Raw genomic sequence first — 115,343 nt, 5'->3', positions numbered from 1 at the left:
AAAACACCGCCTGATATTTTACCCTCTCCGAAATCTGAAATCTCAGCTCCGCATCTGCACCTTTCAGCAGCGCATCCGACTGCCGGTACACGAATAGCGGGAACAGACCGCCCCAGGTGTTTTTGTATTCGCCGGTGGGCATTTCATAGATGAAGCCGTCGATTTTTTGCAAAAAACCTTCCGCGGAAAGGTAGAGCCTGCCCGTTTCGTACTGCAGCCTGGCAGTCCATTTTAGGCCTTTCTCAGTTTTGAGATTTTCATCTCCCAGAAGGTAGAGCGCGCTGCCGTGATCCAGCCCGTTGCTGAAGAGCTCCACCGCCTCCGGCGCACGCCAGGCTTTGCCAATGCTGGTGGCTGCGGAAAAGCCATTGCCAAACAGCCGCTGGATGCCAAGATCGTAGCTGATGCTGCTGTAATCGCGCTGGCCACCGTAGTACTCGCCGTAGCGGTTGTAGCCCGCCGCGCTGAAGTCCTTAAAATCATAGCGGATGCCGCCCGTAGCCACCCAGGAATTTTTTCTGAACTCCTCCGAGAGCCACACGCCGGCATTATTGGAAACAAAATTGGGGAGGATGGAATTCACGCCCGTACCGGGGATGTTGAAGTTTTTCTGGTGAGAATACGCCACCCCCGCCCTGGTTTTAAAATTCTCAAAGAAAACCCTCTCGTAGTCCAGCGTGCCGGAGTGTGTTTCCAGCTCCACATCCAGCACCGGGCGGTCGGCAAGGGGTCCCGTACGCCGGTCGAATTCCTTGCGGTGGTTTTCCTGATAGGCATAATTAAATTCTGTCTTGCCAAAAGGCCGGTCGCTTTGCAGGGAAAATTTTGCAAGATGATGGTTCACTTTCTGGTTGGGCGCCTGGATCTCAAATCCCTGCGGAAACACCACGGGCGGCCTTCCAAGGCGGAGCCGCAGATTCCAGTCATCTGCACTGCCAATCCTTGAACCCATAAAAACGCCGAGGTTTGTGGAGAACTGGCTGTAGAAAACCTCTGCCGTTTCATAAGGCATTTTATAACCCAATGCTCCGGAAAAATTTAGCTCCCTCGCTGCCGTATTATTCACATAATAGTCTGCGGTTTTGTAGTCGCCAAGGCGTTTCCCGCTGCCCTGGACGCGCCAGGCAAATGCGCCCGCGGCACCGTGCAGCATCAGGTTACCACCAAATCCGGAGTTGTTGGATTGCCCTACCATTCTCGCATTTCCTCCGATTTTCTCGCCAAAAAAAGGCAGGGGGCGGTTCTTCATCACGATTACTCCTCCCAGTGCGTTGGACCCGTATCGCACGGCATCGGAGCCTTTTATTACCTCGATCTGGGAGGCAAGATTCGGGTCTATTTCCGGCGCGTGGTCGCTGCTCCAGAGCTGGCTTTCCAGTTTTATTCCATTGTTGATAATGGCTATGCGCTGGTTGGTAAGTCCCTGAATTACAGGCTTGGAGATATTGGCGCCGCTCTGCAAAATATTCACTCCTGAGAGCTGTTTCAAGACATTGGCGAGGTTCTCTCCGGAAGCATTTTCCAGCTGCCTACCGGAGGTAATTTCTGAATTTTTTGGCTGCCGCAGTATTCTGCTTTTGCGGATTTTTACACTGTCGATCTGCGTAATTTTTGTTTCCTGGGCCTGCAGCCTGCCAAGGCTTAGCACCACGATAGCAACCAATATTTTTCCTTCGATGTTCATTCTCTGAAAATCCTCACAAACTTAGTTTTGGAAGTAATTTAAAAAAAATGGATTGGAGTGAAATGGAGGATTGGCGGTGTGGATAAAGAAAATAATGGCTCGGAAAAAAATGAATAAATGCGGGAGTTTTTCTAAATTTTTATAAATAAAATTTCCTTTTTAAATCTGCATAATTTTTGCTTTCTAAAAATCACTAAATATTAAAACTATGAAAAATCCAATTCTGATTGCAGCGGCTGCGTTGCTTTTGGCATCGTGCGGAACTTCGAAAAATTACCAAATTCTGTCAAAATCTGGAACGCAAACGCAGGGAACGGCGAAATTCACGCAAAGTGGCGAGAAAGTTTCGCTTGCCTTGAATGTGAAAAATCTGACACCGGGAATTCACGCGGTGCACATCCACGAAAAAGGCGACTGCTCTGACCCGAAGGCTGAAAACGCCGACGGACACTGGAACCCAACTTCCGAAAAGCACGGCAAATGGGGACACAGCGAGTTTCACAGCGGCGATATCGGCAACCTGACTGCTGATAACAGCGGCAATGCGAAACTGAATTTTTCAACTGATAAATGGTGCCTGGGATGCAGCGATGAGCAGCGCAACATCATCGGCAAAACGCTGATTATCCACGAAAAAGCGGACGATTTCCACACCCAGCCTACGGGTAATGCCGGCGGAAGAGTGGGCTGCGTGGAAATCAAGTAATTTTCTCTGAATTTAAACCGCATCGATGCTTTCAAATGCGGCTTCGATGTGGTTTATTTCCAAATTTCCGGTTGTGCTCGGCATCACGGTAATGATGTCGAACCTTGCCGTTTCTTCGGCGTCGATGCTTTGCAGAAAGGCATCTGCCGCAGAAATGATGCGTCTCATTTTCCCTTTCGTTACGGCTTCCTGCGGTTCCATCATTGCATTGTTCATCCGCGCTTTCACCTCGGCAAACACGATTTCGCCAGCCTTTTTGCAAACGATGTCGATTTCCGCTTTTTGAAAACGGAAATTCCGCGAAAGAATTTTGTAACCCAGCTTCTGCAGGAAATCGCAGGCCATATCTTCCGCCATTTTACCGAAATCGTTGTGAGAAGCCACGGTTTAAATTGATTAATTAGGGTAATTGAATTCTGCCTTTTTGCCGACTTTCATGCGGATCATTCCTCCGATGATGATTGGGCGATTTTCGAAAATATGGCCGTTCGGAAACTGAAACGCTACGGGAAAATCATACTTTTGCAACCGATGGTGTATAAGCTCGTAAGCCTTCTCATCAAAGCTGCTTTCGTAATTTTCGTTGGATTTTTCATCGCCCATATTAATCATTCCACCGACAATCAAACCGCTAATTTTCCTGAAAACACCAGCCAATTCCAGCGCCATCAGCATTCTGTCCAGCGTATAATACTTCTCACCGATATCTTCCAGAAACAGAATTTTATCCTTGAAATCAAAGCTGTATTTGGTACCTAAAAGCGCATAAACTAGCGCAAGGTTTCCCCCAACTAAAATGCCGTTCGCTTCACCTTTTTTATTGAATGGATGATCATCAACTAAAATTTTAGTTGAACCGCCTTTTAGGATTTTAAAAATTTCTTCATAGCCTTCCTCACAAACGCCGAAACTTGAAGTTTTTAAGGTTTGTCCATTCACTGAAGCAAAACTTTTTTTAAGTAAATAGCTGTGAATCACCGTGTTATCAGAATAGCCGATGTACCATTTCGGATTTTGCTTAAAATTTTTGAGCGAAATTTTTTGCAATAAATGCTGACAACCGTAGCCACCTCTTGTAGCCCAAACGGCCGAAATTTCCTCATCATTTAGCGCCCAATTCAAATCGTGAAGCCGCTCTTTTTCCGTGCCGGAATATGGATAGCCGTTCTCAAATTTTCCCAGTGCAAATTTCCCTAAAACTGGCTCAAAACCTTTGGCCTCAATCATTTCCAAGCCTTTGGCAATCTGCGATTCTTCCACAAATCCAGCGGGCGAAATCACGGCGATTTTTGCACCGTTCTTAATAGGTTTAGGATGTTGTATTTTCATTGATTATCAATCTGTTGCAGCGTTTCATCTTCACCAAGCGGTTCTGTTTCTGTAGTTTCTGCTTCTTGCTTTTTTGGCGAGATTACAGTTTCATTTCCTGCCTTTTTCTTTTTCTTCTTTTTAATTTTTACCGGCGTTTTTTCCGCCTTTTCCAACTGTTTATCAAAAGTGTTAAAGCGTTTATAACTTTGGATGAAAATCGTAAAGCTGAAGAGAATCAAAATCACGCCAACACCTTTCCTGAAGGCGTTTGCAATCTTGTCCGTCAGTTTGTAGTGGAATTGCTTGGCAAGTTTTATTTTCAGAAAATCGATGCTCAGAAAAGTGAGAATCACGATGCTGATGTACAGGAAAAAATTTTCCGGATCAGGATATTGATTGCGCACAGTAATTACGGTGACTAGCCAAAATAAAATTACGCTAATGTTTAACCCATTGAATAAGAAGCCGTTAAGAAAGGTGCGGAAGTAATTTTGCGCGATTAATCTTTCTTCGTTCGGGATGTGCATTTTCACTTTGGTGAGCATCATCACCACGCCGTAAATGAAGACCAGCAGCGCTGTGATACGATAAAAACCGGGATAAGTATCTATAAGGTGTACGATATCCTTGCTGGCGTAATATGCCAGGATGATGCAGACGATATCTGCCGTCACCACGCCAAAATCCAGCGCTAAAGCATGTTTTGGGCCTCTCGTAAAACTCGTTTCGATGAGCAGGAAAAACATTGGCCCGACGAAAATCAGGCTTAGCATAATGCCTAAAACTACCGCAGATAATACTAATCCCTCCACTAATTTTCTTTAAAACTAAATTTTTAGTTTAAGCTAATTTTTTATCAAACTTCAATTCGGAAGTCCAGCTGCTTCGCCACAAGATTAGCCTTCATCACCTTGATTTTCACCTTATCGCCAAGCTGATATTGATTACCTGTTCTTGCACCAATCACCGAATAAGTTTTCGGGTCAAACTGGTAGGAATCGTCCATCAAATCGCGCAATTTAATCAAACCTTCGGCACCGTTTTCAGGAATCTGCACCCAAAAACCGAATTCCGCAACGCCAGAGATCACGCCCTCGAAAACTTCTCCGAGGTGCTTTTCCATAAATTTCACCTGCATAAATTTTATGGAATCACGCTCTGCATCGGCTGCTAGTCTTTCCATTGCAGAGCTGTGTTTCGCTTGATCCTCGATTTCATCGCGGTTTACAGATTTTCCGCCGTCCAGATAATGTTGTAAAAGGCGATGCGCAATGATGTCCGGATAGCGCCTAATCGGCGATGTAAAATGCGTATAAAACTCGAAACCAAGGCCGTAATGCCCGATAGGCTCCGTGCCGTACACTGCTTTGGCCATACTTCGCATCGCCAGCGTTTCTATCATATTTTCCTCGCCTTTTCCCTTCACATCGCGCAAAAGCTTGTTCAGGCTTTCGGTAGTCCGTTTGGAATTTGAAATGTTCATTTTGTAGCCAAAGGTGGACACAAATTCCTGCAATGCCGCCAGCTTTGTAGGGTCCGGATCATCGTGGATGCGGTAGATGAAGGTCTTCTCACTGCGCTGGTTGTTGCTTTTCAGCGAAACGAATTCCGAAACTTTTCGGTTGGCCAGCAGCATAAATTCCTCCACCAGATGATTGGAATCTTTGCTGATTTTGAAATAAACGCCTACAGGCTCGTTGTTTTCGTCCAGATTAAAGCGCACTTCGCTTCGGTCGAAAGTTACCGCGCCGTTTTTAATCCGTTCTTCACGCATAATTTTCGCCAGCCTGTCCATCACCAGAATTTCCTGTGCCAAATCACCCTGCCCGGTTTCAATCCTTGCCTGGGCTTCTTCGTAGGTAAATCTTCTGTCCGAATGCGTAACCGTTTTGCCGAACCACTGCTTCACGACTTTGGCATTATCATCAATTTCAAAAACCGCCGAGAAGGTGTACTTGTCTTCGTTCGGGCGAAGCGAACACACATCGTTGCTAAGGACTTCGGGAAGCATAGGCACCACCCTATCCACCAGATAAACCGAGGTTGCGCGCTTAAAGGCCTCAGCATCCAGCAGCGTTCCAGGCTTTACATAGTGCGATACATCGGCAATATGCACGCCGATTTCCCAGTTGCCATTTTCCAGCTGCCGTATCGAAAGCGCGTCGTCAAAATCCTTGGCATCTTTCGGGTCAATCGTGAAGGTGAGAATTTCGCGCATATCACGGCGTCGCGCAATTTCTTCCGGGCGGATTTCCCTATCAAGCTCGTTGGCCTCGCGCTCTACATCGGCCGGAAATTCATACGGCAGGCCGTATTCAGCCAGTATGGAATGGATTTCCGTTTCGTGCTCACCGGACGAACCAAGCACCTCGATGATTTCGCCTTCCGGATTTTTTTCGCCTCTTTTCCAGGCGGACATTTTCACGACGACTTTCTCGCCATCTTTTGCACCGTTGATTTTATTTTTCGGGATGAAGATATCCGTGTTTATTTGCTTTTTATCGCAAATCACGAAGCCGAAATCTTTATGCTTGATGAACTGAAAAGTGCCCACAAATTCGCTGCGGCTGCGTTCCAGAACTTCCAGCACGGAGCCTTCTATGCGCTTGCCTTTGTAGTGATAGGTCACGATGAGAACGGTATCGCCCTGCAGAGCATCCTTCACATTTTTCGAGTGGATGAAGATGTCGTCCTCCAGGCCATCCACCTTCACATAGGCGTTTCCTGTCTGGTTGAAATCGATGATGCCAGTCAGCGTGCCGTCTATTTTCAGGTTAAGCAGGTACTTCCCTTTTTCGACTTCCTTTATCGTGTCATCGGCTCTTAGCTTGTGCAGTGCCTGTACTACCTGCTCTCTTTGCCGCGGATTTCTGTAATCAATGCCATCGGCAATTTGTTTGTAATTATAAATTTTCGTCGGGTTCTCGTTCATAAAACGGGTAATCAGCCGCCCGATTTCGCGCAGCTTATACTCGTTTTTCTGAGAAATATATCGTGATTTTTTTGGCATCGAAATAATAAACTAAATTTTTAGTTTAAAAACAAATTTTCCTTACGCGTTCGTTATGCCTGCCGCCCTCAAATTCTGTGCTAAGGAATTTTCTCACAATTTCCAGGGCGAATTCTTTTGCTATAAATCTTGCCGGAATTGCCACCATATTACAATCATTGTGCTGGCGCGAAAGTTCGGCAATATCCGGCATCCAGGCCAAGGCACAGCGTATGCCCTGATGCTTATTGGCGCTCAGCTGCACGCCCTGTCCGCTTCCGCAAATCAGGATTCCGAATTCATTTTCGCCGTTTTCTACAGAAGTTGCTGCAGGATGCACGAAATCCGGATAATCCACAGAATCAATACTTTGCGTACCGAAGTCCTGTATTTCAAATTCCGCGGAAAGTTCCTTTTTCAGAAATTCCTTGTATTCAAAGCCTGCGTGGTCGGCTGCTATTGCGATTTTCCTCATTGCGTTCGTTTATGTACAAATTTAAGTTTTTTAGCAATAACCGCAATTGAATATAATTTGTTGATAGTACAGATGATTTGATGTGGAAAACTTTGCGCAAAATTTTCTTGCGCCGTTAACATTTAATTCATATTGGAAACTTTTTCCGGCTCTCAAGGAATTTTTTTGACGGAATTTTTAGCGATGATATTCCAGCAAAATTCACAGCGCTTTCCTTCGCAAAAGGTTTTCCAAAGCTTATTCACAATTGTTGATAAACCAGAAATCCCGCTCATTTTCAATGCGTTGCAATGTGAATAAATCGTGAACGCAATGTAAACCAAATGTTACGAAATTCCCGAAAAAACTTTTCCCAAATTTCACACCGCATTACAACATTTACAATTTCTTTCTTTCTAAAATTTAAAAAAAATTGTTGATTAATATCGCTGTACCTCTGTTGAAATTTTTCGGGCAAAGAATTTTTTTTCAGGCACGGAAAGCGTAAATTTGCTAAAGTCAAATCCGCAAAATTCAATCTTATGAAAACCATCCAAAATTACGATTTCAACGGGAAAAAAGTGCTTGTGCGCGTAGATTTCAATGTGCCGCAAGACGATAATCTGAAGGTGACCGATAATACGAGAATTGTAGCTGCGAAGCCAACTATCGAGAAAATCCTGAACGACGGCGGTTCTGTAATTTTGCTTTCGCATCTTGGCAGGCCAAAGGGCGAAGTTTCCGATAAATTTTCGCTGAAGCACATAGTTTCCGAAATTGAAACCGTGCTTGGAGAACCTGTGAAGTTCTGTGAGGAATCTACCGGTGATGCTGCAGTAAAATGCGCGGAAGAATTGCAGCCGGGCGAAGTGCTTTTGCTTGAAAATCTGCGCTTCCACAATGAAGAAGAAAAAGGCGACAAATCTTTTGCCGAACAGCTTGCGAACTTGGGCGATGCCTATGTGAATGATGCGTTTGGAACGGCTCACAGGGCGCACGCTTCCACAGCCATTATCGCTGAGTTTTTCCCAGAAACTAAATTTTTCGGTGAACTGATGTCCAAAGAACTCCAGGCGATTGATAAAGTGCTGAACAGCGGTGAAAAGCCAGTGACAGCCATTATCGGTGGCTCTAAGGTTTCGTCAAAAATTACCATTATTGAGAATATTTTGCCAGCAGTTGACAACCTGATTATTGGAGGCGGTATGGCGTTCACCTTCATCAAGGCAAAGGGGGGACATATCGGAAATTCTTTGGTGGAGGAAGATAAAATGCAGTTGGCGCTTGAAATTTTGGAAAAGGCAAAAGCTCAAAATGTGGAGGTTCATTTGCCGGTGGACAGTGTGATTGCTGATGATTTCAACAATGATGCTAAAACTGATGAGGTGGACATTTACGAAATTCCGGAAGGCTGGATGGGCTTGGATGTTGGCCCGAAAACCCGTGAACTTTTCCACGATGTGATTTTGAAATCTAAGACTATTTTGTGGAACGGACCGGTTGGCGTTTTTGAAATGGAGAATTTTTCTGCAGGAACTAAATCTTTAGGTGATGCGATTGCAGAGGCTACCAAACTTGGCGCGTTCTCGCTTGTTGGCGGTGGAGATAGCGTGGCTTTCGTGAAGCAGAATAAATACGAGGACAAGGTTTCCTATGTTTCTACGGGTGGTGGCGCGATGCTTGAAAGTTTGGAAGGTGTGGAATTGCCAGGCATCAAAGCGATCAACGGTTGATATTTATTTATATAAATATTTATAAAATTATTCCGCTATTTCTTGTAGCGGAATTTTTTTGCTCGAAAATTGGCTTTCAGAAACAGGCTAAAAATCGGATAACTAATTTTTTTCGATAAAGTATATCAGACTTGAAAATTCGCCGGATTTTACCGCCTTAAAATTCGAAATTGCACCCATCGTCATCCCAAACAGGGGAAAAAATGGATTTTTCCGATATTTTTCACTCAGTATCGAAACATAGAATGCATCAAAATGCAATGGTTTCACTTTTGTGATTTTTAAATTTTTCCGCGAAAGAATATTCTGCATCCCTTCCTGCGAAAAATGGAAAAGGTGCCGTGGAACATCGTAGGCCGCCCAGTATTTTCCGTAGAATTTAGCATCGTAAGATTTGTAATTCGGAAGCGCGATAATCAGTTGGCCAGAATCCTTCAGCTTGCTCTTAAAAATCTCAAGCATTTTTCCCGGATTTTCTAGATGCTCAAATACATGCCAAAGCGTAATGGCATCCAGACTAAAATTTTCCAGTGCTTGAATATCAGAGATAAATTGCGCAGATTTGGCTTTTTGTTTTGCAATTTCCCGAGCTTTTTCATTTGGTTCGAAGCCAATCATTTGAAAATCATCCTTGCAAAATTCCAAAAAATCACCGGCACCACAACCATAATCCAAAACTTTAGCATTTTGGAAAAGCATCGCTGCTAAAAGATTTCGTTTATAATTCAGATTAATTTTCTGAAAGTATTTATAAATTTTTTCCTTGAAGCTTTTGCTGTCCTGGTTGTGCGAAATGTAATTTTTGCTGTCGTAATATTTTCCCAAATCTTTAGGCTCAGGCAGTGTCTTTAGTACGCCCGGAATCTGAGTTTCTGTAATTTCAAATTCTTCCTGAGTCAGAAAATAGTCTTTCAGTTGTAAATGTTTCACGTGAAACTATTTATTAAGGTAGATGAGCAAAACATTAATATCAGCCGGCGAAATACCGCTAATTCTCGATGCCTGAGCAATGCTCGCAGGTTTAATTGCAGAAAATTTCTGCTTCGCTTCGGAAGATAATGAGGTAATTTGTGAAAAATCAAATTCCGCAGGAATTTTGATGTTTTCCAGTCGTTTCAGTTTATCCACATTTTCCCGCTCTTTATCAATGTAGCCTTTGTACTTAATGTTTATTTCTGCCTGTTGCTGCGCTTCTGCATCGTAATTTTCCAGTTCATTTCCAATTTCGGAAATCTCTGAAAGCTTCTGTAAATCGATGTTTGGTCGAGTTAAAAATTGTGAAGCTTTGTAAGCCTGATCCACCGGATTACTCTCATTAGCTTCCAAAATCGGATTGATAACATTCGGTTTCAGCGACAAATCCCGCAGGAAATTTTCCAGTTTCTGGCTGTTTTCCAGCTTCTCTTCTACCCTTCTCATCCTTTCTTCGCTCGCCAAACCAAGCCTATAAGATTTTCCCGTCAAACGAATATCCGCATTATCCTGCCGTAAAAGCAGGCGATATTCCGCGCGCGAAGTGAACATACGATAAGGCTCTTCTGTACCTTTCGTAATAAGATCGTCGATGAGTACGCCAATGTAGGCTTCATCCCTACTCAGCACAAATTCTTCCTTTCCGTGAATTTTGTTGTGAGCATTAATTCCGGCCATCAACCCTTGCCCCGCAGCTTCTTCATATCCCGTTGTTCCGTTGATTTGGCCTGCAAAATACAGGTTTTCTACAAGCTTGGTTTCCAGGGTATGTTTTAACTGTGTTGGCGGGAAATAGTCGTACTCAATTGCATAGCCAGGACGGAAAATCTTCACATTTTCAAATCCGGGAATTTGGCGCATTGCTTTTGCCTGAATCTCTTCCGGCAATGATGAATTAAAGCCGTTCACATAAATTTCCACGGTTTTCCAGCCTTCAGGTTCCACAAAAAGCTGGTGACGGTTTCTATCCGAAAATCTGTTAATTTTATCTTCAATCGAAGGGCAATATCTTGGCCCAGTGCTTTGGATGGTACCGTTAAACATCGGGCTTCTTTCAAAACCTTCACGAAGAATATCGTGCACGGTTTCATTGGTGTAAGTGATGTAGCAACTTCTTTGCTCCTTCAATTTTGGCGTATCTAAATAACTGAACTTCAATGGATTATCATCGCCTATCTGCTCATCCATTTTAGAATAATCTAGGCTTCTGCCGTCAACTCTTGGTGGCGTACCGGTTTTCATTCGTCCAGCGTCAAAGCCTAAATCTGTAAGTTGTTCGGTCAATCCATAGGCCTTTGGCTCGCCCATTCTTCCGCCGCCAAATTGCTTCTCACCGATATGAATTAAGCCGTTCAAGAAAGTACCATTCGTAAGAATTACCGACTTTCCATAAATCTTGACGCCCATTGAAGTTTCCACACCAGCTACCCTATTTCCTACCAAAATCAGTCTCTTCACCATATCTTGGAAGAAATCCAGATTTGGTGTTTGTTCTAATGCTAAGCGCCATTCTTCGGCAAAAAGCATTCGGTCGTTCTGTGTTCTGGGCGACCACATTGCCGGTCCTTTGGAAAGGTTCAGCATCTTGAATTGTATCGCCGATTTGTCGGCAATAATACCACTGTAACCGCCCAATGCATCGATTTCCCGTACAATCTGCCCTTTTGCGATACCACCCATAGCAGGATTGCAGGACATTTGCCCGATGGTTTGCATATTCATCGTCACCAAAATCGTTCTGGAACCAAGGTTGGCAGCGGCGGCAGCAGCTTCACAGCCAGCGTGACCTGCCCCAACTACGATGACATCATATTTTTCTGAAATAACACTCATAAAATAAAAAATGTTTCACGTGAAACATTTAAAAATCCAATTGAGATAAGTAAAAATCTTCTTTCTGCCGCATTAAAATTTGCTCGTCGTCAGATTTGTCTTTGTATCCACACAAATGTAGGATGCCGTGAGCCAATACCCGATGAAATTCTTTTTCATAATCTGCGTTTTGCTGTGCGGCGTTATCCTCAATGCGCTGCAAAGATACGAAAATGTCGCCCGATATAATTTTTCCACGAACATAATCGAAAGTAATTATATCTGTGTAGTAATCGTGCTTGAGAAAATCCTGATTCACCTTCAGTAAATATTCATCATCGCAAAATATGTAGGAAATTTCGCCAGGCTTCCTCCCTTCTTCGATGATAATCGATTCCAGCCAGCTTTTAATACCTTTAGCCAGCTTGAACTCTGGTATTTCTTCAAAGTGAAAAGTAATCATAATTTAAAACCAATGACCCATTATTACACTGAATACGCCATTATATCCACTGTTCAGCGGCTGAGAAAAATCCACCCTAATCTGCCCGAACGGCGACCGGTAACCTCCGGAAATGCCAACGGAGTGATGAGATATCCGCAACACTTTTTTCATATCGCTGCCGGCAAATAAATTGGCGAGGGAGTAATGACCTGTAGCAAAGAAATTTCGTGCAAATTCTACCTGAAGACTGTTTTTAAATGAAAACAAATTATCAGTAGCAAGATCGCCAAAGCGGTATCCTGTAAAGGAGGTGAAAGTACCCAAAGGCTGCCCGATGACCGCCCCCGGCCGGAAGAGGTAAAAATGCGGTGCCTCTTTGCCGAGTGAAATGCCCGCAAAAGTATCAAGTGAATAGGTAAAAACTCTGGAAAGCGGGAAAAAAGCTCTAAGATCCAGGGTAGTCTGCAGAACCTCGTCCGACGAGTTAGAAAATATATCCAGATAGCGTGCGCCGGCATCCAAATAGAGACCCCGGGTGGGGAAATCTTTCTGATCGCGCGTATCACTTTTGATAAAAAAGTAAGGATTAAAGTAATTGTGGGACTTGTTGCCCTGCCATCCTGGTGCGGAATTTATTTCATAATAATCGTGGCTTAGGCCGCCGCCGATCGCATACCGGTCCAAGAATGTTGATTGCAGAAAGGCATTATTCCGTACCCAGCCCCACTTTTCCTTGATGTCGTTCTGCGAGTTTTTCAACTGAAGTTTAAAGCCTGTGGAGCTTACACCAAAGCCCGGAAAATAGCCATTGTCAATAAAATAATTGAAGTAATATCTAGGCTGATCCCCAATGATGAAGTCTGCGGAAAGAATAGCATTGCGGAAAAGTACACGCTTGCCCGTGGCATTGATAAGCAGACCGGTTTTAAAAACATCGTCATAATGCAGGCCGAATTTCAGGAACAGCCTCGTGTCATCCTCCTGAAGCTCCAGGTGCAGCGTACTTTCAGAACCTCTTTTTTCAAGGTCATAATTGATGAATTCATAATTGCCTGTGGTGTAAAGCTTATCAATTTTCTCGTTAATCTGTGGATAAGAAAGCTGCTCTGGGAGTTTAAGATTCATCTTCCCAAGCACATAATTTCTGCCGAAAATATTATTGCCCTCCATTACCACATCCTGTATCGGGTACCGCGCGTCCCTATCCGGGACTATAATCTTGTTGAGATTATTTCCTCGTTTCGGGAGCTTGTCGAGAATTTCGGCATATTTCAGCCCTTCCCTGTATCCTTGGGTCAGTAGTAATTCTTTTTCTCCGAAATCGGCAGAGGTCTTGTTCTTTAAATCGGGTTTTATGTTGATGTCGGTAAAGCCATACTGCCGCTGCGTTTCCCTCTGTATCTGGAAATCTATGACCTGGTTCAATATGTCTACCACAGAATTGAGCTCCTCCCGGGTTGACAGTTCTTGGCTAAGATCAACGCCAATTACGATATCCATGCCCTTCTTTTTAAGATGTTCCGAAGGATAATTCACAGTGATTGCACCATCGATATAAATGCTGTCGCCAATTTTCACCGGATCCATAAGTGAGGGAAATGCGGAGCTCGCAAGGATGGCAGAAGGCAGATCCCCGCTTTCGAAGACCCGCATTTTACCGGTTTCTGCATTCGTGGCTACACACAGGAACGGTATGGGCAATTGGGAAAAATCCTCCGTTTCTGATACATGATGAAGAAGCTCCCGAAGTTTATTACCCATTTTCTGCCCTTTGGCTACAGCTTTTGGTACGGCGTTAAATTTACCGTTTTTATAAGGCACCGTCAGCAGATATTTGTCATTTCCTTTGTTATAAAAGGTGTTTTTGCCCCACTCCTTTTCATTAAGGATGAGGTCAAAAAAATCCGTATCCCGCACCACTTTCTCAATTTCCTTGGCGCTGTAGCCACTTGCGTACAGCCCACCCACAATCGAGCCCATACTCGTGCCGGAGATATAATCCACCTTCACGCCCAGGGAGTCCATTACCTTCAGCACGCCTACATGCGCGAATCCTTTGGCGCCGCCGCCTGCCAGAGAGAGACCGATCTTAGCGTCTGGCGGTATACTGAGCGGTTCCTTCACCTGAGAAAAAAATCCGGAGGAGACGAAAGCAAAAAAAATAAACAGAAATTTTTTCATTTTAATCTTTGATGTAAATGCGTTTTACTCTTGAAGAAATGGATGTTAAAACTTCGTAAGGTATTGTATCACAATAATTTGCAAAGTCTTGGAGCGACGGCTCATTGTGAAAGATGATGACCTCATCACCCTCCCCCGCGGCAGCATCGCCGAGGTCTATCATCAGCATATCCATACACACGGAACCTACGATGGGGCAAAGTTTGCCACCTACGGATACACTGCCTTTACCCCCGCTCAGCGAGCGGCGAATTCCATCTGCGTAGCCCACTGGGATAGTGGCGATTCTCGTTTCTTTCGCAGCGGAGTATCTTCTGCCGTACCCTACGGTTTCGCCGGGTTTTAGCACCGATATCTGAGAGATTACTGTCTTGAACGCCGCTACCGGCTGCAGCTCATTCTGGAGCAGTCTGTTGGCAGAAATTCCATACATACCAATTCCAAGCCTTGCCATATCATACTGATATTCAGGGAATAAGCTAATTCCGGCGCTGTTGCAGATGTGGCGCATAGGCCTGTAGCCTAATTCCTCGCTTAGCTTTGCGGACATCCGTTCGAAATTTTTTGCCTGAAAGTGGACGAAACCACTTTCCTCGGGCATATCCGCGGTAGCAAAGTGGCTGAAAATACTTTTCACCACCACATTTTTAGTCTTTAGCAGCGCTGCGAGCTCCATAAGTTCCTTTTCCTCAAAGCCAAGGCGGTTCATCCCTGTTTCTAGCTTGATGTGTACCGGGAATGCCTCCTGAATCCCTTTTTCCGCCAAAGCCTTCGAAAAAAGCTCCAGCACGCGAAAGCTGTAGATCTCTGGCTCCAGCCCAAAATCAATTACAGTACCATAACTGTGCTGTTCGGGATTCATTACCATAATGGGTACCGTAATGCCTTTTTTCCGCAGTTCCGCGCCCTCGTCTGCGAACGCAACACCCAGATAATCAATATGATGATGCTGAAGAAATTCCGAAATTTCGAAACTACCTACTCCGTAGGCATTGGCTTTTACCATTGCCATTAGCCTGGTTTCCTGGCGCAGGAAGTCACGGTGGCGGTTGATATTGTGCAGCAGGGAATTAAGGTTTATTTCCAAAACTGTATCGTGCTTCTGCAGCTGGAGGAATTTTGAAATATCTTCCATCCGGAATTTCCTTGCGCCTTTAACAAGGATCAGTGAGTGGGAAATGAGCGTAAGGATTCCGCTTTGCAAAAGAGCTTGTGTGTCTGGGAAAGAATGGCTATCAGCAATGAGGCCGTGCTGGTATTTAGGAAATTCTTCGCCCACTAAAATAATTCTGCTGAAACTTTGAGCGTTGATTAATTTAACGATTTCCGGATAAAATTTTTCCGGAGACTGGACTTCTGCAAAATCGCTGATGATCAAAATTTTGTTTTCATTCTGATACTCCTGAAGTGACTGAAAAGCAACGGATAAAGAGTCCCTATCCAGCGTGTAAGAATCATTAATTATTAGGTTCCTGCGTATTCCTTTCACGCTCTCCATCCGCATTTCTATTGGACGAAGCTGAGAAATTTTTTGAGAAATTTTTTCTGGAGAGAAATTAAAATAATTTAATATTCCTGCGATGATAAGAACATTGCAAAGAAATTGGTCATCCTTGTAACAGATTGGTAATGAGAGTTTAACCTTAAAATTATTAATTACAATACAGATTGTTTCATCTGCGGCTTTTATCGGGTAAATGTCATTCTGGGGTGATAAACCGAAGCTAATAATTTTTTTTCTGCCGAATTTTCCTCGAACTGCTGCAGTGATTCGTGAATCATCTCCATTGTAAAAAATGACTTTTGAATTCTGAAAGAGTTTTATTTTTTCTTCTACATGTTGCTCAAAACTCTGAAAATGAGACGAGTGAGCGAAGCCAACATTCGTAAGCACCCCAATTTCTGGCTGCAGCACTTCTTCCTGCAATTCCATTTCGCCAGGTTGAGAAATCCCAACCTCGAAAATTCCTAGTTGATGTTGGGCATCCGCAAGGAGGATGGATAACGGCAGACCAATTTGAGAATTATAGCTTTTAGGACTTTTCACGGTGCGGAACTCTGGCAGCAGGCATTGGTACAGCCATTCTTTCACGACTGTTTTCCCGTTGCTTCCGGTAATTCCGATCTTCGTCATCCTAGAAAAATTATTCAGATGGGCTATTGCAAGCCGGCGAAGAAACGAAATTGCATCGTTACATTTTATCCATGTAATGTCCTGATTATCAATTTCTAAACTCTCAGAAATAATAACCTTGATACCCTTAGAAACAGCATCGGTGATAAATTTTTCTCCGGAATTCCGAGCCGTCCGTATAGCAATAAAAGCAGTTTTTTCAGAAGAGAAAATGCTTCGGCTGTCAATCGCGATATTTTCTATGACTAGTTCCGCATCCCCGGCAAACTGCGAATTGGTCAGCTCAGCGAGTTCTCTTACGCTGTACTTCATCCCCTTTTAGTTTTTACTTCCTTTACAAAAATTTTCCGGCTCACGGCTTCATATTTTTCGGTTTCCCCCAGCTCCACCAGTTGGTTGCCACCGCTGACTCTCATCGAGTAATTTGCCAAATTTCCTGTCCGCCTGCAAATCGCGTGAACCTTCGTCACATATTCTGCCGTTGCCATCAGGTAAGGCATCGGGCCGAAAGGGCGGCCTAAAAAATCCATATCCAAACCTGCAATTACCACGCGTATTCCGCTGTCTGCCAATGTGTTAGCTATTTCCACAATGCTCTCGTCGAAGAACTGCGCTTCATCAATTCCTACTACTTCACAATCGCTCGCCAAAAGCAAAATTTCGTTCGGCGAATGCACCGCCGTGGAACGGATTTTCGTCTGGTTGTGTGAAACCACATTGCTTTCATCATACCGGGAATCGATGCTCGGCTTGAAGATTTCCACGCATTGTCCCGCCATTTCGGCGCGCCGCAACCTGCGTATCAGCTCCTCGGTTTTTCCCGAAAACATTGAGCCGCAAATGACTTCCATCCAGCCGCTCTGCTTGCTGTGGTTTATTGTATTTTCTAAAAACATTTGCTATTTTAGCCGTAAAATAATCTCCAAAATTACGGAAATTTAAAAACCTCCTTGCCCGATGAAGACAGCCCTCGAAGAATCTGCCGAATTTATTTTCAACGAATGTCAAATACGGCTTAAACAATTGTCAGAACTCAATTCTCCGCAAGATTTAGTGGAAAAAATAAATGAGCTGAAGGAGCTGCCAAAGCTTGCAGAAACGCTTAGGATTCTCCTAAGTTTTGGAGATTTACCAATGGAAGATACGCCTATGTATCCCATTGAAAACCAATTATTAAACTCAAAAAAAATCGCTGAGAAGGAAGATATCAATATTGAAGGATTACAGGAAGATGTCGGATCTTTCACGAATGCAGAAATCTCAGAAAACCCAGTAGAAAAGGATGATATTTCTGAAGTTTCAGAGATAATTTTTTTAGAAACTGTTCGCGAGCCCGTGTCTCAGGATGAGCCTGAAATTTCCTCGGAAGATTCATTGTTTAGCGCTGAAGCTTTTTCTACGGAAGAGGAAGATACAGAAAAATTTTTGGAAAATTATTGGAAAAAGTACAGCACAGCGGAGCCTGCAAGGGAAATGAGTGCGGAGGAAGAAGCAAAAAAATTGTCCGATCTTCAGCAGGAAGAAATGCTCATTGAAGCTACAATTGATGAGAATCTATACGAAAAAAATGTTAGGATCCGTGAGGAGGAAATTTTGCAGGAAGAAAAGTTTCTTTCAGAGAATGCAAAGCAGGAAATTCCAGAACCCCCTGTTCAGCAAACAAGCAGCAAAATTAAGCTCGCCAATATCAAGGCTTTCAGCAAAAATCAACCTTCACTTTTTGATGAGCACACAGAGGATAATTTTTTGAGCTTAACTTCTGAAAATCAAACTCATACAAAAACTAAACCTGACTTCAAATTAGATTTGAACGACCGCATTGCCTTCACTAAAAATTTGTTTAATAATAGCCAAACCGATCTGAACGATACCATTAAAACGCTCAATTCTTTCGAGACTTTGGAAGAGGCGCAGGAATATTTGAGCGAAGTTTATTACGACCGAAATTGGAAGAAAGTTGATGAGTATGCACAGCGGCTTTGGTCTTTGGTGGAGAACAAATTCCTGTAGTTTTGTCAGGCACGCTCTACTTCGTTCCTACGCCCATTGGAAATTTGGAAGATATGACTTTCAGGGCGGTAAGTGTCTTGAAATCAGTGGATTATGTCCTTTGTGAAGATACGAGAACTTCTGGAATTTTGCTGAAGCATTTCGAAATTTCGCGCCCGCTGAAAGCCTATCATATGCACAATGAGCATCAGGCTACGGAAAAGGTGATTCAGGATTTGAAGCTTGGGCAGAACATCGCCATCATCACCGATGCAGGAACGCCTGGAATTTCCGATCCCGGTTATCTTCTCGCAAAAGCGGTGGCAGATGAAGGGCTGGAGATGATTTGCTTACCCGGTGCTACGGCATTCGTTCCTGCACTCGTAGTTTCCGGTTTGCCGAATAATGAATTCCTTTTCGCTGGATTTTTACCCCAGAAGAAAGGCCGGCAAACTAAGCTGAAACAATTGGCAGAAGAGAAAAAAACCGTGGTGCTTTATGAAAGTCCACACAAGATAAACTCAACTTTGCAGCAGATAAAAGTTTTTTTCGGCGAAGAAACAAAAGTAAGTCTTAGCCGAGAAATTTCGAAGAAGTTTGAAGAAACTAAAAGAGGGACAATCAATGAGTTAATTGAGTTTGCTGAAAGTAAAAATTTAAAGGGTGAGATTGTTCTCGTGATTAATAATTCGATATAAAAAATTTTGTAAATGGGATTACTTGAAGGAAAAGTAGCGATTGTAACCGGTGGAACTCGTGGAATTGGAAAAGGCATCGTGGAAGTCTTCGTGAAGCAGGGCGCAAAAGTAGCCTTCACTTACGCAGGCTCGGTGGAAAAGGCCAACGAAATTTCAGCGCAGTTTGGCGACAGCGTGAAGGCATACCAATCGGATGCTTCCGATTTTGAAGCAGCGCAAAAGCTTGTGGATGAGGTACTTACAGATTTCGGTTCGGTAGATGTACTGATTAACAACGCTGGAATTACCAAAGACAATCTGCTGCTAAGGATGTCCAAAGAAGATTGGGATGCGGTGCTCCGCGTAAACCTCGATTCCGTGTTCAATCTCACTAAAGCCGTTACCAAGCCGATGATGAAAGCCAAGGCAGGCTCTATCATTAATATGACTTCGGTGGTTGGTGTGAGGGGCAATGCTGGCCAGGCGAATTATGCCGCTTCCAAGGCCGGTGTCATTGGTTTTACAAAATCCGTTGCGCTGGAGTTGGGTTCCAGAAACATCCGCTGTAACGCGATTGCGCCAGGCTTCATTGAAACGGAAATGACGGCAGCGCTCGATGAGAAAGCCGTGCAAACTTGGCGGGATGGCATCCCACTAAAACGCGGCGGCCTGCCGGAAGATGTGGCTAATGCCTGCGTTTTCCTTGCCAGCGATTTGTCGGCGTATGTTACAGGCCAGGTGCTGAATGTGGACGGCGGGATGCTGACTTAAATCAAAATTCCAAAGTCTGGCGCAGAGTGCCGATATGTTCGTAAGCCGTAAGGTCGAACTTCACCGGAACAATTGAGATGTAGCCTTCGGAAAGCGCGTTCTCATCGGCATCGGCACTCTCATCCATATTGTTAAAATACCCGGTAAGCCAGTAGTATTTCTTGCCGTGCGGGTTCACGCGCTCGTCAAAATTCTCTTCCCATTTTGCATCGGCCTGCTTGCAGACTTTCACGCCTTTTATCTCATTTTCAGGAAGTTTCGGAATGTTCACATTCAGCACAACGCCCTTTGGCAAAGGGTTTTCCAGAACGCGGCGCACAATGCTTTGGATGAATTTTTTAGCCTGAAGAAAATCGGCATCCCAGGAAAAATCCAGCAGAGAGAAACCGATGGCCTGAAGCCCTTCCACACCAGCTTCTACAGCGGCACTCATCGTGCCGGAATAGATGACATTGATGGAGGAATTTGCACCGTGGTTGATGCCGGAAACCACAAGGTCCGGGCGGCGCGGCAAAATTTTATCCAGCGCAAATTTTACGCAGTCCACCGGTGTTCCGCCGAGGGAAAAATCACGCTGCGGACCTTCCAGGCTGATTTCCTCGAACATCAGGGTAGAATTGATGGTGATGGCGTGGCCTTTTCCGCTTTGCGGGGAATTGGGCGCCACCACGATTACATCGCCTATCTCGTTCATAAATTCGGTGAGGTGCCTTACACCTGGTGCCGTAATTCCGTCGTCATTCGTCACTAAAATCAGCGGTTTCTCTGTCATTTTTTCATTTTCCGCAAATTTAAGTAAATTTAAAGCCAAAATCAGGAAATAGGTCTTAAATTTGGTGGCTTAAAATTCGCGCCAGCAAAGCGCTTTTGCCTTTTATGAAAAATATATTTAAACAACTGAAACTGAACACCTTACTGCTGTTCATCCCGCTTACGACGCTGATGTTCTGCTTTAATGCGCCGAAGGATGATAATGAGAAAATGTCCACCATTATGGTGAGTGTGAAGAACACACTCTCCTATCTCCATTACAGCCCGAAGCCCATTAATGATGCCTACTCTGCGGATGTTTACAAGAAATATTTTGAGTATATCGACCCTTCGAAGCGCTACTTTCTGCAGTCGGATATGAATGAATTTGCAAAGCACGAAACAAAGCTTGATGATTATCTGAAAACAGGCGACCTTACCTTTTTCAACCTGACCCACGACAGGCTAATGAAGCGGATTGACGATGCTGAGGCGATCACGAAGGACATATTCAGCAAGCCGATTGATTTCGATGAAGATGAAAGCCTTGTGCTGGAACCAAAGGTAAAGACCGCGCCGAGAGACCAGAAGGAAATGTATGCCGAGTGGCGTAAATTCATCAAATACAATATCTTACAGGAAATAGAAACTCTGAAATCCCGCGAAGAATCTCAGCAGAAAAAGAAGGATTCCTTCCAGAGGAACAAACTGCCGGATACTGTAAATGTGAAAATCCTGACGCCGGAGGAAAAAATGACGAAGGCAACTTCCGAAGTGAAAGACCTGCTTGGCAATTCCTTTAAGAGGATAAAAAAAGTAAAAAAAATGGACTGGTTTTCCAGGTATATGAACTCCTACACGCTGGTTTTCGATCCACACACCAACTATTTTTCGCCAAGGGACAGGGAAGATTTCGATACGCAGTTTGTCGGGAAAATCATCGGAATCGGGGCGCTCATCAAGGAAAGCAAGGGCTACCTGGAGCTTGGCGAGCTTACCGTAGGTGCGCCGGCGTGGAAATCTAAACAGCTTTCGGAGGGGGATAAAATTTTAAAAATAAAATCCAAACCAAAAGAGCAGGCAGTGAATGCCATAGGAATGCTGAGCGAGGACGCTGTCCGCCTGATCCGCGGTGCCAAAGGAACGCCGGTAACGCTAACGGTACAGAAAAAAGACGGTACCGTGCAGGAGGTGACGATGATCCGCGAGGAAGTTTCCATAGAGGATACATTTGCACGAAGCATTATGATCACTGCCAAAGACGGAAAAAAATACGGCTTCATTTATTTACCTAGCTTTAATGCGGACTTCAATGATCCGAAGGGCAGAAACGCCAGTGATGATGTAAAGGCAGAACTCCTAAAGCTGAAGGCGGGAGGAGCGCAGGGCATCATCCTCGACCTTAGAAACAACGGCGGTGGCTCGCTCACGGAAGTTGGCGATATTATGGGCCTGTTTATGAACGAAGGGCCGTATGTGCAGGTAAAGGATGGCAACGGTAAGATTCAGACCCTCCGAAACAAGACTAACAGCCCAATATGGACGGGGCCGCTGCTCATTATGCAGAACGAATTTTCCGCCTCGGCATCGGAAATTCTTGCCGGCGAAATGCAGGATTATGGCCGTGCACTGGTGCTTGGCTCGCCGCAAAGTTTCGGGAAAGGTACGGTGCAAACCTTCGTGGATTTGAACCGTTTTCTAGATACCTCCGATGATTTCGGCTCGCTGAAAATGACGATTCAGAAATTTTACAGGGTAACGGGAGAATCCACGCAGAGAAAGGGCATCGAGGCTGATATCAAAATGAAAGACCTTTTCAGCCACGCAGAAGTGGGCGAGCGCTATGTGGATTTCGCATTGGCGTGGGATAAAATCCCGGCGGTAAAGTTTCAGCCAGTGGACAGAGTAAACCCGAAAGAATTGGCGGTACGCAGCGCGGCGAGGCTTGAGGAAAACCCTCAGTACAATCTTTTAATACAGTCTGTAGAGTGGAAAGAATTACTGGATAAAGAGGAACGCATCACCGTAAACCGGGCAAAATTTGATGAGCTGATGAAGCAACGCAAGGAACAGATTAAAAAGTTTGAATCGCTGCAAAAATTCAACAACGGCCTGCAGTTTACCTTAACAAAGGAGGAAATAGTTCGCGAGACCAAGGATGATATTTATAAGAAAAAAACCGAAAACTGGATTAAGAATCTTCGCAGGGACATTTATCTGCAGGAAGCGGTAAATGTGCTTTCGGATATGAAATAAAACTTTCACCGTTAATTTTTTAACAATTAAAATGACAGCATTAATCACCGGTGCAACTTCTGGCATAGGAAAGGCCACGGCAAGAATTTTCGCAGAGCAGGGCAAGAAACTCATCCTTTGCGGAAGAAGAGAAGCTTTGCTGAAAAGTTTGGCGGACGAGCTTTCCCAGAAAACCGAAGTGCACACCCTGGTTTTCGATGTGCGGAAATTCGAGGAGGTAGAAAAGGCGATAAATTCCATCCCGGAAGAGTTTTCCACCATAAATATTCTGGTGAACAGCGCCGGAAATGCGCACGGCCTGGATTTGCTGGAGGACGCTTCCATAGAAGATTTGGACGCGATGATTGACGGCAATGTGCAGGGGCTGCTGTATGTTTCCAAGTTGATAATTCCACGGCTGAAGGAGCAAAAAAGTGGCCATATTGTGAACATCAGCTCCATCGCTGCGCTCAGAACTTACCGAAACGGCATTGCGTACAGCGCTTCCAAAAGGGCGGTGGACGGTATTTCTGAAGGGATGAGGGCGGAGCTTACCGAGTTTGGAATCAAGGTGACGAACATTCGTCCTGGTGCGGTGGCTACGGAGTTTTCGGAGGTGCGTTTCAAGGGCGATAAAGCGCGTGCTGCCGCCGTTTACGAAGGCTACGAAGCCTTGCTGGCGGAAGATATTGCCGATGTGATTTCGTACTGCGTGAATCTTCCGAACCGCGTTTCCATTTCGGATTTAACGATTTACCCGAAAACCCAGCTGGAAGCGCAAACGATTTACAAAACGCTTTAGGTTTGAAAATTCTGCACCTGGAAACTTCGTCGAGAAACTGTTCCGTAGCCGTTTCGGAAGGAAGGGAATTGCTGTGCCTTTGCGAAGAAATTTCGGATGGGTACAAGCAGTCCGAAAAGCTGCATCGCTTTGTGGAATGGGCTTTGGAGGGTGCGGAAATTTCTCTACAGGATTTGGATGCCGTGGCATTGAGCCAAGGTCCCGGTTCATACACGGGCTTGAGGATTGGCGCTGCTTCGGCGAAAGGTTTTTGCTTTGCTTTGGAAATCCCGATGATTGCCGTGGATACGATGCTTACAATGGTGCAAGCTTTTGAAAATCAGGGATTTGATTACATTGTTCCGCTGATTGATGCCAGAAGGATGGAGGTTTACACGGCAATTTACGACGGGAGAACCGGCGCGGAAATTCAGGGTGCCACCAACCTTATTTTGGATGAAAATTCTTTTGCCGAACTAGAAAACCGAGAAATTCTTTTCGTAGGTGACGGTGCAAAAAAGGCGTCAGAAGTTTTAAAAGTGAAGGCGGAATTCAAGCCGGAAGTTTTTCCTTCTGCTGAATTTATGGTAAGAGCTGCCGCCGGAAAATTTGAAAAGAAGGACTTTGTGGATGTCGCTTACTTTGAGCCGTTTTACCTGAAAGAATTTCAGGGCGTGAAGAAGGCAGAAAAGTAATGCATTGTAAAGGTCAATCACCTTTGCAACTATTTGATTTACAATACTTAAACTAAAAATGAAATTCCAACTGAAATCTGATTTTAACCCGACAGGTGATCAGCCGAATGCCATCCAGAAACTTTCGGAAGGTATAGAAGTGGGAGAGAAGTACCAAACTTTGCTCGGCGTTACAGGTTCCGGAAAAACCTTTACCATAGCCAATGTGGTGAACAATGTGCAGCGGCCTACTTTGGTGCTGGCGCACAACAAAACCTTGGCGGCGCAGCTTTTTATGGAGTTCAAGGAGTTTTTCCCGCAAAACGCGGTGGAATACTTCGTGTCCTACTACGATTATTATCAGCCGGAAGCCTACATCGCTTCATCGGGAACTTACATCGAGAAAGATTTGAGCATCAATGAAGAAGTGGAAAAACTGCGGCTTTCCGCCACGGCAAGCCTGCTTTCCGGGAGAAGGGATGTGCTCATCGTGGCGTCGGTTTCCTGCATCTACGGTATCGGCAATCCCACGGAATTCCACAAGTCGCTGATTTCCATAAAGGCAGGCGAAAAAGTAACGAGAACGGCGCTGCTGCACGCCCTGGTGAATGCGCTTTATTCCCGCTCAATCAACGAGTTTCAGCGCGGAACTTTCCGCGTGAAAGGCGATGTGGTGGATGTTTTCCCGGCTTATGCGGATAATGCCATCTGTGTTCAGTTTTTCGGTGATGAGATTGAGAAGATCCAAACTTTCGACCCGATTTCTGGAAATGTGGAATCGGATTTTGAGCAAATTCAAATTTACCCTGCCAACCTTTTCGTGACGACAAAGGAAACGCAGCAAACGGCAATCCGCGAAATACAGGACGATTTGGTAAAGCAGGTAGATTTCTTCACCGAAGTGGAAAAACCGCTGGAAGCCAAGCGGCTACAGGAAAGAACCGAGCTGGATCTGGAAATGATGAAGGAGCTGGGCTACTGCAGCGGCATCGAAAATTACTCAAGATATTTCGACAGAAGGTTGCCAGGAACACGGCCGTTCTGCCTATTGGATTATTTCCCCAAGGATTATCTGATGGTCATCGATGAAAGCCATGTTACAATTCCACAAGTTCACGCAATGTACGGTGGCGACAGAAGCCGGAAGGAAGCCCTGGTGGAATACGGTTTCCGCTTGCCTGCAGCTTTGGACAATAGGCCCCTGAAATTCGAGGAATTTGAAGGGATGCAGAATCAGGTCATCTATGTTTCGGCAACGCCCGCTGATTATGAGCTGGAAAAAACCGGCGGCATTTTCGTGGAGCAAATCATCCGTCCAACTGGCCTCTTGGACCCGGAAATTGAAATCCGCCCGACGATTAATCAGATTGATGATCTGATGGAGGAAATCCAGAAGCGCGCAGAAATTGACGAGAGAGTTCTGGTAACCACTTTAACCAAAAAAATGGCGGAAGAGCTTACCAAGTATTTCACGAAATTTGGCATACGCTGCCGCTACATCCATTCCGATGTGGAAACGCTGGAACGCATACAGATTATGCAGGATTTGCGCACGGGGCTCTTCGATGTATTAATCGGCGTGAATCTTTTGCGCGAAGGCCTGGATTTGCCGGAAGTTTCGCTGGTTGCCATTCTGGATGCCGATAAGGAAGGGATGCTGCGCTCAAGACGCTCGATGATTCAAACGGTAGGCCGTGCGGCAAGGAACATCAATGGAAAGGCGATAATGTATGCTGATAGCATCACGGGCAGTATGCAGCGCACGATAGAAGAAACGGACTACCGCCGCAGAAAGCAGCAGGAATATAACGAGGCGCACGGCATAGTGCCAAAGCAGGTGAACAAGAAAATTTCCGAGGCGCTGGTTGGCAGGGCGAAAGATTTCCCTGATGAAAAGTACACCCAAAAGGAAATCCTGAAAAGCGTGGCGGAAGACCGCGCGAACTACAACGCGGAAGATTTAGAGCAGCTGATTGCCAAGAAGCAGAAGGAAATGGAGGCCGCCGCGAAGAATCTGGACTTCATCAAGGCTGCGAAAATCCGCGATGAAATCAAAGCGCTGAAGGAAGGGATTTCTGCTTAGATTTTCAACAAAAAACCTCGGGAAATTTTTCCTGAGGTTTGTTTTTTAAAGCATTAAATCAATCTTTTTCTCAATGGGTTGCTCGCCAAGGTGCAAGTCTGGAGGGGTATCTTCGTCGGAAAATTCATTGGCATAAACCTGGATGAGGAGGAGCGTCATAGATACGAGAATAGGGCCAAAGATCAGGCCGATAAACCCGAAGAGATTTACCCCCATAATGATACCAAAAACCGTATTCAGCGGGTGGATGTCCTCAAGTTTTTTCAAAACGGTAAATCTCAGTACATTGTCGGTAGTCCCCACCACAATCAGGCAGTACAGCGTAAGCCCGATGGCGTTGCCCGTATCACCTATTGCAAACATGTAGAGCACTACGGGTACCCAGACAATCATCGTCCCCACCACCGGCAGCACCGATGCTATCGCCGTAAGCACGAAGAGCAGCGCAGCACTTGGCGCCCCGAAAATGAGGTAACCAATCAACGCGAACAGGCCCTGGCCTATGGCAGTCACCGGCAGCCCTACGGCGTTCGCCATTACCAGCTTGCGGAATTTTTCCCCAATCATATTTACATTCGTTCTCTTCAGGGGAAGCAGCTGGGCAGCCGCTTGTTCAAATTTCCGTGGATTGGCAAGCATAAAATACAGAATGAAGAACATGGAAAGCACCACAGTAAGCGTATTCACAGTTTCGTTCACCAGGGAAGTCCCAATTCTGCTGATGGAGCCCTGCAGCTTGTCCATATTTCCTTTGCTCAGGAGGTCAATATTCGTTTTCTCATAAACATACTCCTGAGACTTCAGGATGTACTCATTAATCTGGCTCATATACTGCTGAGAGCTGCCGATTTTCTGTACCAACAAGTCACCTATAAAATACATCGGGATGATGATCACCACCAGGCATAGAAGGATTATTACACTAGTAGCGAGCGCGGGCTTCCATTTTTTCTTTTCCTGCAGATAGAAATTCAGATCGCGCGTCACCACATACAGCGTAATGGCGCCCAGCAGAGACGGGATGAAGAGTAGCAGATTTTTTACGATGAGGTACAGCAGCCATACAATCACCCCGATGAGGAGGATTTGCTTTACCTTTACATTGCTGATTTGTTGAGGGTTGTAGGACATTTCAGATAATTAAAAAAATTAAATATTTCCATAGATTGGCCTTGGCCTGCCCACGAAGGCGCAGTATGCGGAGTACATAGCCACGAAAATGAAGGGATAAGTAAGAATAATACCGACGAAGCACAGCAACAAGCCTGCTAAGCTGATGAGAGCGCTGAGGATAAAAATGCCGAGGAATGCGCCGTAGTTCTCCTTCGCGATATTTACAGATTTTTTTATTGCCTCTATCGCTGTAGCATTTTCAAATAGCACGATCGGGTAGCCGAGCATAAATAAAGGCGCCACGAATAAGCCCGGCAGAAAGCAAAGTGAGAAGGAAAAGGATAAGATTATACCCGAAAGAAGCCCGTAGAGAAGGACCTGACCGAAATTCTGCCTGTAGTAAACAAACAAATCACGGAATTCCGGGCGGTGCCCGTTATGATATTTGCTGGCAATGTATATCACGCCCGCAAGCAGGGGGGAGAGCAAGATACCTATAATCCCGCTGACCACCGACATGGTGCTGTATTGCGAAACAAGCTCGGGATCCAGTCTTGAAAAATCTCCGCCGGACTGCTGCACCTGCCGCATAAACTCCTGAGAATCAAAAGGGAAGAGAGCCCCAAGAAGGGAATTTAGAACAATATAAAGAACGGTGGCCAGCAGGGCATAGGCAAAGATGCCCTTGTAAAGATTAAAAGCGTGGCTGATGACGCCGCTTGTACTGCGCTCCGGGATTTCCTGCGCCGGATTTAAGTTGAAATTTTCCATAAATTTTTATTTAAATACTTGGCTCAAAAGTAGCAATTTCTTCATTTATTCCCGCCTGTAAATTTCAGAAAACATCACCTTGTACATGGCATAAATCACTGCGTTCCAAAACGGCAGGGTAAAAATGGCGCCTGCCACCGAGAATATCCCGGCATATTTTATAATGGCCGCCGCGGCAGTACAGAGGATAATCTCCGCAGGGAAGATGCGCAACGCCCGCCAGGAAAGGCTGATGCTTTCGAAGATTTTTTTGTTCATAAAAAACATCAGCGGCGCACAGAATACGGTGGCTATCACCCAGAAATACGCGAGGAAAACAGTGGAAAACAGCAGGCTGTACACCACCGACCAAAAAAGATAAAACCCGGTGAAGATGAAAAAGTTTGCCCCCTGGTAGCCCGCCAGGATATCTGCTGCAGAAACTTTCTCATTCAAATCCATCTTTCGGAAAATCTTCATCAGCCCCAGATTTAAAGGGTAAAGAAATACGGAGGTTAGCATCAGCAGCCAGGATAGCCGCTGAAAACCCGGCGTGCGGGAGAGCGCCTGAACCGCTTGCGTATAGGCTTCTGAAAATGGTTGTAGCTTGCTGATGCTCAGGAGCTCCTGCCCTATCCCAGTCTTTGCGATGCCGAAAAACACCGCCGTAAGGAATACCGATAAATATATCAGCGAAAAAAGTACCTGATAGCGCAGCGTGCGCCGCCAATAGCCAAAGGCATTCCGGAGGATGTCGGCAGCAGAAGGGCGCTGCGGATTTTGCTTCATTCGAAAAAATTTCCTGCAAAAGTACGCAACGCCCGCTATTTTGCCGAATCACCGTAATTACTCATCCACCCGCACCGGATTTCTCCCGGACAAGTGATCAAAATAATTTCTCAGCACATCAGCATTCCTAGCATTACCGGTAAAGATCTCAAGGATCTTGGGCTCAATCGACGGGCTGAAGAAATTATCCAGAATCCGCTCCAGCGTAAGCTCGTCCTCCGCTTTTGCATATCCGAAACCGAAATGCTTCGCCAGGATTTCGGCGCTTCTTCGGTGTTTCGTGCCAATAAATTCGTCCAGCACATTACCGTTGGCATTCTGCGGCCCCGGGATTATTTTAAAAATATTCCCCTCCTGATTATTCAGGATAATGATCCTCGTAAACGGCGGAATATACTGGTTCCAAAGCCCATTGATGTCGTAAAAAAAAGCAAGATCGCCCGTAACAAGCACGGTGGGTGCCGCGTGCCGGATGGCAAAGCCCATCGCGGTGGAAGTAGAGCCGTCGATACCGCTGGTTCCGCGATTGCAGTAACATTTAAACTTTTGAAAATCAAATAGTTGCGCATACCGTATAGTCGCGCTGTTGCTAAGATGCACGGCGTGGTTTACCGGGATTTTTTCGGAAATAATTTTACAGGCTGTAAAATCTGAAAACGGTGCCCGTAGTGTGAATTCCCGATGCAGCGCATCCTTCCTTTCCCTCAGGCTGTTCCAAAGATTGTAATATGGCCGGGGGTTCAGGGAAATGTTATAGATCAGTTTGCTGAGGAAAATTTCCGGCCGCGCGGAGATTTTTTGAGTTAAATGAAAATAAGTGTCCGGGTGCCAGTGCTCGTCAATATGCCAGTGCGAATGAATATCTGCGGCCCTAAAAAACTGCTTAACTTTTTTTGATACCACATTCTGCCCAATTGTGATGAGCAAATCCGGCGCAAATGTGCGGATATCCTGCTCATCAAAACCAGAAATATAGCGGTCGATATGGTGCAGGAATCTCGGGTCTTTCAGGTTAGAATTTGTTTCGCAAAGTACCACGACAGTGTGATTCTTCACCAGCTGAATGAGCTGATTTTCAAGTTCTTCGCTTTGTTTAACGGTGCCTACAAGTATTAAGATTCTCTTGGCTAAATTCCATTCGGCAACAAGGGTGGAGGGCAGTTCTGTACCGCGTTTCCGAATAGTTTTCTCTACCTGCGGTACCAGGGGGAAATCTTGCACAAGCTCGTATAGCGGCTCCTCCAGCGGTATGTTGATGTGTACGGGGCCCTGCTTCTCGATGCATAGCTCTACCGCTTTTTTAATTGTTTCAAGGTTAAAATCATCCGCATCCGCCCCGCTGTCCTCCATCAGTTCAAAGTCGCCGTAGGAATGCTGACTGAAGAGCTCCTTCTGCCGGATGGTCTGCCCGTCAAATATATCCACATAATCCGTAGGCCTGTCTGCAGTAAGGAGCAGCAGGGGGATATTTGAGTAAAAAGCCTCCGCAACGGCAGGGTAGTAGTTCGCCGCCGCAGAACCGCTGGTGCAAGTAACAGCCACTGGCTTTCCCTCGCTCAATGCCATACCCATCCCCACGAAGGCGGCGCTTCGCTCATCCACGATGCTGTAGCAGTTAAAGTATTGGCTTTCAGCAAGATGTATGGCTATCGGCGCATTACGCGAACCGGGAGAAATCACGATGTTTTGTACGCCGTACTGCTGCAGGACGCTACCGAGGATCTGCACGCTGCGCTTGGAAGAAAACTTTTTCATGCGGCAAATCTACAAAGAAAGGCTCAGAAAAGGCTCAGCTGCTGCACAGTGCTCCCCGTGAAATGTTCCGTAGAAAGAGAAGGCATACTTTTGCCAGAAAAATATTTCCGCCTTGCGAGTTTATAGGTGTTGTGTATCATTTCTGCTATATTTCCTTCACCTTTGTAGCGCTCGAAAAAGCGCTTTTCCCCGAGCTCCCCACCGCGCATGCTGCGGATGAGGTTCAGCACCTTCGCCGCACGGTCCGGGTAATAAGTCTCAAGCCACTGCACGAACACGGGTTCCACAGAGTCATTCAGGCGGATGAGCGCATGGTGTGCACTGAGGGCGCCCAGTTCCGAAACGGTTTTGTATAGGCTAAGCCCCTCCTCAGAGTTCAATCCGGGGATAACGGGTGCCGCCATCACATTTACCGGGATGCCGTTCTGAGAGAGCGTTTCCACCGCCTTCAGCTTGTTGCTTACGGATGAGGTACGCGGTTCCATCACGCGGCGGAGGTCTTCATTCAGCGTCGGGATGCTCATATTTACCGAGACAAGGTTCAGCTCTGAAAGTTTTGTCAGAATGTCTAAATCTCTCAGAATCAATGCGTTTTTTGTGATGAAGGAAACCGGGTGCCGGTAGGCAAGAAATTTTTCCAGAAGCTGGCGCGTAAGCTGCAGCTGCCTTTCTGCAGGCTGGTACGGATCCGTGTTGCCGGAGAGCGTGATGGTTTTTGGCTGATATCCCTTCCTCCGGAAAAACTTTTCAAGGAGCTCCGGTGCGTTTTTCTTCACCATAATATTGCGCTCAAAATCTACCCCCGCGGAGTAACCCCAATACTCGTGCGTGGGGCGCGCAAAGCAATATGCGCAGCCATGCTCGCAACCCTGGTAAGGGTTCAGGGAATATTCCATGGAAATATCCGGGCTCTTCACCTTGTTGACGATGCTTTTGGGAAATACCTCTGTGAATGTAGTTTTCCGGCTATCTACATCACCTTCATCTGGCTCGTGCGTGTACCGCTCAAAGCGATTGGCAACATTCCTTTGCGCGCCCTGGCCTTTTATTTTTGTCTTAATTTCCACAATGCAAACTTAGCAGATTATCTTGTCAAAAAGTTTTTTCTAAGAAAGAAATTTTGAGAGAAAAAATAAAAAAAACCTGCCTTCGCAAGCAGGTCATAATAAAATTTTCTCAAGAAACTACTCCGCCATCTCTGCGACAGCGCTCTCTTTTTCCAGCGCGTCTTTAGCATCATTTAGCTTCAGCACTACGGTTTCGCCCTCTGTAATTTCTTTATTTACAAGCAGTTCCGCCAGGAGATCCTCGATGTATTTCTGTACGGCGCGTTTCAGAGGCCTTGCGCCGAAATCTTTGTCCCAGCCCTTTTCCACGATGAAGTCCTTCGCCTCTTCGGTAAGCTCCACGCGGTAGCCCAGCTTGCTGATTCTGCTGTAGAGCTTCGCAAGCTCGAGGTCGATGATTTTGCGGATATCTTCCTGCTGCAGCGAGTTGAAGATAATGATGTCATCAATCCTGTTCAGGAATTCCGGCGAGAAGGCTTTTTTAAGAGCATTCTCGATGGTCGCTCTCGCTCTGGCGCCGCTCGTGCTGCGCTTCGCCGAAGTACCGAATCCTACGCCGTCGCCGAAGTCTTTTAGGTCGCGGGTTCCGATGTTTGAGGTGAGGATGATGATGGTGTTTCGGAAGTCGATCTTTCTGCCCAGCGAGTCAGTTACGTGTCCCTCGTCCAGAATCTGCAGGAGTATGTTGAAGACATCCGGGTGGGCCTTTTCTATCTCGTCCAGCAGCACTACGGAATAAGGTTTGCGCCGCACAGCCTCCGTTAGCTGGCCGCCCTCCTCGTATCCCACATAGCCCGGAGGCGCGCCCACGAGTCGGGACACGGCGAATTTTTCCATATATTCGCTCATATCGATGCGGATCAGCGCTTCATCAGAGTCAAAAAGCTCGCGCGCCATTACCTTCGCAAGTTCGGTTTTGCCGACGCCTGTGGTACCAAGGAAGATAAAGGTGCCTATCGGGCGGTTCGGGTCTTTCAGGCCGGCGCGGTTTCTCTGGATGGCTTTTACAACTTTTTTTACTGCATCTTCCTGCCCGATGACTTTCCCGTTCAGTTTCTCATCCATCTGGGCGAGTTTCTCGAGTTCGTTTTTGCCTACCTTCGTTACCGGCACGCCACTCATCATAGAAACCACTTCGGCAACATTTTCCTCGTCCACGGTTTCTTTTTTCTCCTTCACATCTTTGTCCCAGTCTTCCTGAGCTACCTGCAGCTCCCTACCCAGGCGCTCTTCTTCATCTTTCAGGCGGCGAGCCTCCAGGTAGTCCTGTGCCTTTACGGCCTTCTGTTTCTGCTCGCGGATGCGCTCGATAAGTTTTTCATTTTCAATGATCTGCTCCGGCACTTTCATGTTTTTGATGTAAACCCTGGAGCCGGCCTCGTCCATAGCGTCGATGGCTTTATCCGGCAGGTAGCGGTCTGTGATGTATCGCGAGGTGAGGTTTACGCAGGCGTTTATCGCCTCATCGGTATATTTTACATTGTGATGATCCTCGTATTTGTCCTTAATCTGATGCAGAATCTGGATGGTTTCCTCTATGGAGGTAGGCTCTACCATCACCTTCTGGAAGCGGCGTTCCAGCGCGCCGTCCTTTTCGATGTACTGGCGGTATTCATCCAGGGTGGTGGCACCGATGCATTGGATCTCCCCTCTTGCCAGGGCAGGTTTAAAAATATTCGATGCGTCCAGCGATCCGGTGGAGCTGCCCGCGCCCACGATGGTGTGCAGCTCATCGATGAAGAGGATTACATCGCGGTTTTTCTCCAGCTCTGTCATTATGGCTTTCATTCTTTCTTCGAACTGCCCGCGGTATTTCGTGCCGGCTACCAGGCTAGCCAGGTCGAGAGTGATAACCCGCTTGTTGTAGAGCACGCGGGACACATTTTTCTGGTGGATCCTCAGGGCAAGCCCTTCCGCTATTGCAGATTTACCCACGCCGGGCTCCCCGATCAGCAGAGGGTTGTTCTTCTTCCGCCGAGAGAGGATCTGCGATACGCGCTCGATTTCTTTATCCCTTCCTATCACAGGGTCCAGCTTGCCTTCCGCCGCCGCCGCAGTCAGGTCTCTGCCGAAATTGTCCAGCGTCGGGGTTTTGGTTTTCCCGGTGGCGAGGTTACCCGCCGGCCTGCGGGATTGCTGGCTGTAGGCAGGTTCGTCATCGTCATCATCCTCATAAACGCTCATCTGCGGAGCCTGCCCGGAATTTTGAATCATAGAACGGTATTCAGTGGTAACTCTTTCGTAATCAATGTCATAAGCTTCCAGTATGTTAGCGGCGGGATCTTCCTGCTTGTAGAGAATGCCCAGCAGAAGGTGCACGGTATTTATCTCCCCAGTTTTATACTGCCGGCTTTCCAGCTCTGCGCGTTTTACAGCCTGGTCCGCCATCCGCGTGAAAGAAATCTGGCTGCTTTCCATAGCGAGCGGGTTGGCGGTAGGCATGCTGATGCTCTCTATCTTCCGCCTTATCATATTGAGGTCTGCGTTAAGGTTTTTAAGAATATCCTTTGCGGAATTTTCTGTTTTTATAATGCCCAGCAGCAGGTGCTCTGTATTGAGGAATTCGCTTTTCAAACGCCGCGCTTCGGTTTTACTCTGTTTGAATACTTTGCTCAAACCGTCTGAAAATTTATTGTTCATATCGAAATAAAATTGAATTTAAAGGTAGGAAAAATTTTTTACCTGAACTCTTTTTGCAAATAACCTACCAGCAGATTTTTCTGCCGAAATGTCATAAAAATATTTATCTTAAAGTCTTAAATTTGTAAAATTCGCTAAAAAGATGGAAATATCATTCGCAGATATCTGCGGCTACCTAGGCTCCGCCCTCGTTGTTGCAAGTTTTATGCTGAAGGATTTGCGGAAAATCAGGATCGTTAACCTTGCAGGCTGCCTTTTTTTCGTAATATATGGCGTGCTCAAGGGAGGGGGAGACGCTGCCGCAATGTATTGGCCCGTCATCATCCCCAATGGATTTCTATGCTTTATCCAGGCTTACCATATTTTTAAGGCTAAATGAGGGTTATCGTAAGCGTTTTCAACAATCTGGTGACCGATCAGCGGGTAGAAAAAGTATGCCGTACACTGCACGAAGCCGGCCACGAAATCATCCTCATCGGGAACGACTGGGCAGGCGCTCCGCCGTTGGAACGGTCTTATAAAATATTGAGAATCAGGATAAAATCTAAAAAATTAAAATTCGCATATGCGGAATTTAACATGAAATTGTTCAGGGAAATAGTAAGGTTTAAAAGTCCGGGCTGTGTACTGCTTGCCAATGACTTGGATACGCTGCCTGCCAATGATTTAGCTTCAAAATTATTTAAAATTCCGCTCGTATTCGACAGCCACGAAATCTTCACAGAGCAGCCCTCGGTTCAGGGTAGGTTTTCTCAAAAGGTCTGGAGGTTTTTAGAAAAAGCCATAGTTCCGGGCTTAAATTATATGATGACGGAGAGCGCCAGCTACGCGGGGTGGTTCCGTGCGAAATACGGGATAAGCCCCGTGGTAGTGAGGAATATTCCAAGAAGAATTCCCGGCCGGATAGATTTTATAGAAAATTCTCCGAAGATCATCATTTGGCAGGGAGCCTTGAACGAGAGCCGCGGCTTGTTTCAGGCTATTTCCGCTATGAAATATTTGGATAACGCCATTCTGAAAATCGCGGGTGTTGGCAACCTAAGGGCTGATTATGAGAAACATACGCGGGCAGAAGGCCTACAGGCAAAGGTGGAGTTTCTTGGCAGGCTTTCTCCAGAGAAGCTGAGGAAATTTACCAAAATTGCCGATGCAGGGCTCGCAGTAGAGGAAAATAACGGATTGAGCTACTATTACTCGCTGCCGAATAAAGTGCCAGATTACATCCAGTCGCTGGTGCCTGCAGTGCTTATCAACTTTCCGGAGATAAAAAAAATTTTCGACCGTTACAAAATAGGGGAGATGATTGACAATCATAATCCAGAAACCATCGCCGCCGCGCTAAAAACAATACTTGAAAACGGCAGAGAGTTTTATGCCGATGCCTTGCGCGAAGCGGCAAGAGAATACTGCTGGGAGATGGAGGAGGAGAAAATTCTGGAGCTTTTCAGGAAAGCCGAAATGCTCAGCAATGCTTAAATTTGCCGGATGAAAACTATTACCGAAAATCAGCAGGAAATCGTGGATGAATTTGCCTTCCTGGGAGATTGGGAGCAGAAATACGAATACATCATAGACCTTGGAAAAGACCTGAAAGGGCTCCCGGAGGAGAAGAAAACCGAAGCCAACCAAATAAAAGGATGCCAAAGCAAGGTATGGCTGGATGCGGATTTCCGCGATGGCAAACTGTTTTTCGATGCAGATTCCGACGGTATTCTGCCAAAAGGAATTATCGCTCTGCTTGTCCGGATTTACTCCGGGCACAGCGCGGAAGAGATACTCAGTTCAGATTTTAAATTCATCGAGGATATCGGGCTGCAGGAATTCCTTTCCCCAAGCCGCGCAAATGGGCTGATGGCAATGACGAAGCAAATAAAATTCTACGCCGTAGCTTATCAGCTGAAGTCTTGAAGAAAGTTCTCGCATACCGGTTTTCTGCCTTCGGAGATGTTGCTATGGCTGCGATAGTCTGCAGGGAATTTCTGCAGCAAAATCCCGATGTGCAGGTGATGATGGTAACCCGGGAGAACTTCAGAGAGCTTTTCCTCGGGATTCCGAATCTTGTTTTTAAAGGTGTAAATCTCGATGATTACCGGGGCTATTTCGGCTTGCGCAGGCTGGCATTGTCTCTGATAAAAGAGTTCCAGCCAGACGGGATCGCCGATCTGCACGATGTCATCCGTACAAAGGTTTTTCGCAGGATTTTTGAATTGCGAGGATATCGGGTCGCCATTATCGACAAGGGAAAAGAGGGAAAAGAAGCGCTCACAGATGTGCAGAATCTGGACAAATTCCAGCTGAAACCTACCGTGGAGCGGTATGCTGATGTATTCCGCGACTTAGGGTTTCCCGTGAAACTTTCCCACGAACTGTGCCCCACCACAGAAGAAAAACAAAACATCGGCTTTGCACCGTTTGCCCAGCACAAGGGCAAAATGCTCTCCCCGGCAAAATCCTTCGAGCTGGCGCGGCTCCTTGCAAAAGAGGAAAAAGTCTATTTCTTCGGAGGCGGCGAATCCGAAATCGAAACACTGCGGCACTGGCAGGCGGCAATCCCCAATACGGAATGTGTGGCGGGCCGCCTCAGCCTCACCGAAGAGCTTCAGCTGATTGCGCGCCTTCGCCTTATGGTCTCTATGGATTCTGCCAATATGCATCTGGCGAGCCTGGTGGGCACGCGCTGCATCTCCGTGTGGGGGGGCACCCACAGATACGCAGGCTTTCTAGGCTACGGACAAAGCGTGGCGGATGTTGCCGAAGTCAAGGATCTAAGCTGCAGGCCCTGCTCGGTTTTTGGCGACAAAGAGTGCTACCGGGGTGATTATGCCTGCCTGGAGGAACTCTCGATTCAGCAGATTTTAGAAAAAATAAAAAGGTGAAACTTTCGGTCTGCATCCCGGTTTTTAATTTTGATGTCCGCAGGCTGGTCTCGGATTTGGCGCAGGAAATTTCCAGGAAAAAAATTGATGCGGAAATCATCCTGATCGATGATGCGTCAGAAGATTATTTTCAGGAAAAAAATTCGGAAATAACCCCGAGAGTAAATAGCTATATTTTTCTGCAAGAAAACATCGGGCGCTCCGCAATCCGCAATATGTTTTTAAGATACGCCTCAGGAGAGTGGCTGCTATTCCTCGACTGTGATGCTGGAATTGTCAGCGAAAATTTTTTAAGCAAATACCTTGAATTCTTTGCTCAAAACCCTGAGGCTACAGCAGTTTATGGCGGATTTTCAGAAGACGGGGCTCAGCGCACCCTGCGAAATTACTATTCAGCAAAAAGAGAAGTGCCGGCTCTTGCCGCTCGCAGGAAACACCCGCATACATCATTGAAGGGCATCAATTTCGCCATCCGCAGAGATGTTTTTGCAAAAATCAATTTCGACGAACGCATCTCCACCTATGGCTACGAGGATTGGATGCTGGGATATTCGCTGGCGAAAAATGAATTTCCCGTGGATCATATTGAAAATCCCGTACTCCATCTCGATAAAACCACAGATGCGGAATTTCTTAAGAAAACAGAATGCTCTATGCGGACACTAGCCAGGCTCCTTAAAGACAAGCAATATGCGGATGCAATCTCCGGTATGAAAATAGCGAAAGCCTATAGGCTCCTTAGCAATCTTCATTTGGCGAAGCATTTCTCCGAGCTTTTCAATGTTTTTGAAAAACCCGTAAAGAGGCTCCTTTTATCAGGAAATTATTTCATCCCTCTGCTGGATTTTTACAAAATATTGCTCCTCTGCAGCCTTATGGAGCAGGATATGGATTAAAAAAACCGCCCTCTTTAGAGCGGTTTTTTCAGTTTCTTAGCAGAACTCTTCGTAGGCAGCCTGCAAGTTCGCCGCGATGGCGCCCGCCGGGTTACCCTCAATGTGGTGGCGCTCCAGCATATGTACCAGCTCGCCATCTTTGAAGAGTGCCACGCACGGAGAACTTGGCGGGAAGGGCGCCAGGTGCTTCCTCGCCTCTGCCACCGCATCAAGATCAAAGCCAGCAAATACAGTGGTAAGGTGAGTTGGTTTCTTGTCCCCGGAAAGGGAATGAACCACCCCCGGTCTTGCAGCTCCAGCCGCGCATCCGCAAACGGAATTTACCATCAGCAGGGTAGTGCCGGGTCTTTTCAGAGCATCGGTTACTTCTTGCGGCGTTGTTAGATCTTCGAAACCGTTATTCGTTAGTTCTGCCTTCATTGGCATTACAAGTTCCTGTGGATACATTTTGATTTAATTTAATTGTTAATGAAAATTATTGAGTACCCTCATACACTCAAATTCTGCGCCGAAATGGCATTAAAGGATTTTCTGCCAATATGGCATCAGTCCACATCCTTATTCAGAAATCTGTTTTCTCGAACCTGAAAACCGCCGCGCTGATCTTCCGCTAGAAAGGTGTTGATCTGCTGCTCTGATGCATTTTCCTGAGAGATGTTGATATTCTTCCTCCGGAATGCCGGCACTGTCTCAAAATCATTATCCGACTCAAAATTCTGGTAGCGGGAGTTGAATTCTTTCAGCTTGTTCCGGCGTTCCGCGGCCTTTGCGCTTACGCTTTTGCTGATGATGGTAAATTGTTCAACTTCCTCCTCATATACTATTGTTTCCGTTTCCTTCTGGGGGAGCTCTTCTTCCGTGTTTTCTATAGGCGCATCCGCTTCTTTAATATTTGCCGCAGGGACAGGCGAGAAAGATTGGCTTCTGTTTTCAATGCCAAATTTGGATGAGCTGCCCAAAGTGTCAGGATCTCCCGAATTGCTTTTCACCTGAATTTTAGGCTCCTCTTCCTTAGGCTCATTTATGAAAAATGAAAAATCGCCGGTATTGCGGCCGCCTTCCGCGGGGTTCTCCCCTTCGAAATCAAAGGTGAAGGATACGGTTTCGTCTTCGTCCCTGTCGGAGGAGAAGATACTTAGCACTTCATCCTCATCAGAGTCATCCTCCAGCCTCAAATTTTCTTTTTCAAAATCCTGAGTGTCCTGCTCGGCGGCAGCCTTATCAATGGCATCCTGCTTTGTAGAGGTAAAAAATGGAGATGCCGGCTGGTCTTCCTCATCATCCAGGAGGAATATTGTATCGCCGGCAGTATCTTCCCCACGCTCTTTTCTTGTTTTGAACGGAGATTCGCGGCGTTCCGGCCTGTCGTGCAGGTTAATGAATTCCTTCTCCACATGCCCGGTATTTTTCTCTTTTGCAAACCCTGTAGCGATTACCAGAACCTTTATCGCCTCGCCGAGGCTCTCGTCTGTGCCCACCCCGAAGATGATGTTCGCCGTATTCCCCGCCTCGCTCTGGATGTAGTCGTTGATGAGCCCGATTTCGTCCATCGTGGCCTCGTGCGCCTCATCGGTGCCGGACTGTATGAGCAGCAGAACATCCTTTGCCCCAGTAATTTTGTTATCATTCAGCAGCGGGGAATCCAAAGCCTTGCGCACCGCCTCTTCCGCGCGTTTCTCCCCGGTAGCGCTGCCTGTGGACATTAGTGCGGTGCCCGAGTTCTGCAGTACGGATTTCGCATCGCGGAAGTCTATGTTGATGGTAAACGGCGCGGTGATTACTTCCGCCATACCCTTCGCCGCATTAGTCAGCACTTCGTCTGCTTTGGAGAAGCCCTGCTTGAAGCCCAGGTTTCCAAACTGCTGGCGGAGTTTGTCATTGTTTATGACGATCAGGGAATCCACATTGTTGCGGAGTTTTTCCAGCCCCGATTCCGCCTGCTCCAGGCGCCTTCTGCCCTCAAAGCTGAACGGCACAGTTACGATCCCCACGGTCAGGATGCCCATTTCCTTGGCGATTTTTGCAATCACAGGAGCCGCTCCGGTGCCTGTGCCGCCGCCCATGCCTGCGGTGATGAAGACCATCTTGGTATTCTGCCCCAGGGCCGCCTTTATATCATCAATACTTTCTATTGCCGCTTTTTCCCCTACTTCCGGGTCTGCGCCAGCGCCCAGGCCTTCGGTAATGCTGATGCCCAGCTGAACTTTATTGGATACCGGATTGTTGTCCAGCGTCTGCGCATCCGTGTTGCAGATGATGAAATCTACCCCGTGGATGCCCTTTTCGTACATATGCATCAGGGCATTGTTACCACCGCCCCCTACGCCGATTACTTTTATGATAGATGAATTCCCTTTTGGTAGGTCAAAGGTAAAACCCTGATTTAGTGTATTTTCCATTCTTTTAAAATTGCTCGCCAAAGGCTTTTATGATTTGGTTTTTATGAGCAAAAATTCTGCTCACAATTTATAAAAATTTTCTGTTTTTTTCCTTAATCTTCCACTTCTTCGAAGAACTTTTTTACCTTTTCCATCAGCTGCTGGCCGAAGGTAGGGCGCTTAGCCTTAGGCTCGGTGGAAAAGTCGTTTGCATCAGTTGTTATTTGCGCGATGTCGGTAGCGGAAGCTATTTCCTTTTCTATTTCTATTCCCTTTCCGGTTTCTTTTGCAGCCGGTTCTGTTTCGGCCTCCTTTTCAGGCTCTGTTTTTTTGTCCCTGATTTTCAGGCTTTCCATTAACAGCCCGATGGAAGTCGCATATTCCGGGCCCTTCAGGTGTTGGTTTTTGTCATTCGCCACATATTCATTGGCAAAGCCGATTCTGCTGTCGAAGCCGGTGGTATAGTTGGCAAGCTGCCGGAGGTGCTTCAGGTTGGAGCCGCCGCCGGCAAGCACGATGCCTGCGATGAGTTTCTTTTTCTGCTCGAAAGCGCCGTACGCCTTTAGTTCGGTATTTACCATTTCCAGGATTTCCTCTACCCTTGCGTTGATGATTTGGGCTAAAGTTTTCAGGGAAATTTCCTTATCCGGTCTGCCGTGCAGGCCTGGAATTGTCACATAGGTGGATTCCTTCTCCATCTCCGGCACTGCGGACCCGAATTTTACTTTTAATTGCTCGGCGTGTTTTTCGATAATGGAGCATCCCTCCTTGATGTCTTCGGTGATGATGCCCCCGCCGTATGGGATTACGCAGGTGTGGCGGATGATGTTGTCCTTGAAGATGGCGATATCCGTGGTGCCGCCGCCTATGTCTACGATGGCCACGCCGGCCTCCTTTTCTTCCTTGGTGAGTACCGCTTCGGAAGAGGCGAGGGGCTCCAGGGTGAGGGACTCCATCTCCAGGCCAGCTTCGCGCACGCAGCGGGCGATGTTGCGGATGCTGCCCATCTGCCCCACCACTACATGGAAGTTTGCCTCCAGCCGCTTCCCGCTCATGCCTATCGGCTCGTGGATTTCGCCGTCGCTGTCCACCTTGTATTCCTGCGGCAGCACATGGATGATTTCCTCGCCAGGCAGCATTACGAGTTTTTTTACCTGGTCTTTGAGGCTTTCGATGTCTTTTTCGGTGATGACTTCCTCCGGGTGTTCTCGCATGATGTAATCCGAGTGCTGGAGTGAGCGGATGTGCTTCCCTGCGATGCCCACCGTAACTTTTTTAATGGGAACTCCGGCGCTTTTCTGCGCCTCATCTACTGCCGTGCGGATGGAGGCGATGGTCTGCGCGATATTGTTCACAATGCCCTTGTGTACCCCGAGGCTTTTGGCTTTGCCTACTCCCATTACCTCGATTTTCCCGTGGTTGTTCCGCCTGCCGACGATGGCTACAATCTTGGTAGTCCCGATGTCCAGCCCTACTGAATATTCCTGGTTTTCCATATATGTTATTTTTTCTTTTCTTTATTTTTTGCTTCGTTTTTCTTTTTCGGCTCAGCCTTTTTTGGCTCCGCTTTTTTTGTTTCTGATTTCTTTGGTTCCGGTTTTTTCTCAGTTTTTTTCTCCGGCGATTTTTTCGCTGCTTCTTTCTTCGGCTCCTCTTTTTTCGGCTGTGCCTTTTTTGCTTCCGCTTTCTCCGGTTTTTTCGCCGCAGGCTTTGGCGTGGCTTCCGGTTTGTTTTCCGCTTTCGCGATTTTTTCTTTGGATGAATTTATCGCCGCCTCGTTTTCCTTGAAATTCGGATTCAGCGTGGTTACGATTTGGTTATCATACTTCACCGAAATCTTGCTGTACTTCCGCTGGTCCTGGTACACCAGGAATTTTTCCACGAAGGTTTTAAAGCCCTTCACCTTGAAATCGATATTATCCAGGTCGCCAATTTCCACCTTATAATTGCCATCGCTCGTCAGCAGGTTATAGTTGTTTTTTTCTTTGCTGATGCCGATGAAGAATTTCTTGCAGAAATCGTCCGCATCTATCTTTCGCACAAGCTCTGCCAGCTTTTCATATTCCTCCGGCTGCACATTGCCCTTCACCAGCATACAGGGGTGGGCGTAGTTTTTCGAGAGCGGAAACTCCGTGCCCTGCTCATCCACATAAAATTCCTGGTTGCCCTTGCTCAGGCGAAATACTGGGATTTTCTGGTGCACATCTATATTCAGCTGCCCGTTCAGGTTCAGGTAAACATTGGCGCTGTCCACGCTTTCTATCTCGTTGATTTTCCGTTCAAGTTCCGGTATGTTGATGCCGCCCACTTTGCCGGAGGGGTTGTCTCTGCTAACGATGTCGCGTATTTGGTTTTCATCCACGAAATACACCGGAATTGTGGTGGTGTTCAGGTTTATGGCGGTCATCTCTTTGCTCACCGGTTTTTCGCTAAAGCGGTTCAGCGAGAAGCTCAGCAAAAATCCAAGGATAATTACCGTCACAAAAATCTTCAGAAACCGCCACTTATTCTTCATTCCAAATCAAATCATTTATCGTTTATCATTCATCAGTTTTTTCCCAGCCATTCCACAATCCCATCGTACAGCATATCGATGTTTCCTGCACCTACCGTCAGCAGTATGTCGAAATCTTTTTGCTGAATTTTCCCGAAGGCTTCCTGCAAGCCAGCCGTTTCCTTTTTTTCCAGATTAATTTTTTCCAGAAGCCAATCTGAAGTAATCCCCGGGAAGTTTTCCTGAAGTTCTCTCGCAGGATAGATGTCCAGCAGCAGCAGCTCCTCGCAGTTTTCCAGGCTCTTGGCGAAGCCTTCCGCAAAATCCCTTGTCCTGCTGAAAAGGTGCGGCTGAAAAGCCACCAGCAATTTTTTCTCAGGGTAGAAATTGCGGATGGAGCCAATCACCGCATCAAGTTCTGTGGGATGATGCGCATAATCATCGATGTAGATTTTCCCGCTTTCAAAACGGTGCTTCGTATATCTTCGCTTGATGCCTTTGAAGGCTAAAAGTCCGCTTTTAAGTGTCTGAAAATCAACACCTAAGCTATAAAGCAAAGCGATGGCAGCCGTGGCATTTTCCACATTGTGAATGCCTGGGGTTTGCCATTTGAAATCCTTGACGGTTTCATATTTTGTGTGGAAATCGAACAGGATGAAATCGTCCTCCATTCTCAGATTGTCCGAGTAAAAATCCGCCTCTTCATTTACGGCGTAAGTCATTGATTCTCTGCCAATTTCCAAACCTTTCCGCACGAAAAGTTTTTGCTTTTCCGGAACTAAGCCTGCGAAATCCTTGAAGCTTTGCTCAATGGTCGCTTTGTCGCCATAAATGTCCAGATGATCGGCATCTGTGGAAGTTACGATGGCAAAATCCGGATGAAGGTTCAGGAAGCTTCTGTCGTACTCATCGGCTTCCACCACGGAAAATTCATTTCCGGTGTAGATAAAGTTGGATTGAAAATTCTCAGAAATTCCACCCAAAAAGCAAGAAAATGATAATCCTGAAAAATGGCAGAGATGAGCCACCAGAGATGAAGTCGTGGTTTTCCCGTGAGTTCCCGCTACAGCGATGCACTTGGTTTCATCGGTTATCATCCCAAGAACTTTCGCCCTTTTCAGAATGGTGAAATTTCTTTGCTGAAAATCATCAAGAATGCCTAGCGTCTTCACGGCAGGAGTGTAGATAACCAGCGTGTTTTCAGGCTTTAGCGAAGAAATATGTTCCGTGATTTCATCCTGGAAAGAAATACCGATGCCTTCGGAGATCAGTGCAGAAGTGAGCTTGGTTTCGGTTCTGTCATAGCCCAAAACATTTTTGCCGATGGATTTGAAATAGCGCGCCAAAGCAGACATCCCAATACCACCGATACCGATGAAGTAGAAATTTTCAAATTGTTCCAAATTCATCATTTCACATTATTTTTTGAGAATTTGATAGATTGAGCTCACAATTTCTTCTGCAGCTTTTGGCTTTGCAAAAAATGCGATGTTTTCTGCCATATCTTTTCTAAGCTGTTCATTTTCAATCAGTTCTGAAAGCGTTGCCCAGAATTTTTCCTTCATTTCAGAATCCCGCACCATTTTAGCCGCATTTTTTTCGACCAAGTTCAGCGCGTTTTTCGTCTGATGATCTTCCGCAGCGTTTGGAAACGGCACCAGGATTACGGGCTTTTGCGCTACGGCCAACTCGGAAATTGCGATGGCACCTGCTCTGGAAACGATGATATCTGCAGCGGAATAAGCCAGCGGCATTTCGGAAATAAATTCGCGGATTTGCACCAATTTTCTCTGTCCTTCGCTATGGTTTCTTCGTTCAAAATCTTTTGTAATCGATTGATAATCAAGCTTTCCGGTTTGCCAAATTAGCTGTACATTTTTCCCGATGAGCTTTTCCAGATTTTCCTTCCAGGCATTATTCAATGTTCTTGAGCCTTGGGAACCTCCAACGGAAAGCACGGTGAGCTTGGCTTTATCCAGGCCTAATTTTTCTTTAGCTAAATCTCTGTCAATCAAATCATTAACGATGTTTTGCCTGATAGGATTTCCCAGAAAATGAATCTTTTCCTGCGGAAAGCCGTCCACTTTTGGATAAGCCGTGAAAACTGCTTTTGCACGCTTGCTAAGGATTTTATTCGTAACGCCGGCAAAGGCATTCTGCTCCTGAATGAAAGTGGGCACGCCCAAGCTGCTCGCCATAAAAAGCGCCGGGCCGCTTGCAAAGCCGCCGGTTCCAATGGCAAAATCCGGGTTGAAATTGCGGATGATTTTTCGGGCTTTAAGCAGGCTTTGCAAAAGCTTGAACGGCAGTTTGAAATTGGACAAAAGATTACCGCGATCAAAACCGGCGATGTTCAGACCTTCGATTTTATAGCCGTTCTGCGGAACTTTTTCCATTTCCATTTTTCCGTTGGCGCCGATGAACAGGAACTCTGCATCCGGATTTCTGCGCCGGATTTCATCGGCTATCGCTACAGCCGGAAAAATATGTCCACCAGTACCACCACCGCTCATTAAAACTTTCATAATATTTTCATTAAACCAAGAGCCAAGTAAAAAGTTTTAAAACTCATTTCGCCTTAACCTCAGCCTTATTATCAATTACCAATTGCCCATTACTTATAATTAAGCGATGTCGTTTATTTCTTCAATATTCTGTTTTCTGCCGATGCCTTCTTCATCCAAAACCTGAATGCGCGAGCTGACATTTAGGATGATGCCAAGCTGAACATAGGTGACGAGCATAGATGTGCCACCATAGCTGATGAGCGGCAAAGGCTGTCCTGTAACCGGAATTAAATTCACGGCTACGGCGATGTTCACCGAGAGCTGAACGAAAATCATTATCCCAAGCGAAATCACGAGCAGTGAGCCGAAAAACGCCGGCATCTTGCTTGCAATCATCACGATGCGGATGATCATTATGAAGTAAGCGCCTATCAAGACTGCGGCACCCAGCAAGCCATATTCTTCCACAATGATGGCGAAGATAAAATCTGATGCAGATTGCGGTAGCATCTGTTTCAGCGCGCTTTTCCCCGGGCCCTTTCCGTTTACGCCGCCGTTCACAATGGCAGCCTTCGCCTGATTTACCTGGTAATTCTTCGCCTTATCGGCTTCGGTTTCTGCATCCTTGTTTTTATCGAAAAATACTTCGATGCGGCTCATCCAGGTATGCACACGGTTGTTGCTGAAAAGGTTGGTGTTCAGTGCTACGGTGATGAACAGCCCGCCCGCTAAAACTGCGGTAGCCAGGAAGCCCACGATGTATTTCCAGTTGAGCTGGCCGATGACTAAAACCGCGAGAGATACGATAATCATCATCAGCGCTGTGGAGCCGTTGTCTTTGGCAACCAGCCCGGAAACTACGAGTATCGGAACAAAAATCGCCACGATGTTTTCCAGCGGAAGCCTTTCCCTGCCGATTTTTTTGGTGAGATAGCGGCAGAGATAGATGATGAGTGCAAGGTAGGCGAATGCTGATGGCTGAAATGAAATGGGCGTGCCGGGAATTGTAAACCAGCGCGATGCCGATGCACCATCGATGGTTTGCCCAGTAAACGCTGTGGCCACCAGAACGAGAGTCATCACCACCAGGCCGAAAAAGCTGAGCTTCCCGATGTGCTCGTACCGCACAAACAGAACACCGCGCATCAGCCCAAGCCCCAATCCAACGAAGGCGATGTGTTTCACGATGTGTGAAGTGGTAGTGCCGCTGTTCACGATGTATTCCAGGTTAGAGCTTGCCGAGTAAACCGGGAATATCGAGAACAACGAAATCAGGATGATCACGCTCCACAGGACTTTGTCGCCCTTTAGAATTTCCGTTCTTTGCCGTTGCTCATTCATTTCAAAACCTCGTTTTTAAACTGCTTTCCGCGGTCTTCATAGTTTTCAAACAAATCAAAACTTGCGCAGCACGGCGAAAGCAAAACCGCATCACCATCCGTCGCAATCTGCTTGCTCAGCTTCACGCAATCTGCCATATTTGCAGTGCTGTACATCATCTCCACCTTATTCTTGAAGTGCTCTGTAATCTTCTGATTATCAATGCCTAAGCAAATTATCGCCTTTACTTTTTTCTTTACTAAATCGTCCAGCTCGCTATAATCGTTGCCCTTATCCACACCGCCCATAATCCAAACGGTAGGCTGCCGCATACTTTCTAGCGCATAATATGCGGCGTTTACATTGGTAGCCTTGCTGTCGTTAATGAATTTCACGCCGCCGATTTCCGTTACAAATTCCAACCTGTGCTCTACCGCCTGGAAAGTCATCAGGGAATTTCTGATGCTTTCATTGCTGATTTTCAATATCTTACCAGCTATGGAAGCGGCTAGGCTGTTCGCTACATTGTGGCTTCCGCTGAGGCTCAGTTCGGAAACCGGCATCTGGAAATCATCGTCCAATTTCACGCGGATTTCATTGCCGCTCAGGTAGCCGCCTTCCTTCAAGTTTTCCTTCAGGCTGAACGGAATTTTCTTCGCACGGATTTCAATTTTTTCCAGGATTTGCCTGCTCATCTCATCATCTTTGTTATAGATGAAGTAGTTGTCGTTTTCCTGGTTTTCCGCGATGCGGAATTTCGCCAGCGCATACTCCTCGTAGTTGTAGTTGTATTGGTCCAGATGATCCGGGCTAAGGTTCAGCAGCAGAGAAATGTAAGGCCTAAAGTGCTGAATATCATCCAGTTGGAAAGAGCTTACCTCCAGCACATAGTATTCAAAATCCTCATCGGCCACCTGCCTTGCAAAGCTTGTCCCGATGTTTCCGCCAAGGCCTACGCTCAGTTTATCATTTTTCAGAATATGGTAAATCAGCGATGTGGTGGTGGTTTTGCCGTTGCTTCCTGTGATGGCGATGATTTTCGCATCGGTAAATTCCGCCGCAAACTCAATCTCGGAAGAAATCTTAATGTTGCGGTTTTTTATTTTGCCGATGATTTCCGCCTTTTTCGGAATTCCCGGTGATTTCACCACCCAATCTGCCGAAAGGATTTTCCCTTCGCTGTGCGTATTCTCCTCAAACTCAATCCCATTTTCTATGAGCAGGTTTTTGTAGTGCGGCTTTATTTCGCCACGGTCTGAAACGAATACATCCAAACCCTGCTTTTTCGCAAGGTAGGCTGCGCCAAAACCGCTTTCACCGGCACCCAAAACCACAATGCTCATTTTATCCTTCGTCATTTTTGCTCTTAGCTTCTTGCTTTCTTATTTTTTTAATTTCAAATTTTCAATTCTTCAGCAAGCACTTTTTACTTTCTACTTTTGCCTTTTTACTTGGGCTCTTTCCTCTATCTTACTTTCAGCGTTATCAGGCAGATAATCGCCAGCATCACGCCGATGATGATCATCCGGTTCACGATTTTGCTTTCGTGGTAGCCTAGCTTTTGGTAATGGTGATGAAGCGGCGCCATCTTGAACAGCCTATTGTTCTGCGCATATTCCAGCCCGAATTTTTTCCGGCGGTATTTAAAGACCATCACCTGAAGAATTACCGATAAATTCTCGATCAGGAAAATTCCGCAAAGCACCGGCAGCAGCAGTTCCTTCCGAAGGATAATCGCCAGCACGGCTATTACGCCGCCCAGCATCAGGCTGCCTGTATCGCCCATAAAGACTTGGGCAGGGTAGGTATTGTACCAGAAAAAACCGATGATGGCGCCTACCAGTGCCAGCGCGAAAATCGTGGTTTCACCAGTGTTGGGCAGGAACATAATGTTGAGGTAATCGGCGAAAATCGCGTTGCCGGAAAGGTAGGCGAAGAATGCCAGCGTCAGCACGATTACGGCGCTGGTTCCCGCCGCCAAACCATCGATGCCATCGGTAATATTCGCACCGTTCGAAACTGCCGTGACGATGAAAATCACGATGGGGATAAAGATAATCCACGCCCATTCTTCAGCTTCCTCCTCATCCATCCAAAACAGTGCACCGCTGTAATCGAACTCGTTGTTCTTCACCAAGGGCACGGTGGAAATCGCGCGCTTTTCCTCCTGCATAAAGTTCTGTTCCACATTGTTGCGGTTCACCACGGAAGCATCGGCATACTTCCGCTTCACGGTAATATCCGGATGGAAATACATCGTAACGCCTACTATCAGCCCTAAGCCTACCTGCCCTATAACCTTGAAAACGCCGTGCAGGCCGTCTTTGTTTTTCTTGATTTTTTTCAGATAATCATCGATGAAGCCTATGGCACCCATCCACACAACGGATGCACTGAGCAGGATGATGTAGATATTGTCCACCTTGGTGAATAGCAGCACCGGAACCAGCGTGGCAAGGATGATGATGATGCCGCCCATTGTAGGCGTGCCCTCCTTCTGTTTCTGGCCCTCCAGCCCAAGATCGCGCACTAATTCGCCCATCTGTTTCCGGCGAAGCAGCTTGATGATTCTTTTGCCGTAGAGCAATGCGATGGCCAGAGACAGCAGAACCGCCATTGCCGCACGGAACGATATGTAGCGGAAGAGATTCATCCCAGGAATGTGGATGCCGCTTTCAGCGAGATATTCGTAGAGGTAGAAAAACATAGCTTAGTTCAAGGTCAAAGGTTCAAAGTTTAAAGTTGTTTGGCGTGGTTCATTTCCAGATTTCCAAATTGCTCAATTTTTCAAAATTATTTACTCATCTTCTTCAGCAAATCTTCTATCACTTCCTTGTCATCAAAATGGTGTTTCACACCGTTGATTTCTTGGTAATTCTCGTGACCTTTGCCGGCAACCAGCACTATGTCCTTCGGCTCGGCAAATTTTATCGCCGCCTTTATCGCCTCCATCCTGTCCGGTATCACGGTGAATTTCGCGAAGTGCTGCGGCTCGATGCCTGCCGCTATGTCCTCGATGATTTGCTTTGGATCTTCCTTGCGCGGATTATCGGAAGTAATGATTGCAAGCGTTGATTTTCGAGTGGCAATTTTTCCCATTTGCGGTCGTTTCGCGCTGTCACGATCGCCGCCGCAACCGAATACTGTGATGAGCCTTTCATTATTTGTTCTGATTTGGTTAATACTGTCCAGAATATTCTCGAGCGCATCGGGTGTGTGTGCATAATCCACGATGAAGAAGATGCCGCTCTCGGATTTTAGCGTCTCGAAGCGCCCTTTTACGCGTGGCAGTTTCGAAATCGCCTGCAGTATTTCATCAGCATTAAAGCCCAGCTCGCAGGCTACTGCATATACAAGTAAAAGGTTGTAAGCGTTGAACTTCCCGGTAAGCGCCGTCCAGAATTCCTTCCCGTTGAAATTCAGCAGCATCCCGTTGAAATCCGCCTCGGAAATTTTCCCGTGATAATCTGCCAGCGTTTTCAGCGCGTAGCCGGATTTTTTCGCGCGGGTATTCTGCAGCATCACCGTTCCGTTTCTGTCGTCCAGGTTGGTTATCGCCACCGCATCAGCCGGAAGCTCGTCGAAAAATCGCTTCTTTACCTTTATATATTCGTCAAAAGTTTTATGATAATCTAGATGATCGTGCGTGATGTTAGTAAAGCCTGCCACCTTAAATTTCAGCCCATCCGTTCTGTTCTGATGGATGCCGTGCGAAGAGACTTCCATAAAGGCATACTCACAGCCTGCATCCACCGCCTTCCTCAGGATTTGGTTCAGGGTGAGAACATCCGGCGTGGTATGTGTGGAAGGGAAGGCCTCATCGCCAATCCGAACTTCCACCGTGGAAATCAGCGCAGGTTTAAAGCCCAGGTTTTTGAAGGTTTCAAAAAGAAGCGTGGTGGTAGAAGTTTTGCCATTAGTTCCCGTAATGCCCACCAATACTAAGTTCTCGGATGGATTGCCGTAGAAGTTCGCCGCCATTTTTGCAAGGGCCTTCGCAGAATTTTCCACCTTGATAAAGGTGATGCCTTCCGCTTGCTCTTCCGGCAAATCTTCGCAAACAACGGCTTTCGCACCGTTCTCTATTGCAGAATTAATGAACTGATGCCCATCGGAAACTGTGCCCTTCATCGCCACATACAGCGCGCCTTCGGCAGCTTGCCGGCTGTCAAAAACAATCTCGGAAATTTCTCGGCTTTCATCACCGAAAGTTCCCAAAGTCTTTACATTGTTTAAAATTTCGCTCAGCTTCATCAGTTCTGCAGGCTTAGATAAATTTTCTGGTTCTTGCTGATGACCGTGCCTTCCAGTGGAAACTGCTCGGTAATTTTCCCGACACCTTTGTAATCCACCCTGTAGCCCAAGTTTTCCAGTTGCGGTATCACATTCTTGCCAATCAGCCCGGTTACATTGGGCATCTTATTGTTCGTTACCGCTATTTTCACATTAGGCTCGGTCATTTTGCTCAGGTCCACCTTCTTTTCCACCAGCATTTCCTTCTCGATGTTTTGCGGTGTTTTCAGGAAGGTTTTTCCCGCAATTTCTTTGAAAACTGGCGCTGCCACTGTGCCGCCGTAATACGATTTTCCGGGTGCAGGCTCGCTTATCATCACATAGCAGGTGTACTTCGGGTCGTCCGACGGGTAGAAGCCGGCGAAACTTGCGCGGTACTTCATCGGGCCTGGCTTCCAGTACTCAAACCTTGCGGTGCCGGTTTTTCCGGCCATTTTCAAATTTGGCGTGTAGATGCTTCTGGCGGTGCCTTTTTCTACGGCTTTTGTAAGAGCGTTGGTCATCATTTCTATCGCTTCCTTCGATGCCATTTTGCTCACCATCACCTGTGGTTTCGCATCGTAGTTTACCTTGCCGTCCTTCATTATTTTGTCGATGAACAGGGGCTTTACCATCACGCCTTTGTTGGCGATGCCGTTGTAGAATGTGGTGAGCTGAAGCAGGTTGATATTCGTGGAGTAGCCGTAGGAAATGGAAGCCAATGTGGCGGCGTTCCAGCGTTTGTTTTCCGGCGTTACTATTCTTGGCGTGGTAATGCCTGGCAGTTCTATGTCCATCTTATCCATCAGCTTCCAGCGCTTTAGATGGTTTAGGAAAACCTGCGGATTCGAGGCGTAATGCTTTGTGATGAGCTTTGCCGTGCCCACATTGGAAGATTTCGCCAGCACATCGGAAATTTCGTAAGTTCCGCCACCGTGCCCGTCGGAAATTTTCTGTCCGGCATAGGTCCAGCTTCCTCCGCCCACGCTTACCGTGGTGCCTTCATCTATGAAGCCATCGTCCATCGCTGCCAGAAGGGAAACCGCTTTAAAGGTAGAGCCCGGCTCAATGTTGTCCTTTATCGCGTAATTGTAGGCATCTTCGTAAACGCCCGGCTCCTTCCGCTGAAGGTTTACCATTGCGCGCACTTTTCCGGTCTTGGTCTCCATCACGATTACCGTGCCGTGCTGTGCATCGTATTCCACCAGCTGCCTTTTCAGGGCAGAGTGCGCTATGTCTTGTATTCGCAAATCCAGGGTGGTATAAACATCCATCCCATCCACTGGCTCTTTCACCTTCCAGAAATCGATGGGTTTCCATTGCGATGAATTCACGCGCTGCTCCAGCCTTGTACCGTCCGAACCTTTCAGGTATTTGCTGAACGCTGCTTCCAGGCCAGATTGCCCGCGCTCATCATCCATACCTATTGTTCCTGCACCAATTTCCGAAGTGGCAAGTTCCCGTTTGTAATTCCTATCCACGATGAAGCCGCCGCGGTTTTTGCCTTTGTTAAAAAGCGGAAACTTGCGGATTCTATCGTACTCGTCGAAATCCAGCCCACGAACCAAGGTGTAGTATTGGTTGTTCTTCTTTTTCTCCGCATCAAATTTTTGGCGGAAGTAGCTCTTCGGCTTCCCGAACATTTTCCCGAGAGAATCCGTCAAAGCGTTAACATTGTTGGCGTAAACCGTATCCCGAATCGTTTTGAAATCGATGTAAATATCGTAGCGCATCACCGTGGTTGCCAGGATGGAACCATCCGAAGCGTACAAGTTTCCGCGGGCAGCCTGCAGCGTAGCTTCGCGGTAGTTTTTGTTGATGTAGTTGTCCCGAATCTCTTCTACATCAGTGTTTTGCAGCACGATGATGCGGGTGATGAACACGCAGAACACCACGAAAGCCGTGGCGGCGAAGAGGTAGCCCCACCGCAATGTGCGCTTCCGCTTGATGTCGTATTCATTTTGCTTTTGCATCCGTGCTGTCCAGTTTTATCAAAAGTTTGTGCGGGTGGCTTTCCAGCGTCATCAGGGAATCGCCTATCACTTCCCTGCCCAGCTGAGATTCCATTTTCACCTTTATCAGCCTGCTTTGCGCGTAGGCATTTCGCGATTTGTATTCCTCCGTCTGCTCTTTCAGCTGGTTCACCAGGCGGATTTTTTGGCTGACCAGGTGGTTGCTGTAGATCATCAGCATCATCAGTATGAAAAGCAGAGCGAGGTATTTGGAGTGTGCCTTTATTTCATCGCGGTTCAGGAAATTCCCTTTCACGATGTCCATAAAGGTCAGCTGCTTCTTCTTATATGTCTGCCTTCTCTTCGCCAAGATTTTTATGGTTGATGATTAATAGTTTATAATTGATGTTCCCTTTAAACTTTAAATTCTAAATTTTTCCTTTTGCCTTGTTTCTTACATCTTAATCCCTGTTCTCAGTTTCGCACTTCTTGCCCTGCTGTTTTCCGAGATTTCCGCTTCATCGGGAATTACCGCCTTGCTTTGCAGCAGTTCAAATGTTTTGGGATAATTGCCGAACACATCTCTTTCCGGTTCACCGCTGAACATCCCGTTCTTCAGGAAACGCTTTACCAGCCGGTCTTCCAGAGAATGGTAAGAGATTACCGAGAGTCTTCCGCCCGGCTTCAAAACTTTCAGGGCCTGCACCAGCATTTCCTTCAGCGCTTCCAGCTCCTCGTTCACCTCGATTCTTATCGCCTGGAAAACCTGCGCGAAAAACTTGTTCTGCCGGTTTGCCGGGATGTACGCAAAAACCGATTTCAGCTCAGCCGTCGTATTTATCGGCTTTTCCTTCCGGTAGCTCACGATTTCGCGCGCCAGTTTTCTCGCCTCACGAAGTTCGCCGTAATGATAGAACAAATCCGCCAGCTGCTCCTCCTCATATTCGTTGATGATGCGCCTTGCATCCAGGTTTTGCCGCACATTCATCCGCATATCCAGCGGTGCATCGCTTCTTGTGGAAAAGCCTCTTGCCGCCTCGTCAAACTGGTGGGAAGAAACGCCCAAATCTGCCAGAACGCCGTCCACACCGCTGATTCCATACATCAGCAAGGAATTTTCCAGGAAGCGGAAGTTTTGGTTGATGAGCGTAAACCTTGCATCGTCAATCTTATTTTCCAGCGCATCCAGATCCTGATCGAAGGCGAAAAGCCGCCCGTTTTCCGAAAGCCGCGAAAGAATTTCGCGGGAATGTCCGCCGCCACCAAAAGTGCAGTCCACATAAATTCCATCAGGATTTGTCACCAAATCATCCACGCTTCGTTTCAGCAGTACAGGCTTGTGATACATTGATTATGAATGACTTACGCTAATTCGTCAAAATTAATTTCACCCATCACCTCCTCGGAAAGCTGCGCAAAATCCGCTTCGTTCGTCGCGATGTTTTCCTCATAAGCCGCCTTATCCCAAATTTCAAAGAACTCACCAACACCGGAAATCACGATGTCTTTCTCTAGGCCTGCGAAAGTTTTCAAATCCTTCGGTATCAGGATTCTTTCGGCCTTATCCACCTCTGCCGATTTTACGCCGGCGGTAAACATCCGGATGAAATCGGCGTTTTTCTTCACGAACCTATTCAGCCCGTTGATTTTCTGCATCAGTTTTTCCCACGGTTTTGCGGGGTACACTTCCAGGCATTTTTGAAACACCGCCCGCTTTATTACAAGCTCTTGATTATCAATGCTTTGCAAATGCTTCACCAGTGATGAAGGAAGCTTCAGCCTGCCTTTATCGTCGATTTTGCACTCGTATGTTTCAAAAAAGAAATTCATTTGGGGACAAATTTATACATAAATTTCCAAAAATTCCCACTTTCTCCCACTTTTTGACTTAATGTGGATAAGTTTTTTTAATCCGCTAATTAATTGATTGCTAAAATGTTAAAGAACTGTTAATGTTTCTCGTTTAAATTTCCCGCCCTTATCTTGAATGATTTTTAATAAAAACTTTTCCTTTATATTTTTTCGTGAAAGTTGTAAATTTGTTGCTTGCTCATCGCACTATGACTTTCAATTTTAAAAAGGATAAAAAATTCTCTTACATCGAAGAAGGTGAGGGCCACCCAATCATCTTGCTGCAAGGTTTGATGGGCGGTCTCAGCAATTTCACTTCGCTTATCGGGTACTTTTCGTCCCGCGGTTTCAAGGTGTTTTTCCCCGAACTTCCAATTTATGATTTACCGGTGTTGAACACCAATCTTTCGGCGCTTGCAAAATTCGTAGCCAAATTCATCGAAGAAAAAGTGGGAGAGCCTGCTACCATCGTCGGAAATTCAATGGGCGGGCACATCGCTTTGATTTTAACCGTCAATCGACCGCATTTGGTAAAAAACCTTGTACTGACGGGAAGCTCCGGGCTTTACGAGCGTTCTTTCGGCGACAGCTTCCCGAGAAAAAGCGACCGCTCTTACATCCGCAAGAAAACGGAAGAGGTGTTCTACGATCCCAGCGTTGCCACGGAAGATTTGGTGGATGAGGTTTTCGCCATCGTGAACGACCGAGGCAAAGGCATCAAAACCGTGATGCTGGCACGAAGCGCCATCAAGCATAATATGGCGAAGGACCTGCACAAAATTGAAACGCCCACCTGCATTATTTGGGGCAGGCAGGATAATGTGACGCCGCCTGATGTGGCGGAAGAAATGCACCGCCTTATACCAAATTCTGACCTGTTTTGGATGGATAAATGTGGCCACGCTGCAATGATGGAAAAGCCGGATGAATTTAACGAAATACTTTATAACTGGCTGAAAGACAGGTAGTTATTAGTTGGGTAAAGAGTTGTAAGTTTAAATGAAAAAGCTTGCAGCCAAAAGCCTATTGCAAAAAACAAAACGATGCTCATCCTAACCGCTGAGTTTGTAAAAAGTTCCGAGAAGTGGCAGAGTTGCCCGCCACCTGAATTGCCAGAGTATGCCTTCATCGGCCGCTCGAATGTTGGGAAATCTTCGCTCATCAACGCAATGGTAGGTAGGAAAGATTTGGCGAAAACTTCTCAGACGCCTGGTAAAACGCAGCTCATCAACCATTTTATTATCAATGAAAACTGGTACCTTACGGATTTGCCAGGCTATGGCTATGCAAGGGTTTCCAAGGTGCAGCGCAAAGGTTTTGAGAGGCTCATCACCAATTACATCCTGAACCGGAAAAATCTTGTGAACCTTTTCGTGCTGGTAGATTCCCGGCACGAACCGCAAACCATCGATCTAGAATTTATGGAATGGTGCGGCGAAAGCGCAATTCCGTTTAGCATCGTTTTCACGAAAACCGACAAGCTGAAACCTGCGGCCATCACTGCAAACATCGAGAATTACAAGGCGAGGCTTTTGGAATTTTGGGAAGGGTTGCCGCCGATTTTCAGCACTTCCGCTGAGAAGAAAATTGGCACGGATGAAATCTTGAACTTCATAGAAGGTACCAATACCGATCTGGAAAGGCAGGGCGTGGTTTTCGGAAGCTAAAGCATTCCCAGCTCAAATCTCGCCTCCTCGCTCATCATATCCTTGTGCCACGCCGGTTCGAAGGTTAGTTCCAGATCCACGCTGCGCACATCTTTCACGATGGACACCTTGTCTTTTACTTCCTGCGGCAGCGTTTCTGCCACAGGGCAATTCGGCGTGGTAAGCGTCATCACCACCTTTACATCGCCTTCGTCGGAAATCTGCACATCGTACACCAGGCCAAGTTCGTAAATGTCCACCGGGATTTCCGGATCGTAAACGGTTTTCAGGACACGGATGATATTTTCGCCAATTTCTGCAATCTGTTCGTCTGTAAATGCCATAGTATCAGTCAGTTAATCGTTCAAGCAAGTCTTCCTGGCGCATTCTCCGGAAAACATTGGCTAAAGTTAATACATCTTTTTCACAATAATCTACGATGCGCTGCAAATCTTTTTCACGGTGATAAACTTCGGCAACCATCGAACCATCGATGTCGTCTTTCGGCGTGGGAACTTTGAAGATGTGCGCCAGAAGCTCCAGCGAGACGAAGGTTTTATAATCGCCAAACTTCCAGAGTTCCATCGTATCCAGGTGCGGAATATCCCACGGTTTTTTCCCGAAAGTCTGGAACGGAAGCGGCGGCATAAAGCCGTTAATCATCGAGCGCCGCGCAATCCACGGGAAATCAAATTCTCTGCCGTTGTGTGCGCAGAGGATTACGCCGCTTAATCTTGGGCTGTTGAAGATTTTACCGAAATCGGTGAGGATTTCCTTCTCATCATCACCGAAAAAGCTGCGGATTTTTAGTTTTTCGCGCTCCATCATCCCCACGGAAATGCAGATGATTTTGCCAAACTCTGCCATTACGCCGGCTCTTTCGTGATAGAAATCTTCCGCGGAAATTTCGTTCTTGCGCTGCGCGAAAGTTTTTTTGTCCCAAAGTTTCTGTTCAGATTCCGGCAAATCTTCCCAGGCTGAAGCGTTCGGCACCGTTTCAATGTCGAGAAAAAGCACCTTTTCTATGGGAATATTCTGCAGCATTTTCCGCGCTTAAAACTCCATTTCCACTTCCAGTTTTTCAGCGAGAAGTTTTGATAATTTCAGCCTAAGTGCTTCAATGTCAATGTTTTGCATAGCATCATTGGCAAAGGCATAGAGCAGAAGTGCCTGCGCTTCTTTTTTGGAAATTCCTCTTGCACGAAGGTAAAAAAGCGCATCTTCATCCAGCTGACCAACGGTGCAGCCGTGCGAACATTTCACATCATCGGCGAAAATTTCCAGCTGCGGTTTGGAATCTATCGTGGCGCCCTCGCTCAGCAGCACATTGTTGTTTTGCTGATAGGCATTGGTTTTCTGCGCAATTTTATCCACGAAAACCTTCCCGTTGAAAACGCCGTGCGCTTTATCCTTGAAGATGCCCTTGTAATTTTGGTAAGATTCGCAATTCGGCTCGTTGTGGTGCACCGCGGTATGATGATCCACCAGCTGTTCATCGCCGATAATCGTGATGCCGTTCATAAAGGAATTGATGTTTTCGCCTTCGTGAATGAAATCCAGATTGTTGCGCACCAGCTTTCCACCGAAAGAAAAAGTATTCACCGTGGCCAGCGAATCGCGTTTCTGGCTTGCGTAAGTGTTGTCAATCAGGTAGGTTTTCTGCGAATCGTTCTGAAGTTTGTGCCAATCTGCTTTTGCATTTTGCCCGACGAAAATTTCGGTAACGGTATTGGTGAACACAAAGTTTTCATCAAAATTATGATGGCTTTCGATGATTTCCACTTTTGCACCCTCATCTGCTATCAGCAGATTCCGCCAGTTATAAAATGAGTTAGTTGCCTGATTATCAGAAATATAGAAGATGTGTATCGGCCTTTCTACCACCACATTTTTCGGAATGTGTAGGAAGAAGCCGTTTCTGCAATAGGCAGCATTCAGGTTGGCCAAGGCGTTGTTTTCGTCGGCTAACTTGTTGAAATACTGCGCGAAAGCTTTGCGGTGCTTGTCGTCATTCAATGCGTAGCGCATCGAGAGCAGCTCTGCATTGGCAAAGGAAATTTTCGAAAATTCCTTGTGCAGAACGCCGTTGATGAAAACGATGCGGTCAAAATCCTCTTCGCCCATCTGAAGCTCATCAAGCTGCGCTTTCGTAACGCTGTGATTTTCAGCGGGGAAGAAGTTGTAATCTTTCTCGGTAATTTCCTCCAGTGAAGTGTACTTGTATTCCTCGTCCTTTTTCGTCGGGAAGCCTTTTTCCGCAAATTTCTGTAGCGCATCCTTCCGGAAATCATCCAAAAAACGGTGATGCAGGCTGCTTAGAAATTCTTCGTGCTTATTCAGGATTTGATTGTAAAGTGTCATTCTAAAAACTTCAAAATTTCAAACTAATTCACCAGCCAATCGTAGCCTTTTTCTTCGAGCTCAAGGGCTAAAGATCTGTCGCCAGTTTTGATGATTTTCCCGTTGGCAAGCACATGGACAAAATCTGGCTGAATATAGTCCAGAAGCCTTTGGTAATGCGTGATTAAGAGCACGGCGTTCCCAGAATTCTTAAAGGAATTCACGCCATCAGCCACAATTCTCAGCGCATCAATATCCAGCCCGGAATCCGTTTCATCCAGGATGGCAAGCTTCGGATCCAGCATCAGCATTTGGAAAATTTCGTTGCGCTTTTTTTCGCCGCCGGAAAATCCTTCGTTCAGCGAACGGGATAGAAAATCCGGACGGATGCCCAGTTTTTCAGCCTTTTCACGTATCAAGGCCAGCATTTCCTTAGCCGGCATTTCTTCCAGGCCTTTGGCTTTTCTGTTTTCGTTGAGAGCGGCCTTGATGAAGTTCGTCACCGAAACACCCGGAATTTCCACCGGGTATTGGAAGGACATAAAAATCCCTTTGTGGGCGCGCTCTTCCGGTGCATCTTCCGAAATATCCTCACCTTCGAAAAAGATTTCCCCGTCGGTAATTTCGTAGTCTTCTTTCCCTGCAATCACCGATGACAGCGTGGATTTTCCGGAACCGTTCGGGCCCATAATTGCGTGAACCTCACCAGGATTAATCCGCAGGCTGATGCCTTTCAAAATTTCCCTGCCTTCCTCAATTTTTGCGTGTAAGTTATTGATTTGTAGCATTTTACCTATTTTATTTTTGAAAGTCTCAAATTTTTCGATACTCAATTTGTGACTGTATCCTAATTGTTTTCAATTGTAATTACGCATCAAACGGAATAATTTCCAAGTCTTTGGAAACCATAATAGCCGTATTAATTGCCTTATCCGCTTCCTAATTATCCCACACTTCCTTCCAGAGAAATTTCCAATAATTTCTGTGCTTCTATCGCAAATTCCATCGGCAGTTTATTCAAAACTTCCTTGCTGAATCCATTGACAATCAGCGCAATAGCTTTTTCCGTGTCAATCCCTCTCTGATTGCAGTAGAAGATTTGGTCTTCGCCGATTTTGGATGTCGTGGCCTCGTGCTCCAGCTGTGCAGCAGGATCTTTGATTTCCACATAAGGGAAGGTGTGCGCACCGCATTCATTGCCCATCAACAAGGAATCGCACTGCGAAAAATTCCGCGCGCCCTTTGCCGTTGGCAAAACCTTCACCAAGCCACGGTAAGAGTTCTGCGATTTCCCTGCGGAAATTCCTTTCGAGATAATCGTAGATTTTGTGTTTTTCCCGATGTGTATCATCTTCGTTCCGGTGTCTGCCTGCTGTTTGTGGTTAGTCACTGCGATCGAATAAAATTCTCCCACAGAATTATCCCCCAGCAAAACACAGGACGGATATTTCCAGGTAACGGCAGAGCCGGTTTCTACCTGTGTCCACGAAATCTTCGAATTTCTGTGGCAAAGGCCGCGCTTTGTCACGAAATTATAAACACCGCCGTTTCCGTTTTCATCGCCAGGAAACCAGTTCTGCACCGTGGAATATTTGATTTCCGCATCATCCAGCGCAATCAGTTCCACCACTGCAGCGTGCAGCTGGTTCTCGTCTCTTGCAGGCGCTGTGCAGCCTTCCAGATACGATACATAGCTGCCTTCATCTGCTATTACCAGCGTGCGCTCGAACTGCCCTGTTCCAGACTGATTAATCCTGAAATATGTGGAAAGCTCCATCGGGCATTTTACACCTTTCGGAATGTAGGCAAAAGAGCCGTCCGAAAACACGGCGGAATTCAGTGCGGCGTAGAAATTATCAGTTCGCGGAACGGCTTTCCCGATGTACTGCCGAACCAAGTCAGGATGGTTTTTAATCGCCTCGGAAATCGAGCAGAAGATGATGCCCTTCTCCTCCAGCGTTTCCTGGAAAGTCGTCTTCACGGAAACCGAATCCATCACGATGTCCACAGCAACGCCTGCAAGCCTTTTCTGCTCCTCAATGTTGATGCCCAGCTTTTCGAAAGTTTTCAGAAGTTCTGGGTCCACTTCGTCCAGGCTTTCAAGTTCTGATTTTTTCTTTGGTGCGGCATAGTATTTTATTGCCTGGAAATCAGGTTTTTCGTAGGTTACATTCGCCCAGTCCGGTTCCTCCATTTGCTGCCAGTTTCGGAAGGCTTCCAGGCGCCATTCCGTCATCCAGTCTGGTTCCTCTTTCTTCGCGGAAATCGCCCGGATGATGTCCTCATTCAGCCCGGTAGGAAACTCCTCGTACTCAATGTCGGTATAAAATCCCGCTTCGTACTCCTTGGTTTTCAGGTCTTCCCGTAAATCGTCTTCAGTGTATTTGGCCATAATTCAGTTCAAAATTTGGAAGTTTAAAGTTTAAGGCTGCTTGAACTTCGCGCCTTTCAGCGTACTTCCGTTGAGATAATTCATAAATGCCGAAATTTTTCGGCTTAAGTCCTCACATTCCTTAAGCAAAGAATTGAAATCTTTTTCATTGATAAAATTCCGGTCAAATAGCCGGTAAAGTTGTGACCGAGTTTCTCCGCAGGAACCTTTTGCAATCGAAAGAAATTGCAGGAATTCTTTATTTCCGTTTCGTTCAAAGCCTTCCGCTATATTGTCCATTATTGAGCCAGAAGAACCATCGATTTGATTGGCAAGTTTAAAGTTGCTTTTCAGAGGCGTATCCTGAATAATGGCATAGATTTTCTGACAAAGAGCACGTGCTCTCTGCCAAATCTCCATATCCTCAAAACGCTCAATTTTCGGCATTCTTTGAACATTAAACCTTAAACTTTAAACCCTTACAACGAAAAACTCTCCCCACAACCACAGGTTCTTGCAGCGTTCGGGTTGTTGAACACGAAGCCCTTGCCGTTCAGCCCGCCGGAATATTCCAGCGTAGTTCCCGCCAGATAAAGAATCGATTTTTTATCGACAAGGATTTTAATGCCGTTGTCTTCAAAAACCTGATCGGTATCGGCCTTCGCATTATCGAACTTCAGCACATATTCCAGGCCGGAACAGCCGCCGCTTTTCACGCCTACACGGATGAAATCCGTCTCAGGGTTGAAGCCGTCTTCCTGCATCAGCCTTGCCGCCGTAGCTTTCGCCTCATCGCTTACCTTGATCATTTTTAATTAGAATGTTTTCAGATTGCAAAGTTACGAATTAACTATAAAGTCCGGGCACAAAAAAACCTGCCTAATGGCAGGCCAATTTATCACCAAAGAAATTTATTCAGTAGCGGCCGGCGCTTCAGCATCCGGAGATTCTGTAGCTGGCACCGCTGTTTCTTCTTCATCGTCATCCGTTCCTGCACCACCTTTCATCGCATTTCTACTCATCTTCACGGCTGCTACCACAGCATTATCAGGGTGCATAAATGTGTAATTTTCGCTCTTGATATCGCCCACATAAAGTTTGTTGCCTATTCTCAGCGGCGTTACATCCACCACGATTTCGTCCGGAAGATTAGCAGGGATGGCCTTCAGCTTCAGCTTTCTGAAAGACTGGCGAAGAACGCCACCTGCTACCACGCCTTTCGCACGGCCTGTGATGCGCACCGGCACCTCCATAATCACCGGCTTGTCATCAGCCAACTGATAGAAATCGGCGTGAAGAATTTTGTCTGTAATCGGGTGAAACTGGATGTCCTGCAGCACGGCAGCAATGGTTTCATCGCCGATTTTGAGCTCTACCGTGTGTGCATCCGGAGTGTAAACCAGGTTCTTGAAAGCCTTTTCCTGCGCGGAAAAGTTCACTGGCTGTTCACCGCCGTAGACAACACAAGGGACTAACTCAGCATCGCGCAAAGCCTTGGTGGATTTCTTGCCCACGCTTTCTCTTTTTGTACCTTGAATTGTAACAGATTTCATTATAAAAATTTTGAGACTGCAAATGTAAGGACTTTTTTCGAGATGGTGAAGTGAATTGTTGAAAATCTTTAACTTTGTATCAAACTGCGGTTATGGAAGTTACCAATTTCAGCGATTTGGATTTATCGAAATCCTATACATACGCCGATTATCTGCTTTGGAAATTTCAGGAAAGGGTGGAGCTTTTCAAGGGGAAAATCTTCCAAATGAGCCCTGCACCTTTGCGGAAACATCAAAGGATTTCATTGAAGATTACCGATGTTTTCCTGCAGGCTTTCCGCTCGCATACTTGCGAAATCTATGTTGCACCTTTCGATGTTCGTTTTCCCGATGTAGATGGGAAAATCCGCACCGTTGTTCAGCCGGACCTCTGCGTAATCTGTGATTTGGAAAAGCTGGATGAGCGCGGTTGTCTCGGCGCGCCAGATTTGGTGGTGGAAATTCTTTCGCCCGGAAATTCAAAGAAGGAATATGACAACAAGTACCGGATTTACGAAGAAAACGGCGTAAAAGAGTACTGGATTGTGCACCCCGGCGAAAAAAATGTGCAGCAGTTTGTGCTTCAGGGTGAAATCTTCATCGGGCTGAAACCTGCTACAGAAGGCGAAATCTTACAATCCCGAATTTTCCCGCAGCTTTCTCTAAGCGTGAGTGAATTGTTTTCCGGGATAGATTAGCAATAGAAAAACTAAATCACGAACTTATCGCTGATGGATTTATGCTCGTGCACCATATGCATTACTTCCGCGAAAAGCGGCGCGCACGAAAGCACCTTTATCTTCGATGAAAGCTCCGTTTTAATCGGGATGGTATCCGTCACAATCACTTCCGAAAGCTTGGAATTTTCTATGTTCTCGTAAGCCTTTCCGGAAAGCACACCGTGCGTAGCCATCGCCCTTACGGATTTTGCGCCCTTTTCCATCAGGATGCTCGCCGCCTTGCAAAGCGTTCCCGCTGTATCTATCATATCATCTATCAAGATTACATTCCTATCCTGCACATCGCCTATCAGGAACATCTCTTCCACCACATTGGCTTTCTTACGCTCTTTGTAGGCAATCACCACTTCTGCGCCCAGGTATCCTGCATAGTTTTTCGCGCGCTTCGCACCGCCCATATCAGGTGAAGCAATCGTCAGGTTATCAAGGTTTAGGGAGGTGATGTAATCCACAAAAATCGTGGAGGCGTACAGATGATCCACCGGAATTTCGAAGAAGCCCTGAATCTGGTCGGCGTGCAAATCCATCGTCATAATCCTTGTAGCACCCGCTGCGCTCAGCAGGTTGGCCACCAGTTTTGCGCCTATCGGTGCCCTGGGTTTATCCTTCCTGTCCTGCCTTGCAAGGCCGTAGTAAGGGATTACCACAGTAATGTTTTTTGCTGATGCTCTTTTGGCGGCATCTATCATCAGCAGAAGTTCCAGCAAGTTGTCTGCCGGTGGAAATGTGGAGCCGATGAGAAAGACCCTGCCGCCACGAACCGACTGATCGAGAACCGGCTCAAATTCACCGTCGCTAAATTCCTGGAAGTTGATTTTGCCTAAATCCTGGCCGTAGTGCTCGGCGATTTTCTGTGCCAAGTCGTAGCTGGTGCGCGTGCTGAAAAGGTAGGAGGATTGTGCCATAGTCTAAGGATGTTGATGCAAATTTAACCAAAATTTAATCCTCGGAAAGTGCCCCAGAGAGAATTAATAGCAAAAAAACGACCCGCATAGGCGGGCCGGTATTGATCATAAGCTGAATAGATTAAGGAAATTCCACGCCGGAATACAGGTTTGCATCCACAAGGGGAAGGTTGGAGCGGTATTTCTGGTTGATAGCCTTCAGGAATTCATTGGCCACCATAGCGTAGCCCTTGCCTGTGAGGTGTATACCGTCTAGAGAGAAGGTGCCTCCCGTCACGAAGCCCGCGTTGTAGCGCACGCCGTTCCACACAATGCCGGACTGGCTGTTCAGCCTGTTCATCAGAGAATTTATGTCAACAAGAGCCAGTCCGTACTGATTTGCGAGGCTGCTGATCGCAGCGTTGTATGCGGCGGTCGCTTTGTTTACATTTTCAATCTCTTTCGCCGTTAGGGAGAAGTTGTCCCCCAGCGGGAAGGTCGCCCCTACGATAAATTGGGTGCCTGCCGTAGGCGCCGCATTGGTCATAGCATCCTTCCCCAATACGGAGGACGAGGTAAGAGTGAGTAGCTCCCCGCTCTTCGCGTGCCTTGCCTGCCCGAAAACCTTGCCGAGCATCGCCGCCTGAGGTGCCGGTACGCCAGCCTGCGAAAATGCCGCGGTAAGCTGCGCAGAGAGGTCCGCCAGAGCGTTATCCACAATCAGAACTGGGTTGGCTCCGGCTGCTGCGAGGTTTACTCTGTCGCCCTGCCCAAAGGCTGTGAGCGCGGCTTTCAGGTTCTTCAGCAGGGCACTATTCATCTGGGTAGCCTGAGCTTCGCTGAGGTTGACCGCGTTATAAGGCACTCTGGTGAAGAACGGCGTGGAGGTGATGGACGGGATATTGGCAATTACGCCTTTCTCCGCTCCGGCAGATTTCATTCCTTCTATAATTATTTTAATAGAACCCGCCACCAGCTCCGGGGAGGAGATGTCGTTGGCTTTGTAAAGTTTCGGATCGGTGCCTGTCTGTACGGTAGCCGGTGCGTGGTAGGTCTGCCCGTTCACGCTTACGGGGTTGGTGCCCCCATTGCTGGCGTAGGAAAGCACATCGTTATTGCCGATCCAGAGGGAGAAGAAGGTGGGCTTCTGAGCTATGGCATCCTGCAGCACGCTAGCGTTTGGCGATGTGGCGAAGCGCACGAAGTAAGGGTTTGCAGTACCGCTCGCCAGCCCGGCGGCGCTTCCGTATCCCGGGGCAATCAGGTGGTAAGATTTCGCGCCCGGAACGCCCATATTTTGGTAAGGTCCTCCAGAAGCCACATTATCCAGATCGCCACCCGCCTTGGTAGGCACCGGCGCGAGCGCCCCGTTTGCCGACTGAAGCATCAGTTTTCCGGCAATGCCCAGATTGGCGAAGCCGCCCGTTTCATTAGGCATCAGCGGCAGTTTAAATTCTCCGCCGCCTGCGGCTTTCATCTGCATAGCCATCAGGTTGGGATAGCTTTCCTGCTGTGCGGAGGCGTAGAGCGCATTGTCCCTGTAGCCGGAGGTCAGCGAGTTGCCCAGTGCTACATATTTGCTGAAATTAGCATCTCCTGCTGTGATGAGGATGTCCTCCACATCATTATCGAAATCATTCTTGCAGCTCATCGCGGTGGCAGCCAGTGCCACGGCCGCTGCCCATATCGTTATTTTTTTCATCAGACAGTTATTTTACAAGGTTATAGCGGAGCCCGAGGCCGAAATAAATAGCTTTCATTTTTGCCTCTCCTACGAAATTTTGATAAGTGTTGTTCACGGTGCGCGGTTCGCCCAGCGGCATGCCCACGGCTGCATCCAGCCCGAAGCCGTTAAAGTTCATCCCGAAGCCGGCGGTAAGCACATGCAGGTTGAAGGATGGAGTTTCTGGGATGAAGTATTCATCATCATAAGGCGTCTCATCGAAATAATAGCCCAGCCTGCCGGCAAATTTCTCATTAAACTGATACTCCGTACCGATGCGCAGGGTGTGGGCGTTGTGGAAGTTTTTCGGTACTGTCAGGATCGTCGGGTCCTCCGGGTGGTTGCCCAGCGGCGCCTGCTCGAAGTCGAGCGTCAGTGCGCTGTATCGGTGCCAGCCGTGGTAGTTCAGGTCTGCGGAAACCTTCCACTGCGGAAGTATGCGGTAGGTAAGCCCAAGGGTGTACTCCTCCGTGAGCGGCAGGGTGGCGGTGAACCTATCCTGCCCGTTCTGATCCAGCCCCACCACGGAATAGACGGATGGTTTTATGTTGAATGCCACTACGCCCTCCTTCGCCTTCATGTCAATTGGCGAGCGGTAGGAGGCGCCCGCCTCAAATTTATCATTCGGTTTAAAGTAAAAACTGATGCCGTAGCCGTGGCCTTTAGCCTTCTCGTCCTTTATGTTCATATTCCCGTTCAGCAGCGTCACGGCGCGCGTCCAGTCCACCAGGCCTTTGGAGTAGATGTAGCTTGCGCCTACGGAGACCTCCGGGGAGAGCTTCACTGCGAGCATCGGCTGAAAGTAAAGCGCCTTCAGCTCCATACGCTGCACGATTTCCCTGCCTTCCCAGTCCTCCGGCCACTCCACCACGCTGCCGTAAGGCGTGGTAAAGCTGAAGCCCAGCGATACCTTGTCATTCAGCTTGTAGGCGAGTGCGGCATACGCAGGCGTACCCAGGGGGTTGTCTGTATCAGTTTTGGTTAAGGTCTGCGGATTCTGGAATGTCACGGTATTTTTGACCCCAATACCTCCGGCAGCCACGCTCAATTTTGCTGGGATAAAAGAAATACCCGCCGGGTGGAAGAATGCCACGCTGGCATCCTCGGTGTGTGCACTGGTGTGTGCCATCGCCAGCTGCCGCACGCCCTGCAGCGAAACGCGGAAGCCTCCCGCGTAGGCAGAAACGCCGGAAAGGAGAGCGATGCTAAATAATATTCTTTTCATATGCGCTTGATTTTTTTTCAAATATAAAATATTTTCTAAAACAAATGTTAATTTTTTAAAAAATTTACAAACGGAATTTATTTTAAATGTTTGTTTAATCGTAAAACTTGGATATAAACTATTGATAATATGTAAGTTAATTACTAAAAACAATTTATTAAATATTTATGTTTAAAATAATCATTTTGTAGTTTTTGTGTAAGATATTCCCTCAAATTGGTTTAAATTTAGAATATAATCTCTATATGCTGTTTATGTGTTTAGTAAATGTTTAACGGTTTGTCTGTGTTTTCGTCCAAAGCAGGTCTAAAAAACCTTTACCAGAGATTTGGAATTTTGACAAAGCTCCCGCTATCCTTACCCTGAAACTGAAAACTCATCCTTAAACTCATTCTTAATCCTTAAATTAATAACTTTGCAGGAATTTTATTAAACAGAAAGTATGAGTTGTGGATGCAAGACATCCGGCGATTCCGCGCATTCCTGCGGCAGTAGCGCGGGCGGCTGCGCCAGCGTAGATACCTGTGGGAACAGCTATAAGTTAAGCGTTTTCGACTGGCTTGCTGGCATAGAAAGCCCTGGCAATACCCCGGAGAACGACTTCGTGGAGGTACGCTTTAAAAACGAACGGAAATCTTTTTTCAAAAATGTGAACCGCCTGCCGCTACACCCGGGCAGCATCGTTACGGTGGAGGCAAGCCCGGGACACGATATCGGCACTGTAAGCCTTACCGGAGAGCTGGTGAAAATGCAGATGAAACGCAAAAAATTCCCGGAAGTACAGGCATTGAAAATCTACAGAATTGCCAACCAGAAGGATGTGGAAATCTGGCATGAGGCGAGAGCAAAGGAGGATTATATAAAACAGCAGGCGAAGAAAGTCGCAGAAGCACTCGGGCTGGATATGAAGATTACCGATGTAGAATTCCAGGGTGACGGCACCAAGGCGACCTTCTACTACACTGCCGACAGCCGCGTGGATTTCCGCCAGCTAATCAAGGAGCTGGCGCTGGCATTCCGCATAAAGGTAGATATGAAGCAGATCGGCTTCCGGCAGGAAGCGGCGAAGATAGGCGGAATAGGCTCCTGCGGCAGGGAGCTGTGCTGCTCCTCCTGGCTTACGGACTTCCGCTCGGTGAATACCAACGCGGCACGCTACCAGCAGCTGAGCATCAACCCGCAAAAGCTTGCGGGGCAGTGCGGCAAACTGAAGTGCTGCCTGAACTATGAGCTGGATTCCTACCTGGATGCCCTGCGGGATTTCCCCTCCTCCAACGCTAAGCTGGATACCGAGAAAGGCCTTGCCTACTGCATTAAAATCGATGTATTTAAAAGGAAAATGTGGTTTACCTATGCGGATAATTCCTTCGCGTGGTACGATCTGGATGCCCCAAAGGTGAAGGCGCTGCTTGCTGAGAATAAAAAAGGGGTAAAGAGCCCGCCGCTGGAAGACCTCGCTTCGCCGCAAAGCCTTACGCCAAAATCTGCCGACCTCATCCAGGAGGATAGTGTGGACAGGTTTGAGAAAAAGCGAAGCGTGAAGCGCAGCTCTAAAAAAGACCGAAAGCCCGCCGCTACTAAACCGCAGCAAAATATCCGTAAAGATGGAGAGAGCGGTGAAAGGCGCCCGCAGAACAAGGGGAGGAAAAATTTACCAAAAAAACCAAAACCAAATGGCGATGCAGGCGCGTAAGATATTCCCCACCCTGCTGGTGGCCGCTGCGGTAGCCATCCCTGCGGCTTGCTCCCGTATGGGCGGCGATGTCTATATGAACAATGTAGAAGGCTCCTGGCAAAAAGAAAGCGCGCAGGTTTTCAGTTTTGAAATAAAGGACGCGCAGCAGCCTAAAAACATTATATTTGTCGTCCGGAATAATGAGGATTATCCCTACAGCAACCTGCGGGTTTTCAGTGTATTAACGAAAGAAGGAGGGAAGGCGGCAACGCCTGATACGCTCAATTTTATCCTGGCAAAGCCCAACGGGGAATGGGTTGGAAGCGGCTTTGGCACCGTGAAGGAAACGCTCTTCCAATACAGAACGAACTACAGATTCCCGGAAAGCGGCCGCTACCGGCTGGAAGTAAGGCAGGCAATGCGCAGGGATACGCTGCCGGGCATAGAGGATTTTGGAGTAATGATAGAAAACACAAAACCGTAGAAACATATTTATGGCAAAAATAAATCAGCCGGAAGGCACGCCGAAATCAACCTTTCCGCTGCCGCGGAAGAAGAAAAAAAACACCGGATGGAGGTGGTGGGTCAGCTTCATCTGGATCGGCCTGCTGGTAACGGTGCTCGGGATAGCGGCACTATTTTTTGGTGTGTCTCAGGGTTTTTTCGGCGAAATGCCAGACACCGAAGAGCTGGAAAACCCAGACATCTATGTGGCTTCCACGATCTGGTCGGCAGATGGGGTGCTGCTCGGGAAGTTTGAAAAAGAAAAAACCATCCCGGTGACTTACAAGGACTTGCCGCCTTACCTCGTGTACGCCCTGGAGGCTAAGGAGGACGAGCGCTTCCGCGAGCACTCCGGAATAGATATAAAATCCGTAGGCCGCGCGGTATGGTTCCGGGGGAAAAGAGGCGGCGGCTCCACGATTTCTCAGCAGCTGGCGAAGCTTCTCTTCACGGGCACGGCATCTCAGAATCCGCTGCAGCGCGCCACGCAGAAACTCAAGGAATGGTCGGCAGCAGTAAGCCTCGAGAAGCGCTATACCAAGGAAGAAATCATCACCCTCTACTTTAATAAATTCGATTTCCTTTTCAATGCAAAAGGCGTGGAGATGGCTTCCCGAATTTATTTTAACAAACATACCAACGAACTCACCCTGCCGGAGGCGGCAACCTTCGTAGCAATGCTGGAGAACCCGCGCAAAAACAACCCGATGCGCTATCCGGAGCGTGCCAAAGACAGGCGCGATGTGGTGCTAAGCCAGATGCTCACTACCGGATACATAGACCAGCAGACCTACCAAAAGGCGGTGGAAACGCCAATAGTAACCGACTATCAGCCGGTGAAGTCTGTGGAGGAAGGGTATTCCGCATATTATAAATTTTATCTTCGGCAGGAAATTAACCAGTATTTGAAGGAATATGAACGCAAAAACGGGAAACTGCTAAATATTTATAAAGACGGCTTAAAAATCTACACCACGCTGGATTCCCGCATGCAGCGCTACGGCGAGGAGGCTGTTAAGGAGCACCTTACCGATCTTCAGCGCAGATTTGATGCGGAGCAGCGCGGCAGGAAGAACAGGCCATTTTACGGCATCAGCGAAAAAACTGCCAACGAGCTGATGCTCCAGGCGATGCGCAGGACAGGCCGTTACAAAATGATGAAGGCTGAAGGAATGCCGGAAGACTCCATTATCCTGGAATTTAAGCAGCCGGTAAAAACCACGCGCTTCACCTGGCAGGGAGAGGAAGAGGTGGAAATGAGCCCGTGGGATTCCATACGCTACCACAAGCAGATAGCTCAGGCGGGGCTAATGTCCATGGTGCCGGGCACAGGGGAAATAAAAACCTGGGTGGGCGGTATCAACTGGCAGCACTTCCAGTACGACCATATTAAACAGGGTAAAAGGCAGGTAGGCTCCACATTCAAGCCGTTCGTGTATGCCACTGCTATTATCAACCTCGGGATGACGCCCTGCAGCACCGTTTCCAATGCCACTTACCAGAAAGGAAACTGGCGGGTTCTAGGCTCCGGCGGCAGCCTTACCCTGAGAGATGCCCTTGCTCATTCCAAAAACCCTGTTGCAGTGCGCCTTATCGAAATGGCATCGCCGAAAAAAGTAGCAGAACTCTGCCGCGACCTGGGCATTACCGAAGAAATCCCGAACCAGTATCCGGTAGCCCTCGGCTCCACAGACATCACGATCTACGAAATGGTGGGCGCCTACGCTACCTTCGCCAATTTTGGTAACTATACAAAACCGCAGATGCTGTGGCGGGTGGAGGATGCCAACGGCCGGGTGATAAAAGAAGTGCAGCCGGAGGTGCGCGAAGTGATGAATGAACTGTATGCCTACACGATGGTAGATCTGATGAAAGGCGTAGCCGCCTACGGTACGGCATCAGGAGAATTGAGGAGAAGAGGAGTGTCTGCAGACATCGAGATCGCTGCGAAAACCGGTACCACGCAAAATAATTCCGACGGGTGGTTTATGGGAATGGTGCCGAATCTCGCCACCGCCGTGTGGGTAGGCTGGGAGGACCGCGCCACCCACTTCTACAGCACCGGAGAAGGCCAGGGTGCGAAAATGTCCCTCCCGATCTGGGCTATTTATATGAAAAAAGTCTGGGCGGATGAAAGCCTCGGAATAAAAAAAGATGATAAATTTATAAAACCGTCCGACTGGACGGGTGATTGTGACGCTCTTCGAGGACTGCGGGGCGGCTACGGAGACGAAGGCCAGCTACAGACGCTCGATCAGCTGAAAAACCCTGAACCTGTGAGGCAGCAGGAGGAAAACCCCTCATCTTCCAGGCCGAAGCCTGCACCGAAACGGGAGGAAAACCTGAACGAAACGCTGAACCAAGGATCAGATATAGATTTTAACAATTAAAAAAAAGAACTACCTTCCTCCGCGGAAGGTTTTTTTAAAATGAATTTAGAAAAGATCTCACAAAATTTTACCCAAGAATTTCCCGGAGATAAATCGGGCAGCCTGATGCCGCGGCAAACCACGGGATTGCTCTATTCTCTCGCACCGCCCGCAGGTTTTCCCGATGCACGGCTGATTCATTTGAATGAAAAGTTGGCAAATGAAATTGGTTTAGGAACATTTGAAAATCAGCAGGATGAGGATTTTCTGAATGCCAATCTCTCCCCAGCATTAGCCAAAAAATCCTATGCCACCGCTTATGCCGGCCATCAGTTTGGCAACTGGGCGGGGCAGCTGGGCGACGGCAGGGCGATTTTCGCCGGAGAAATTGTGAATGATGAGGGAAAAGCAATGGAGCTGCAGTGGAAGGGCGCCGGCGCCACGCCCTACTCCCGCCACGCCGACGGCAGGGCTGTGCTGCGCTCCACCGTGCGGGAATACCTGATGAGCGAGGCTATGCACCACCTGAATGTGCCGACTACCAGGGCGCTGAGCATCAGCCTGACAGGGGAGGATGTGGTGCGGGATATTATGTACTCCGTGCAGCCTGCGGAGGAGCCCGGGGCGCTGATGGTGCGCACGGCGCCGAGCTTTATCCGCTTCGGCCACTTTGAATTTTTATTCGCCAGCGGGGAGGCGGGGCTTACGGCAAAGCTGGCAGATTACATCATAGAAAATCATTATCCTGAAATTTCTTCCAGTGGTGCGCAGAAGTATCTGGATTTCTTCTCTGCAGTCTGCAAGCGTACGGCGAACCTGATGGCGGAATGGATGCGGGTGGGCTTTGTGCATGGGGTGATGAATACGGACAATATGTCCGCACTGGGGCTTACGATAGATTACGGCCCGTTTTCGATGCTGGATGCTTTCGACCTTGCTTTTACGCCCAACACTACGGATTTGCCCGGCAGGCGGTATGCCTTCGGCGAGCAGCCAAAAATCGCACAGTGGAATCTCTGGCAGCTAGCCAACGCCCTGCACCCGCTGATTAACGATGGGGAGGCTCTCCAGGAGATTTTGGATAATTTTGGTGGATACTTCTGGAACAGACACGACCTGATGATGGTAAAAAAATTCGGGTTGGACAGGCTTACTCAAAGCGACCTGCAGCTGTTCAACGCGTGGCAAGGCGTATTGCAGCGGCTGGAGCTCGATTATACGCTCTTTTTCCAGAAGCTGGAGCGGCCGGAGGCGTTCGGCAGAGAGGAGCTTCAGGCAATTTCCTATAAAAAGCTTACGGATACGGATTTAGCAGAATTTCAGGGAGTGATGAATGATTACCAGAAGAGGCTGAGCTCTGCGAGAATCACCAGAGAGGATTCTCTGCGCAAGATGCGGGCAGCAAATCCGCGCTTTATCCTCAGAAATTATCTCCTGTTTGATGCGATTGAAAAACTGACCGATGGCGAGCGCGCACCATTTGATAAACTTTACAGCGCGCTGCAGCGGCCTTATGAAAATATCTTCCCTGAGTTCAATCAGAAACGGCCGGCTAAATATGAGGGTGTGCCAGGGTGCTCGTCGCTTTCCTGCAGCAGCTGAGAAGCTGGGATATGGTGGATGAATGATGGCGGATCAGTTGCTGTTTTGGCTTAACCTCAAGCTGATCGTCAGCCTCGATCCCAACCTACATCATTTCGCTTCCACGCAGAAAATACGGTACTGCACGGCGATGGCGCCGGGATAGGCTTTGCGTATTCTGCTGAGATCAGATGAGGCGCTCTGCTTTGTAAAGTAGCTGCCCACGAGAATCTTGTAATTTGGCCGCAGGGAGGCATCTACTTCCACTTTCAGGCTGGGGAACTGTCGCCGTATATCTGCTTTTATTTTATTTGCCTCATCGTTACTTTTCACCACCGCTGCCTGTATTTTATAACCGAGTATACGAGGGTTCTGCTGGCAGATTTCCGCATTGGTAAGCTCGCGGTTTGCTACTCGGCGTACCGCAGGCGCCGGCGGGCTGTAGGTTCCGTAGGCCTCGTTTCTCCCAGTGTTTCTGGAGCTTGATTTCGAAGTAGCGCAAGTGTTTTCCATACTTTCCAGGGTTTTGCTCACCTCGGCATCCATTAAGATAGTAAGCGGGGTGCCGGCGATGGTGTCTTTCTGAACCACGAGCTGCGCGCTGGAGGGGATTGCTGAAAAAAGAACTGCGAGGATGCAGAATCGGTAGATAAACTTCATTGTAAAAATTTGGGCAAAAATAATATAATTCGAAATTATGGAGTGGTGTCTTATTTAGAATTTGTATAAATTATAATGAGTTGATAAATTGCAGTCGGGATTGCATTGTTAAAAGATCATAAATACCTTACTTTTGCGGAATTGAATGTGTACTCGTTTATTTTTAACACAAGACTATTCTAGATGATAAGTTGGAGAAAGCATTACAAAAGTGCCCTCGTAGCTCTCGGGATGCTGCTTTCGGCAGGTGCACCGCTGCACGCCCAGGAAGGCGATCCAAAAAAAGGTGAGCAGCTCTTTAAGACAAACTGTACGGCTTGCCACGCTTTAGATAAGCAGCTGGTAGGCCCTGCTTTGGAGAAGGTGGAGGAGAGGCTGCAATCGGAAGCCGGTGTGGACAGGGACTGGCTGCATAAGTGGATCAAGGATAATAAGGCGCTTCGTGAATCCGGCGATAAATATGCCAATGAGGTTTATGAGAAGTATAACAAATCCGAGATGCAGCTGTTCCCGAATTTATCGGAGCAGGATATTGATGACATCCTGGCCTATACTGCCAACCCGCCGGCTAAAGAAGAGGCTGCTGCAGGCGGGGAAAAAGAGAATGCAAACTCCCTGAAAGCCATAGAGGATGCACAGAAGAATAGTGTGAACTCACGCATCGTAATGGTTTCATTATTTGTAATTGCCGGGCTACTTCTCTGGCTGCTTATAAGGCTCCGAGAGTTGGTGAAATTGCAAAGAGATGAGACGCTGGATGTGCTGCAGGAAGGCAGAGTGAGGAATTTCGGGGAAATATATGAGAAGTATAACCCAGTCTTTAAGGGGCTTCTCGGTCTTCTTGCGCTGCTCGCGCTTTACGGAATCTGGAATTCCCTTATGTGGATAGGTGTTTATAAGGGCTATAAGCCTGAACAGCCGATATATTTCTCGCACAAGATTCACGCTGGTGAGAATAAAATAGACTGCCAGCTTTGCCACTCCGGTGCGAAGTATGGCAAGGTTTCCGAGATTCCTTCCCTGAATGTATGTATGAACTGCCACAGAAATATTTCTGAATATAACGGTAAATATATGGAGCCCGGCAAGGACAAGGCGTTCTACGATGCGGAAATTCAAAAGATTTACGAACATGCCGGGTGGGACCCTGCAACTCAGTCTTACACAGGTAAAGCCAAGCCGGTACAGTGGGTGAGAATCCACAATATGCAGGATTTTGTATATTTCAACCACGCGCAGCATGTGGTGGCAGGAGAGAAGGCAATCATTGATGGGTTTAACAAGAAAAATCCTAATAACCAGATAGATATTGTCTGCAAAGCTTGCCACGGAAAAATTGACACGATGAATGTGGTGCAGATGGCGAACGACTTTACAATGGGTTGGTGTATAGAATGCCACCGAACTACAGAGGTGGATATGAACAACGGCTACAACCAGGCGTATTTCTCAAAACTGCACGAAAAGCTTAAGAAGCAGTATCCTAAAGATGGCGGCAAAATCACCGTTGATGCCATCGGCGGACTTGAGTGTGGTAAATGTCACTATTAATCTTATATAAAAATCAGAAGTATAAATGGCTTCCAACAAAATACACTTCAGAAGTATTCACGAGCTAAAGGATCCTGAGCTGAATGCGAAGCTGGCTCAGAAGGAGTTTCAGAACGAGATTCCGGTAGATGAGTTTTTGGCTGATGAAAAGCTCAGCACTTCCGCTACTTCCAGAAGAGACTTTCTGAAACTTTTAGGATTCTCAACTGCGGCAGTTTCATTAGCTGCCTGCGAGTCTCCGGTAATAAAAACAATTCCGTATGTTGTAAAGTCTCACGACATTATTCCAGGGATTCCGAATTACTACGCATCAACGCATTTTGATGGTTACGATTTTGCCAGCGTTCTTGTAAAAACTCGCGAGGGCAGGCCAATTAAAATTGAAGCAAATCCTGCAGCTGGGGAGTGGGGAACTACTAATGCCCGCGTTCAGGCAAGCGTGCTCTCCCTATATGATAATGATAAGCTGAAACAGCCAAAATTAAACGGGAAAGATGCAACCTTTGATGCAGTAGATGATTATATGCTTAAAGGCCTTGCTGAGGCTCAGGCATCAGGAAAGAGGATTGTTCTCGTTTCAAGATCATTCCCTTCCCCTACATTTAAAAAACTTTTCGCAGATTTTAAAACCAAATATCCTAATGCAGAGCTTGTAACTTACGATCCCGTGTCGTATGCTGCAAACCTTGATGCGGCACAGGAAGTTTTCGGCAGAAGGGCACTCCCGGTTTATGATCTGAAAAACGCTGAACTGGTAGTGTCTTTCGGTGCAAATTTCCTGGAAGATTTCAACGGTCAGTCGTTATCAAAATCTTATGCGGAGGCACGACAGCCAGGCGCCGGTATGCTTAGACATATTCAGGTTGAGTCCAACCTGTCACTCACCGGAGCAAATGCTGATACCCGCTACAGACTGAAGCCATCCGCAGTATATAGGACGCTGGTGGAAGTTTACAATGCGATCTCTGGCGGCGGAACTTCCGACAAAAATGCAGCAGCCATTGCCAAAGAACTACAGGCTAAGGGCAGTAGGGCAGTAGTTTTCGCAGACGGCTCGAAGGCGGCTATTGTACTTTCTCACCTTATCAATCAGAGACTTGGGTCAGCTGCTTTTACCGGAGCTGCAAATTATCTTAAGGAATTTGACGGTGCGCGCTACGAAGAATTTTTAACTTGGCTGCAGTCAGGTCAGGTCGGGGTTCTTATTACAAATAATATTAATCCGGTATATACTGCTGCCAAAGGCCGTACATTTAAAGATGCGGTTGCAAGAGTGCCGTACACACTCGCCGTTGCGGATAAGAAAAACGAAACAGCAGCAACTGCCAAAGCAATAATACCAGCAGCGCACTGGTTGGAATCCTGGGGCGACCTTCAGCCTGCGAGCGGCGTGTATAGCCTTATTCAGCCTACGATTCAGAAAATTTTCAAATCCAGGCAGATAGAGGAATCCCTTCTGGTTTGGATAAACGGAAAAAATAATCCGGCGAATAATTATTACGATTATCTCAAAGCAAATTCGGCTCAATATTTAGGTGGCAAATCTTTCAACAAAGCATTGTACGATGGCTACAATGGTCAGCTTGCTGCCGCAGGGCTAAGCTATACCGGAGGGAATGCAGCACAGGCGATTTCCGAGCTGAGCGCTTTCCGCCCATCTGAGCTGGAACTCATGCTTTACACCAAAACGGGCGTGGGAGACGGTACTCAGGCCAATAACCCTTGGCTTCAGGAGTTGCCAGATCCTATTACAAGGATGTCCTGGGATAATTATTTAACGGTATCTCCTAAAGATGCCGAGCGCTTAGGACTTGAAAATACGCTGAACGGTAGGATGCAGCTCGATGGATCCAGGGTGAACATTACCGCAAACGGCATTACGCTGAAAGATGTGCCGGTATTTATACAGCCGGGCCAGGCAGATGGATCCGTAGGTCTTGCCCTTGGCTATGGTCAGGTGGGCGCAGGAAAAGTTGCCGAGACAGGGATAAATGCTTACCCGCTTTTCGACGGTTCTAATCTTGCAGTTTCAAATGTAAAAATTGAAAAAGCCAGCGGGAAACATAAATTTGCCGGGATGCAGCTGCAGAATACCCTGATGGGAAGATATGATATTGCCAAGGAAGTTTCCCTAGATGATTTCATCAATATCAAATACGATGATCCTAAGAAAGGCTGGAATAAGCCAATAGAGTATCATACACTTACTAGTGCGGCTCCGGCTGATAAAATTGATCTTTGGGATGCGTGGGATGATACGGACGGTCCGCATTTTAACCTTTCTGTAGATCTCAATGCCTGTACCGGTTGCGGAGCCTGCGTGATTGCCTGCCAGGCAGAGAATAATACACCTGTAGTAGGAAAGGATGAGGTGCGTATGTCCCGCGATATGTATTGGCTGCGGATAGACAGATATTATTCCTCCAGCGAAAAACTTAATGTGAAAGACGCACTTGACAAAGGTATGAATGTTCCTGATATGTATGGGAACGCCTTCAGCAAAGAGGCTGGCGTACTGAACCATCCGGCGGATAATCCTGATGTGATATTCCAGCCCGTAATGTGTCAGCATTGTAACCATGCGCCTTGCGAAACCGTTTGTCCTGTGGCGGCAACTTCACACGGTAAGCAGGGGCAGAACCAGATGGCTTACAACAGATGTATCGGTACTCGCTACTGTGCTAACAACTGCCCATATAAAGTCCGCAGATTCAACTGGTTTACTTACAATCTGAATGATAAGTTCGATTATAACATGAATAACGACCTTGGCCGTATGGTGTTGAACCCGGATGTGGTAGTAAGGACCAGGGGGGTAATGGAGAAATGCTCCATGTGCATCCAGAAGACACAGCTTACAATTCTTGAAGCCAAGAAGGAAGTCAGAAGAGTCGCGGACAGCGAATTCCAGAATTCCGTAGCTTGCGCCACGGCGTGTCCATCCGGGGCTATGAAGTTTGGAGATATGAATGATAAAGAATCTCTTGTACGCCAGCTCTATAAGAGCGACAGAAGGTACCACCTGCTGGAGGAAATCGGCACAAGGCCAAATGTCTTCTATCATACCAAGGTAAGAAACAGAAGGGAAGAAAATAATGTTTAAACAATTAAGAGCTTAGAAATGTCACATTACGAAGCACCGATTAGGGAACCGTTAATTCTTGGTCATAAGACTTATCACGACATCACTGAGGATATTGCCAGGCCAATAGAGGAGAGGGCCGGCAAACTTTGGTGGATCTCAATGACGCTCGCGCTGATTTTGTTCATCTATGGCTTTGGCTGCATAGCCTATACAGTGGGCACAGGTATCGGCTCCTGGGGCCTGAACAGGACAGTAAACTGGGGTTGGGATATTACTAACTTCGTATGGTGGGTGGGTATCGGCCACGCCGGAACGCTGATTTCTGCCGTACTCCTGCTCTTCAGGCAGAGATGGAGGATGTCCGTAAACCGTTCTGCAGAGGCAATGACGATTTTTGCAGTAGTCCAGGCAGCAATCTTCCCGCTAATCCACATGGGTAGGCTTTGGCTTGGGGATTGGGTATTCCCGGTGCCAAACCAGTTTGGCTCCCTTTGGACTAACTTTAACTCGCCGCTACTCTGGGACGTATTCGCTATTTCTACCTACTTCTCAGTATCTTCAGTATTCTGGTTTGTAGGGCTTATCCCGGATTTTGCTATGATCCGCGACAGGGCTAAGACACCTTTCACCAAGAAAATCTATACCTTCCTGGCTTTCGGGTGGGGAGGAAAAGCTAAACATTGGCAAAGATTTGAAGAGGTGTCACTTGTGCTTGCGGGCCTTGCAACACCGCTGGTATTCTCGGTACACACCACCGTATCATTTGACTTTGCGACATCTGTAATTAAAGGATGGCACTCTACCATCTACCCACCATATTTCGTTGCCGGTGCTATTTTCTCAGGATTTGCAATGGTACAGACGCTGCTGCTGGTTGCCAGGAAAGTTTGCCACCTTGAAGATTACATCACAATGTATCACATCGAAATTATGAACATTGTAATTATCGTTACCGGAGGCATGGTTACTGTTGCGTATGCAGTGGAATATTTCATTGCGTGGTATTCCGGCTCAAGGTTTGAAGATTTCACTTACCTTTCCCCGGGTGCAGCTACTGGACCTTACTGGTGGGCTTTCTGGGCACTGATAATCTGCAACCTTATAATCCCGGCATTGTTCTGGTTTAAAAAGGTGAGAACCAACATTATTGCGACCTACCTGATTGCCTTGGTAATTAATATCGGTATGTGGTTCGAGCGTTTCGACATTATTGTAATCAATCTTTCCAGAGATTATCTACCAAGTTCCTGGACAATGTTTAAGCCGACAATCATTGATGTGGGCGTATATCTGGGAACCATAGGGTTCTTCTCAGTCCTATTCCTGCTCTATGCAAGAACATTCCCCGTGATTGCGCAGGCTGAGCTAAAATCCATACTTAAAATATCTGGTGAAACCTATAAAGCTAAAGAAGGAGATGAGCACCATGAACACTAATAAAATAATCTACGGACTTTACGCAGACGATGATGAAATGATGCAGGGCATAAAAGCTTGCAACGAAAAGGGCATCGCGATCAATGAAGTTTATACACCTTTTCCGGTACACGGGCTGGATAAAGCATTGGGTCTTCGTAAGACTAGGATTTCCGACGCTGCTTTCCTTTACGCCATATATGGCTTGCTGATAGGAGGGTTGGTAACTTGGTATACAATGAACCACGACTGGCCGCAGAACATCGGCGGTAAGCCGGCTTTCGACTGGGCACACAATATGCCGGCATTCGTTGTTCCCATGTTCGAGCTTATGGTTTTCTGCTCTGCCCACATGATGTGTTGGACATTTTTCATCAGAAATAGAATGTACCCACTAGCGCCGGCTCAAAACCCTGATCCGAGGACTACCGATGATAAGTTCCTTGTAGAGTTCGTTGGAGGAGATGTCGAAAAAATCAAACAGATACTCGTAGAAACCGGTGCTGAAGAAATAACTGTAAAAGACGCTTAAGATGAAACTTAATTTTCTGAATATACCGTTTTCAATAGCTTTAGGAGCGTTGGTACTTACATCCTGCAGCGACAGTTCGAAACCGCCACTGCAGTACTTTCCTGATATGTACTACCCTGTCGCCTATGATCCGCTGCAAAAAGCAGAAGACCCTTATTCCAAACATGAAAACGAAATCCCCGCTTTCATCGCTCAAGAAGGAGCCACTGCGCTGAAAGCAGTTGCGGGAACCGTTTCCAGGAACGCGGATGGAATTCTCGCTGAAGATAAGCTGCCATCCAACCCAGATGAATATAATGCAGGCTACGAAGCATCGAAATCAATAACTGCTTCTCCTTTGTTTGATGGCAATAAGGAAAAGGATATAGAACGAGGGAAGAAAATGTACGAATATACTTGCGCGGCTTGCCACGGGTCAGCTGGCGACGGGCAGGGGCCAATCGTACAGAGCGGAGCATATTCCGGAGTTCCCAATTATGCAGATCGAGAGCTTACAGTAGGCTCCGTTCATTATGTTCTCACTCATGGCCGCAACGCTATGGGATCCTACGCCGGGCAGCTTACTCCCGGAGACAGGTGGAGAGTTGCTATGTATGTAATGAGTGCCTTTAAAGCTGGAAATACAGCTCAGCCTGGAGGGGCTCCAGAAGATAATAACAATCAGGCAGAGGCAGACGCAACCGCTAATACTACTAATGATTTAAAATAATTTCGGTAATGTATAAGTTTTCACCTAAATTAAAATCTATCTCCCTAATCACTCTTGCAGCTGGATTGCTACTTTTTTTGATTGGGTTTTTCATTAACCGGAGCTATGATGCAGGCCATATTGAACATATGATGGAAGCCGTACATCAGTCTGGGCATACGGCGCCAACACACTCAAGCGAGATGACGGGGCCACAGGATCACGCAGCACACCTGGAGCATGCAAAAACCCAGGTAGGTAATCAACCTTTGGCGTCGCTGCATTTTATGGCGGTATTTGCCTTTGGTACTGCGTGCTGCGTACTCTTTTTTTATTGCATTCAGCATGCGGCACACGCTGGCTGGTCTATCATCATTACTAGGGTAATGGAGGCCGTTTCATATTTTATCCCTGTGGCAGGCGCTGTGCTGCTGATTATAATGGCACTGAATGTGACTCACATCGGTCATCTTTTCCACTGGATGGATCCTGAACTTGTAAACCCTGAAAGCGACCATTTTGATGAGCTTATTTATGAAAAAAGCAAGTTTCTGAATATTCCAGGCTATATTATCAGGAATCTGATCTATGTGCTGGGGGCAAGTTTCTTTGCCTGGAAACTAAGGAAGCAATCCAAACTAGTTGATGAAACCAAGTCTGCAGTAGAATATCAGAATCTTTACAGATGGTCAGTAGGATATATCGTGTTTTTCGGTTTTTGCTCCGCAGCCTGGGGCTGGGACTGGCTGATGACCATCGATCCACACTGGTATTCTACCATGTACATCTGGAACGCCATGGTAAGCAATCTTGCAACCTGTATGGCGGTAATCACGCTGCTTTGTATTTATCTAAAGAAAACCGGCGCCCTGCCTGAATTTAACGACAACCACCTGCATGATATGGCTAAATATCTGTTTGCAACATCCATGCTTTGGGCTTATACCTGGTTTGCTCAGTTTATGCTTTACTGGTATGCCGATATTCCGGAGGAGGTAAACTATTTCAAAGGGCGATTTGATTACTATGGAGTAACCTACCTGCCGATGCTCATCATTAATTTCTTAATCCCTCTGATGGTAATGGTTTCTTCCAGCATTAAGAGAAATTACGCAGTGGTAGGCGCTATGGCAGTTATTGTAATCATTGGACACATTGTTGACTTCTTCAATATGGTGATGCCGGGGACGGTGGGGCCATACTGGCGGGATCCAGCTATGATCCTTATGGTTTTCGGGTCTATACTTTTATTCACGGGCGCTTTTATTTTCGTGGTGATGAATGGGCTTGCAAAACTGAAGCTAATCCCTACAGGAAACCCATACCTTCACGAGTCTATCATCTATGAATACCCTTTCTGATTAAACTATAGAAATAATTCCCGGCATTTCTTGCCGGGTTTTTTTATTTTAGCACAAAATATTTTAGTATGAAACTAAAGTTCAACCTATTCTTAGCAGCCGCATTTGTATTTCTTCTGTCCTGCAAGAAAGATAATGTGGATGGGACCACGCCGCAGGCTTTTCAAGCGAGTATAAATGATATGTCTTCCTCACTGAATACATTGCAGCAAACTAAGTTTAACGAGGCTCTTTACATCCTGAAAACTTTCGGAACAGATGGGAAAAACGATCAGGAGCAACTGAGCAGCTTAGCAAAAATGCTCGACGGCAAAAGTGTAAAAGAAATCTTTGCGATGGCAGATCAGGTCGCAGCATCCCACAATATTACTTGGAGTAGCGACGGGCCGCCATCTCTTGGCTCTATGAATATTTTTGGAAATGAGGCGCCGGCTCAGTACGATCCTAATGATATCAAGGCAGCGGATCTCAGCATTGAGGTAGAGCCACTTTCCATAGAATCCGGTGTAGGGCCAAAAGCATATCAAATTATCCCCAGACTTATGGACAGCGGAGGAAATCCTATTAAATTTACTGGGGCCGCACTGGAGGCAGAGATGGAAGTCAGCAGTGGCGGCAGCAGGCTTCTCACGATGAAAAGCCTTATGCAGGACAGTGACTTTCAGGGCTTTAATGTTCGGCTAGACAGAATTCCTGCTTCAAAAGTTTTAGATAATGCCATTGACATCACAATTTCCGTAAAAACTACCAAAAAAACCTTCCGTATGCTGAAAACCGGTGTTCCTGTAAACTCTGCGGCACTAAAGGCAACTCCGCCAGCGAATGCTGATTCCGCTACAGTAAAAAAAGATGAAAGGCTGGCGGAGCAGGTTGAAGAAAACAGGCCGGCAAACGATGCCGAGGAATCCCTCCGGCAGCAGGGAAACACAAATCCGGCAGGAGACCCGAGAAGTACTGTAGAGGCATTCTTGAAAAATCTCAATGATCAGAATTTCAGAGGTGCGTACGGAAATGCCGACAACCCTGCGTGGAGTTCCTATGAAGCCTTTGCCAACCCTGCATCAGGCTTCGGAGGGGTGAAAAATATTTCTATAAAAAGCATCGGGAAGCCCACGGTAAGCGGTAATGCGGCAACCGTAAATGCCAGCTACGAGGCTACCGACAAGGAGGGAAATACAACTCCTCTCAAGGTAACCTTCGGGCTGAAGAATGTAAATGGAAACTGGAAAATCTCAAGCTACAAAATCAATTAAATGACAGATAAAGTTCTCCGCAACAGACTCGCGGAAAGCATAGAAACTATCCCTGACTTTCCCAAAGCGGGGGTGATGTTCCGCGATATCACGCCAATATTTCTGGATACACCACTGTACGAAGAAGTCATCAAAAGCTTTGCAGACTTCAGCAGAGGGAAAATAGATGTGGTATGCGGCATCGAAAGCCGCGGCTACCTCTTCGGCATCGCCATCGCCGTGGCACTAGAGGTTCCGTTTATCCTCATCAGGAAGAAGGGAAAACTCCCGCCTCCCGTAGTATCGCAGGTCTACGACTTGGAATACGGTAGCAGCGAAATTGAAATGCGGGAAAATCAACTAAAACCGGGGCAGCGCGTCCTCATCCACGACGATCTACTCGCCACAGGCGGCACAACGGAGGCTGCGGCTATGCTTGTAGAAAAACAGTCTGCCGTAGTCTCGCAGTTCAGCTTCCTTATCGAGCTGGATGATTTAAAAGGAAATGAAAAACTGAAAAGGTTCGAGGCAGAAATCTACAGCATTCTTCATTACTGAAAAATCTCACCGCGATTGCTTACATTTGCAAACATTTACAAAATATGGCTAAAAAAGAAGATATAAAAGAAAAAGAGGGCAAAGAAACGGTTGAGTTTTTTAAAGAACTCGACAGGGACGCGCTGCAAACAGAGAAATTTTTTGAAAAACACGCAAAAACTTTTGCCGCAGTCATTGGTGCGCTTGTGCTGCTAGCCATCGGGTATTTCGCCTATTACCAGTATGTCATCGTTCCTAAGAATGATGAGGCGGCCCTGGCTTTCCTGAGAGCGCAAAAAGCCCTGAACGAAGGAGATGAAAAAGCTGCCCTTGGGAAGAAGGGCTCTGCCAACCCTGGCTTTATAGGGACATATGAAAATTACTCCGCTACCGATGCGGGCAAGCTGTCAGCGTACAATGCCGGAATCCTAAAGTTCAGAGAGGGAAAATTCAGCGAAGCCTATGATCTTCTGGATAAATTTAAATCCTCAAACAAAATCCTTATGGCGATGAAGTATGGCGCAATGGCCGACTGCAAGGCAAATATGAACAAAACGGAAGATGCGCTAAGCCTTTTGGACAAGGCTATTGCCGCATCCGGCGATCCCTACACGGAATGCTATTTTACAAGAAAGGCAGGGATGCTTTCGCTAAGTGCCAAAAAGAAAGAGGCGGCAAAGAAATATTTTTCTAAAATTGAGGAAAAATACAGGGATTATGACAACGGTATGTCTGATGCCTATATTGAAATGGTAAAATATTATTAGAATATGGCAAGCGTAAATCTTTCCGATTACAAGCCGATCAATATCGCCAATGCCGAGGAAATTTCTGTCGGCATTGTTTTTTCTGTCTGGAACAGCTTCGCAACGCACGGGATGCGGGACGGAGCGGTGGGGGTTCTTACAAAAGAAGGAATCTTAAAAGAAAACATTAAAATCTTTGAAGTGCCCGGTGCATTTGAGCTCAGCTATGCGGCAATGCAGCTCTGCAAAACAGGGAAATTTGATGCGGTGATCGCCATCGGCTGCGTGATAAGGGGGGAGACGCCCCATTTTGATTATGTGTGTTCGGCGGTGGCGCAGGGCATCAAGGACTGCAATATACTCACGGAAACCCCTGCCATTTTCTGTGTGCTTACTGACGATACCAAAGAGCAGAGCATCGCCAGAAGCGGCGGCACGCTGGGCAACAAGGGCGTAGAAGCAGCAGCAACCGCCCTGCAAATGGTGGAATTCAGGCGGGCGGTAAGATTGAAAGAGTCGCCGATTGGTTTTGGCAAATAAATTATATTTGTGAATAAATTCTCAAATTTTATAAATTTAGACCTAATTTTCTGAATATGAGATGGATAAACGAAAGCAGCGGCGGTAATGTTTCCGACAGGCGCGGCAGAGGTGGCGGCGGGATGATAATCGGCGGGGGCCTGGGCACTCTGATTATCGCGGCTATAGTCTTCTTTCTTGGCGGGGATCCGTCGGCAATCCTCGGCTCAAGCATTTCTGGGCAGCCCCAGACGGAAAGCCGCGAGCTGACGCCGGAGGAAAAACAGGTATATAGGTTTGTGGATATGATAGCGGGGGCCAATCAAAATACCTGGAACGAGATTTTCGCGGAAAATAATATGAGATTCACTCCTGCAAAAATTGTAATGTTTGAGAATGGAACAAGCAGCGGCTGTGGTGTGGCGCAGTCCGCTATGGGGCCTTTCTACTGCCCAAATGATCAGACCATCTATGTGGATATGAGTTTCTTCAATGAGCTCCAGAGTAAGTTTGGCGCACGCGTATCTGAATTTACCGTGGCCTATGTCCTCGGGCACGAGTACGGGCACCATGTCCAGAACCTTCTGGGTACGCTGGATCAAACGGAACGCCTGCGCAGAAGCGGCAGATATTCTGAAAGAGAGTTGAACCGCGTTTCCGTGGCGACAGAACTGCAGGCGGATTTTTTTGCAGGGCTTTGGGCTAGGAAAACTAACGACCGCACGAACTTCATTGAGCCGGGCGATATCGAAGCGGCGATCTCCGCTGCAGAAGCGGTGGGAGATGACAATATCCAGAGGCGAGCGCAGGGATATGTACGCCAAGAAAGTTTTACGCACGGCAGCTCTGCCCAGAGGAAAGACTGGTTTATGCGCGGCTACAACACGGGGGATATCCGCCAAGGCAATACCTTTGATCAGCTTCTTAGATAGCATTATTTTGTTTTATCATTAAGTCTGGGCAGCGGAAGCAGATTTTCCTATGCTCATACATCGCAAATGAAGATATGCATTATCGGTTCAGGGAATGTAGCTTACCACCTTGCCAAGGCTTTTAAAACCAGCGGGATAAATGTGGATAGGATATATGGGCGCAACGAGGCTGCGCTGCGGGAAATCTCTGCCAGTCTGGATATTCCGTTTGCAACAGGGAGCCTTCCAGAAGCGGAGCTCTACATCATTTCCGTAAAGGATGATGCAATAGCCGAGGTGTCTTCATTTATCCAAGACAAAAAATGCCTGGTAGCGCACACCTCCGGCTCGGTGCCTATGCAAAGTCTTCGGGGAGGCTACCGCAAGGCAGTGTTTTACCCGCTGCAGACCTTTTCCAAGGAAAAAAAACTCAGCTATCGTGACATACCCTTCTTCGTAGAAGCAGAAAATGAGAAGGACGAAAAACTACTAATTAAGCTTGCCGGGCAGATTTCGGATAAAGTCAGTTTGGCGGATTCCGTTCAGCGCAGGTATATCCATCTCGCCGCAGTATTCGCCTGCAATTTTGTAAATCATCTATTCGCCCGTGCAAAGGAAATAGCTGAAAATCACGGCATAGCTTTTGATAACTTCCTACCGCTGATTACGGAAACCGTGGGGAAAATCTACACGATGGATCCAAAAGAGGTGCAAACGGGACCCGCAATTCGCGGAGACTTTTCAGTGATAGCTGCCCACCGCCTATTGCTAGAAGAGCAGATGCCACAGAAGATTTTTGATGTAATGAATGAATCCATAATTGAAATGTACCACCCACGGAAAAGAGAAAAATCCCGCAACTAATGTCGCAGGATTTTCCTCATTACTAACCCAAAAATTCTATGAAAAAGAATGGGGTAAAGTTACTAATATTTCTTAAACCTACAAGACTATATTATTTAAAAACAAAAAATCCGACAAGATGAAAAGATTCCTCACGCTAATTTTGCTCACAATTGTGCTTGGTGTAAATGCTCAGCAGGCTACAAGATTCTTCTATGAGCTGAATTATAAGCCAAAAAAAGATGCCGAAGGTACGGAGAAAGTAATGACAGTGCTGGACATTACGGGAGAAAAATCAATCTATAAAGATTATACACTTGCTGCGCAGGACTCCGCAATTGTAGCTGCGGTGGAAGAAATGGAGCGTACTAAAACCTGGAAGGATCCCATGAAAATGCTCACAATGCCGAAGTTTACTTACAAAATTACCAAACATTACCCCATTACACAGATCCGGTACACGGACAATATTAGCCGGAATCTTTTCGCCTATGATGAGCCGGTAAAATTTGAATGGAAGGTGGAAAATGATAGGCAGAAAATAGGGGAATATAATGCACAAAAAGCCACTACCGAGTTCAGGGGCCGCAATTGGACAGCGTGGTTTACTCCCGACATTCCCTTCCCAGACGGCCCTTATAAATTCTACGGTCTGCCCGGACTCATTGTGAAGATTGAAGATTCTGAACAAAATTATTCCTGGGAACTCAAAGGTAACCGAAAAATAGAGAAATACTCCGAGCAGACGGAGGCGGACAAAATAAACGCAAGATACGGCCTGGACCAGACGCCAAAAATTATCACCAAAGAAAAATTCGAACAGGCGGAGAATGCCTTCCGCGCTGACCCACTAGCAGAATTCCGCCAATTTATGACCCCGGAGATGATGGGAAGGAAGATGCCAGGATCGGATAAAACAGTGGCAGAATTTATGAAGGAAAGAGAAAAAATGGCAAAGGATTTCTTCAACTACAACACCAACCCGATAGAGCTTACGCAGTCGGAGCCCAAGAAACAACGAAAATAATTCACTAAGATTCTGATCAACTGCTCCCTGTGGGCAGTTTTTTTATGCGTTAATCTTGGGTTTCTCTCAGGCGTTAATTAGATTAAATTTAAATTAGCTAACTTTGCAACCAAAGCGAAGCCGATGGATAGCCTGAAAAAAGAAACTCTATGCTGCTTCCCGAAAAAGAAACTCGGGCAAATCTGCGATTATAACGATGGGCAGGATACGATGCCCTGCAAAATCGTGGAAATGGGTCTGGTGCCCGGCACAAAATTCCGCGTGCTTTATCAGGCGCCGTTTCGCGGGCCACTCTACATAGAATTCGGCACAGAAAAAAGCAGGCTGGCACTGCGCGAAGAAGAAGCGCGGTACATACAGGTAGAAAGCCTTTAACCAAAAGTTTCGGCGGAAGCAATGCAGGAACGGAAGGAAATTTTACTGGTAGGCAACCCGAATGTTGGGAAATCTACGATTTTCAACGCGCTGTGCAACACCACGCAGAAAACCGGAAATTACGCCGGCGTTACGGTAGCATCGCTCAGGGGAAACTACACCTACCGAAACCAGGAAGTGCAGGTGGTAGATTTGCCTGGCGCCTACAGCATCTATCCTTCGGCGGAAGATGATGCGGTTTTCGCACGCTATCTGTTTGAAAATCAAGAGAATTACTCAGGAATTGTTTACATCATCGAAGCGCTGAACTTAAAGCGCGGCCTACTGCTTTTTCAGCAATTGCAAGATTTAGGGCTGCCGCTTTTGGTAGTCATCAACCAAACCGATGAAGCGGAAAAGCGCGGCGTTTCCATTGATTTACAATTACTTAGCGAAAAACTCGGTGTAAAGGTTTTAGGGATGAATGCCAAAGCTCAGCAGGGCATTGATGCGCTGAAGGAAGCCATACATCAGCAGGAATTCAGCATCAGCGAAAAACCGCAGTTTGAAATTCCGGCAGAGCATACTTTCGCGAAAAATTATAGCGAATGGGCGGAATTTGCTTCCGGGAAAAATTTACCCAAAAACCTTTCAGCAAGGCGATTACAAACGCAGGAAACAGTAAGGCGATATCAGAACATTGAAAAATTTCTGCCGGAAGTTTACCACCAAAAACCAGATGCCAAAGAACTGCTCACGGAAAAATTGGACAAAATCCTGGTGCACCCAGTTCTCGGCTATATAATCTTCGGAATCGTGCTGCTGATGCTGTTTCAGGCGGTTTTCTGGATGGCGGAATTTCCGATGAGCTGGATTGAGGACGGCTTCTCGTGGCTTTCTGCCGTGGCACATCAGAATTTGCCAGAGGGCCCGCTTAATTCATTGGTTTCCAACGGGATAATTCCAGGAATTGGCGGCATCGCAGTTTTCGCACCGCAAATCGGCATCCTGATGTTTTTCCTGTATCTGCTGGAAGATTCCGGCTATATGGCAAGGGCGGTATTTTTGATGGATAGGCTTCTGCGGCCATTCGGGCTGAATGGGAAAAGCGTGGTGCCGCTGGTTTCTGGCACAGCCTGCGCGATACCTGCCATTATGGCAGCCCGCAACATCGAGAATGCTAAAGAGCGGCTCATCACCGTACTTGTAACGCCGTTTATGACCTGCTCTGCCAGGCTACCCATCTACACCACCATCATCACGCTGGTTATTCCCTCTGGCGATTTTCTCGGCATCCGGTACGATGCGCTGGCACTTCTGGCGATGTACACCCTCGGTTTTCTGGCGGCGATTTTCTCTGCATTTATTTTGGATAAAATCATTAAAACCGGAAAAAAATCTTTCCTGGTGATGGATTTGCCGACTTACAAAATGCCGATGTTCTGGAAAGATTTCAAGCTGATGCTGGCAAGAGTGTGGGAATTTATCAACGGTGCAGGGCGCATTATTTTCTTCATCAGCATCATCATCTGGTTTTTCAGCTTCATAGGCCCGAAAACCGAGCCCCAGCAAAAATTCGTGGCCACCGATGTGGAAATGCAGGATTCTTACCTGGCAAAAGCAGGGCAAATCATTGAGCCTGCGATAAAACCTTTAGGCTACGACTGGAAAATTGGCGTGGGCATCCTCACAAGCTTCGTGGCCAGGGAAGTTTTCGTGGGCACGATGAGCACGCTTTACAGCCTGGAAGAAGATGCGCCGGAAACCAAGCTCATCGAGAAAATGCACGCCGACACCTGGCCAAGCGGCGAAAAAATTTACAGCCTTGCCACAGGGCTTTCCATCCTGGTTTTCTACGCTTTCGCGATGCAGTGCGCTTCCACGGTAGCCATCGTTTACCGCGAAACGCAATCGTGGAAATGGACGGCAGGACAAATGCTGGGGATGACGTCGCTTGCCTACATTGCGGCACTTTTGGTTTATCAGATTTTTAAATGATGGAAACTTCTCTGCTCATTCAGTACATCATCTTAGGCCTGCTGGTTTTGTCGGCATTCTACGCTATTTTCAGGATTTTCCGCAAGAATTTTTCGCCAAAGAAATTCAGCAAAAAAGGAGGCTGCGAAGATAATTGTGGCTGCGGTAATTGATTTTCCCTGAAAGATTTCCCAGGAAATTTTGCTAAGTTTGAAACGGCAGCAGATGCTTTCGCTTTGCTGGATTAATCTTACTATTAATCCGAACTTTGCGTAAATTTGCTGAAAACATCCAAATCACCAATTTCAAACTTCTAATCTTAAACTAAGCATGGCTTTAATCAAATCAATATCAGGAATCCGCGGAACGATTGGCGGCAAAGTGAACGACAACCTTACGCCGCTGGATGTGGTGAAATTTACCGCAGCTTTCGGCACCTGGCTTCAGAATAAAAATCAGCGGAAAAACCTAACGCTGGTCATCGGAAGAGATGCAAGAATTTCCGGGCAAATGGTGTCATCCCTTGTCACGGCAACTTTGCAAGGACTGGGAATAAATGTGATTGACCTTGGCCTTTCCACAACGCCAACGGTGGAAGTGATGGTGTCAGAACTGAAGGCAGACGGCGGCATAATCCTGACGGCATCGCACAATCCAAAGCAATGGAACGCGCTGAAACTTCTAAACGAAAAGGGTGAATTCATCAATGCAGAAGCTGGTGCAGAAGTTTTGCAACTTGCTGAGAATGAGGATTTTACCTTTGCCGAAATCGATGATTTGGGCAGCTATGAAACCAATGATGAGGGCTTTGAAATTCACATCCAAAAAATTCTTGATTTGAAATTGGTGGATGCAGAAGCCGTAAAGGCGAGGAAATATAAGGTGGTGCTGGATGCGGTGAACTCTACCGGTGGCATCGCGATTCCGCCGCTTTTGGAAAAATTAGGCTGCGAAGTCGTAGAGCTTTACTGCGAGCCGAACGGCCATTTCCCGCACAACCCGGAGCCTTTGAAAGAGCACCTGACGGACATTTGCGAACTCGTGAAAAAGGAAAATGCAGACCTGGGCATCGTGGTGGATCCTGATGTGGACAGGCTGGCGCTGATTGATGAAAACGGCGAGATGTTCGGCGAAGAATATACGCTGGTTGCCGTGGCAGATTATGTGCTGAGGAATACGAAGGGCTGCTCGGTTTCGAACCTTTCATCGAGCAGAGCGCTCAGAGATGTAAGCCAACTCTCTGATTGTGAATACTTTGCAAGTGCTGTGGGCGAAGTAAATGTGGTGAACCTGATGAAGGAAAAAAATGCGGTAATTGGCGGCGAAGGAAATGGCGGCATCATCTACCCTGAGCTGCATTACGGCAGAGATTCGCTGGTTGGCATCGCGCTGTTTCTCACACACTTAGCGAAGGAAAACAAGACGGTTTCCGAACTTAGGGCCACATATCCGCCGTATTTTATGGGCAAGAAAAAAATCGAGCTGACGCCGGAAATTGATGTGGATGCGCTTTTAACAAAAGTGCGGGAAGCCTATCCAAATGATGAGGTTTCCACAATGGATGGCGTGAAAATTGATTTTGAAAACAACTGGGTGCATTTGCGGAAATCTAACACGGAGCCTATTATCCGAATTTACACCGAGGCGCACACTCAGCAGGAAGCCGATGAACTTGGCGATGCGATGATTGCGAAGATCAGGAGTTTGGCGTGAGTTTTTTTAACTTGGAAATATGGAGGAATTAACCAAAAACATCGACGACGAAAAATTCCGGAAGGAGATTTTGGAGGAGAAGAAAGTTTCTGCGGAGGAGAGGAAGGCTGTGGAAAATGGTATGCGTCAGGCAAAAGCCGGGCTGTTAAAACCCCATTCTGAGGTGATAAAGAAGTATGAAAAATACTTATAAAATTCTTTGGACACCGCAGGCTGAGGAAGATTTGGAGGGTACAATTAATTATTTGGAAGAGAATTTTTCTGAGAAAGAAATTCGAAGGCTTCTAAATGAACTGAGGAAATATTTGGATGCAATTTTGGAAAACCCATTGTCATTTAAACTCTCAGAATTTCGTGATGTTCGCAAAGTGACAGTTTTGAAATATAATACGCTCTATTACCAAGTAGTGGGAGAAAATATTGAAATATTATCATTCTTTTCCAACAGGCAAAATCCCGATAAGCGGCATTTAATTTCACTTTAATTTAACAAAAAAGTCTTCCGAAGTTTGTAAAAAATTTTCGAACTTTGGGAAGGACGATTTAGAAGAATATTGGAAGAATTTTTTGAAAACGAGCTTGCGAAAAAGTTCGAGCAGATGCTGGAAACCGGCGAGCAAACTTATTTCGACAGCGAAGAGCTGGAGGACATTATCATTTATTATCTGGAAATTGGAGATATTAATCTCGCAGAGCTTGCCGTGAATTTTGCAAAGCAACTTCACCCAAATTGCATCGAGCTGAAAACCAAGGAATTGGAAGTTTTGCTGGAACTGGAAAATTATCCTGCAGCGAAAAAAATCATTCGAGAACTTCGCGATTTGGGAATGGAAAGCACCGATTTTTTCGTGTGCTGTGCGAAGTATTATTCCAACCTTGGCAATCCGCAAAAATCCATCGAGTATTGCGAAAAGGCGCTGGAATTTGAGCAGGAAGAAGATTTTCTGCACAACTTTATTGCCGATGAATTTGTAAATCTAAACGACCCGTTCAACGCCCTGAAGCACTACAAACTTGCGCTGCAATACGAACCGCAGGACGATTATGCGCTGGAAAACATTATGTTTTGCTACGCACAATTGCAGCGGCACGATGAGGCGATAAATTTCCTGAACGACTACATCAACCAATTTCCGTTTTCGGAAACGGCGTGGAATGAGTACGGGCAATTCTACTTCAGCCGAAAAAATTACGAGGAAGCCATCCGTGGTTTTGATTACCTTCTGGCCATAAACAGCGATGCCATCGGCGTTTACGCAAATAAGGCGGCCTGCTACGAAGCGATGAAGCAGTGGGAAAATGCGATAGGAGTGTACGAAGAGCTACTGGAAATAGAATTCACGAAAGCCTATACCTACTACAAAATCGGGCTGTGCTACCGCGAAATGCAGCAGCCGATGAAGGCGCTAAAAGCCTTCCAGAAATCTCTGGTGGAAGACCCGCAGTTTTACCTTTCGATGATGGAGCAGAGCGCGATTTACGAAGAGAGCGGGCAGCGAAGGGAGGCCCTGCATTTCGCGCGGGAAGCCGTGGCGCTGAACGAAGGCGATGTGGAGTTTCAGAAGCGGCTTGCCTTCCTGTACATCGATAGCGGAATGTTCGAGCAGAGTGTTGCTTGCCTGCGGAAAATCGTGGAGATTGAGCCTGGAAGATTTTACAACTGGTACGCTTATTCGGAAGTTCTGATGCTGCTGCACGAGTACGAAGAAGCCATCACAGTTTTAAATCAGGCGATAAAAATCCACAACCGTGCAGAGCTTTTCTACCAAATCAGCAATTGCTTGTATATGCTTGATTATGAGGAAGATGCAAAGTTAGCCTTAGAAAAAGCCTTGGAAATGGACGACAGCATCTACAGTGAAATGGTGATGAAATATCCAACCATAATAGGTAAGGGCAGGAAGCCAAAAAAGACGAAGAAGTGAATTTAAAATTTTTAAAAATCCGCAGTTTTTATTGCGGATTTTTTATTTTGCTAAATTTATTACGAGACAAAAAAATCCCTAAACTCAAGATTTAGGGATTTTTAATTTTTCTGTTAAATTTTTGAAATAATCACAAAAGCCATTCCGAACTTGAAAGGTAATTTTGGTCAGGGTAATAAAGGAAAAGGCACTGCTTGCCTTTCACGGTATCGATGATTTGTTGCGCCAATTCGCTCGGCACCGCAGGGCAGCCCCAGCTTCTGCCAATTCTCTTGTGCTGCGCCGCAAACTGCTCGCTCACATACTTTGCGCCGTGCATCACCACTGCCCGTTCAAGCGCCGCATCGTTCCAACCCCTATCCATCCCATGCAAACGCAGCGAGTAACCGTTGCCACCGAAGTAGGTGTCGTCCGTCACATAAAATCCAAGGCTGGATTGCAGGGAGTTTCGGTTGTTGGAAAAATTAGTAGCAAATTCATCGCCGGTATTTTTTCCGTGGGCAACCAACGAATTAAACAGCACTTTTTTGGAATTCAAATCGATAATCCACAGCCTTTTTGTGTTGGATGACAGCGAAAAATCTACGATGCTGAGAATCTGCGATTCCTCCGGAAGCTTGCCCGCCGCTTTCAATTTCTGGAAACCCTTGTAGGCTTTTTCGAAAACTTCAGGATTCAGCTGATTGATGCCTGAAAAATCAATCGTGGAAAAAATTTCCGCGGAAGAAACCGCATTTTCCTTAATTTCTGAAATTGACTTTACTTCGCTAACTGCCTTGTTTTCAATGGTTTTCGTTTCAAAATTTTCACGGTTGATGAACGAGGTCGAAAGCGCGGAAACCAATGCAAGCGATGCCAAAAGTTTTTTCATCAAAAATTATGTTAAGTGATTTAGCGCTGCAAAATTAGAAAACCTCAAAGGTTTAAACTTGAAAACAAGAGAGTTTAACGAAACTTTAGCGTTCCGTTAAGATTTTGTTTAAAATTGTTAAATTGTTGATTTTGAGTTAGTTACTCTTGCTCGTCCGCCTTAAAATTCAAACTAACGGAATTCATACAATAGCGCAGGCCAGTAGGTTCGGGGCCATCATTGAAAACATGGCCAAGATGCGATTCGCAGCGCTTGCACAGCACTTCGATGCGCTCCATTCCGTGCGAAGAATCGCGGCGGTAAATCACGCCGTTTTTATCCGCCTCGAAAAAACTTGGCCAGCCACAGCTGGAAGCAAATTTCTGCGTGCTCTTGAAAAGATGATTTCCGCAGGCCGCGCAAAAATATTCGCCCACTTCATCAAAATCGTTGTACTTCCCTGTGAAAGGCCTTTCTGTACCGGCTTCACGGGCAATCCGGTAGAGTTCCGGCGAAAGCGCATTTTTCCAATCTTCGTTGCTCACGCTAATTTTCGTGCTGTCCGTTTCGGAATAGTACGGGTTGTTTTTGCTGTTATCCATCGTGATTTTATTATTTTTGGTTGAATTTTGCGGAAGCTGAGAGCAGGAAATTCCCGCCGAAAACATTAATGTATAAATGATGAGTTTTCGCATTTTCGTTTTAAACAAAAGTAAATGACTGAAGCTGAAAAGCGCCGAAGCCTGCGCAAATATAAGACTTTCGCCACAGGTTTGTTCGTTCTGATGACGCTGATTTTCGTGGGAATGACGCTGCTGCAAAAATCAAATAGCGGTGCCTGGATTGGCTATGTGAAGGCGTTTTCCGAAGCTGCTATGGTGGGTGCCTTGGCAGATTGGTTCGCCGTTACGGCGCTGTTCCACCATCCTTTGGGACTGAAAATTCCGCACACCAATCTCATCCAAGAAAAGAAGGATGCCATTGGTGATAACTTGGGAAATTTCGTGGTCGGAAACTTTTTGAATCCGCAAAGTATCCGACCTTATATTGTGAATTTGAAAATTTCACCCTACGCTGCAGATTGGCTTCTGAATCCTAAAAATCAGAAATTTCTGGTGCAGGAAGGCTCGGAGATTTTCAAGGATTTAATTCTGAAAATTGACGATGAAGCGATGTCCAAATTTATTTCGGACAAGGCGATGAATTTTGGTAATCGTTTGGAAATCAATGCTTTGGCTGGGCAGATGATTCATTACTTCTTAAGCAGAGATGACCACCAAAAGCTCATCACCAATTTGACGAGAGAGCTGAAAATTTACATCGAAAATAATCGGGAAATGGTGCAAAACCGCGTGGAAAAGGAAAGCTATGCCATCATCCCGAAATTTGTGGATAGGGCTATTGCCGATAAAATTACATCCGGAATGCTGCGCTATGCCGATGAAATTCAGCAGGATTTAGAACATCCGATTAGATTAGAAATTTCTAATAAATTACTAACTTTTGCTGAAGAGGTTTCATCAGGAGAGAAATGGAGCGATGAGTTTGATAAATTTAAAACCAATTTCTTAACGGAAGAAAAAATCGGAAGTTACGCTTCGGATATTTGGCTTTCTGTGAAAAAATCCTTGGTAGATTTATTGACGGAAGAGCAATCCACGCTGAAAATTTATCTCGAAAAAAACATACGAGATTTTGCAGTTAATCTGCAGAATAACAACGAGTTACAGCAGCGAATCGATAGGTGGCTTCGTACTACGATCTACAAGCAGGTTCTGAAAAATCGCCATCGTGTTGGTGAAATGATTAGTGCAACGGTGGGCAATTGGGAAGGCAAAGAGCTTTCGGAAAAACTGGAGCTGGAAGTTGGGAAAGATTTACAGTTTATCCGCGTGAACGGAACTTTGGTTGGCGGTTTGGTTGGGCTTGTAATCTATACCTTGGCTCAATTATTACTTTGATAATTTTCAAGTAATTTTTTATTAATATCGTAAATTAGTTTTGGGCCCTCATAAATAAAGCCGGTGTAAATCTGAACAAGCGTAGCGCCAGCGTTGATCTTTTCCAAAGCATCATCAGCAGAGTGAATTCCGCCGACACCGATGATCGGGAAAGCCCTGCCGGATTTTTCCGAAAGATAGCGGATGATTTCCGTGCTGCGCTTCGAAATTGGCTTTCCGCTGAGCCCGCCGTTTCCAATTTTTTCAAGCTCAGATTTCGGCGTTTTCAGGCCGTCACGATTTGTAGAAGTATTGGTAGCAATAATGCCGTCAATCTTCGTATCTCTCACTAAATCAATGATTTCGTCCAATTGTTTCTCGGTAGAGTCCGGTGAGATTTTCAGCAAAATCGGCTTTTGTTTCGGCTTGGAATTATTGATTTTTTTGACATCCGAAATCAGTTCGCGAAGGTAATTCACATCGCCCAATTTCTCGTGGCTGCCAACATTCGGGCAGCTGATATTCAGCACGAAATAATCGCAGTAAGGGTGCAGCGCTTCAAAGCATTGCAGATAATCGGCAGTGTAAGCGTCGGGGTCTGTGGCGGTATTTTTTCCGATATTCCCACCAATTATCACTTTTTTTTGATTTTTCTTCAAATTCTCAATCGCCGCTGCAAGGCCATCATTATTGAAGCCCATCCGGTTAATAATGCCTTCGTCATCCAAAATACGAAACAGCCTTTTTTTCGGATTTCCAGGCTGGGCTTTCGGTGTTACGGTGCCGATTTCGATGAAGCCAAAACCTAAATCGGCAAGTTCATTGTACAGCGCCGCATTTTTATCGAACCCTGCGGCAAGCCCTACGGGATTTTTAAATTTCAACCCGAAAACTTCGCGTTCAAGTCTCTGATTTTCAATGGGTTTCGGTAGAAAAAATTTTATCAGCCAATTGAAATTTTTCAGGATACAGAAGGTGAAGTGGTGCACATCTTCCGCATCAAACCGAAAAAGCACCGGCCGAACTGCCGCTTTGTAAAGCCGTGAAATCATACTGCAAAGTTAGGAAAGTTTGTGTTTTGAAGTTTGGAATTTTGGCGAAGTTCTGAGGAAGAATTTTAGCGGAAAAATACTTCCAGGGATTTTGATTATTTTTGTTCAAATTCAGAAAAATTTATGGCAAAGCAGGAAGACCTTTTCCGCGATGTGGTGTCGCACGCTAAAGAATACGGTTTCATTTTCCCAAGCTCCGAAATTTATGACGGGCTTTCGGCAGTTTACGATTACGGGCAGAATGGCGCCGAACTGAAAAACAACATCAAGCAGTACTGGTGGAAAGCGATGGTGCAGCTGAACGAAAACATAGTGGGCATCGATTCTTCCATCCTGATGCACCCTACAACCTGGAAGGCTTCCGGGCACATAGATGCGTTCAACGATCCGCTGATTGACAATAAGGATTCCAAGAAGCGTTTCCGTGCAGATGTGCTCATTGAAGATTTCGCGGCAAAACTGGAAGATAAAGCCCAGAAGGAAATCGAGAAGGCGGCGAAAAGATTCGGCGAAGCCTTTGATAAGGCGCAGTTTGAAAGCACCAACCAGAAAGTTATCGATTATCGCCAAAGGCAGAAAACAATTCTGGAAAGGATGGCTAAGTCTTTGGAAAACAATGATTTAGCAGATGTAAAAGCCTTAATAGAAGAGCTGGAAATTGCCGACCCAGATACCGGCTCGAAAAACTGGACGGATGTACGGCAGTTCAACCTGATGTTCGGTACAAAGCTCGGCGCTTCGGCGGAAAACGCGATGGAGCTTTTCCTTCGTCCCGAAACGGCGCAGGGCATTTTCGTAAATTTCCTGAATGTGCAGAAAACTTCGCGGCATAGGCTGCCGTTCGGCATCGCACAAATCGGCAAGGCCTTCCGAAACGAAATTGTAGCGCGGCAGTTCATCTTCAGAATGCGCGAATTTGAGCAGATGGAGATGCAGTATTTCGTGCCGCCAGGAACAGAATTGCAGCACTACGAAGAGTGGAAGCAGAAACGCCTGAACTGGCATTTGGCGCTTGGCCTGGGCGCGGAAAACTACCGCTTTCACGACCACGAAAAACTGGCACACTATGCCAATGCTGCGGCAGATATCGAGTTTAAATTTCCGTTCGGCTTCAAGGAACTGGAGGGCATCCATTCAAGAACGGATTTCGATTTGGGTGCGCACGAAAAGCATTCCGGCAGGAAGCTGCAGTTCTTCGATCCGGAGCGTAACGAGAGCTATGTGCCATTTGTGGTGGAAACTTCGGTTGGGCTGGACAGGCTTTTCCTTGCCATTTTCTCCAACGCACTGAAACAGGAAAAATTGGACGACGGCTCGGAAAGAACCGTGCTATCTTTGCCGCCGGCTCTTGCACCGGTGAAAGCCGCAATTTTACCATTGGTAAAGAAAGACGGCCTGCCGGAATTTGCGGAAAAAATCTTCAACGATTTGAAGTTTGATTTCAACGTAATTTCGGAGGAGAAGGACAGCATCGGGAAGCGCTACAGAAGGCAGGATGCCATAGGAACGCCGTTCTGCATCACTGTTGACCACGAATCGCTGAGCGATAGTTCCGTGACGCTTCGCGAAAGGGACACGATGAAGCAAGAAAGAGTTTCCGCGTCGGAACTTCGCAGAATCATTGATGAGAAGGTGAATATGCGCAGCTTGCTGGAGAAGATTTAAAGTGAAAAATTATGGCAGTTTACGATAATATAGAACTCGACGAGCATTTCAGGAATTTTGTGAAGCAAGAAGTAAATTCCGGCAGATACAATTCCGCAAGCGAAGTAGTGTCAGAAGGACTGAGGCTGATGGAGAAGGAGCAACGGAAGCGTGAAAAAATCTTGACTGAATTAATTGAGGCGGAAAAAAGTGGCATCGCGGAAGATTGGACGCCAGAAAATTTTTACAGCAGAATGCAGGAAAAGTATGGCGACCTATGAGGTACATTTTAAGCCGGAAGGCTGATGATGATCTCGTGCAGATTTTTGATTACACAGTTTACCATTGGTCAATCAAGCAGGCGAAAATTTATACAGACAAAATAATTGATGCGTTCGAGGAAATTTGTAAAAAGCCAGAAAAGGGAAGGAATTGTTCTGAATTGCGGCAAGGTTACTGGTCGTGGAAAACGGGCTCACACATCATTTTTTACACCATAAATTATGAAGAGGATTTGATTGAAATAATGACGATCCTGCATCAAAGTATGGATTTTGCATCAAGACTTTACGATTAAAAATTCCACAATGCTCAACCTAAAAAACATCCGCTCGGAATTTCCGATTTTAAGCCGGGAAGTGAACGGCAAACCACTGGTTTACCTTGATAATGCGGCCACTTCGCAAACGCCGTTGCCCGTGCTGAACCGCATAATGCAGTACTATACGGAAACCAACGCCAATGTACACCGCGGAATACATACGCTGAGCCAAATAGCGACGCAGGAAATGGAAGATGCGCGGAAAAAAGCGCAGAAATTCATCAATGCGAAACACGATTACGAAGTCATCTTCACCAAGGGAACCACCGAAGGCCTGAACCTGATAGCCTATGCGGTGGGAAATTCCGGGCTGCTAAAGTCAGGCGATGAAATCATCGTTTCTCAGCTGGAACACCACTCCAACATTGTGCCATGGCAGCTGCTCTGCGAAAGAACGGGCGCAAAGCTGAAGGTAATCCCGATGGATGAAAACGGCGTGCTGCAGCTGGATTTCCTGGAAGAAAACCTTAGCGAAAAAACCAGGCTCGTTTCCTTCAACCAGGTGTCGAACGCTTTGGGCATCATCAATCCTGCGGAAGAAATCGTGCGGAAAGTGCGGCAGAATTCCAACGCTTTGATTGTTGTGGATGGCGCACAATCTGCACCGCATTTTCAGATTGATGTGCAGAAGCTAGGCTGCGATTTCTTCGTGTTCTCCGGCCACAAAATGTACGGAATGATGGGCACCGGAATCCTGTATGGAAGGGAGGAAATCCTTGAAAAGCTGGCGCCGTTTCACGGTGGCGGAGAAATGATTGCCACCTGCAGTTTCGAAAAAACCACTTTTGCCGGGCTGCCCTTCAAGTTTGAAGCCGGCACGCCGAATGTTGGCGGAAACATCGGTCTTGGCGCTGCCATCGATTGGGTTGAAGGCATTGGCAGGGCAGAAATCCACGAGCACGAAACAGCGCTGATGCAGTACTGCCAAAGCGAACTGCTAAAACTCGGCGGCCTGAAAATCTACGGTGAAAAAGCCAATCGAATAGGCGTGGTATCCTTCACATTGGAAAACGCTGGCATCGCTTCCGATGCTGGTATGATTCTGGATAAAATGGGCATCGCTGTACGGACCGGTCATCACTGCACTCAGCCGATAATGGATTACTTTAAAATCGCTGGCACCATCCGTGCAAGCTTCGCCGTTTACAACACTTTCGAAGAAGTAGATATTTTAGTGGAAGGCATCAGGAAAGCACAGAGGATGCTGGGTTAACAAAAATCCTGACGGGAAATGCGTCAGGATTTTTTTGTGTTACATTAAGTTTAATTCTGCTTTACCGCTTTCTGCACCACTACAAAAGCCGGGAAGTGATCGCTGTAGCCGCCAGTCCATCTATCGCCCGACCAGGAGCGGAAGGGGTAGCCCTTGAAATTTCCGTCTTTCGTGATGAGGTAGGGCGGTGCATAGAGCTCGGCTTTCTGAACCTTATAGTCTGTGGTAAGGAAATCCGACACTAAATTTCTTGACACGATGATTTGATCAAAAAGGTTAGGCGCATCCTGGTATGCCAGCGACGCCACACCTTTTTTATAAAGCGGGTACATCAGGTTCAGGTACGGAGTCTCGTCGGAAAGTTCCTTGGGCGTGCCCACGGCTTTCAGGTGTTTTTTCAGGCTGGAACTTACAGGGTCGTCATTAAAATCGCCCATAGCAAACATCTTTATACTCGGGTGCGCAGCTCCTATGCTGTCCATTTGCTGCTTCAGCAATGCGGCTGCTGCGTTTCTCTTTGGCAGGGACACCGCCTCGCCACCGCGCCGGGAAGGCCAGTGGTTCATAAAAACCGCTACCTTCTCATCATCCAGATAGCCGATGGCAACAAGGATGTCGCGCGTGTATTCCCGCTTGCCGTCCGGGTTGTAGATTTTCAGTTCTTTTTTATAAGAATTTACAGGGATAAAACGGCTCTTCTGATAAATCAGTGCCACATCTACCCCCCTCGCATCAAACGAATTATAATGAATAAGGTCGTAATTATATTTTTTTAATGCCGGCTGGCTGATGAGGTCTTTTACCACATTGCGGTTCTCCACTTCTATCAGGCCCATTATCACCGGGGCAGAGCCCGTCTCCCGGAAGCCTACCTCTGATATTACCTTTGCCGTATTATCCAGCTTCTGCTGATATATTTTCTTGCCGTAGCGCTTATTGCTTTCCGGGGTAAATTCTTCCGCCACCACCTGATACCTTACCACCTTTTTGCCCTTCAGCAGCGGGTCGCTCCACTGGCCTTTGTACTCCTCCGTCACCTCCAGATGGGGGATGGAATCTACCGGAATGCTGCGGTGGTATGCCGGGTTCCTCGGGTCTTTAGTGCCGTCCACATAATCGGCTGAGCGGATGGTATCAAACAGATTTTCCACATTCATAAAGCCCACGGTGGCCAGCCTTCGAGGTTGTTTCTGCGCAGGTTTTCCTTGCTGTGCGCTTAAAACGCCGATGATCATCAGCAGGCTGAAAAAAGTGATTCTAAACTTCATAGGTGCCAGTATTATTTCGCCAAATATAAAAAGTTTTTGCCTTGCGTATGTTAAAGAATTATTAATAAAAAAATAATATTGAGGCGCTTGCCCGTTTGGCAAATAAGTTTAATTTTGGCGCTAATGCTCCTCAGCCTGTTGGCGAGGATGCCAAATGTAGAAATAAATTAGTGATATGCTGAAAAAACTATCATTGGTTTCTCTTTTTTCATTGATGCCCGCATCCTTTTATTATGCGCAAACTACCGTTTTTGCATATATAAAGGACGGCCAGGGGCAGCCGGTGGAAAATGTGGAAATTGATCTGAAAGGCGAGGGGCTGGATGTGCGCACCGATAAAATCGGATACTTCCAGTTCGTGGACCTGAAGGACGGACATTATCAAATCGTAATCGCGAAGCCCACTTTTGAAACTTCCGTTTTCGATTTTGAGGTAAACGGCGAGCGGCGCAAGGATCTTGGCGTCATTACGCTGAACCAATACCAGATCACTGCCGATCAGGGGCTTGCCTATGCGGACGGCTTCACCTCGGAGGAAGACACCAGCCAGTCCACCACTGTGGGGCTGCTGCAGTCTTCTCAGGATGTGTTCAGCCGCGTAGCCGCATTCGATCTCGGTGCCTACTGGTTCCGCCCCCGCGGCATCGACGGGAGAAACGGGGAAAATATGATCAACGGTGTCTCCATGATCCGGCAAGACAACGGCCGCGTGGAATTCGGGAACTGGGGAGGCCTCAACGAGATAATGCGATACCCTGAAATCGCCACCAACCACTCCCCTTCGGAATTTGCCTTCGGAGGCTCCGCAGGGGTTATTTACAAAAATACCAAGGCCAGCGAGTACCGCAAAGGCTTCCAGGCCACCTATTCCCTTGCTAATAGGAACTACCGCAACCGCGCATCTCTGCGCTATACTTCCGGGATGAGCAAATCCGGATGGGCGGTGACCGCGATGGCGGCGAGGAGATGGGCAGAGGAGGGCATACAGGAGGGTACCTTCTACGATGCCTGGGGCGCATTCCTCGGGGTAGAAAAGAAGTTCAGCGACAGGCATACCATCACCCTGAACGCCATCGGCGCGCCCTACCGCCGCTCCACTGCCAGCCCGAGCACGCAGGAAGTTTACGACTACCGCGGCGTGCATTACAATTCTTACTGGGGGTGGCAAGATGGCGAGAAGCGCAGCGAGCGCGTGCGCAGAGGCTTCCAGCCCATCATCCAACTGCAAGATTTCTTAAAACTAGGAAAAGATGCCAATCTTTGGACATCCGTCTCCTACCAGTTTGGTAAAGACTACGGCTCCCGCCTGGACTGGCAGAATGTTCAGAATCCATCGCCTACCTACTACCGCTACCTGCCTAGCTATTATGCCTCCCTGAATCCTGATGCTTCTGCAACAGCAAATGGCAAGCCTACCACCGCACAGCAGGCCTACCAGGCTGCCGTGGAGGGATGGATAAACAACGACCCGCAGTATACGCAGATCAATTGGGATGCGCTCTACCGCAGGAACCTCGCGCAGGCACCAGTAACGAGATACGGCGCCACCGGCAAGCGTGCACTCTACTTCCTGGTTGATGATGTCAGTGATGAGAAAATCTGGAATGCCGGCACGCATTTTACTTACGACTTCAGCCCTACCACGAGGTTTATTTTAAACCTTTCCTACCAAAACTATTACGCTGAAAACTACCGCGAAATAAAGGATCTGCTGGGTGCGGATTTCGCCTTCAATGTGGATCCGTTTGGCCCGTCCAACAAGCCCGGAGCGAGCTATCAGTACAACGAGGGTGAGGAGAATGTAGCCAAGTTTAAAGGCGATAAAATCAATTACGACTATATATTCAGAAGGCAGGAGGCAAAAGTAAATCCTGGCCTGAAGTTCTCCGCCGGCAGGTTTGACGGATTTGTCTCCGCGCTGGCAGGCTACTCCACCTCCTCCCGGGAAGGGCTCTTCCGCAATTATCTTTACAAAAGTTCCTTCGGCAAGAGTAAGGAGCACGAATATTGGGATTATGGCGTGAAGGGGCGCCTTGTTTACAGGATCGACGGGCGAAACTTCCTCGTTTACAACGGTGCTTACTACAGCCACGCGCCTTATCTCGAGGATCTTTTCATCAACCCGAGGGCCAATGCGAGCATCTCTCCGCTGGTGACGAATACGGTGATTAACGCCAACGACCTGAGCTATGTGGTGAATGCGCCAATGTTCAAAATGCGCCTTACCGGCTACATCCTGAATGCTGAAAATGAAACAAATGTGCAGAGGTTTTTCGCAGACGGCATCCAGCTGAGCGTGGATAACGCGGACGGCACAAGCACTGTGGCGCAGAGTGCATTCGTGACGCAGGTGCTCTCCGATATGCAGCGCCAGAATCTGGGAGGCGAGCTCGGCATCGACTGGAAGATAACGCCAACCTTCTCCCTGCAGGGGGTGGCGAGCTACGGGCAGTATGTTTATAAAAACAACCCGAATGTGCTCTTTACTTCAGATGCTACGGGGGATTTGCCGGGCGGGGTGCCTTACATTAACCTCGGTAGGGCTTACCTGAAGAACTACAGGGTGGGGGGCACGCCTCAGCAGGGCTATACGCTCGGCCTGCGCTACAACTCGCCGAAGTACTGGTGGGTGGGCGTTACCGGAAACTATCTCGCTGAAAATTATCTCGATCCTTCAGCGATCCTCCGCTCGGAGAGATTCATACAAAACTCCTTTACCGGTACGCCGTATACGGATGTTACGGAAACCGAGCTGCGCAGAAGGCTGGCGCCTACCAAGCTGGAAGATGCCTTCTTCTTGAATGCCAATGCGGGGAAATCCTGGCTTTTCGGCAAATATTATGTGCTGCTGACTGCCACGGTAAACAATGTGCTGAATAATAAGGACTACCAGACCGGCGGCTTTGAGCAGACGAGGAATGTAAGCTTCCCGAAATTCATCCAGGATGCCGACAGGGAGCGGCCGCTTTTTGCACCTAAATACTGGTATACCCAGGGGCTTCAGTATTTTATAAACCTGCAGGTGAGATTTTAATTTTAACCCTTTAAAAAAAATTAACAATGATAATCAGAAATTATTTTAAACTTGCTTTCGGCCTGGTAGTGGGCGCCGTGGTACTGAACTCGTGCGTACAGGATGATGACTGGGACACTCCGCCGGTAAACTGCAATAATAAATTCGCCGCACCTACTAAAACGATGGCAGAGGTAGCAGCGATGGCGCCCTCCTCCGGCGCGTATACCTTTGATGCAAAGGATGGCGATATCATCATCGACGGATATGTGGTTTCTTCCGATGAGTTCGGGAATTTTTATAAAACCATTTCCTTTCAGGACAGGCCAGAGAACCCGAGCGTTGGTTTGCAAATAGAGGTGGACCGCGCCAGCAACTACGCTGATCTGCCCGTGGGCAGCCACATCCGCCTGAAGCTGAACGGGCTGAAAATTGCCAAAGACCGCGGCGTCATCAAAATCGGCAGCGAAGATCCTACCTACACCATAGGCAGGATTCCATCCTCGCTGGCAGGCCGCTATTTCTCCGGTGTCTGCGGCGGGAATGGGCTGGAGGTGGCGACAATAAAGCCACTGGAGCTTCCGAGCCTGAAAGCAGCGATGAGCGATAAGTACCTCAATATGCTGGTAAGCGTGCCTGATGTACAGTTTGCAGATTCGGTAATAAAACCAGTGGTGCAAACCTTCGCCCAGGTAAATGCAGACGGGTCCAGACAGGATACCGACAGAAAAATTGAGGACAAGGCAGGCGGAAACACGGTAATCCGGACCTCAGGATATGCGAGTTTCGCAGCGAGAACTCTCCCGACGGGAAGCGGTGTGGCAACCTTCGTGGTGAGCAAGTATAATAAAAACTACCAGATGATCGTCCGCAATGAGAATGATCTTGCCTTTACAGGAGAAAGGTTCAGCGGAAGCACTACGCCGGCGCCGAACCCTACGCCGTCTCCTACCGACTCTGCACCGCCGAAAGGCTCTGCCAATGTTACTTACCCATCTGTAATTAACGAAACTTTTGAAGGTTTCTCCCCTATTAATCTTGAAGTATTCACAAATTATATTAATGATGCGGTGGTGGGCAACAGGTACTGGCAGCTGAAGTCCTACAATAAAAACCAGTACATTCAGATGAGTGCCAATGCAGGCACAGGTAATTACCACACTTATTTCGTGGTTCCGGTGAACTTCACGCCTGGCAAGAAGCTGAGCTTTAATGTAAATGTGGGCTACTATAAGGGTGACGGGCTTAAAGTTTATTACTCAACCGACTACAAGCCGATGGGGGATATGACCCAGGCGAAGCTTACGGATATTACCTCAAGCTTCACCCTGCCGAAAGCACCGGCAACAGGGTACGGCACCCTTGGCAGCGCGGGCAGCTACACTACACCTGCCAGCCTGAGCGGAAACGGCTTCATCATATTTAAGTATGAAGGGAATGGCAGCGGAGTGACGACTACTTATCAGATTGATGATATCAAATATGAGTAACCGATAAAGTCTAAATGAGCGGCCGCCTGAGAAATCGGGCGGTTTTTTTATTGGTTTAGGCAGAGCCATAAGCCGGGAGGTAGCTTAGAAACGCCTGCTTGGATATCATCCCCGCCCCGAGGCTTTCCAGATGCTGGGAATGTATCTGGCAATCGATGATTTCAAATTCCCGCTGCTTTGCTACGAAGTTTAGAAACACGGCTTTCGAAGCATTGCTTTCCTTCGAAAACATACTCTCACCGCAAAAAACTTTTCCTATGGCAAGGCCGTAAAAACCACCTACTAATTCGCCATCCCTCCAGGCTTCGAAGCTCTTCGCAATGCCAATGTCGTGAAGGATTTTAAAGCTATCGATTAATTCCTCGCTAATCCAGGTGCCGTCTTGTCCGCTTCTCGGTGCCTCGGCACAGCTGCGCATCACCTGCTCGAAACATTGGTTTTCGGTAAAGATAAACACTTCATCCCGAAATATTTTCCGCATAGATTTGGAAATTTTCACATCGCCGGGGAAGAGCACAAAGCGCGGGTCCGGGCACCACCACAGGATTTCTTCATCAGGGTTGTACCACGGGAAAATGCCGTGGCTGTACGCAAGCCATAGACGCTCTGGAGAAAGATCCCCGCCGGCGGCGATCAGGCCCTGCGGAGGGTGATACCACATAGGGTCGGGAAAGTTGAGCTCATCAGGATTTAAGCAATACATAAATAAAGAATCCCACAGTGTTTGCGGGATTTTTTTGACAAATTTTACCAATTAAATGCTAAAACGGAAGATCGTCGTCCTCGTCGTCCGCAAAGGGATCATCGTTGCGCAGCGTCTGCCCGGAAACCGGCGTAGCTTGAGTAGGTTCCTGTACCGTGGTGGTGCTTAGTTTTTCGATTCTCCAGCCACCAATCGAAGTAAAATACTTTACTTCGCCCTGTGGGGAAGTCCACTCCCGGCCGCGTATGTTGATGGAAACTTTCACTTCATCGCCTTCGCTGATGCTGTCCAGAAGGTTGATTTTATCCTGCGTGAATTCTACTGCGATCACCTGAGGGTATTGCTCGGTAGTATTCAGGATGAGTTCCCGCTTCTGGAATCCGCTTGGAAAAGTCTGAATATCAGTTAGTTTTTTTACTGTGCCCTGTAGTTCCATAATCAGTTTGTTGAGGTTGGTAAAATTAAGCAATAAATTTCATTGTGTAGTGATGGTAATGAAAAAAAACAGAAAAAAATAATCTTTAAAAAAATTTGCTGGTAAAGAAAATTGTTTCTATATTTGCACTCACAAAAAAGAACGGCGGTCTTTTTATTTCTGCGGATGTGGTGTAATTGGTAGCCACGCCAGACTTAGGATCTGGTGCCGAGAGGCGTGGGGGTTCGAGTCCCTTCATCCGCACGGATTTTTTTGCGAAAATAGCTCAGCTGGTAGAGCGCAACCTTGCCAAGGTTGAGGTCGCGGGTTCGAGCCCCGTTTTTCGCTCGGCAGGAGGGAAGTTTTTCGCAAGACTTCCCTTTTTTTAAGCCTGATGCTCTGGTGGTGGAACTGGTAGACACGCAGGACTTAAAATCCTGTGCCTCTTTTGGCGTACGGGTTCAAGTCCCGTCCGGAGTACTGAAAACGCTGTTAATCTTTTGATTATCAGCGTTTTACATTTTTAAGGGTGGCCAAAAGGGTGGCTCATTTTGCATGTTATTTCACATTGCGGTAAAATCTTTCTAGAAGCGTTGTTTCGATATTTGATGTGATTAATTTTTTCATTAAAAAGAACATGAAAACAATTTAACAGCACATGTCGAAATATTGCTGAATAAATGTCGTAGGAAGTACAATGAACATTTATGATATTTTGAGCGGAGAAAATATTTTACCAATCAAAAAAGCGGGTAACTTAAAATGTTAACCGCTTTTAATTTTTATATCTTAAAAAAAATTATTTAACTATAACCTTTTCGCTTATAATTTCAGTGGAAGTTACAATCTTTAGAAGATATACTCCAGGTTTGAGACCTTTTACATAGATGTTAGGCTTTTGGGACTCTATTATTTTTCTTCCGTTAAGATCAATTAGCTCTGCTAGCTTGAAGCCATCCGCTTTTATCGTAATAATTTCCGATGCTGGATTCGGTGTAATTTGAACGGCTTTTTTCTTCGAGTTTTCTTTTATACCCATTACTTCGTCTTTCGGTGTAAAAGTGTAAGACAGCCCAGAAGGTGGCAATGCATCCAATGAATATTTAATACCTATATAATCAGACTGATACTGACTAATAACTTTTGGCTCGTGAGATTCGGTAGTGGTAAGCCAATTGCTGTTGGCATTGCCTTCAGAAATTCTCATCGAATAATCAGTTCTGCCTTCGTTGGCAACGGATGGTGCGCCAATGCCTACCCAGAATCTAACATCGCCATCCACCTGCTTGGAACGGATATTATAAACACTCTTTAGGGAGCCATCTTCTGACAAAATAATTTGGAAATCAAGCTGGTCATACGCTTTACTTCGATTAAAATAGTATAGCTGGAAGTTATACCATTGGAAAACGATTTCCCTTCTGCCTTCCTCTCCGCGAACTTCATATGAAAGAGTGGTGTTAGAAGTATCAGGATACGCACGATTTTCAGGGTTGGACGAGATGATGCCCAAATTTGTCGCAAGAGCAGAAAATACTCCCTCATCTGTATAGCCGTTTGGACCAGTAGAGTAATACTTTACGTTAAAAGGATTTGGGAAAGACTTTGGATTTTTTGGATTAAAGACAATATATCCATAACTGTTCAGTTGGACTTTGTTAAAGTTCTTACCATTGAAGTTGAACTCGAAAGGCAAATCTATATCGTACCTTCTACCATCAATCAGTTCTGGCCCAATCAAACCTGTACCTGTGGCGAGAACGGTAGGTTTAGCAAGCGGTTCATAAGTCAAATTCTCCTGTGTGAAGATGTATTTGTCTCTGATAGGGGTTTGTGCCTCTGCAACCGCTGCAGTGAACAATGCGGCGGCTAGAATTGTCCTTGGAATAGTTGTTGTAATCATAGCTTTATTTTAAATAAATTAGTTACTTTTTGATAAATTTCACACTGATGTTTTTGTCCTCGTTCGCTACATTAATTATATATACACCTCCTGCAAAAGCTGACACATCTACAGCTCCGTTATTAAGTTTCCCCTTAGAATGAAGCTTTCCATCTGCTGTATAGATACTGTATTGAGCATCTTTTTTAGCATTCTGCACCGTTAAGATTTCAGATACTGGGTTTGGATACAGTGTTATTCCTTGGGAAGGGTTAGATGAAGCCACAGAAAGTGAGTTTGTGATTTCTATAGAATAATCCTCGACTTGCCCATATTTAGCATTGCCGCAGGATGTAGGGTTTGGTGTAGACTTGGAAGCCACAAGCCTTACCCGCATTCTCGTTTTAATCGGAGCTGTATTGAGAGGTATAGTTATTTGTCCATTCCAAGGAGATTTGGACGGTGGGGTTACCAGCACTAACTCACCGTCATCATCAAAACTTTTGTTTCTGTTAAAATCAATCCAGACATAAATTTTGTCATCATTGACTGATGAAGCCACCGCCTTAGCTTCGAAATCATATGTTTTCCCTGGTTCCACACTTGCAGAAATACTGGTAAAGTCTTCATAACCAACAGTATTGGTTGACGAGTTATCAATGCCTGCAAATTTTACATTCCCAATTTTTTCAAAACTTGTAGAGTCTGTTCCAGCTTCACACCACCTCTTTTCCTCCGTAATAAAGCTGAATACTTGACAAGCAGTGGTGTTTCCTGCTAAATTTTTAGGAACTATTTTCCAGTAATATTTTGTTTCAGGTAGTAGATTCTCTGCTTTTATAGTCAAGCCTTCGGTAGAACCTAATAAAGTAGTAGGGTTGGGATTGGTATCAAGATAGATATCATAGCCCTCTGGCTTTTCGCCTTCTTCCTTTGCAGTCCAGCTCAGCGTTGTCGTTGGATATGCTGCATTCTCTGCATTATTAGCTGGAGATGTCTGCGTAATGCATAAAGGGGTTTCAGTAGGATATTTTCTTACCAGCACTTTACTCACCGTAAGAAAAATATTTTCAACAGCAGAAACTCGTAGGTGAATCTCGGTGCCTTCTGGCTCTATTCCTCTAAAATCTAATATTTCCTCACCATCATTTGCCGTAGAGGTTATCAAGGTATTCCAAGTGGCTCCACCATCTTTAGTGTAATCAATTTTTACATTTTGTGTATTATATGGTGCCTTATTCGTATTTGCTACATCCCATTGGATGAGAGATGTAGGATAATCCATAAATACTTTTTCGGTTTTTACTTTGAAGGGGCCATCATTACCTACATTTACTTTAATTTGCTCAAAATCATTTTGTGCGATTTGGTTCGTAGGATTATTGTCGTACACCAAAGCGTGAAACTTCATTAGCCTTGGAACCTTTGGAACAGACTCCCAAGTTCCTTTGGAATTATCAAGATTGCCAGCAAGTATGGATTCCATTTTTGGGAAGAACCTGGTAGGGCTCACTGTAGGGTTAAACACTCGGAACAGAGGTCCATTATCTCGAGTGCCAAGATTCCCGTAAGATATTTTATCCTTAGCATTGTCCGTTTGCTGCCAGCTATATAGCAATGGATCCCCATCAGGGTCTTCAGCGATAGCCGTTAGTGCAAAAGCGGTTTCTTTCGGTATAGTCACATCCGCCATCTTCTGAATTTTAGGAGGCCTATTAATAATTGGTGCTTCAACGTCGCAGGTCTTGTCTAATAGATTATTTCCAACTTGTACAATGCTCACGATATGGAAGAATGGATCGGAGTGTTCCTGAACATTGTGTTCGCCTCGTATCCCTGCATATCCCATAATGGTAGAACCGGAGCCAGGCTCCATATTGGTTCCTGTTCCTTCAAGATCATAAGCGAAAGTATGGTTGGCACCTAACTGGTGACCCATTTCGTGAGCTACATAGTCGATATCGAAGGCGTCACCAAAAGGTTTCATGTCTGCAGGAGATGTATAGGCGGAACCTTTCCCCCAGCTCGTTGGAACACCGTTTTCATCCATTGCCGGAGAGATGCAAACGCAACCAATGCAGCCCGCCATTCCGCCGCCTCCGCTGGCGCCAAACAAATGCCCTATATCATAGTTTTCTTCGCCCACAACCTTTGTTAAAGTTCTTTGCAACTGATCAGCCCATCTATTTTCCCCTACACCAAGATATGCTGGGCTATAAGGATCTGTGCTATAATTAGTGTAGATAAGTTCAGGATAATCTTGGAGTATGAGGTGCAAGCCGAAATCTCTTTCGAATATTCCATTAACCCTCGTTAAAGTAGCGTTTACCTGCGCAATTGCACCTTCTCTTCCACCAAAATAGTGGGTATATTCCCCTGTTGTAGATATAACAAGGCGCATAGTACGGTATTTACTATCCCACATCCTGCTAAACTCTGTCGGATCATTTCCAAAACCTTTCTTTTTCAGATTGTCGATCTGCCGCTTTTCCTGTAGACTTTCAGTTGTTTTGCACTCAAATGCATCACCCTCGGTTTTTTTGCTTTTAGGAAAAACACCATAGATGCTTTTTTCCTTGTTTAAAGGCTCTACAAATTCATATCTCCCATTTTTAATAACCATTGACTGAAAGTCATTAGGTGCAACTGAAAAGCGGATATACTTGGATGGGTCATTAACACCTTTTCCAACATAAGAGCCAAGTTTATATCTCTCGGCGATTGCCTTTTCAACGACTGGAAAGCTATAGACTTCGAACTCCTCAATCGCTCCATCCAAAGTGGGAATACGAACTATTACCGGTTTTGAATTTCTGCCCGAAAGCTGCGCTCTGGATAATGTTGTGCGCAATTCTTCCAAATCCAAAGTATAGTGGCTGGTTGAATTCACATTTCGATTTTTGCTTTCAGGAGCTGCGCTCTTAGTCCACTGTGCATTTACAGTTTGAGATAAGAAAATGGCTGAAATGCTTAAGAAAATACTCTTACTTTTCACAAAAAATTCATTTTCTACAAATTTAATAATTTAATTTATATAATGTTATACTAAATCTTTTCGAAGATTTTTTTGATAACGCAAATCTTTCTAAATTTGAGTGACTTAAAAAAACCTATTCGAATGAAAAATTACTAGTTTCTGCAGCAGTTGCGCTGCCGCTAATTGCGCAGGCTCAGTTTTTCCAGAACTTCGATGCAAGCCCTTACTTGCCGGAAGGCTGGAAGGTTATAAACAGAGGAGATGATAAGACTTTCACCATTGGTATTGGCTCCAATAATTCAGCATATTCTGCGAGATACTCGGTTTATATAAACTATTCTGCAGACGCTCACGATGATTATCTGATAACGCCTAAGTTCACGGTAACTCCTGGTGTAAGTGATAGGCTGACTTATTTCGTGAAAAACCAGGATCCCAGCTATGTGGAGAGCTATGATATCAGGGTATCCACTACCGGAAATTCGTCAGTAAGTGATTTCGCCGAGGTGCTAAAGCCAGTAGAGGAGGCGCCAAATGGATGGAACTTCCGAAGCGTGGATTTGTCGGCATATGCTGGCAAAGAAATTTGCATCGCTTTCCACGCGCTTTCTGCAAACAAGTTTAGGCTTCATTTCGATGATATCGGAGTGGATAGTGTGCCAAAGGTGGCGCCAGGCTGTCCGACCCTACTCACACCAGCCAATGGAAGCAAGATAGCGTCGTACGAGAATGTAGCCCTTACCTGGACAAAAAATGATGATGGCATAAAGGTAGATGAATACGAAGTATATTTGGACACTGACCCAGATCCTAAAGTAAAAATTGGTCATAATAATCTGTTTGCTATCGCAACTATCAAGGAAGACACTACTTACTACTGGAAAGTGGTGGCCAAAAACGCAGCGGGCGAAGCAGAAGGCTGCTCCCAAGTCTTTAGTTTTACTAGCGGAATCAATGGCTACAAGCCATATTGTGGACCGCTAACTTATTTGGAGGATGTAATCCCTATTACAAGGGTGCAGCTCGCTGATTTGGATAACAAATCTTCCGCAGCATACGACGAATCACCTCACGAATTGTTTACTGACAAGGTGGCAAACCTGAAACAAGATTCCGAGTATAATATTACCTTTGAAGGTAATACCGGCGGAGATTACAAATTCAGATATTTAGTGTTTATCGACTGGAATCAAAATCAAAACTTTGATGAAGATGAAGTGTATTTCGTTAATAATCCCGTGATGATTGAAAACTCTACTGGTTTGGACGGTAAGCAAACGGTGGGCAAGATAAAAGTGCCTGCTGACGCTAAAGTTGGCGAAACCAGAATGAGAATTAAGTATAATTGGGGCGAAGATGCCTTTGCAAACCCTTGCTTTTCTGATGGAACTTTATTACAAGGCTTGCCTACTGGATATGGGCAGGCGGAAGACTACACAATCAAAGTTTCGCCAAAACTTGGTACAAGCGAGAGCGAGGCATCAGCCGTTGCAATCTACCCAAATCCGGCAAGCGATGTGCTAAACATCAGCACTCCTGAGAAAGTTTTGGATGTTCGGATTTTTGCAGCTGACGGAAAACTTGTGA

The 115,343-nt window shown here is 46.6% G+C and carries 101 protein-coding genes, 3 tRNA genes and 1 pseudogene (1 of these 105 running past the window's edge); 52 read left to right on the top strand and 53 right to left on the bottom strand.

Features of this window, described 5'->3' with window-relative positions; translation table 11 throughout:
- Positions 1-1,684 carry the 5' portion of a TonB-dependent receptor gene (locus tag BUB43_RS08155; protein WP_073180032.1) on the bottom strand. Its footprint begins 383 nt before the window's first position, so the window shows 1,684 of its 2,067 coding nt (coding positions 1-1,684); it begins with the start codon at positions 1,682-1,684; its stop codon lies off the left edge, out of view.
- A gap of 208 nt (positions 1,685-1,892) precedes the next feature.
- On the opposite strand from BUB43_RS08155, the gene BUB43_RS08150 reads away from it, so the two are divergent.
- Positions 1,893-2,390, top strand: a complete 498-nt coding sequence (locus tag BUB43_RS08150) for a superoxide dismutase family protein (RefSeq protein ID WP_073180030.1) — start codon at positions 1,893-1,895, stop codon at positions 2,388-2,390.
- 12 nt (positions 2,391-2,402) lie between these two features.
- Here the strand turns inward: BUB43_RS08150 and BUB43_RS08145 are convergent, their stop codons facing one another.
- The 5 genes and pseudogenes from BUB43_RS08145 to BUB43_RS08125 form a co-directional block, all read right to left on the bottom strand.
- A complete protein-coding gene (locus BUB43_RS08145) occupies positions 2,403-2,747 on the bottom strand; it encodes a YraN family protein (protein ID WP_317615161.1) in 345 nt (114 codons plus the stop codon).
- 39 nt (positions 2,748-2,786) lie between these two features.
- Entirely contained in the window at positions 2,787-3,719 is a 933-nt protein-coding gene (locus BUB43_RS08140) for a S66 peptidase family protein (protein WP_073180026.1), read from the bottom strand.
- 116 nt (positions 3,720-3,835) lie between these two features.
- Positions 3,836-4,474 (bottom strand): annotated as a pseudogene (locus BUB43_RS08135) (LysE family translocator); the annotation flags it as partial.
- An 83-nt stretch (positions 4,475-4,557) separates the two neighbouring features.
- Positions 4,558-6,711, bottom strand: coding sequence for a ribonuclease R (gene rnr, locus BUB43_RS08130; RefSeq protein ID WP_073180024.1), 2,154 nt, complete (start codon positions 6,709-6,711; stop codon positions 4,558-4,560).
- A 25-nt stretch (positions 6,712-6,736) separates the two neighbouring features.
- Positions 6,737-7,165: an RpiB/LacA/LacB family sugar-phosphate isomerase gene (locus tag BUB43_RS08125; RefSeq protein WP_073180022.1), complete on the bottom strand. Its 429-nt coding sequence runs from the start codon at positions 7,163-7,165 to the stop codon at positions 6,737-6,739.
- Between the two features lie 521 nt (positions 7,166-7,686).
- Here BUB43_RS08125 and BUB43_RS08120 point away from each other — a divergent pair.
- Positions 7,687-8,877: a phosphoglycerate kinase gene (locus tag BUB43_RS08120; RefSeq protein WP_073180020.1), complete on the top strand. Its 1,191-nt coding sequence runs from the start codon at positions 7,687-7,689 to the stop codon at positions 8,875-8,877.
- A 102-nt stretch (positions 8,878-8,979) separates the two neighbouring features.
- On the opposite strand, the gene BUB43_RS08115 is transcribed toward BUB43_RS08120, so the two are convergent.
- From BUB43_RS08115 to BUB43_RS08090, 6 genes are read right to left on the bottom strand one after another with little or no spacing between them, the layout of a single operon-like run.
- On the bottom strand, positions 8,980-9,807 hold the full coding sequence (locus tag BUB43_RS08115; protein ID WP_073180018.1) for a class I SAM-dependent methyltransferase: 828 nt from the start codon (positions 9,805-9,807) through the stop codon (positions 8,980-8,982).
- Between the two features lie 6 nt (positions 9,808-9,813).
- Complete coding sequence (gene mnmG / locus BUB43_RS08110) at positions 9,814-11,682, bottom strand: tRNA uridine-5-carboxymethylaminomethyl(34) synthesis enzyme MnmG (protein ID WP_073180016.1); 1,869 nt, start codon at positions 11,680-11,682, stop codon at positions 9,814-9,816.
- Positions 11,683-11,710: 28 nt separating this feature from the next.
- The gene (ybeY, locus tag BUB43_RS08105) at positions 11,711-12,124 is read right to left on the bottom strand and encodes an rRNA maturation RNase YbeY (protein ID WP_073180014.1); all 414 of its coding nucleotides are present in this window, start codon (positions 12,122-12,124) and stop codon (positions 11,711-11,713) included.
- A 3-nt stretch (positions 12,125-12,127) separates the two neighbouring features.
- Entirely contained in the window at positions 12,128-14,287 is a 2,160-nt protein-coding gene (locus tag BUB43_RS08100; RefSeq protein WP_143154071.1) for a patatin-like phospholipase family protein, read from the bottom strand.
- A 1-nt stretch (position 14,288) separates the two neighbouring features.
- The gene (locus tag BUB43_RS08095; RefSeq protein ID WP_073180010.1) at positions 14,289-16,733 is read right to left on the bottom strand and encodes a bifunctional UDP-N-acetylmuramoyl-tripeptide:D-alanyl-D-alanine ligase/alanine racemase; all 2,445 of its coding nucleotides are present in this window, start codon (positions 16,731-16,733) and stop codon (positions 14,289-14,291) included.
- Positions 16,730-17,317, bottom strand: a complete 588-nt coding sequence (locus tag BUB43_RS08090; RefSeq protein WP_073180008.1) for a thymidine kinase — start codon at positions 17,315-17,317, stop codon at positions 16,730-16,732. The genes BUB43_RS08095 and BUB43_RS08090 overlap by 4 nt, the downstream gene beginning before the upstream one ends.
- Before the next feature lie 61 nt (positions 17,318-17,378).
- Here BUB43_RS08090 and BUB43_RS08085 point away from each other — a divergent pair, with 61 nt between their 5' ends.
- Genes BUB43_RS08085 through fabG form a run of 3 tightly spaced genes read left to right on the top strand, consistent with a single transcriptional unit; the run spans position 17,379 to position 19,858 of the window.
- Positions 17,379-18,431, top strand: a complete 1,053-nt coding sequence (locus BUB43_RS08085) for a hypothetical protein (protein WP_143154070.1) — start codon at positions 17,379-17,381, stop codon at positions 18,429-18,431.
- 2 nt (positions 18,432-18,433) lie between these two features.
- Positions 18,434-19,108, top strand: coding sequence for a 16S rRNA (cytidine(1402)-2'-O)-methyltransferase (rsmI, locus tag BUB43_RS08080; protein ID WP_073180004.1), 675 nt, complete (start codon positions 18,434-18,436; stop codon positions 19,106-19,108).
- A 12-nt stretch (positions 19,109-19,120) separates the two neighbouring features.
- Positions 19,121-19,858 (top strand): 3-oxoacyl-[acyl-carrier-protein] reductase, encoded by a 738-nt coding sequence (gene fabG, locus BUB43_RS08075; RefSeq protein ID WP_073180002.1) that lies wholly within the window; start codon positions 19,121-19,123, stop codon positions 19,856-19,858.
- Between the two features lies 1 nt (position 19,859).
- Here the strand turns inward: fabG and surE are convergent, their stop codons facing one another.
- A complete protein-coding gene (gene surE / locus BUB43_RS08070; RefSeq protein WP_073180102.1) occupies positions 19,860-20,630 on the bottom strand; it encodes a 5'/3'-nucleotidase SurE in 771 nt (256 codons plus the stop codon).
- A gap of 113 nt (positions 20,631-20,743) precedes the next feature.
- Here surE and BUB43_RS08065 point away from each other — a divergent pair, with 113 nt between their 5' ends.
- From BUB43_RS08065 to uvrB, 4 genes are read left to right on the top strand one after another with little or no spacing between them, the layout of a single operon-like run.
- A complete protein-coding gene (locus BUB43_RS08065) occupies positions 20,744-22,864 on the top strand; it encodes a carboxy terminal-processing peptidase (protein WP_073180104.1) in 2,121 nt (706 codons plus the stop codon).
- Positions 22,865-22,889: 25 nt separating this feature from the next.
- Positions 22,890-23,645: an SDR family NAD(P)-dependent oxidoreductase gene (locus BUB43_RS08060; RefSeq protein WP_185113768.1), complete on the top strand. Its 756-nt coding sequence runs from the start codon at positions 22,890-22,892 to the stop codon at positions 23,643-23,645.
- Positions 23,646-23,647: 2 nt separating this feature from the next.
- Positions 23,648-24,319, top strand: a complete 672-nt coding sequence (gene tsaB, locus BUB43_RS08055) for a tRNA (adenosine(37)-N6)-threonylcarbamoyltransferase complex dimerization subunit type 1 TsaB (protein ID WP_073179999.1) — start codon at positions 23,648-23,650, stop codon at positions 24,317-24,319.
- Positions 24,320-24,377: 58 nt separating this feature from the next.
- Entirely contained in the window at positions 24,378-26,381 is a 2,004-nt protein-coding gene (gene uvrB, locus BUB43_RS08050) for an excinuclease ABC subunit UvrB (protein ID WP_073179997.1), read from the top strand.
- Positions 26,382-26,426: 45 nt separating this feature from the next.
- On the opposite strand, the gene BUB43_RS08045 is transcribed toward uvrB, so the two are convergent.
- From BUB43_RS08045 to BUB43_RS08020, 6 genes are all read right to left on the bottom strand, one after another.
- Positions 26,427-27,512, bottom strand: a complete 1,086-nt coding sequence (locus BUB43_RS08045) for an AI-2E family transporter (RefSeq protein ID WP_073179995.1) — start codon at positions 27,510-27,512, stop codon at positions 26,427-26,429.
- A gap of 18 nt (positions 27,513-27,530) precedes the next feature.
- Positions 27,531-28,265 (bottom strand): hypothetical protein, encoded by a 735-nt coding sequence (locus tag BUB43_RS08040; RefSeq protein ID WP_073179993.1) that lies wholly within the window; start codon positions 28,263-28,265, stop codon positions 27,531-27,533.
- 45 nt (positions 28,266-28,310) lie between these two features.
- On the bottom strand, positions 28,311-29,033 hold the full coding sequence (locus BUB43_RS08035) for a hypothetical protein (RefSeq protein ID WP_073179991.1): 723 nt from the start codon (positions 29,031-29,033) through the stop codon (positions 28,311-28,313).
- A gap of 57 nt (positions 29,034-29,090) precedes the next feature.
- Positions 29,091-30,788, bottom strand: coding sequence for a 2-succinyl-5-enolpyruvyl-6-hydroxy-3-cyclohexene-1-carboxylic-acid synthase (gene menD / locus BUB43_RS08030; protein ID WP_073179989.1), 1,698 nt, complete (start codon positions 30,786-30,788; stop codon positions 29,091-29,093).
- Between the two features lie 23 nt (positions 30,789-30,811).
- Entirely contained in the window at positions 30,812-31,855 is a 1,044-nt protein-coding gene (locus BUB43_RS08025) for a PA0069 family radical SAM protein (RefSeq protein WP_073179987.1), read from the bottom strand.
- Positions 31,856-31,972: 117 nt separating this feature from the next.
- Positions 31,973-34,495, bottom strand: coding sequence for an ATP-dependent Clp protease ATP-binding subunit (locus BUB43_RS08020; RefSeq protein WP_073179985.1), 2,523 nt, complete (start codon positions 34,493-34,495; stop codon positions 31,973-31,975).
- A 142-nt stretch (positions 34,496-34,637) separates the two neighbouring features.
- Here BUB43_RS08020 and BUB43_RS08015 point away from each other — a divergent pair, with 142 nt between their 5' ends.
- The 5 genes from BUB43_RS08015 to BUB43_RS07995 are packed head-to-tail and all read left to right on the top strand — an operon-like array spanning position 34,638 to position 38,267.
- Complete coding sequence (locus tag BUB43_RS08015) at positions 34,638-34,874, top strand: uroporphyrinogen decarboxylase (RefSeq protein ID WP_073179984.1); 237 nt, start codon at positions 34,638-34,640, stop codon at positions 34,872-34,874.
- Positions 34,871-35,971, top strand: a complete 1,101-nt coding sequence (locus BUB43_RS08010) for a glycosyltransferase (RefSeq protein WP_073179982.1) — start codon at positions 34,871-34,873, stop codon at positions 35,969-35,971. The genes BUB43_RS08015 and BUB43_RS08010 overlap by 4 nt, the downstream gene beginning before the upstream one ends.
- A gap of 9 nt (positions 35,972-35,980) precedes the next feature.
- Positions 35,981-36,403, top strand: a complete 423-nt coding sequence (locus tag BUB43_RS08005) for a SufE family protein (RefSeq protein ID WP_073179980.1) — start codon at positions 35,981-35,983, stop codon at positions 36,401-36,403.
- Complete coding sequence (locus BUB43_RS08000; RefSeq protein ID WP_260200658.1) at positions 36,400-37,371, top strand: glycosyltransferase family 9 protein; 972 nt, start codon at positions 36,400-36,402, stop codon at positions 37,369-37,371. Before BUB43_RS08005 ends, BUB43_RS08000 begins: the two co-directional genes overlap by 4 nt.
- Complete coding sequence (locus tag BUB43_RS07995) at positions 37,368-38,267, top strand: glycosyltransferase family 2 protein (RefSeq protein ID WP_073179976.1); 900 nt, start codon at positions 37,368-37,370, stop codon at positions 38,265-38,267. Before BUB43_RS08000 ends, BUB43_RS07995 begins: the two co-directional genes overlap by 4 nt.
- Before the next feature lie 36 nt (positions 38,268-38,303).
- On the opposite strand, the gene BUB43_RS07990 is transcribed toward BUB43_RS07995, so the two are convergent.
- From BUB43_RS07990 to mraZ, 14 genes are all read right to left on the bottom strand, one after another.
- Positions 38,304-38,714, bottom strand: coding sequence for a BrxA/BrxB family bacilliredoxin (locus BUB43_RS07990; RefSeq protein WP_073179974.1), 411 nt, complete (start codon positions 38,712-38,714; stop codon positions 38,304-38,306).
- Between the two features lie 98 nt (positions 38,715-38,812).
- On the bottom strand, positions 38,813-40,666 hold the full coding sequence (gene ftsZ / locus BUB43_RS07985) for a cell division protein FtsZ (protein WP_073180101.1): 1,854 nt from the start codon (positions 40,664-40,666) through the stop codon (positions 38,813-38,815).
- 92 nt (positions 40,667-40,758) lie between these two features.
- Complete coding sequence (gene ftsA / locus BUB43_RS07980) at positions 40,759-42,141, bottom strand: cell division protein FtsA (RefSeq protein ID WP_073179972.1); 1,383 nt, start codon at positions 42,139-42,141, stop codon at positions 40,759-40,761.
- A gap of 5 nt (positions 42,142-42,146) precedes the next feature.
- Complete coding sequence (locus tag BUB43_RS07975; RefSeq protein ID WP_073179970.1) at positions 42,147-43,160, bottom strand: cell division protein FtsQ/DivIB; 1,014 nt, start codon at positions 43,158-43,160, stop codon at positions 42,147-42,149.
- Between the two features lie 32 nt (positions 43,161-43,192).
- Positions 43,193-44,551 carry a UDP-N-acetylmuramate--L-alanine ligase gene (gene murC, locus BUB43_RS07970; protein WP_073179969.1) on the bottom strand — a complete coding sequence of 453 codons (1,359 nt, stop codon included), beginning with the start codon at positions 44,549-44,551 and terminating at the stop codon, positions 43,193-43,195.
- Positions 44,552-44,557: 6 nt separating this feature from the next.
- A complete protein-coding gene (gene murG, locus BUB43_RS07965; protein ID WP_073179967.1) occupies positions 44,558-45,664 on the bottom strand; it encodes an undecaprenyldiphospho-muramoylpentapeptide beta-N-acetylglucosaminyltransferase in 1,107 nt (368 codons plus the stop codon).
- A gap of 99 nt (positions 45,665-45,763) precedes the next feature.
- On the bottom strand, positions 45,764-46,987 hold the full coding sequence (locus BUB43_RS07960; RefSeq protein WP_073179965.1) for an FtsW/RodA/SpoVE family cell cycle protein: 1,224 nt from the start codon (positions 46,985-46,987) through the stop codon (positions 45,764-45,766).
- On the bottom strand, positions 46,984-48,309 hold the full coding sequence (gene murD, locus BUB43_RS07955; protein WP_073180099.1) for a UDP-N-acetylmuramoyl-L-alanine--D-glutamate ligase: 1,326 nt from the start codon (positions 48,307-48,309) through the stop codon (positions 46,984-46,986). Before murD ends, BUB43_RS07960 begins: the two co-directional genes overlap by 4 nt.
- 122 nt (positions 48,310-48,431) lie before the next feature.
- On the bottom strand, positions 48,432-49,673 hold the full coding sequence (gene mraY / locus BUB43_RS07950; RefSeq protein ID WP_073179963.1) for a phospho-N-acetylmuramoyl-pentapeptide-transferase: 1,242 nt from the start codon (positions 49,671-49,673) through the stop codon (positions 48,432-48,434).
- Positions 49,674-49,759: 86 nt separating this feature from the next.
- Complete coding sequence (locus BUB43_RS07945; RefSeq protein WP_073179961.1) at positions 49,760-51,220, bottom strand: UDP-N-acetylmuramoyl-L-alanyl-D-glutamate--2,6-diaminopimelate ligase; 1,461 nt, start codon at positions 51,218-51,220, stop codon at positions 49,760-49,762.
- Positions 51,220-53,211 carry a penicillin-binding transpeptidase domain-containing protein gene (locus BUB43_RS07940; RefSeq protein ID WP_073179959.1) on the bottom strand — a complete coding sequence of 664 codons (1,992 nt, stop codon included), beginning with the start codon at positions 53,209-53,211 and terminating at the stop codon, positions 51,220-51,222. Before BUB43_RS07940 ends, BUB43_RS07945 begins: the two co-directional genes overlap by 1 nt.
- Positions 53,195-53,560: an FtsL-like putative cell division protein gene (locus BUB43_RS07935; RefSeq protein ID WP_073179958.1), complete on the bottom strand. Its 366-nt coding sequence runs from the start codon at positions 53,558-53,560 to the stop codon at positions 53,195-53,197. The genes BUB43_RS07940 and BUB43_RS07935 overlap by 17 nt, the downstream gene beginning before the upstream one ends.
- Positions 53,561-53,644: 84 nt before the next feature.
- Positions 53,645-54,538, bottom strand: a complete 894-nt coding sequence (gene rsmH, locus BUB43_RS07930) for a 16S rRNA (cytosine(1402)-N(4))-methyltransferase RsmH (protein WP_073179956.1) — start codon at positions 54,536-54,538, stop codon at positions 53,645-53,647.
- Positions 54,539-54,552: 14 nt separating this feature from the next.
- Positions 54,553-55,020, bottom strand: coding sequence for a division/cell wall cluster transcriptional repressor MraZ (mraZ, locus tag BUB43_RS07925; RefSeq protein ID WP_073179955.1), 468 nt, complete (start codon positions 55,018-55,020; stop codon positions 54,553-54,555).
- Positions 55,021-55,250: 230 nt separating this feature from the next.
- Here mraZ and BUB43_RS07920 point away from each other — a divergent pair, with 230 nt between their 5' ends.
- Both BUB43_RS07920 and yihA read left to right on the top strand, forming a co-directional pair.
- Positions 55,251-56,009, top strand: a complete 759-nt coding sequence (locus BUB43_RS07920) for an alpha/beta fold hydrolase (protein ID WP_073179953.1) — start codon at positions 55,251-55,253, stop codon at positions 56,007-56,009.
- A 75-nt stretch (positions 56,010-56,084) separates the two neighbouring features.
- Positions 56,085-56,708, top strand: coding sequence for a ribosome biogenesis GTP-binding protein YihA/YsxC (gene yihA, locus BUB43_RS07915; protein WP_073179951.1), 624 nt, complete (start codon positions 56,085-56,087; stop codon positions 56,706-56,708).
- Here yihA and BUB43_RS07910 read toward each other — a convergent pair.
- The 8 genes from BUB43_RS07910 to BUB43_RS07875 form a co-directional block, all read right to left on the bottom strand.
- Positions 56,705-57,031, bottom strand: coding sequence for an iron-sulfur cluster assembly protein (locus BUB43_RS07910; RefSeq protein WP_073179949.1), 327 nt, complete (start codon positions 57,029-57,031; stop codon positions 56,705-56,707). The genes yihA and BUB43_RS07910 overlap by 4 nt on opposite strands.
- Before the next feature lie 4 nt (positions 57,032-57,035).
- Complete coding sequence (locus tag BUB43_RS07905) at positions 57,036-57,731, bottom strand: 3'-5' exonuclease (protein WP_073179948.1); 696 nt, start codon at positions 57,729-57,731, stop codon at positions 57,036-57,038.
- A 9-nt stretch (positions 57,732-57,740) separates the two neighbouring features.
- On the bottom strand, positions 57,741-59,048 hold the full coding sequence (gene sufD / locus BUB43_RS07900; protein WP_083541222.1) for a Fe-S cluster assembly protein SufD: 1,308 nt from the start codon (positions 59,046-59,048) through the stop codon (positions 57,741-57,743).
- Positions 59,049-59,071: 23 nt separating this feature from the next.
- Complete coding sequence (gene sufC, locus BUB43_RS07895) at positions 59,072-59,815, bottom strand: Fe-S cluster assembly ATPase SufC (protein WP_073180095.1); 744 nt, start codon at positions 59,813-59,815, stop codon at positions 59,072-59,074.
- A 155-nt stretch (positions 59,816-59,970) separates the two neighbouring features.
- Positions 59,971-61,419, bottom strand: coding sequence for a Fe-S cluster assembly protein SufB (gene sufB, locus BUB43_RS07890; protein WP_073179946.1), 1,449 nt, complete (start codon positions 61,417-61,419; stop codon positions 59,971-59,973).
- Between the two features lie 30 nt (positions 61,420-61,449).
- Complete coding sequence (locus BUB43_RS07885) at positions 61,450-61,845, bottom strand: four helix bundle protein (protein ID WP_073179944.1); 396 nt, start codon at positions 61,843-61,845, stop codon at positions 61,450-61,452.
- A 32-nt stretch (positions 61,846-61,877) separates the two neighbouring features.
- Positions 61,878-62,207, bottom strand: coding sequence for a HesB/IscA family protein (locus tag BUB43_RS07880; RefSeq protein WP_073179942.1), 330 nt, complete (start codon positions 62,205-62,207; stop codon positions 61,878-61,880).
- A gap of 102 nt (positions 62,208-62,309) precedes the next feature.
- Positions 62,310-62,951, bottom strand: coding sequence for a 50S ribosomal protein L25/general stress protein Ctc (locus tag BUB43_RS07875; RefSeq protein ID WP_073179940.1), 642 nt, complete (start codon positions 62,949-62,951; stop codon positions 62,310-62,312).
- Positions 62,952-63,043: 92 nt separating this feature from the next.
- Between BUB43_RS07875 and BUB43_RS07870 the strand changes: the two genes are divergently transcribed.
- Positions 63,044-63,628 carry a Uma2 family endonuclease gene (locus BUB43_RS07870; protein WP_073179938.1) on the top strand — a complete coding sequence of 195 codons (585 nt, stop codon included), beginning with the start codon at positions 63,044-63,046 and terminating at the stop codon, positions 63,626-63,628.
- 11 nt (positions 63,629-63,639) lie between these two features.
- Here the strand turns inward: BUB43_RS07870 and BUB43_RS07865 are convergent, their stop codons facing one another.
- The 3 genes from BUB43_RS07865 to BUB43_RS07855 all read right to left on the bottom strand — a co-directional run bounded on the left by BUB43_RS07865 (position 63,640) and on the right by BUB43_RS07855 (position 67,502).
- On the bottom strand, positions 63,640-64,575 hold the full coding sequence (locus BUB43_RS07865) for a ribose-phosphate pyrophosphokinase (RefSeq protein WP_073179936.1): 936 nt from the start codon (positions 64,573-64,575) through the stop codon (positions 63,640-63,642).
- A 121-nt stretch (positions 64,576-64,696) separates the two neighbouring features.
- Entirely contained in the window at positions 64,697-66,256 is a 1,560-nt protein-coding gene (locus tag BUB43_RS07860) for an SGNH/GDSL hydrolase family protein (RefSeq protein ID WP_073179934.1), read from the bottom strand.
- 7 nt (positions 66,257-66,263) lie between these two features.
- A complete protein-coding gene (locus tag BUB43_RS07855; protein WP_073180094.1) occupies positions 66,264-67,502 on the bottom strand; it encodes an OmpP1/FadL family transporter in 1,239 nt (412 codons plus the stop codon).
- A gap of 442 nt (positions 67,503-67,944) precedes the next feature.
- Here BUB43_RS07855 and BUB43_RS07850 point away from each other — a divergent pair, with 442 nt between their 5' ends.
- The 4 genes from BUB43_RS07850 to BUB43_RS07835 are packed head-to-tail and all read left to right on the top strand — an operon-like array spanning position 67,945 to position 73,652.
- Positions 67,945-69,195, top strand: a complete 1,251-nt coding sequence (locus BUB43_RS07850; protein ID WP_073179932.1) for a PSP1 domain-containing protein — start codon at positions 67,945-67,947, stop codon at positions 69,193-69,195.
- Complete coding sequence (locus BUB43_RS07845) at positions 69,182-69,661, top strand: gliding motility lipoprotein GldH (protein WP_073180092.1); 480 nt, start codon at positions 69,182-69,184, stop codon at positions 69,659-69,661. The genes BUB43_RS07850 and BUB43_RS07845 overlap by 14 nt, the downstream gene beginning before the upstream one ends.
- A gap of 10 nt (positions 69,662-69,671) precedes the next feature.
- Positions 69,672-72,071 carry a transglycosylase domain-containing protein gene (locus BUB43_RS07840; protein ID WP_073179931.1) on the top strand — a complete coding sequence of 800 codons (2,400 nt, stop codon included), beginning with the start codon at positions 69,672-69,674 and terminating at the stop codon, positions 72,069-72,071.
- Between the two features lie 39 nt (positions 72,072-72,110).
- Entirely contained in the window at positions 72,111-73,652 is a 1,542-nt protein-coding gene (locus BUB43_RS07835; protein ID WP_073179929.1) for a protein adenylyltransferase SelO, read from the top strand.
- A 90-nt stretch (positions 73,653-73,742) separates the two neighbouring features.
- On the opposite strand, the gene BUB43_RS07830 is transcribed toward BUB43_RS07835, so the two are convergent.
- A complete protein-coding gene (locus tag BUB43_RS07830; protein ID WP_073179927.1) occupies positions 73,743-74,291 on the bottom strand; it encodes an SPOR domain-containing protein in 549 nt (182 codons plus the stop codon).
- 183 nt (positions 74,292-74,474) lie between these two features.
- On the opposite strand from BUB43_RS07830, the gene BUB43_RS07825 reads away from it, so the two are divergent.
- From BUB43_RS07825 to BUB43_RS07740, 20 genes are all read left to right on the top strand, one after another.
- A complete protein-coding gene (locus BUB43_RS07825; protein ID WP_073179925.1) occupies positions 74,475-75,842 on the top strand; it encodes a c-type cytochrome in 1,368 nt (455 codons plus the stop codon).
- Positions 75,843-75,867: 25 nt separating this feature from the next.
- Positions 75,868-78,945 carry a TAT-variant-translocated molybdopterin oxidoreductase gene (locus tag BUB43_RS07820; protein ID WP_073179923.1) on the top strand — a complete coding sequence of 1,026 codons (3,078 nt, stop codon included), beginning with the start codon at positions 75,868-75,870 and terminating at the stop codon, positions 78,943-78,945.
- An 18-nt stretch (positions 78,946-78,963) separates the two neighbouring features.
- Positions 78,964-80,364, top strand: a complete 1,401-nt coding sequence (gene nrfD / locus BUB43_RS07815) for an NrfD/PsrC family molybdoenzyme membrane anchor subunit (protein WP_073179922.1) — start codon at positions 78,964-78,966, stop codon at positions 80,362-80,364.
- Positions 80,354-80,875: a DUF3341 domain-containing protein gene (locus BUB43_RS07810; protein ID WP_073180090.1), complete on the top strand. Its 522-nt coding sequence runs from the start codon at positions 80,354-80,356 to the stop codon at positions 80,873-80,875. The genes nrfD and BUB43_RS07810 overlap by 11 nt, the downstream gene beginning before the upstream one ends.
- Position 80,876: 1 nt before the next feature.
- Positions 80,877-81,584, top strand: coding sequence for a c-type cytochrome (locus tag BUB43_RS07805; RefSeq protein ID WP_073179920.1), 708 nt, complete (start codon positions 80,877-80,879; stop codon positions 81,582-81,584).
- A gap of 8 nt (positions 81,585-81,592) precedes the next feature.
- Positions 81,593-82,924 (top strand): quinol:cytochrome C oxidoreductase, encoded by a 1,332-nt coding sequence (locus tag BUB43_RS07800; protein ID WP_073179917.1) that lies wholly within the window; start codon positions 81,593-81,595, stop codon positions 82,922-82,924.
- A 68-nt stretch (positions 82,925-82,992) separates the two neighbouring features.
- Positions 82,993-84,177: an NTF2-like N-terminal transpeptidase gene (locus tag BUB43_RS07795; RefSeq protein WP_073179916.1), complete on the top strand. Its 1,185-nt coding sequence runs from the start codon at positions 82,993-82,995 to the stop codon at positions 84,175-84,177.
- Positions 84,178-84,714, top strand: coding sequence for an adenine phosphoribosyltransferase (locus BUB43_RS07790; RefSeq protein WP_073179914.1), 537 nt, complete (start codon positions 84,178-84,180; stop codon positions 84,712-84,714).
- A 44-nt stretch (positions 84,715-84,758) separates the two neighbouring features.
- The gene (locus BUB43_RS07785; RefSeq protein ID WP_073179912.1) at positions 84,759-85,460 is read left to right on the top strand and encodes a YfgM family protein; all 702 of its coding nucleotides are present in this window, start codon (positions 84,759-84,761) and stop codon (positions 85,458-85,460) included.
- A gap of 3 nt (positions 85,461-85,463) precedes the next feature.
- Complete coding sequence (gene ribH / locus BUB43_RS07780) at positions 85,464-85,979, top strand: 6,7-dimethyl-8-ribityllumazine synthase (protein WP_073179910.1); 516 nt, start codon at positions 85,464-85,466, stop codon at positions 85,977-85,979.
- Positions 85,980-86,035: 56 nt separating this feature from the next.
- Complete coding sequence (gene ypfJ / locus BUB43_RS07775) at positions 86,036-86,890, top strand: KPN_02809 family neutral zinc metallopeptidase (protein ID WP_073179908.1); 855 nt, start codon at positions 86,036-86,038, stop codon at positions 86,888-86,890.
- Between the two features lie 66 nt (positions 86,891-86,956).
- Positions 86,957-87,733 carry a Rossmann-like and DUF2520 domain-containing protein gene (locus tag BUB43_RS07770; protein ID WP_073179906.1) on the top strand — a complete coding sequence of 259 codons (777 nt, stop codon included), beginning with the start codon at positions 86,957-86,959 and terminating at the stop codon, positions 87,731-87,733.
- Between the two features lie 118 nt (positions 87,734-87,851).
- Positions 87,852-88,739 carry a GLPGLI family protein gene (locus BUB43_RS07765; protein WP_073179905.1) on the top strand — a complete coding sequence of 296 codons (888 nt, stop codon included), beginning with the start codon at positions 87,852-87,854 and terminating at the stop codon, positions 88,737-88,739.
- 123 nt (positions 88,740-88,862) lie between these two features.
- Complete coding sequence (locus BUB43_RS07760; protein ID WP_073179903.1) at positions 88,863-89,114, top strand: FeoA family protein; 252 nt, start codon at positions 88,863-88,865, stop codon at positions 89,112-89,114.
- Positions 89,115-89,135: 21 nt separating this feature from the next.
- Positions 89,136-91,091: a ferrous iron transport protein B gene (gene feoB, locus BUB43_RS07755; protein WP_073179901.1), complete on the top strand. Its 1,956-nt coding sequence runs from the start codon at positions 89,136-89,138 to the stop codon at positions 91,089-91,091.
- Complete coding sequence (locus tag BUB43_RS11275; protein ID WP_159430237.1) at positions 91,088-91,243, top strand: FeoB-associated Cys-rich membrane protein; 156 nt, start codon at positions 91,088-91,090, stop codon at positions 91,241-91,243. The genes feoB and BUB43_RS11275 overlap by 4 nt, the downstream gene beginning before the upstream one ends.
- 157 nt (positions 91,244-91,400) lie before the next feature.
- Positions 91,401-92,783, top strand: coding sequence for a phosphoglucosamine mutase (gene glmM, locus BUB43_RS07750; RefSeq protein WP_073179899.1), 1,383 nt, complete (start codon positions 91,401-91,403; stop codon positions 92,781-92,783).
- A gap of 19 nt (positions 92,784-92,802) precedes the next feature.
- Positions 92,803-92,976 (top strand): hypothetical protein, encoded by a 174-nt coding sequence (locus BUB43_RS11270; protein WP_159430236.1) that lies wholly within the window; start codon positions 92,803-92,805, stop codon positions 92,974-92,976.
- Positions 92,960-93,268: a type II toxin-antitoxin system RelE/ParE family toxin gene (locus tag BUB43_RS07745; protein WP_073179898.1), complete on the top strand. Its 309-nt coding sequence runs from the start codon at positions 92,960-92,962 to the stop codon at positions 93,266-93,268. Before BUB43_RS11270 ends, BUB43_RS07745 begins: the two co-directional genes overlap by 17 nt.
- Before the next feature lie 69 nt (positions 93,269-93,337).
- Positions 93,338-94,708, top strand: a complete 1,371-nt coding sequence (locus BUB43_RS07740; protein WP_073179896.1) for a tetratricopeptide repeat protein — start codon at positions 93,338-93,340, stop codon at positions 94,706-94,708.
- Between the two features lie 130 nt (positions 94,709-94,838).
- Here the strand turns inward: BUB43_RS07740 and BUB43_RS07735 are convergent, their stop codons facing one another.
- Both BUB43_RS07735 and msrB read right to left on the bottom strand, forming a co-directional pair.
- Positions 94,839-95,579 (bottom strand): murein L,D-transpeptidase catalytic domain family protein, encoded by a 741-nt coding sequence (locus BUB43_RS07735; RefSeq protein ID WP_073179894.1) that lies wholly within the window; start codon positions 95,577-95,579, stop codon positions 94,839-94,841.
- Positions 95,580-95,719: 140 nt separating this feature from the next.
- The gene (gene msrB / locus BUB43_RS07730) at positions 95,720-96,253 is read right to left on the bottom strand and encodes a peptide-methionine (R)-S-oxide reductase MsrB (RefSeq protein WP_073180088.1); all 534 of its coding nucleotides are present in this window, start codon (positions 96,251-96,253) and stop codon (positions 95,720-95,722) included.
- A 21-nt stretch (positions 96,254-96,274) separates the two neighbouring features.
- Between msrB and BUB43_RS07725 the strand changes: the two genes are divergently transcribed.
- Positions 96,275-97,519, top strand: a complete 1,245-nt coding sequence (locus BUB43_RS07725) for a DUF445 domain-containing protein (RefSeq protein WP_073179892.1) — start codon at positions 96,275-96,277, stop codon at positions 97,517-97,519.
- Here BUB43_RS07725 and BUB43_RS07720 read toward each other — a convergent pair.
- Complete coding sequence (locus BUB43_RS07720; protein WP_073179891.1) at positions 97,504-98,550, bottom strand: quinone-dependent dihydroorotate dehydrogenase; 1,047 nt, start codon at positions 98,548-98,550, stop codon at positions 97,504-97,506. The genes BUB43_RS07725 and BUB43_RS07720 overlap by 16 nt on opposite strands.
- A gap of 123 nt (positions 98,551-98,673) precedes the next feature.
- Between BUB43_RS07720 and BUB43_RS07715 the strand changes: the two genes are divergently transcribed.
- Genes BUB43_RS07715 through BUB43_RS07700 form a run of 4 tightly spaced genes read left to right on the top strand, consistent with a single transcriptional unit; the run spans position 98,674 to position 102,008 of the window.
- Positions 98,674-100,215: a glycine--tRNA ligase gene (locus tag BUB43_RS07715; RefSeq protein ID WP_073179889.1), complete on the top strand. Its 1,542-nt coding sequence runs from the start codon at positions 98,674-98,676 to the stop codon at positions 100,213-100,215.
- An 11-nt stretch (positions 100,216-100,226) separates the two neighbouring features.
- Positions 100,227-100,475 carry a type II toxin-antitoxin system ParD family antitoxin gene (locus BUB43_RS07710; RefSeq protein ID WP_073179887.1) on the top strand — a complete coding sequence of 83 codons (249 nt, stop codon included), beginning with the start codon at positions 100,227-100,229 and terminating at the stop codon, positions 100,473-100,475.
- Positions 100,472-100,771, top strand: coding sequence for a type II toxin-antitoxin system RelE/ParE family toxin (locus BUB43_RS07705; protein ID WP_073179885.1), 300 nt, complete (start codon positions 100,472-100,474; stop codon positions 100,769-100,771). Before BUB43_RS07710 ends, BUB43_RS07705 begins: the two co-directional genes overlap by 4 nt.
- A gap of 10 nt (positions 100,772-100,781) precedes the next feature.
- Entirely contained in the window at positions 100,782-102,008 is a 1,227-nt protein-coding gene (locus BUB43_RS07700) for a cysteine desulfurase (protein ID WP_073179884.1), read from the top strand.
- Between the two features lie 50 nt (positions 102,009-102,058).
- Here BUB43_RS07700 and BUB43_RS07695 read toward each other — a convergent pair whose 3' ends face one another.
- The gene (locus BUB43_RS07695) at positions 102,059-103,243 is read right to left on the bottom strand and encodes an endonuclease/exonuclease/phosphatase family protein (protein WP_260200684.1); all 1,185 of its coding nucleotides are present in this window, start codon (positions 103,241-103,243) and stop codon (positions 102,059-102,061) included.
- Between the two features lie 208 nt (positions 103,244-103,451).
- Between BUB43_RS07695 and BUB43_RS07690 the strand changes: the two genes are divergently transcribed.
- On the top strand, positions 103,452-106,310 hold the full coding sequence (locus tag BUB43_RS07690; RefSeq protein ID WP_073179882.1) for a carboxypeptidase-like regulatory domain-containing protein: 2,859 nt from the start codon (positions 103,452-103,454) through the stop codon (positions 106,308-106,310).
- Between the two features lie 26 nt (positions 106,311-106,336).
- The gene (locus BUB43_RS07685; RefSeq protein ID WP_073179880.1) at positions 106,337-107,779 is read left to right on the top strand and encodes a M949_1556 family lipoprotein; all 1,443 of its coding nucleotides are present in this window, start codon (positions 106,337-106,339) and stop codon (positions 107,777-107,779) included.
- A 55-nt stretch (positions 107,780-107,834) separates the two neighbouring features.
- Here BUB43_RS07685 and aat read toward each other — a convergent pair whose 3' ends face one another.
- A complete protein-coding gene (aat, locus tag BUB43_RS07680; RefSeq protein WP_073180084.1) occupies positions 107,835-108,482 on the bottom strand; it encodes a leucyl/phenylalanyl-tRNA--protein transferase in 648 nt (215 codons plus the stop codon).
- 58 nt (positions 108,483-108,540) lie between these two features.
- On the bottom strand, positions 108,541-108,918 hold the full coding sequence (locus BUB43_RS07675) for a DUF3127 domain-containing protein (RefSeq protein WP_073180082.1): 378 nt from the start codon (positions 108,916-108,918) through the stop codon (positions 108,541-108,543).
- 161 nt (positions 108,919-109,079) lie between these two features.
- Between BUB43_RS07675 and BUB43_RS07670 the strand changes: the two genes are divergently transcribed.
- The 3 genes from BUB43_RS07670 (at position 109,080) to BUB43_RS07660 (ending at position 109,377) form a co-directional block, all read left to right on the top strand.
- Positions 109,080-109,161 (top strand) — tRNA-Leu (locus tag BUB43_RS07670).
- 11 nt (positions 109,162-109,172) lie between these two features.
- Positions 109,173-109,245: transfer RNA gene (locus tag BUB43_RS07665), tRNA-Gly, on the top strand.
- A 48-nt stretch (positions 109,246-109,293) separates the two neighbouring features.
- Positions 109,294-109,377: transfer RNA gene (locus tag BUB43_RS07660), tRNA-Leu, on the top strand.
- Between the two features lie 319 nt (positions 109,378-109,696).
- Here the strand turns inward: BUB43_RS07660 and BUB43_RS07655 are convergent.
- Together BUB43_RS07655 and BUB43_RS07650 are read right to left on the bottom strand one after the other, a co-directional pair.
- Positions 109,697-110,800 (bottom strand): T9SS type A sorting domain-containing protein, encoded by a 1,104-nt coding sequence (locus tag BUB43_RS07655; protein WP_073179878.1) that lies wholly within the window; start codon positions 110,798-110,800, stop codon positions 109,697-109,699.
- Positions 110,801-110,822: 22 nt separating this feature from the next.
- Entirely contained in the window at positions 110,823-113,774 is a 2,952-nt protein-coding gene (locus tag BUB43_RS07650; RefSeq protein WP_073179876.1) for a reprolysin-like metallopeptidase, read from the bottom strand.
- Between the two features lie 209 nt (positions 113,775-113,983).
- Between BUB43_RS07650 and BUB43_RS07645 the strand changes: the two genes are divergently transcribed.
- A partial coding sequence (locus tag BUB43_RS07645) for a choice-of-anchor J domain-containing protein (RefSeq protein WP_073179874.1) occupies positions 113,984-115,343 on the top strand: 1,360 nt, incomplete at its 3' end.

It is taken from the genome of Cruoricaptor ignavus, from assembly GCF_900141665.1.
In the GTDB taxonomy this organism is placed as follows: domain Bacteria; phylum Bacteroidota; class Bacteroidia; order Flavobacteriales; family Weeksellaceae; genus Cruoricaptor; species Cruoricaptor ignavus.
This window is presented reverse-complemented; position numbering and strand designations above follow the sequence as displayed.

Coding starts and splice junctions, on each gene's coding strand:
- BUB43_RS08010 (WP_073179982.1), top strand. CDS start 34,871: ATGAGGGTTATCGTAAGCGTTTTCAACAATCTGGTGACCGATCAGCGG.
- BUB43_RS07760 (WP_073179903.1), top strand. CDS start 88,863: ATGGATAGCCTGAAAAAAGAAACTCTATGCTGCTTCCCGAAAAAGAAA.
- BUB43_RS07695 (WP_260200684.1), bottom strand. CDS start 103,243: ATGATCATCGGCGTTTTAAGCGCACAGCAAGGAAAACCTGCGCAGAAA.
- mraY (WP_073179963.1), bottom strand. CDS start 49,673: ATGTTTTTCTACCTCTACGAATATCTCGCTGAAAGCGGCATCCACATT.
- BUB43_RS07710 (WP_073179887.1), top strand. CDS start 100,227: ATGGCAGTTTACGATAATATAGAACTCGACGAGCATTTCAGGAATTTT.
- BUB43_RS07855 (WP_073180094.1), bottom strand. CDS start 67,502: ATGAAAAGAATATTATTTAGCATCGCTCTCCTTTCCGGCGTTTCTGCC.
- BUB43_RS07820 (WP_073179923.1), top strand. CDS start 75,868: ATGGCTTCCAACAAAATACACTTCAGAAGTATTCACGAGCTAAAGGAT.
- feoB (WP_073179901.1), top strand. CDS start 89,136: ATGCAGGAACGGAAGGAAATTTTACTGGTAGGCAACCCGAATGTTGGG.
- BUB43_RS07830 (WP_073179927.1), bottom strand. CDS start 74,291: ATGAAGTTTATCTACCGATTCTGCATCCTCGCAGTTCTTTTTTCAGCA.
- BUB43_RS08120 (WP_073180020.1), top strand. CDS start 7,687: ATGAAAACCATCCAAAATTACGATTTCAACGGGAAAAAAGTGCTTGTG.
- BUB43_RS11270 (WP_159430236.1), top strand. CDS start 92,803: ATGGAGGAATTAACCAAAAACATCGACGACGAAAAATTCCGGAAGGAG.
- BUB43_RS08085 (WP_143154070.1), top strand. CDS start 17,379: ATGAAGACAGCCCTCGAAGAATCTGCCGAATTTATTTTCAACGAATGT.
- rsmH (WP_073179956.1), bottom strand. CDS start 54,538: ATGTATCACAAGCCTGTACTGCTGAAACGAAGCGTGGATGATTTGGTG.
- BUB43_RS07910 (WP_073179949.1), bottom strand. CDS start 57,031: ATGGCATTTACAGACGAACAGATTGCAGAAATTGGCGAAAATATCATC.
- BUB43_RS07810 (WP_073180090.1), top strand. CDS start 80,354: ATGAACACTAATAAAATAATCTACGGACTTTACGCAGACGATGATGAA.
- BUB43_RS07905 (WP_073179948.1), bottom strand. CDS start 57,731: ATGCTGCAGAATATTCCCATAGAAAAGGTGCTTTTTCTCGACATTGAA.
- BUB43_RS07720 (WP_073179891.1), bottom strand. CDS start 98,550: ATGATTTCACGGCTTTACAAAGCGGCAGTTCGGCCGGTGCTTTTTCGG.
- BUB43_RS07860 (WP_073179934.1), bottom strand. CDS start 66,256: ATGAAAAAAATAACGATATGGGCAGCGGCCGTGGCACTGGCTGCCACC.
- mnmG (WP_073180016.1), bottom strand. CDS start 11,682: ATGAGTGTTATTTCAGAAAAATATGATGTCATCGTAGTTGGGGCAGGT.
- BUB43_RS08020 (WP_073179985.1), bottom strand. CDS start 34,495: ATGAACAATAAATTTTCAGACGGTTTGAGCAAAGTATTCAAACAGAGT.
- BUB43_RS07770 (WP_073179906.1), top strand. CDS start 86,957: ATGAAGATATGCATTATCGGTTCAGGGAATGTAGCTTACCACCTTGCC.
- BUB43_RS08090 (WP_073180008.1), bottom strand. CDS start 17,317: ATGTTTTTAGAAAATACAATAAACCACAGCAAGCAGAGCGGCTGGATG.
- BUB43_RS07840 (WP_073179931.1), top strand. CDS start 69,672: ATGGCAAAAATAAATCAGCCGGAAGGCACGCCGAAATCAACCTTTCCG.
- surE (WP_073180102.1), bottom strand. CDS start 20,630: ATGACAGAGAAACCGCTGATTTTAGTGACGAATGACGACGGAATTACG.
- glmM (WP_073179899.1), top strand. CDS start 91,401: ATGGCTTTAATCAAATCAATATCAGGAATCCGCGGAACGATTGGCGGC.
- aat (WP_073180084.1), bottom strand. CDS start 108,482: ATGTATTGCTTAAATCCTGATGAGCTCAACTTTCCCGACCCTATGTGG.
- BUB43_RS07785 (WP_073179912.1), top strand. CDS start 84,759: ATGGCTAAAAAAGAAGATATAAAAGAAAAAGAGGGCAAAGAAACGGTT.
- menD (WP_073179989.1), bottom strand. CDS start 30,788: ATGAAAAAGTTTTCTTCCAAGCGCAGCGTGCAGATCCTCGGTAGCGTC.
- BUB43_RS07725 (WP_073179892.1), top strand. CDS start 96,275: ATGACTGAAGCTGAAAAGCGCCGAAGCCTGCGCAAATATAAGACTTTC.
- BUB43_RS08145 (WP_317615161.1), bottom strand. CDS start 2,747: ATGGCGGAAGATATGGCCTGCGATTTCCTGCAGAAGCTGGGTTACAAA.
- BUB43_RS08100 (WP_143154071.1), bottom strand. CDS start 14,287: ATGAAAAAATTTCTGTTTATTTTTTTTGCTTTCGTCTCCTCCGGATTT.
- ftsA (WP_073179972.1), bottom strand. CDS start 42,141: ATGGAAAACCAGGAATATTCAGTAGGGCTGGACATCGGGACTACCAAG.
- sufD (WP_083541222.1), bottom strand. CDS start 59,048: ATGACACTTTACAATCAAATCCTGAATAAGCACGAAGAATTTCTAAGC.
- BUB43_RS08095 (WP_073180010.1), bottom strand. CDS start 16,733: ATGAAGTACAGCGTAAGAGAACTCGCTGAGCTGACCAATTCGCAGTTT.
- BUB43_RS08035 (WP_073179991.1), bottom strand. CDS start 29,033: ATGAAGCAAAATCCGCAGCGCCCTTCTGCTGCCGACATCCTCCGGAAT.
- ftsZ (WP_073180101.1), bottom strand. CDS start 40,666: ATGGAAAATACACTAAATCAGGGTTTTACCTTTGACCTACCAAAAGGG.
- BUB43_RS07870 (WP_073179938.1), top strand. CDS start 63,044: ATGGAAGTTACCAATTTCAGCGATTTGGATTTATCGAAATCCTATACA.
- uvrB (WP_073179997.1), top strand. CDS start 24,378: ATGAAATTCCAACTGAAATCTGATTTTAACCCGACAGGTGATCAGCCG.
- sufC (WP_073180095.1), bottom strand. CDS start 59,815: ATGCTACAAATCAATAACTTACACGCAAAAATTGAGGAAGGCAGGGAA.
- BUB43_RS07850 (WP_073179932.1), top strand. CDS start 67,945: ATGAGTTGTGGATGCAAGACATCCGGCGATTCCGCGCATTCCTGCGGC.
- BUB43_RS07960 (WP_073179965.1), bottom strand. CDS start 46,987: ATGAATGAGCAACGGCAAAGAACGGAAATTCTAAAGGGCGACAAAGTC.
- BUB43_RS07975 (WP_073179970.1), bottom strand. CDS start 43,160: ATGAAGAATAAGTGGCGGTTTCTGAAGATTTTTGTGACGGTAATTATC.
- murG (WP_073179967.1), bottom strand. CDS start 45,664: ATGAAAGTTTTAATGAGCGGTGGTGGTACTGGTGGACATATTTTTCCG.
- BUB43_RS07885 (WP_073179944.1), bottom strand. CDS start 61,845: ATGCCGAAAATTGAGCGTTTTGAGGATATGGAGATTTGGCAGAGAGCA.
- BUB43_RS08045 (WP_073179995.1), bottom strand. CDS start 27,512: ATGTCCTACAACCCTCAACAAATCAGCAATGTAAAGGTAAAGCAAATC.
- mraZ (WP_073179955.1), bottom strand. CDS start 55,020: ATGAATTTCTTTTTTGAAACATACGAGTGCAAAATCGACGATAAAGGC.
- BUB43_RS11275 (WP_159430237.1), top strand. CDS start 91,088: ATGATGGAAACTTCTCTGCTCATTCAGTACATCATCTTAGGCCTGCTG.
- murD (WP_073180099.1), bottom strand. CDS start 48,309: ATGAGCATTGTGGTTTTGGGTGCCGGTGAAAGCGGTTTTGGCGCAGCC.
- BUB43_RS07835 (WP_073179929.1), top strand. CDS start 72,111: ATGAATTTAGAAAAGATCTCACAAAATTTTACCCAAGAATTTCCCGGA.
- BUB43_RS07655 (WP_073179878.1), bottom strand. CDS start 110,800: ATGATTACAACAACTATTCCAAGGACAATTCTAGCCGCCGCATTGTTC.
- yihA (WP_073179951.1), top strand. CDS start 56,085: ATGCTCATCCTAACCGCTGAGTTTGTAAAAAGTTCCGAGAAGTGGCAG.
- BUB43_RS07800 (WP_073179917.1), top strand. CDS start 81,593: ATGTATAAGTTTTCACCTAAATTAAAATCTATCTCCCTAATCACTCTT.
- BUB43_RS07685 (WP_073179880.1), top strand. CDS start 106,337: ATGATAATCAGAAATTATTTTAAACTTGCTTTCGGCCTGGTAGTGGGC.
- BUB43_RS07745 (WP_073179898.1), top strand. CDS start 92,960: ATGAAAAATACTTATAAAATTCTTTGGACACCGCAGGCTGAGGAAGAT.
- BUB43_RS07675 (WP_073180082.1), bottom strand. CDS start 108,918: ATGGAACTACAGGGCACAGTAAAAAAACTAACTGATATTCAGACTTTT.
- sufB (WP_073179946.1), bottom strand. CDS start 61,419: ATGGCCAAATACACTGAAGACGATTTACGGGAAGACCTGAAAACCAAG.
- ypfJ (WP_073179908.1), top strand. CDS start 86,036: ATGAGATGGATAAACGAAAGCAGCGGCGGTAATGTTTCCGACAGGCGC.
- BUB43_RS07825 (WP_073179925.1), top strand. CDS start 74,475: ATGATAAGTTGGAGAAAGCATTACAAAAGTGCCCTCGTAGCTCTCGGG.
- BUB43_RS07805 (WP_073179920.1), top strand. CDS start 80,877: ATGAAACTTAATTTTCTGAATATACCGTTTTCAATAGCTTTAGGAGCG.
- fabG (WP_073180002.1), top strand. CDS start 19,121: ATGGGATTACTTGAAGGAAAAGTAGCGATTGTAACCGGTGGAACTCGT.
- BUB43_RS08040 (WP_073179993.1), bottom strand. CDS start 28,265: ATGGAAAATTTCAACTTAAATCCGGCGCAGGAAATCCCGGAGCGCAGT.
- BUB43_RS07880 (WP_073179942.1), bottom strand. CDS start 62,207: ATGATCAAGGTAAGCGATGAGGCGAAAGCTACGGCGGCAAGGCTGATG.
- BUB43_RS07715 (WP_073179889.1), top strand. CDS start 98,674: ATGGCAAAGCAGGAAGACCTTTTCCGCGATGTGGTGTCGCACGCTAAA.
- BUB43_RS07790 (WP_073179914.1), top strand. CDS start 84,178: ATGACAGATAAAGTTCTCCGCAACAGACTCGCGGAAAGCATAGAAACT.
- BUB43_RS07875 (WP_073179940.1), bottom strand. CDS start 62,951: ATGAAATCTGTTACAATTCAAGGTACAAAAAGAGAAAGCGTGGGCAAG.
- BUB43_RS07690 (WP_073179882.1), top strand. CDS start 103,452: ATGCTGAAAAAACTATCATTGGTTTCTCTTTTTTCATTGATGCCCGCA.
- BUB43_RS07845 (WP_073180092.1), top strand. CDS start 69,182: ATGCAGGCGCGTAAGATATTCCCCACCCTGCTGGTGGCCGCTGCGGTA.
- BUB43_RS08015 (WP_073179984.1), top strand. CDS start 34,638: ATGGAAATATCATTCGCAGATATCTGCGGCTACCTAGGCTCCGCCCTC.
- BUB43_RS07945 (WP_073179961.1), bottom strand. CDS start 51,220: ATGAAGCTGAGCGAAATTTTAAACAATGTAAAGACTTTGGGAACTTTC.
- murC (WP_073179969.1), bottom strand. CDS start 44,551: ATGATGAATTTGGAACAATTTGAAAATTTCTACTTCATCGGTATCGGT.
- BUB43_RS07865 (WP_073179936.1), bottom strand. CDS start 64,575: ATGGCACAATCCTCCTACCTTTTCAGCACGCGCACCAGCTACGACTTG.
- BUB43_RS08005 (WP_073179980.1), top strand. CDS start 35,981: ATGAAAACTATTACCGAAAATCAGCAGGAAATCGTGGATGAATTTGCC.
- BUB43_RS07765 (WP_073179905.1), top strand. CDS start 87,852: ATGAAAAGATTCCTCACGCTAATTTTGCTCACAATTGTGCTTGGTGTA.
- BUB43_RS08140 (WP_073180026.1), bottom strand. CDS start 3,719: ATGAAAATACAACATCCTAAACCTATTAAGAACGGTGCAAAAATCGCC.
- ybeY (WP_073180014.1), bottom strand. CDS start 12,124: ATGATTACTTTTCACTTTGAAGAAATACCAGAGTTCAAGCTGGCTAAA.
- rnr (WP_073180024.1), bottom strand. CDS start 6,711: ATGCCAAAAAAATCACGATATATTTCTCAGAAAAACGAGTATAAGCTG.
- msrB (WP_073180088.1), bottom strand. CDS start 96,253: ATGCGAAAACTCATCATTTATACATTAATGTTTTCGGCGGGAATTTCC.
- BUB43_RS07705 (WP_073179885.1), top strand. CDS start 100,472: ATGAGGTACATTTTAAGCCGGAAGGCTGATGATGATCTCGTGCAGATT.
- BUB43_RS07795 (WP_073179916.1), top strand. CDS start 82,993: ATGAAACTAAAGTTCAACCTATTCTTAGCAGCCGCATTTGTATTTCTT.
- ribH (WP_073179910.1), top strand. CDS start 85,464: ATGGCAAGCGTAAATCTTTCCGATTACAAGCCGATCAATATCGCCAAT.
- nrfD (WP_073179922.1), top strand. CDS start 78,964: ATGTCACATTACGAAGCACCGATTAGGGAACCGTTAATTCTTGGTCAT.
- BUB43_RS07700 (WP_073179884.1), top strand. CDS start 100,782: ATGCTCAACCTAAAAAACATCCGCTCGGAATTTCCGATTTTAAGCCGG.
- BUB43_RS07735 (WP_073179894.1), bottom strand. CDS start 95,579: ATGAAAAAACTTTTGGCATCGCTTGCATTGGTTTCCGCGCTTTCGACC.
- BUB43_RS08150 (WP_073180030.1), top strand. CDS start 1,893: ATGAAAAATCCAATTCTGATTGCAGCGGCTGCGTTGCTTTTGGCATCG.
- BUB43_RS07990 (WP_073179974.1), bottom strand. CDS start 38,714: ATGTATCCACAGGAACTTGTAATGCCAATGAAGGCAGAACTAACGAAT.
- BUB43_RS07920 (WP_073179953.1), top strand. CDS start 55,251: ATGACTTTCAATTTTAAAAAGGATAAAAAATTCTCTTACATCGAAGAA.
- BUB43_RS08125 (WP_073180022.1), bottom strand. CDS start 7,165: ATGAGGAAAATCGCAATAGCAGCCGACCACGCAGGCTTTGAATACAAG.
- BUB43_RS07940 (WP_073179959.1), bottom strand. CDS start 53,211: ATGCAAAAGCAAAATGAATACGACATCAAGCGGAAGCGCACATTGCGG.